Origin of the sequence: Pseudoalteromonas sp. 0802 (assembly GCF_013350085.1) — a bacterium.
Taxonomy (GTDB): Bacteria; Pseudomonadota; Gammaproteobacteria; order Enterobacterales; family Alteromonadaceae; genus Pseudoalteromonas.
Map to the genome: position 1 here is coordinate 1 of NZ_JABVXE010000011.1, position 115,343 is coordinate 115,343.

Genomic DNA, 115,343 nt, shown 5'->3' on the forward strand with positions numbered 1-115,343 from the left:
CACTAACCACTAACCACTAACCACTAACCACTAACCACTAACCACTAACCACTAACCACTAACCACTAACCACTAACTACTAACTACTAACTACTAACCACTCGCAACTTTTTACTAACTCCCCCATCTGTACTATCTTTTCTAAATCCAACTTGCAGGACAGTAAGATGTATTTAGTTAGACTGATTTACACAAGTGAAATTAGCGATGGGTTTGGGCCCAATGACATCGAAGATATTCTCGAGAAAGCTAAGCAGAATAATGCAGAAAGTAATGTAACTGGGCTACTTTGTTTTAATAGTACTCACTTTATGCAATGCCTTGAGGGGTCACGAAAAGCAGTTAATGATACTTATCATCGTATTCTTAATGACAAGAGACATCGCAATATCATCATGCTGAATTACTGTGAAATTTATGAAAGAGAGTTTGAAAATTGGTCTATGGGTTACATTCCTTACAGTAAACAAGTGACCCCTATTAACCTTAAGTATTCAGGTACCAGCGAATTTAACCCATTAGCCATGTCGGCAGGAAGCGCCCATAAACTTATGTTGGCTTTACGGGACTCATTGCTCAAACATACAATGTAGGGCTTGTAAGTGTCACTACAGGGACACTTGCTCACCTTCATTCAATATGTAAAGAGGAACTTGGCTGTTCATCTGTTTTTGCATATGCAGTAATCTTAATAATGCAGAGTGACTTGAATGGTCACCCATTTGCCAGCTTGAGTTGCCATAACCCCATGGGATCATCACTTTACAGCTTAGCTCCTCCGCGGCGTTTAAGCTGTCTTCTGGCGTTGTATGAACATAGCGATACCACTTACCGTTTTCTTCATGGTAATAAGAAGCGATAGGCATTAAACATACATCAATCTCGCCGTATTTTTGATTAATATCTTGAAAGTGTTTTGAGTAACCGGTATCACCAGCAAAAAACAAGGTTCTACCATTTTGCTCAAGTAACCAACCATTCCATAAATCTTTATTGTGGTCGTCGTAAATGAAAGGCACCATTATACGACTGCTAAAATGATGAGCTGGCAGCGCATGAATCGTTAAATCATTAATTTGTGTACTTGCGTACCACGCCATTTCGGAAATATTAAAGCCACCCGTCGGGAAGTTATCTGCAAACCCTAATGGCACTAAGTAGCGGGGGGTATTGCCAATCTCTTCTATATCCGCCTTGTTAAAATGGTCATAGTGAATGTGTGAGTACATTACAGCATCTAAGCCATTAAGTTCAGCTTGTGATGGCCAAAAACCAGGTTTGCGATAAATGCCCCCAGCAAGCTTAAAGGCAAAGTCTACGGGCGAATCAAACTGATCTTTAACAGGGTCAAACAACAGCTGCTCACCATTTGGTGATTGAATATAAAACCCAGCATGACCTAACCAGCGCACCGTAAAACCTGAGTTGATTGCAGGCACATTTTGTTCTGCGTGAAACTGGCATTGTGAGTTGCTGTCATCGCACACCAGTAGTTCTGACTCTTCATAGCAATTGTCGGTGCAGGTTGTTGGGTATTCTTTATCACCCGGATAAAGGTTGTGGTAGCGACCTTCGTACTCACCCTCGGTTTTTAACGGAGTGATAGTGCCTTCACCGGCAATAACATTAACAGTGTTTGAATTACTGCATGCACTTAAAAGTGCTGCTGCAATAAGTGTTGAGAGTGTTTTTAAATGCATACCATGCTTACTTTTTATTCTTTGCAGTGAGTTTAGCAAAATAAAATTTAAGATAAATCATTAAAAAGTAACAAGAGGTTACATAAAAAAGCCTACGTTTAAGTAGGCTTTTGTTATTAATAGCTTGAGCTGATTAGCCCGCTTTGTTCATTTGCTCAATGAACTTATTAGAGTCTTCGATAGATTTGTTCATGTCGTCCATTAACACTTTTATATCGCGTTTTAGGCTTGTGAACTCACCTTTGATAGCAGTTACAGCTTGTGCGTTTAGATTATGTTTTAAGTACAAAACATTATCATGAAGTGATGATAATACTGGCTCCATTTTGCTTTCTGCGCTGCGCATTGAGCGAAGTAGTTGAACAAATTGGCGCTTAGTTGCATTGAGCTTTTTGCTGCTTTCACGTTTAAGAGAGGCGCTTTTGTATTGCTCTAGCTCATCGGCCCATTCATCAAATAGCGCTTCAGCTACATCTTCTACTTTATTGATATTGCTTGTTACGTCGTTTGCTGCCGCTAAGCTCGACTCGTAATCATCATTCAGTTGATTGTAGGCATCTTGTAGTTCACCACCATCAAAATTGATAAGCGTAGTTAATCTGTCTAATGCTGATTGAAACTCTTCTTGTGACTCTTGCTGTGCTTCTTTTGTTTCTTCTACGCGGTCCACTAAAATGTCGCGCTTATGCACACCGACAGACTCCATGGCTGAGTAGTAAGCTGACTGACAGCCTGATAATGCCATTGTTACTGCAAATAGTGGTGCACTTAAAAGTGTCAGTTTTTTCATTGAGAATCCTTTTTAGGTACCTTTCATTTCAAATTATGTGGTGGATTGCTATGATTATCAAAACATTTTAGCAGAAATTAGATTCTATGGATGAGAAGCTCAGTCGATATAAGTTGCAATTAAGCACTTTTTTAAAGCAACAACCTACTTGGTGGATGCAGTATCTTACTCGTTGTATTGACGATCAAATCACTGTTAATGCTGGGTACTTGGCTTATGTGACCTTATTATCAATCGTGCCTTTAGTGGCGGTTGGTGTGGCTATTTTTTCTGCTTTCCCAGGATTCGAAAGCACGTTAGTGACCATAGAAAATTTCTTGTTTACTAATCTTGTGCCGACCTCTACAGATGTAATTAAAGAGCATATCAGCGCTTTTGCCGGTAATGCGAATAAAATGACTGCCGTTGGTGTGGGTTTTTTAGCTGCAGTATCTTTGTTACTTATTCGCAATGTCGATGCTACATTAAATCGAATTTGGCGTATTAAGAAAAAGCGTCCAATGATGATTTCGTTTGCCGTTTATTGGATGGTGCTTAGTTTAGGCCCTGTGTTATTAGGGGCTAGTATTGGTGTTACTTCATACATAGTGTCGTTAGTGTCGTTTGCCGATCAAGGTATCCCCGGCTTTAGCGGCTTTTTATTGAAATTATTACCTTACATAATTTCAATGATTGGCTTCATTATGCTCTATACTTTAGTTCCTAACACACGAGTTCCATTTAGAGCGGCAATTCCGGGCGCTTTGTTTGCAGCTATGTTGTTTGAGCTGACAAAAAAAGGCTTTGCTTTGTACATCAGCCACTTCCCATCATACGAAGTTATTTATGGGGCGTTGGCGACAATCCCTATTTTATTTGTATGGGTGTATTTGTCGTGGATTGTCGTATTACTCGGTGCAGAATTTACTGTATGTATCAGCCCTGAGAATATCGAGGACACGCCTGATATAGAGGTTTAAATTCACTGCACCTAAGGAGAGCGAGGTGCAGTTACATCCACAATATGTTGCCAACCGTGATTATCACTTGAGTGTTGGCGATGGTCATCAAATCCATGTGCAAGAATATGGTGCGTCTACAGGGATTGCTGTGGTGTTATGCCATGGCGGGCCTGGTGCGGGTCTATGCCCTGAAAACTGCCGCTTTTTCGACTTAGAACGTTTTCGGGTGATCATGTTCAGTCAGCGCGGTTGCGGTCACTCAACCCCCCATGATAGTTCAACCAATACAACCTCAGAATTAGTCGCCGATCTCGAGTATTTACGCCAGCAACTGGGTATTGAAAAGTGGCTGGTGTGTGGTGAGTCATGGGGTGCCACTTTGGCACTTGTCTATGCTATTCATCACCAAGAGCATGTTGCAGGGCTTATTTTACGGGCTAGCTTTTTAGCATGTAACAGTGACTTTGAGTGGCTTTACACAACAAAAGGAGCCGGCGCGCATTTTTACCCTGAGTGCTTTAATGAATTTGCACATGATTACACTGATTGGCGTGCCTTACTCGACTTTTATCAGCAGCAACTAAACAATGATGATCAAATTAAAGCCAGTAAATTTGCCAAGTTATGGTGTCATTGGGAGCAGGTGCTATGTCATGGTGAGCCTTTGACAAACTGGAGTTTACAGGAGCCCCATGTCGGGTTAAATCAAGCAAAGTTAATGGTGCATTATTTTCGTCATCACTGTTTCATTGAAGAAGGCTTTATCGCAGAAAATGCACATCTGCTGACTCATTTACCTATTTGGTTTATTCATGGCCGCGCCGATTTGATCTGTCGATATAGTGCCGTACAGCAGCTTGCTGAACGGTTAAATGCACAATTATTGATTTTAGATGGCATTGGGCACAGCAGTGATAATCAGGTATATTTGGCGGCAATGCGACGTGCCGCAGATTTAATGTATATCAAGTTATCGAGGGATCAATGCAAGGCTTAATTCAAAGAGTAAAACAAGCAAAAGTAGAAGTGGCAGGCGAAGTAGTTGGTGAAATTTCACAAGGTATTTTGCTGCTATTAGGTGTTGAAAAACAGGACACCGAGCAAAGCGCTCAAAAGCTTTTACACAAAGTCAGCAATTACCGCATTTTTACCGATGAACAAGGAAAGATGAACTTAAGTTTGAATGATATTAAGGGGGAGCTTTTAGTGGTTTCGCAGTTTACCTTAGCGGCCGACACTAAAAAGGGTATGCGTCCAAGCTTTTCAAGTGCTGGTACGCCAGAACAAGCCAATACGCTCTATGAGTATTTTATTGCTGAGGCTAAAAAAGCGGGCTTAACAGTGGCTACAGGGCAGTTTGGTGCTGATATGCAAGTAAGCCTATGTAACGATGGTCCCGTTACTTTTAATTTATCTGTTTAACAGACAACTATTTTTTGATCATCACGATGTGATTCACGTAGTCGGGGATTTTTACAATGCTTGGGCGCTTGCCAAACTCGGTGATTAGCAGGTGCTCAAGTTGTTTTAGTTGCGATGGGTGATTAGATAAAAAATTAATGAACAACAAGCCATCTTTTGCCATCGCTGCTCTTAGTTTGGTGTAAAACTGGTGCTTGTATAAAAATAATGGCGCATCTACCTCACTGAATAAATCTAGGATAATCCAATTGTATTCGTTGTTTTGCTCTAATACTTGCTGCGCATCAAAACAGTGCAGATTATTGGCATGATCGCCACCAAAGTAACGTTTATAGCAGTGAATTATGTCGGGGTTTTTATCAACCGATGTCAGTTGGCTGTCAGGGTAGGTGTGCTGTAAGTAATTACGAATAGCACCACCGCCCAGCCCTAGTTCTAAAATCTTTTTAGGTTCTTCTAAGTCTTGCCAAAGCTTTGCAAGGTATTGTAAATGCGGGAAAAGTAATCTGGCAGGTCGGCGTTTTTCAATGACCGATTGCAGAGTTTCGTTGATCAGTAACCAGCGTAATTGGTTAAGTTGCCTAACTTGAATACTGTAATTGCCTTGTTTATGCCAATAGATGAGTTGCCCTAATCGGTGGCAGTCCTCAATAAAACTATGTTTTACTGCGCCACTGGGTTCAAGAAAATGTTCCATATTTCGGGCCTTTAGCTATTTATTTATTAAAATAATACAATTATTTCAGCATAGACCAGCAGGCTTAAAGTGCAATTGTGCATTAGTTTTTACAGCTCAGAATAATAATTTAGGCTGGGTCACCAAAGTATTATTCCAACTTGTTAGAAGATCGCGTATCGTAATTCGCATTCCAAAGGCCACGACAGAAAAACAACAGACAGTGGCTGAATTATCACAGGAGTTTTTATGTTTAAAGTGACCACCCCACAAAGCAGCGAAGATTGGCAAGCGTACTATTCATTACGTTGGCAGGTTTTAAGAGCACCCTGGGGCGAGCCGCGTGGTTCTGAGCAAGATGACTTAGAACAAGACGCTGAGCACCGCTTTATCAAAAATAATGACGGCGAAGTATTAGGTGTAGCCCGCCTGCATTTTAACAATCATCAGCAAGCGCAAGTTCGTTATATGGCGGTCGCTGAAGGTAATCGTAACCAGCATATTGGTAGCCGTTTATTACATGAATTAGAAAAAATCGCATGGACTCAAGATGCTGACGAGCTGGTATTGTTTGCTCGTGAGCGAGCTCTTGATTTCTATAAACGTCATGGCTACGAATTAAAAGAAAAAGCGCACCTTGCCTATGACGATGTACAGCATTGGAAAATGGTAAAACAAAAGCCCTCTGAGCCGGGTTGGTTCCGTCATCCAAACTGGACACAAGTACTGCAAAACACGTGGCGTGAGTCGATCCCAATCAGTGATGCGATGGGCATTAAAGTTGAAAGCTATACCGATTGGCAGTTTACTACCCGCGCTGATTTAGATGCGAACTTAAACCTTCATAACACTATGTTTGCGGGTTCAATTTATAGTTTAGCAACCTTAACAGGGTGGGGCGCAACTTACCTAGCGCTGAAAGAAGCAGGTCTTGAAGGAAATATCGTGTTAGCTGATGCCAACATTAAATACCTTAAACCACTCAATAACGACCCTCGTGGTAGTGTTGAGCTGGCTGGTTGTAAAGGCAAATTAGCTGATTTAGAAGACAGTGGTAAAGCAAGCTACCATGTGCCAGTAAATGTATACGATGGCGATGTGTTAGTAGCAGAATTTGAAGGTCACTTCATCGTTAAAAAATAACGACTATTTAGAGCGAGCTATTTAAAGCTCGCTCTTCATCTATTGAAGTTAAAGCAAGTCAGTTAACAGAATACCCACACCAAAACGTTCAATATCGGCGTTGTAATCAATCAAGCTCTCACCATAACCATTAAAATATTGTGCGTAGCCACGTAATCGGCCCCAAAGAGGGAAAGACCAATCTAATTGGATTGCACCACGGTTATCTGAATTTAAGTTATTACGGGTCATAAAGCTAAATTCATGCTCGTTGTAACGGTATGCACCCGAAAACTCAAAGTAACCCATGTATTTGTAGATATCTGGATTATCATCGCCACGGGCTTCTAGCTCATCGTCTTTTTTATCTTCAGGAATGCGATACCAAGGCTTAAAGCTAAAAACAAAGCCATCTTTTTCCCATAGGAAATCGGCATAGATACGGTTCCATGAACGTGAGTTAGGCTGGCTTCGGCCATTCGATTGATGTGAGGCACCAATTGCAATTGCCATTTCATCGCCCCAAAGCACATGCTCAGGATCAAGGTAGTTCACCCAGAAGATCTCTGGTTCGTAATTTGTTTCACGAAATGGTGATGAAATATCTTTGTTATAAAACTGCCAAAACGATTGCATGGTAAACGCAAAGAATACGCCCTGATCTTTATCTGAAAAGCCTTCGAAGATAGGCACTTTAATTGAAAGTTGATATTTCACTTCAAGATTATCAAGTGGCTCGCCATCAGTTTGCTCTGCAAGATCTTTTAAACCATCAAAAGGACGTTCATTCGGGTTAGATACGTATGAAAGCGGTAATATGTAGTTACGCTTATGTGGGGTGATCACATTACGGTTTTTCTTGCTCACTTCTTCACGGGCTTTACGCTTATCTAAAGCGGTGAGCTTTTTACTCTCGTCTAAGTCTGAGCATTTTTTACGAAGTTCTTCGAGTGTTTGTTTACCGTCACCGCCAATCGCTTCGTTCAAAATACACTGCTTTACGAGTTCTAGCGCGTCATCTTGTTCGTTAGTTTGTGGTTGTTCAGTTTGAGCAAATACAGGTACAGAAAATAAGCCAGCTGCTGCCAGCCAAATGCGCCATCCCATTGCAGTTCCCTTTCAGTAGACTTGTAAGTAGGTATAATTATAACGATTTTTACATAAGTAACCGTGAACTTGTACTGAATTGTTGAAATTTTAGGTAAATAGAGAGCCCCAAGCTAAGCTTGGAGCCCTGCTGTAACGGCCTAAGGGCATAAGCCGTTGACTCTCACGCAATGAGAAGGGATGAGCTTATAGCTCAAATACGTTGGTAAAAAACTTATAAAGTTCGGTACCTTGATTCACGCTTGCTGAAGCAAAATGCAAAATAGCAATGGCGTCTTTATCAAAACTTAATGTTTGTAGCGGCTGCTCAGAAAGGTAGCGCTCCATTCTTAAAATGCGGGCGATAGGCTCACCAGCTTTAATATGGCCACCCAGTGGGGCAAGATACTCGACCATGCCACCCATAGGTGCGTAGTAAGCTACATAATCTTCAAGCATGCAGGCATAACGTGTCATCGCTTTTGGATGATACGCAGCATCAACTAATACCTCTTTTTGATTGAGGTAACTTAAAATGCTATTTGCATCTTCAAAAGCCGCACTTAAATCGATTTTTTCTTGGCTACCAAGTTCAACAGTGAATGCTTCTACTTGAACAGCAAATTCACGGCCTTGTTTGGCAAGCTCTTCAGATAGTGACCACCATGGGCAAAAACTCGCTTCATCCATCGCGCCATCAAAATCACTTGGGATCAGTAACACATGCTCGATGTTGAAGTAGCTTGCGCTGTCTTTGGCGTATTCAGGGCAATATAAGTGCTTACTCGAGATAGGCCCCGTGTGAAGGTCTAAAACGATATCAGCCTGGTGGGCAAGCTTTTGCAAGTTAAGAGCAATGCGCTTACCCGTTGTTAGGCTGTAATCAGGACCCGTTAATTGACTGTCGATGTCAGCAACGAGTGCCTGTTTAAATGCAGCTTTAAGGGTCGCATCATCACTGTCTTTATGCTGTTCAGCAATCTGTGACGGTAACGCTTTATTAAAGCGGTACATGCGGTTCCAGTTGGTGCCCGTGATTGGGTCGAAGCGACCTAAAGTAAACTCACCTGATTTTTGGTTGCAACCAATAGGGTTAGCATAAGGAACTAGGGTAATATCGCCACGCAGCTTGAGTGATTTTAGCTGCTCAAGCAATTGATAAATTACTGCATTACCTTGTACTTCAGCGCCGTGCATATTTGCTTGTATATACACGTTTGGTCCCGTGCCATCGCCTTTTAAGCGATACACAGGAATTGTCAGTGGTAGGCCGTTGGCAATCTCGCCAACCACAATATTCTCTTGGCTGATTAACTCTTTACTCATGGCGATTACCTTAAATAATAGCTGGCATCTTCAGCGCTACGGATACACTCAATATTGCCTTGTTCAAGGATGTATTCAGCCGCTAATTCGTGGCATAAAAAGTACGGCATACTTTCGGTAAAGCCGTACGCACCACATTGGCTGAATACCAACCAGTCTTGCTCATTTAAATCGCTCGCTAATTGGTGCTCACCTAAGCAATCAAGGGCGGTGCAAAGAGGGCCGTATAAAGTCATTGCCGCAGGCTCAGCCGTCGATTCGCGAAGTAAGGCTGCAGGAAAATCTTGGCTTGTTACAGCAGGGCGAAGTAAATGGTTAATGCCGCCTGATAAAATCACCTGTTGTTGATTGTAATTCTCTTTGCGCTCAACAACCGGCGTTGCGTAATGGCCGCATTCGCCCACCGCATAGCGGCCAAGTTCCATCCAAAGCTCTTTGACACCAGCATCCGCTTTAATAGCCGCCAGAGTCTCGATAAGTGCAGACCAATCAAGTCGGTTAGCATCTTGCGTATAAGGAATACCTAAGCCACCCCCTAAATCGAGAATATTAAGGTTAATATTTATTGAGCTTGCTAGCTGTTGTAATGGCGCAATCATCGCACGCCATAGCTCGGCGAGCTTGTCAGTACTTAGCATATTGCCCCATTGGAAAATATGCAGACCATCAAAGCTAAGAGCTGGGTAATCACTTACAGTGAGTGCTTGCCACTCATCACAGCCCAAACCAAAAGGAGTAAGGCTATCGCCACCAAGAGGGTTCTTTTCGCTGTCTGGCCAACGAAGTTGTACGCGCAATAGAACTTGCAGCTGACAATTTGCTTTTGTTGCTTGTTCGTTTAACCAGCGAACTTGGTTAACGCTCTCGGCCACAAAAGTACGTACGCCGCGAGCAATGAAATGTGAAATTTGTGCAGGGCTCTTTGCAGGCCCTGTGTTGAGCACGCGCTCGCTATCGATGCCTTGAGCAAGTACTTGCTCAAGTTCACCTTTACTTGCAACATCAAAGTTAAACCCTGCGCTGTCTAAACATTGAATAATGCGAGACAGTGGGTTGGCCTTTACGGCATACCAAAGCTTCACATCGGTTTGCGCAGTCAGTTGATTTAAATGTGCAGTTAATTTATCTAAATCATAGATAAAAAATGGCGTATCAAGATGTGTTGAAACTTGTTCAACCGCTTGCTTGATGGGCGTGCTCAAAAAGCTCATTAACGTAAAACCTCTTCTAACAGTAATGATGCATCGCTTTGTTCATCACGGTATTTCACGATCAATGCACAAGACATGCTTAGACCTTGCTCGCGAGCCCATGCATTTGAAGCAGGGCGAGAGCCTGGGATCACAATCGCGTTTTCTGGGATGGCTTCACCTTTGTCTAGCTGGCGCTCGTTAACGCAATCGTAGACAGGAATAGTTGCAGATAAGCGTACACCTGGCGCAAGTACAGCACCTTTTTTCACAACCACACCTTCAACAATAACGCAGCCTGCGCCGATGAATGCGTCATCTTCAATAACCACAGGGCTAGCGCCAATTGGCTCTAGTACACCACCTAATTGTACTGCAGCACTTAGGTGAACATTTTTACCCACTTGTGCGCATGAACCCACTAATGCGTGGCTATCGACCATAGTACCTTCGTCGATGAACGCACCAATATTCACATATGCTGGTGGCATGATAATCGTGCCTTTGGCAACGTGTGCGCCACGGCGAACACTGCTACCACCTGGTACCATACGCACGCCAGCATCTGCTGCAAAGCCTTGTGGTGCTAAGTTGTGCTTATCAACAAAACCACCTGGGAACTCAGTATTAGTGCCGTTTTTAAAGGCTTCTAAAATGCCTTGTTTAACTTCAACATTGGCGTGCCAGTTGCCGTTCTCGTCTTGTGTTGCTGCGCGAACTGCGCCTGATTCTAAATTGTTTAATAATTCTAACCAGCTCATGATAAAACCTGTTTTTAGTTCCAAGATAAAATAGTGTTGTTTGCGTGGGTGATGCTGTCTGTTTGCTCAAGCTCTAAATGCGTAAGCGGCGGACGTAAATGCGGGGTATTTATTTTACCTTGCAGGTGCATCAGTACTTTTACGGGGATTGGATTTGCCACAGCGAATAAACTTTGGATTGCTTGCGACCAATCGGTGAATAGATTTGGGTATTGACCACTTAAACTGCGTTTAACAAACTCATGGGTTTGACTCGGCCAAGCATTCGCGGCAACCGAAACTAAACCTTTTGCACCAGCTTGAGCAAAATATGGCATAAGTGCATCATCGCCACTGAAAATAGCCAGTGTTGGTGATGCCGTTCTAAAGCCTTCAAATTTGCTAATGTCGCCACTGGCTTCTTTTAAAGCCCAAAGATTTCTGTGCTCAGCAAGGTTTTTGATCACCTGTGGTGAAATCTCAACTGCGCTGCGCCCTGGTACGTTATACAACATACAAGGGTGGTTACTTGCGTCTAGTAGGCTTTCAAACCAATGTGTTTGCCCAACAACCCCAGGTTTTGCATACAGAGGTGAACCTAACAGGTAGCCATGAATAGGTAGTTGGTTGCAGTATTCAACCCAAGCAACTTGTTGCTTAAGGTTCATGCCGCCCACAGCAACCATGAGTGGGACACTCGGTGCTAATTGGCAAACATGCTCAACGATGGCTTGTTGCTCTTTGAGTGAAAGCGCCAGTCCTTCACCGGTACTGCCAAGCAATAAAATGCCGTTATTTGCATCTTGCTGCTCAGCGACCAGTTGTTCAAGGGCCGTGTAATCGACCTCGCCAGATTCAGAAAATGGCGTGACAAGCGCTGTCCACAATGGATAGTCGTTTAAATCAAAATTGTTGATCATCTCTCACGAACTTATAAGGTATTCGAAGAGTTTATGCGGGAACATTTGAATGGAGCCGCATGTCGTCGTTCGAACAAGGTATAATTCGAAGAGCGAATGGGCTTAAAATAATAAAGACGCGACGGCCTTATTATACTAAGACCAGAAGCTCTCCACCAAACTAATCAATAGCGCTATGCTATTGTTGGTGACAGTCGCTGGGATTCAGCCCAGTCGCCCGAAATAAGCACCTCACAAACGGTGTTATTTCTCGGCGTTAATTCCCCTCACGTATGATCAACAGAGTCTGTGCTCTTCCCATACGCTACCTGAATAACGCACCTCTTCCAGCCCTTTATGCTCGCTTTAAAGGTTAAAGCCAACATAGTTAAATAGGGTATTGGCGGCGATTAAAGCATTTTAGCCATCTAGGTGTCAAGGCGAAGGATTTGTTTTTTAGTGACCGATTTTGCAACATGGTTACGTATAAGCGTGTTTTTACGTACACTTAGCGTTAACCAAATAAATTGGAAAAATGATGGAAAAATTTAACGATATTTATCTGCGAGCCGTATCTCGAAAAGGCAGCGAAGAAATGCTGCATGCATTGTTATCAAACCCGCTCGATGATACTGATATTGCCAAAATGCATGACGATTTATGGTTAGAAGAGTTTACGCGTAAAGTCTTTCAAAGCGGTTTTTATTGGTCTGTTATCAATAATAAATGGGCTGGTTTTCGTGATGTGTTTTGGGATTTCAGCGTAGAAAAGTTGTTGATGATGCCGCCAGATATGCTTGAGCAAAAAGCCAGTGATGAGCGAATTGTTCGTAATTTTAAAAAAGTACAAACGATCCCAGAAAATGCGTACATGATCCACGAAGTTGCCGAGAAACATGGCAGTTTTAGCCAATTTATTGCAGATTGGCCAACTGACAATATTATTGGTTTGTGGGCCTATCTTAAAAAGCATGGTGCGCGTCTAGGGGGAAATACTGGCCCTTACGCTTTGCGAGCGCTTGGTAAAGATACCTTTTTGCTTTCTCGCGATGTAGAAGCCTACTTGCGTGCCCATGAGTTGATTGATGGCGGCTTACAAACTAAAAAATCGTTACAAGCGGCGCAAGACTTCTTCAATGAATTACAACAGCAAAGTGGCTACAGCCTGCAGGCACTTAGTCAGCTTGTGGCTTATGGTGTAGGTGATAACCGCGTAGGTGTCGCAACACGTTAAGGACGGTTATGAAACTGCAAACTCGATACACAGATATTAGTGAACTACTTGCGATTGAAGATATGCCTAGCGCCGTTGCTGAGCCGCAATTGCTGCTCTTCAATAACAAGCTCGCTGATAATTTTGCGATTAATCACGACAGCGAATTCTTAGCTAAATTACTATCTGGTTCAACAATAGATAAAGATGTTTCACCGGTTGCACTTGGTTACTCAGGTCATCAATTTGGTCATTTTTCACCGCGTCTTGGCGATGGCAGAGCACATTTGCTTGGCGCTATTGCAGATAAAGATGGCACATTGTGGGACTTGCAGCTAAAAGGCGCTGGAGCAACGGTATTCTCACGTGGTGGTGATGGTCGCTGTGCTATTGGTCCAGCTGTACGAGAGTACATTATGAGTGAGGCGCTTTATGCGCTAGGTATAGCGACTACGCGCTGTTTAGCTGTGGCTACAACTGGTGAAACGGTATATCGTCAGCCACCACGCCCAGGGGCAGTTGTTACTCGCCTAGCTAAAAGCCATATCCGTGTGGGTTCATTTCAATACTTAGCTACCCAAGGTGATATAGAAGGGCTAGAAAAGCTCGTTGATTACGCAATTAATTGTCATTTCCCTGACATTAGCAGCACGGGTGAGCAGCGTTATATTGAATTTTTAACTGCCGTACTCGATAAGCAAATTGAGCTGGTTATCAGCTGGATGCGAATTGGCTTTATACATGGCGTGATGAATACCGATAATACCTTGATTAGTGGTGAAACCATTGACTATGGTCCTTGTGCGATGATGAATCAGTTTGACCTAGACACGGTGTTCAGTTCGATTGACCATCAAGGACGTTATGCATTTGGTAATCAACCCAATATAGCCAATTGGAATATTGCACGTTTGGCTGAAAGCTTAATCCCTTTATTTGCTGCTCAAGAGAGTGCCGTTGAGCAACTCTCACCGGTTGTGAATGGTTTTGCTGCTAAATTTAATGATGCATTTAATACTATGTGGCAGCAGAAATTAGGATTAGCAGGTCAGCAAGAAGGCGATCACGCTTTAATTTCAGAGTTACTGGGGTTAATGAAGCAACACCAACTTGATTACACCAACACTTTCAATGCTCTTACTGAATCTTTAGTAAAAGACTTTGTTATAGATTCTAATTTAAAAGGGTGGGTTTCAAAATGGAGGCTCAGAACATCAGCTGAAAGTTACAACACAATGCGAGCCGTTAATCCTGCAGTCATTCCGCGTAATCATAATATTGAAATGATCTTGGCTGAGTATGAAAAGACTGGATCTAGTTCATCAATCAATGAGTTTTTAAAAGTTATTCAAAAACCATATGAGTATGAGGAAGAATTTGCGGCATGGTATCAACCTCCGAAAGAAGGTGATTGTAATTACCAAACTTTTTGTGGTACTTAAGGGTTAATCTTTATGGTTGATAACAATTGTAAATGCTCATTTTTTTAAATCTGAGTGTTCGTTGATTGAGCAAGTTAGCTGCCAGTGTTATGATTTATATCAATAAAATAGCACTAAAGTTTTGCTTTTTAACGAAAATTTACAAATAAAGTTGCTTTCAACTTGTTGATTTAAAAATAACCAATATAATAATGTAATTGGGAATGGACTTTTATCGGTTTTGAAGTCAGTAGATTAGGCTGAATCGACTTTCACCTAATCATAACAAAGCGATCTAAAGGCATTGTTACGCAAAGTTATTTAGATAACCTATTATTTGGGTAATTGACTGAAATTACTCGGCAAGATTTTTGTTCTGTACCGAGTTCGTTAAGTTTTGATTAACTATTAGTCGACTACTCTGTTTAAACTGATTGAGCTGGTTTGACTTAGCTACAATTTTAATTGTGAAAATGGGAAGGAAACAATGAAATTAAAATCACTTACTATTGCTTTAGCACTTGCTGCAACTAGTGCTTCAAGCTTCGCTGCCGAAAAGCAAGGTTTCTACATCGGCGCATTTGGCGACTACTATGACAATTCTTGGGAAAATGTTCGCGACTATACTCCTGGTGGCCTTGATGTTGATGACTCTACAGGTTGGGGTTTAGAGCTAGGTTACCGTTTTAGTGATTACTGGAGCGCTCGTTTAGAATATGCTGACATGGACTTCGATTGGAAAGCTGATCTAAATGACGGTACTTCTGTTAGCGGTACTGAAAGTGGCAAACGTTACGGTATTGACGCTTTATATCACTTAGGTGGTGGTCCATTCTACGGTATTTTCGGTCTTAAAAATCTTGATGCGGTTGACGAAGATCTAATGTTCGCAAACGTAGGTGCTGGTTACCAACACTACTTCACAGATAACTTTGCGTTTAACGCTGAAACATCTTTATACCAAGGTCTTGACCGTGGTTACACAGATGTTGGCGCTAAATTAGGCCTAAGCTACATCTTTGGTGCGCAAAGCTCAGCTTCTGAGCCAGTTGAACCTGCTCCAACAGTTGTTCCTGTTGCGGTTGAGCCAGTTGATAGCGATGGCGATAACATCCCTGATGCTGATGACCAATGTGCAAACACGCCAATGACTGACGCTGTTGATGGTACTGGCTGTACATTATATGAAGATCGTGAAGTAACTAAGAGCTTACTAATCACGTTCCCTAACAACACTTCTAAAGTATCTCAACAATACTTAGATGATATTGACCGCGCTGCTAAGTTCTTAAAAGAGCACCCAGGTACTGACGTAGTACTTGAAGGTCACACTTCATCAGTAGGTAAAGCTGACTACAACAAGTGGTTATCTAAGAAACGTGCTGATGCTGTTGCTAAGAAACTAATCGAAGACGGTATTGACCCAATGCGTCTTACTACTGTTGGTTTAGGTGAAGAGCGCCTTAAAAACCCAGCAAATACGCCAGAAGCTCACGCTGAAAACCGTCGTGTTGAAGCGAAAGTAACTGTAATTGAGCGTGTAAAAGTAGAGCGTTAATCTAACCCTTTACGCAAATTTGAAAACCCAGCCTAGTGCTGGGTTTTTTCATTTCTAAAGTAGATAGGAATGATTCTTAATAAATATTCATTTGAATAGCGTTTTTTTCTAGTACTATTCATGGTATTTATAGTGAATATTAAACTCCTTACTTACAGCATGGATTTTCATCTATACTTAAAAGCTTTATAATTAACCGTCAGAATACTATAAGTACTGGGTCTTAATTGGTATTTAGCTTAATACTACCGAGTACTTTCACGTCACCAAGAGGGCAATATTGTGCTACAAGAATATCGTAAACACGTAGAAGAACGTGCCGCGTTAGGTATCGTACCAGCGCCATTAGATGCTCAGCAAACGGCTGATCTTATTGAATTAATCAAAAACCCACCGGCAGGCGAAGAAGAGTTTATCGTTGATCTTCTAGTTAACCGCGTACCACCGGGTGTTGATGATGCTGCTTACATCAAAGCAGGTTTCTTAGCTGCAGTTGCAAAAGGTGAAGCGAGCTCTCCACTTGTATCAAAAGAAAAAGCAGCTGAGCTACTTGGTACTATGCTAGGTGGTTACAACATCGCACCTATGATTGATCTTCTAGATGACGAAGCGTTAGCGCCGATCGTTGTTAAAGGTTTATCAAACACATTATTAATGTTCGATGCTTTCTATGATGTAGAAGAAAAAGCGAAAGCAGGTAACGAATTTGCTAAGCAAGTAATCGAATCGTGGGCAAATGCAGAATGGTTTGTAAACAAGCCTGCAGTTGCTGAAAAAATCTCAGTTACCGTATTCAAAGTAACTGGCGAAACAAATACAGATGACCTTTCTCCTGCACCAGATGCATGGTCTCGCCCTGATATTCCACTACACGCTTTAGCAATGCTGAAGAACGAACGTGATGGTATCAATCCTGAAAAACCAGGTGAAGTTGGTCCAATCTCACAACTAGAAGAGCTTAAAACGAAAGGTTTACCTCTTGCATACGTTGGTGATGTAGTTGGTACGGGTTCTTCTCGTAAATCTGCAACTAACTCTGTACTTTGGTTCATGGGTGATGATATTCCTCACGTACCAAACAAACGCGTTGGTGGTGTATGTTTAGGCGGTAAAATCGCTCCTATCTTCTTCAATACAATGGAAGACTCTGGTGCATTGCCAATCGAACTACCTGTTGATGAGTTAAACATGGGTGACCAAATCGATATCTTCCCATACGAAGGTGTTGTTAAGCGTCACGGTACTGATGAAGTAATCTCTACTTTCTCTCTTAAATCAGACGTAATTCTTGATGAAGTGCGTGCTGGTGGTCGTATTCCACTAATCATCGGTCGTGGTTTAACTGATAAAGCGCGTGCATCACTAGGTATGGAAGCTGAAGATATCTTCCGCAAGCCTGCTCTTGTAACTGATTCTGGTAAAGGCTTCACATTAGCTCAGAAGATGGTTGGTAAAGCATGTAACATGCCTGGCGTACGTCCTGGCCAATACTGTGAGCCGAAAATGACAACTGTTGGTTCGCAAGATACAACAGGTCCTATGACGCGTGACGAACTTAAAGATCTAGCATGTTTAGGCTTCTCTGCAGATTTAACAATGCAGTCTTTCTGTCATACATCAGCTTATCCTAAGCCAATCGACGTAAACACTCACCACACACTTCCTGATTTCATCATGAACCGTGGCGGTGTATCACTCCGTCCAGGTGACGGTGTAATCCACTCATGGTTAAACCGTATGTTATTACCAGATACAGTAGGTACTGGTGGTGACTCGCATACTCGTTTCCCTCTAGGTATTTCATTCCCAGCGGGTTCAGGTGCGGTAGCATTCGCAGCTGCAACTGGTGTAATGCCTCTTGATATGCCTGAGTCAATCTTAGTACGTTTCAAAGGTGAAATGCAGCCAGGTATCACATTACGTGATCTAGTACATGCTATCCCTTACTACGGTATTAAAGAAGGTCTTCTTACTGTTGAGAAGAAAGGTAAGATCAACGAATTCTCTGGTCGTGTACTAGAAATCGAAGGTGTTGAGCACCTAACAGTTGAGCAAGCTTTCGAGCTTTCTGATGCGTCAGCTGAGCGTTCAGCTGCAGGTTGTACAGTTAAACTTTCTAAAGAGTCTATCGCTGAATACCTAGAGTCAAACATCGTAATGCTTAAATGGATGATCTCTGAAGGTTACGGTGATGTTCGTACTATTGAGCGTCGTATCAATGCAATGCAAGAGTGGTTAGCTAACCCTGAACTTATGGAAGCTGACGCTGATGCAGAGTACAAGCATGTAATCGAAATCGATCTTGCAGACATCAAAGAGCCAATCCTTTGTGCTCCAAATGACCCAGATGATGCACGTCTTCTTTCTGACGTAACAGGCGAGAAAATCGACGAAGTATTCATCGGTTCTTGTATGACTAACATCGGTCACTTCCGTGCTGCAGGTAAACTACTAGATGGTTTCAGTGGTCGTATCCCAACTCAACTTTGGGTTGCACCACCAACGAAGATGGATAAAGACCAGCTTACTGATGAAGGTTACTACGGTATCTTTGGTCGCGTAGGTGCGCGTATCGAAACTCCAGGGTGTTCACTATGTATGGGTAACCAAGCACGTGTTGCTGATAAAGCAACTGTTGTATCTACCTCTACGCGTAACTTCCCTAACCGTCTAGGTACTGGCGCTAACGTATTCTTAGCATCAGCAGAGCTTGCAGCAGTAGCGGCAATCTTAGGTAAATTACCTACACCTGCTGAGTACCAAGAGTATGCAGATAAGATCAATGCAACTGCAGCTGATACTTATCGTTACCTGAACTTCCACCGTATGCCTCAATACACTAAAAAGGCAGACCAAGTGATCGTTCAGCAAGCTGTATAATTAGTAATAATTAAATTTACTAGTATAAAAGCCCGCACCTAGCGGGCTTTTTTATTAAGTTTTTGTTCACTTTGGTTTGTAAAATTAATACATTTGTCTACACTGATTATTGTTAAAAGTTAACAGTTGTAACTTTGTGTTTAATGTTGTAACCAAGGAAAGCGGGCATCATTTCTTGGCTGCATAGATTTTGCAAATCAAGGAATTGAACAATGAAAGCACTTCTTCTTTTACTCCCCCTTAGTGGTTCGGCTCTTGCTGTTAACCCCTCTTTTAGTGAAGTCCGACTCGGTTTTGAAACGATTAGCTATAGTGAGACTCTCAATGATGTAGCAGGGTTTGGCAAGTTGAGCCAGTCAATTGATGTAACCAATCCCGCAATACGACAGATATCATACACAGGGATTGATGATGATTGGGGATTCTATATTGAAAGTGCTGCAACAATTTCTACCGAAATTGAAACTGAAACTTGGCATTTGGCAGAGTTTGGCGATATTCAAGAAAATGCATTTAAAACAAAAGCGAATGAGATCGGTTTTAAAGGTGCTTATAATTTTTCAAAAGCCGTACAGTTTACTTTAGGCACTAAGTTTTTTACTTCTAGTTTTACACGCTCAAATTTTGCTTTTGTGCAACCAGGTGCAGCGGCATTTGATGAGGCACTGATTGCTATCTCAGATGATCCAGATAACCCCGCTCGTTTTACCTTACCGGGTATGAATAACGCGAACAATGTGGGCGACCAACAAGATTATAACTCCCAGCTACGCCCCGTGGTCTCTGTGTCAGAAGATCAAATGGGTATCTTGCTTACTTTAGGTGCCCGTTACGATAGTCGTTTAAAAGACAGTTTTAATAAGTACAGCTGGTATGCAGAAGCTGAATTGAGTACACCCATGTACTCTGAAATTCAAAATACTCAATTTGAAACAACTACATTAACCGACAGTTTTAATGGCTGGGGTGTGTTAGGACGAGTCGGGCTACGTTATCAAATAATGTCACATATTGCGTTAATGGGCGGTATTGATGCGCAATACAAATCTCGCGATATAGTGACTAAGAATCTTGAAAATGGTCAACGTCTGCGCGTACCTGAAGTCGAATATAGTAATGTGTCTTTTGCAGTTGGTTTGCAGTGGAGCTATTAATGAACAAGTTCGCCATAATTAGCTCATTACTTTTATTCTCTTTATCAGGGTGTAAAACCATTGATTCTGTTCAGCAAGATTTAGGTTCTCTTGCGAGTAGTATTACAGGAGAAGAACAGGCGACCCCCGAACAAATACAGGCAGCCTATGAAAAAGCCCAAAGTGTTTTCCAAGAAGCACTTACAGCTTATAACCAAATAGATACGGAGAACTTAGCGCAATTTGATGAGGAGCGTGTAGCTAAGGCTCGTAAAGTTTGGGCGGTGCTTGAGCCTGAGTTTAATGAACTGCGTTTAGCTCCTGAACATGCTTTAAAAAGTGCGTCACTGTTCTCATCTGACACGGTTGCAGATGAAGTCATGTCTCAAAGTCAGGAGGTCATTTCCTTGGTTACTGAAGCGCAGCTTGCCAAGCAAAGGATCACATCGGTTTTACAGCCAATTAGAGATGAGTTTGCCATTTTAGATCAATTGGATGCTGAAACATCTTATGAAAAGCGTTATCGAGAGCTCGATAAGCAACATCAACAATTAAAGGAAATGCTCATTGACGGGCAAGAGCAGCAAGTTGCTGAGTATGTACCTAAGCTATTAGAGCAACTCATTGATTTAGAGAAAGACGCCGTTGTACAGTTTTATTTCTCTCAGTATATCGAAAAAATTTATGGGCTAGCTAACTCAAAAAAAGTCGATATATTTCCGACAGTTTATCAGGACGTTCGAAAACAATTAGAGCAGGGTGAAACATTTAGTAAAGCTAACTATCGTGAGTACGAGCAAATTAAACAACACGCTGCTTTATTGTCATTACAAATCGACCGTATTAATAGTCTCTATGCTGAGTACTTAGCCCAAAAATCGGCTATTGATAAAGACACTGTTGAAGCGCACATGCTGAGTCTAGAAAGTGAAATTTATGCATTGACCATGGCTGCTGGTTTGGGTGATCTGAGAGGCCTCTCTTTTCAGGAGCAGCTTCAACAAGTAAGAAAAGCAATTAATTGAGTAAACCAAGAGCCACAGTTCGCTGTGGCTTTTTATCAACGTTAAGGGATTTAGCGTTTATATGGCTAAGAATTTCCCTGCTATAAGTGAATATAATGGAGTATGTATGTTAATTCATAAGCGGCTGTTGGCTGCAGTTATTGGTACCTTATTTTTAGTTGGGTGTGGGGGAGGTGGAGGTAGTGACTCTGAAACTAAACCAGATCCTGTAGACCCCGTTAATCAAAGTCCAACAGTTACTATTAGTGCCGAATCAGAAGGTGCAGAGCAGGCTTCTTTTAAATTAAGTGCCGCTGCCACAGATAGTGACGGTAGCATTGCCTCTTACAGTTGGACATCTGATGCTAGTTTTGACTTTGTACAAAGTGATGGATTAACGAGTGCTGAAGCTACTTTTCAAACACCCGATATAGACGCTGATACAACGGTTAATTTCACTGTCACTGTAACCGATAACGATGGAGCAACAGCTTCAGCAAAGCATAGCGTTATATTTAAACGAAATGTTTCAACAGTGACAATTACCGGGATAGTAACGGATCAGCCAATTGCTAATGCAGAGTTAGAGATTAATGTTGGTAGTGACGTCTTTTCGGTCAATGCAGATCAAACCGGTCGCTATACGATTGAGCTTGTTGTGGACGAATCTGCAAGTGATAAGCTTGTGCTGGTTAAAGCAAAAGGTCTTGATAGCACCAACCCTGGGGTTGTTTTTGTTTCACAGCTAAGCTCAATTCAAGCGTTATTGGAACAGGCTGGTGAGGATAATACGCTTGATAGTGAAGACAACTTTGGCGTCAACATCACGAATGTAACGACCGCAGAATATGCGCTTTTAACACGTAATAATGAAGAACCTCAATCAGTCGAAGAGCTAAACGCAGCACTGCTAAATGTTGATGCTGACGAAAAGATCTTATTGGCAACTCTCATCAAAATCATCGTGGATAATGCAGATTATGTTCTCCCTGAAGGCGTAGAAAGCACACTCGATCTTGTCAGTGACGAAGATATCGCTAAGAATTTTGAAGATGAAGTAAATGAGAAAGATCCAGATCTCATTGAAGAGACGAAAGAAGAAATTAAAAAAGATGAAAACTTAGTTTCTGATAGCGATGAGCCTATTGTCGGTGATTTTATAGTTAACTCACCTCGTTATTATAACAATGATGCATATCACCTTGTTCTGGCAAGTGACGGTACGGGTGAACTTAATGCAAATACAAGCTCAACACTGACAATGAGTAAAGAATCAGGGGTGTATACCTTAACACTAGCAAATAGTGTAGTGACTTACACTGATGAATATAACGATGGCAATGAATCTTATATTGGGCAAACAAAATTAACAGATATTAGTTTTCAAGTTTTAGCAGAAAATGAGGTTTTCAGAACGATTGAAGTGACTCAAACCACACAAAGAACATTGGACTACCAAAATGGTAGTGAACCCGTTGTGGAACCTTCAATTACTCGAACCTATACAACTAACCTGATTGATAAAGCTAAAACAATAGCACTAAATACTACCGAGTTAACTGAAAACACATGGGTTTTAGACCTAAGAGACAATGATTATGATTCTGCGTCATCTGATGATGAACCTGAAACTTTGCGCTTTTATGCCGATGGTACAGGGGATGTAACGGGTGAGAGTACTGAGGTATTTAGTTGGGAGCTCAATGATACTAAGTTATCTATTAGTTATGATGAAAACGGTGAAACTGGGTTAATTGAGTTTTGGTTTACAAAAGCTCTCTCTGCGGGCTACCAAGTGGTTGCATTAGACACTAGTTTTGATGAGCCAAGTAATACATTAACAGGCTTAATGGTTAAAAAAGCGAATGTGACAACAACCGATGAGGATATTATTGGTCGTTGGCATGGTTTTGTTGGTACTTCTCAATCTTATGATTTGAATATTTACCCTGATGGTAGTGTCGCTATTGGTTTAGGGAACTCAAGTTTCCAAGGTCATATTGAAGATGGCAACTTCTCTAGAAAACGCTTTTATTCAGAAACATATGGTCTTGTTTCAAGTTGTGATGGCTTTGCTGATGACTGTTACCTTGAAAGTGAAATGCAACATGAATTCATTAATATCGTTGGTAGCACCTACTACATAATTAGAACGCTAACTTATTACACTATGGCTGGTGAGGCATATGATGAAGTTAAATCGGTATTCATTTATGAATATAGTAAAGACTTGTCATACTCAGCTTTTACTGAAGAGCTATTAGATGGTGCGATTTCTCTTTACAAAGATGATGGCTCAACAGATGCTATTTACATTCAATACAATGATTTAGGTGAAGTGGAGTATGTTGTCCGTTTTGATGGTGTTGAGCATATAGCAACGTTCAATGATGGCGTCTTAAGCTATCAAGTTGATGGCAATACGTGGTTTGTTGAACTGGTTTCTGCGGATGAAAATGCTGTTACTATTTGCCGATATCAGCAAGGAAGCAGTTGTTCAGCTGATATGCAAATTAGTTACTTACCTAAGCGCCCTAAAGTAACGTTAACAGTCAACCCATCTCAGAATGGTAGTCTCTCACCTAGCAGCCAAACTTCGTATTGGTACCAATACGCGTCTTTCGTAATTAGCCCAGATGAAGGGTATGTTGTTGACGAAATTACAGGATGCGAAGGATATATTGAAGGAGATTATTACCTTGTCTATACCACAGGTGCTGATTGCGAAATTACAGCAACATTTAAACCTGCATTATTAGCCGCTGGCGAATATATTTTAAATAATAGTGATTTATATAATGCACCAGCCTTGGGCTTATTACTAAATGCGGATAACACTGGCGCTGTAACTCTCAACGGTAGTTCAAATATCAACTGGTATGAAGTTGATGATCACATTGAGTTATCACCTATCGATAGTATTGTCGTGGAAGAATATACCTCTTTCCCTGATGGCATGACTGAGGTTCAGTATCGCACGGAGATTAGTTACGCTGAATTAATGCCAATGGCAGAAAAAGGGCTTAATTGGCATTGGCTAACAGTTGAATATAGCTATTATGAGAATGACGTTTTAGTGAATACCAGCACTGAAAGTTCCAATGTTTATGCATTTTCTGATGGCGATGAAATTGCCGTTGTTAGTGATGATGTCGTAGGGCAATGGGCTGTAAGCGCTGAACAAGGAGGAGTGCTATTAAATATGCAGATCAATGCTGATGGAACAGGCTCTTACATAGATATTTTGAGTGATGAGCAAGATACGTTTAGTTGGCAGATCATTGATAGCAATTTAGTACTTAATCACAGCAGTGATAATTCAACAGATACACTCTATTTTACTAAAAACATCAACGTTGGTTACCAATTTTTAGATAAGGGTAATGATAACGAGGGGGATTATGTTGATGCAGGCATGTTTGTTAAACGTAATGAAGTAGCCATTAATGCAAGTAATTTTTCTGGTCGTCATCAGTTCAGAGAGGGTCATGATATTGATTCGCATTGGGCTGAAATCCAAATTTATGACGATGGTGAAATCTTCTTTACCTTTGGAACAAGTTCGTATCAGGGAAGCTTTATTAATAACCGCTATATTAGAAGGCTTTATGTAGATACTAGCTCAGGAAGTTGGGAAGCAATTGATTTCTGTGATACTAGCTTGGATACATGTTTCCTTTATGGTGAGTTTGTTTACAAGCTAATTGCTATTGATGAAGCCCGTTATTTTGTCGAGCGTACTGTGGCGTTTGATGATAATGGTACTGGGATGCTAGAAAAATCATCTGCACATCTATATGTACATGATTATGCTACTTCAACAGCAGTTGATAAATTCTACGACTACGACTTATATAGCTTCACTTTATATGAAAGCGATGGCACAGCATGGTCATTAAGTGAGCAGGATTATAATGAAGATAGTCAGTCTTACGATTACTCACTGACGATTGGAGAGCAAAGTATCACAGGTGCTCAGTTGGTTGATGGTAAATTGTCATTTATTGAAAATGGCCAAGACACGCTGCTTGAGCTTATAAGCAACAATCGCACCGAACTCGTTTTCTGTAAGTATTTGGCAGGCAATAGTTGTCAGTCACAAGATCAAGTTTCCCTTTCTATGAGCAATTAAACTTGTCGTAAATTGTGCAACCTAAAACAGCCACATTTGTGGCTGTTTTTATTTTTTAGATTAAATATTCTAAAAAATGTCTATAACGATCTTAAAATTATCCAATATATCTTGCTGGTTTACATAAAAACGCAAATATTCCCTGCTAATTGAATTAAAATCCTCGCCAATATTCTCAACGTATTAAGGCGAGATCGAAATGACTACATTAAACAACCAGAACCTTCTACAGCTTCGTTTTGTAAGCCAAGCGCATATTGACGCAGTAAAGCCTTCTTTTGCTAACCTACCTGCAAACCCATACGCAGATGGTGAATTTCGTAAGCGTCGTTATTCAGTAATCAAAGTTGTTGATGGTGAATTAAAACTACAACCAACAAAAGCATTTGTGCAAGATGACTCAATCAATACCTTCCAAGGTAATGTTGAGCGTACCTACGAAAATCTAGAAGATAGCTTATTAGCGACTGATGGTATGAAGCAAATCGTTAATCAGTTCCGCGATATGACGGGTATTAGCGATGATCGCGTTATTGAAATTCACCAATTCAGAATGCTTGCGATCGACAGTGACACTCCAGCTGCACCTGAAGGTGTTCACCAAGATGGTTTTGATCACGTATGTGTATGTGGTGTATCACACGAAAACTTAGAAGGTGGTGAGCTACTTGTGTATGAACACCAACAAGCTGAGCCATGTTTCAAAATGGAAATCAAAGACGGCATGTTCGCACTGATTAATGACCGTGAAGTATGGCACAACGCTACACCAATGAATAAATTAGACGCAAGCAAAGAAGGTTACCTTGATTGCTTCGTACTAACTGCGTAAGGGTATCTCATGAACTTAACGCAATTACGTCGCCAATTTCCTGCACTTATGCAACAAGTTGCAGGTCAGTCACCGATTTTTCTTGATGGCCCAGGTGGCTCGCAAGTACCACAGTCAGTTTTAAGTGCTATGACTGCTTATTTGGGTTACTACAACTCAAACTTAGGCGGTGCATTTTTCTCAAGTGATAAAACGGTAGAGTTAATGGCAAATGCTCGCCAAGCTGCAGCCGATTTATTAAATGCACCATCTAAAGAGCAAATCGTGTTTGGTGCAAACATGACAAGTTTAACGTTTAGCTTTAGCCGTGCTATCTCACGTGATTGGACTGCTGATGATGAAATTATCGTCACCAATGCCGATCACTTCTCAAACGTATCATCTTGGCAGCAAGCTGCTGAAGATAAAGGCGCGACAGTAAAAACTACCCTTATCAACGAAGCTGATTGCAGCCTAGATATGGCACACTTTGAAAGCCTTTTATCTAGCAAAACAAAGCTTGTTGCAGTGACGTATGCATCAAACACCACAGGTTCAATTAATGACATTAAACGCATCGTTGAGCTTGCACATGCTGTTGGTGCGCTAGTTTATGTTGATGCCGTACATTACGCACCTCATGAACTTGTAGATGTACAAGCACTTGATTGTGACTTCTTAGCCTGCTCTGCATATAAGTTCTTTGGTCCTCACCTTGGTATTGTCTATGGCAAACGTGAGCACCTTGAAGGTTTCACACCATATAAAGTTGAACCTGCAAAAGATGTTGCGCCAGGTCGCTGGGAAACGGGTACACAAAGCTTTGAAGCGCTAGCTGGATTAATTGCTGCTGTTGATTACATTGCTGCAATTAGTGAGCTTGATGATAGTCATTCACGCCGAGAAAAACTCGCGGCTGTATTTGCTATGACTAAACAGCACGAAATGACATTAAGTAAGCACTTTTTATCTCGTTTAGCAGATTACCCACGCATCAAGTTATTTGGTATTGATGATCTAGAGCGTATAGCTTATCGCACACCGACTTTTGCTTTAACTTTTGAAGGCATCGAGCCACGTGTTGTGTCTGAATTTTTAGGTAAGCAACATATTTGTGTGTGGGATGGTAACTTCTACGCCCAAGGCTTATGTAAGCAGCTAGGTGTATTAGAAACAGGCGGCGTAGTACGCATTGGTTGTATGCATTACAACACAATTGAAGAGCTTGATAAGGTTTTTGATTTATTTGATCAATTACTAGCAGATTAAAGCTGAGCTTTAATTAAGCTATAAGCAGCCCGAGTGGGCTGCTTATTACCGCTAGGATTGTGGTTGGCCATAAATTTGTTCCGCGCGGTTGAATAAGACCCACGAGGTTAAAATATACTTATCATTTGAAATTGGTTTATTACCACGGTGCGTGTGGGTAAAATAGCCCGGTGCTACGACCATAGAACCCTGTTTAGGCGATATTTTTCGTTGTTGATAGTAAAACTCTGTTTCACCACCTTCTTCTACATCATTTAAATAGAACATAAATAACAGCACGCGGTGTAGTGCCTCGTTGTGCCCTGCTTGCGGATATACCTCGCTATGCCAATAAGGGTAACCACCTTTATTGATATCGTATTTCTGTGCTTGAATTGGACCCATGCGGAAAATTTGCTGCACGAGTAATGGCAATTGTGGTTTGCCGACTTCTTCAAAGTTATCCTGTGTTAAGTCAACAGGTTTGCCCGTTTGCGGATGGTAAACCTTTAAACCAAAGGCACCAATCATCATAAAAATATGCTCTTCAAGGTATTTGAATACGTAACCAGCAGTCGTTTGTTGAATATGCTTTAGTTGCTCAGCGTATTCGGGGTGGTTATTAAGGTATAAATCGCGGCTGTCTTTTTTCGCTAAATCTACTCCGCCTGAGGTAATGCCTTGTTTTAAATGCGGGCTTTGTTCAAATACCGTGATAAAGTTGTCGCAAAATTCTTTGCTGAGGGCGTTTTCGTATACGCGAATAAAGTCCGTCATGAGCTACCTTTAGTTTATATTTTTTATAGGGTTACTATGTTTACTGAAACTATCACACCACGCTTTAGCGAAACAGATGTGCTAGGGCACATCAACAATACCGTACTCCCTGTATGGTTTGAAGCCGCCCGAGCGCCTATTTTCAGGTTTTTTACGCCCGATTTAAACCCTTATGAGTGGAAACTGATCATTGCTAAGGTTGAAGTAAGCTTTGTGGGTGAGTTGTTTTATGGTCACGATGTCACAGTGAAAACCAGTGTTGAGCACATCGGCTCTAGTTCATTTGTACTGCGCCAAGAGGCTTGGCAGCAAGATAACTGCTGTGCCGTTGGTAAAACCGTACTAGTACGTTATGACTTTGCAAATAAATGTTCGCAAAAACTTAATGAGCAAGAAAGGGCTGACCTTACAGCGCATTTAATCGCTGAGTAATACCCCATTTTTTGCCGACATTTATGAATGCTTGGGGTAAAATGTGCCTTCATTATTTTGACTGAGTAATTTTGGGTTACACGCAATGCTGTTAATGATCGACAATTATGATTCGTTTACATACAACCTAGTGCAATATTTTCAGCGCTTAGACCAAGATGTATTAGTTAAACGAAACGATGAGATCAGCATTGCTGAGATTAAACAACTTAACCCAGAGCACATCGTACTATCGCCTGGGCCATGTTCACCAAACGAAGCGGGTATTTCTTTGCAAGTGGTTGAACAACTAAAAGGCCAGTTGCCAATTCTTGGTATTTGCTTAGGTCACCAAACTATTGCTCAGGCTCTAGGTGCTGATGTTATTCGTGCAAAGCAAGTGATGCATGGTAAAACCTCGTTAGTTAAGCATAGCAATCAAGGTGTGTTTAACGGTTTGGCAAATCCTCTGACGGTATGCCGCTACCATTCTTTAGTGGTGGATAAACAAAGCCTGCCTAGTGACTTCACTATTACTGCATGGACAGAACAAAATTCTGATTTTGATGAAATTATGGGGATCATGCATAATGATTTAGCACTTGAAGGAGTGCAATTTCACCCCGAAGCAATTTTGACCCAACAAGGGCTTGAATTACTTGCTAACTTTTTAACTCGCTTCTAACCTTAGGCTAGTGAATTAACAAATATGACCGACAATACGCCTGTGCAAATGACCGAAGAAAACCGACAACAAAGGACTGCGATGGTGCTTAATGAGCGCGCGCACGATCTTTTGCTTGGTCACAGTTTTGCACAGCGTCAAATTGGCTATATTCACACCCTCGAAATTGATTATGGCGAATCAATGGAACAGCGAACTCTATTAGAAGTAGAAGTTGCTGCCGAGAAAAAACGTCAAAAGAGCAGTACAGCTCACCATAAATACCGTGCACAGGCGAGCAAGCAATTACACCAAGTGATTGAGGCTGCCATGCATAAGCAGCTTGAAGACATTGATTCAGTAATTCATGAAACTATAGGGATTCAAGATAGCGTACCTGCTATTTTAGATATTTTAGCTGTGCGTTCGGCCTCAGTAGGTCGACTAGAGCCGTTAGTTAAAGATTTGAGTTGGTTAGGTCGTGAGCTCGTTGCGTTTGTGAATTTACCTTTCTATCGAAAACAACGTAATAAACACACTTCAGTTCAAGTCGATAACCCTCTGTTAGCGCTTCGCTACATTGGTTTAGATAACTTAAAGTTTGTCGTGCCAACCTTTGCGGTACGCCATTGGATGCCACACAGTACAGAGCCATTTCCACTACTAAAGCGCCGACTTCGTGATAACTCAATGGCGTGTGCCATTGCTGCTCAAGAACTTGCTAAATTAAATGGTGTAAATGAGGTGCATGCGTTTACTTTAGGTATGCTACTCGACGTGGGTAAGATAGCGCTAGTACGTATATACCTTCGTATTTTCGAGTTAGTTTGGCAGCGCCAAGTAACGAAAGCCCGTGATGAACAAAAGAAAGATCTACACACAGCTTTATTAGAGCTAAAACCGGATCCTTTATTTTTAAGCACCTTGCTAAATAAGCAGTCGATGAAGGTAACAGCCACCGTAATTGAGAAAATGGCTTTTAGGTATTTGCCATTTAATGCGGTAATGCAGCAGTTAACTACACCTTTAGCTAAAAACGATGAGTATTTGCCGCTTACCAAGGTGATTTTAAAAGCACGTTGTTACGCTCAGTATTTAAGTTTAAATGAGCATCAACTAGTCGAAAATGACGAAACCGAACGTTGGTTTGCACACTTCGATTTCACTAAAGAAGAGCTTGATCAGCTAGCAAAATGCAATTTTGATCGCTTTCATATTCAAATTAATTAAAAAAATTGTTAATTTTTTTGCGACTATTCATTCATTGTTTATCAATCCGCAGTGACAAATTTTTTCTCTTTAGCCTCTGCTTGGCTCACTAGCCGTACGCCTTTTTATAGTATTTAGAGCAAAAAATAGCCTTCAAATAGTTATTCACTATCCATGAAAAAATATCTCAAGCCCTTTATTTTCAAGGGCTACATGAAAGTTTTCTAAGAGACAGGACGAAAATTTTCTGGAATAATGGATGAATGAAAATTGAACCAAAGAGTAATTTTGGTGATTTTGCGCTAAGCTCAATCGGCTAAGTAAAATGGCTTAGTTTAGCTTTAGAGCGCCACCTTACTCTGAGTGTGCTTACAATTATGAGGATATAAAATGACAGTCAATCGCGAATTATTTGATCAAGTAATGGTTCCTAACTATGCACCATCAAGTGTTATTCCAGTTCGAGGCGAAGGCTCTCGCGTATGGGACCAAGAAGGTCGCGAATTTATCGATTTTGCTGGTGGTATTGCTGTTAACTGTCTTGGCCATTGTCACCCAGCTCTTGTAAGTGCATTAAAAGAGCAAGGCGAAAAAATTTGGCACTTATCAAATGTAATGACTAATGAGCCAGCGCTTCGCTTAGCTAAAAAGCTAACTGACGCAACGTTCGCTGAAAAAGTATATTTTGCTAACTCTGGTGCAGAAGCTAACGAAGCGGCACTTAAACTTGCACGCCGTTTTGCTCTTGATAACTTTGGTGAGCAAAAGTCACAAATTATCTCATTCAACAAAGGTTTCCACGGCCGTACCTTCTTCACAGTAACAGTAGGCGGTCAAGCTGCATACTCTGATGGTTTTGGTCCTAAACCTGGTGATATCGTTCACTGTGACTACAACGATTTAGCAGCATTTGAAGCGCTTATCTCAGACAGCACATGTGCAGTAATGATGGAGCCTCTGCAAGGTGAAGGCGGTATCATTTCTCCAACTGCTGAGTTTGTTGAAGGTGTTCGTGAGTTATGTACTAAGCATAATGCACTACTAATCTTTGATGAAGTACAAACAGGTGTTGGCCGTACGGGTGAGCTTTATGCTTATCAAGGTCTAAATATAACTCCTGATATCTTAACGACTGCAAAAGCGTTAGGTGGTGGTTTCCCTATCGGTGCGATGATCACCACAACTGATATTGCTAAGCACTTAAAAGTAGGTACTCATGGTTCTACTTACGGTGGTAACCCACTTGCGTGTGCAGTAGCAGAAGCGGCATTCGACACAGTAAATACACCAGAGGTACTTAACGGCGTTAAAGAAAAGTCAGCGTTATTCCGTGAGTTACTAACTGCGATTAACGAAAAGTACAATGTATTCACTGAAATCCGTGGCGAAGGTCTATTAATTGGTGCTGTAGTAACAGAGCAATTCAAAGGTCGTGCAAAAGAGTTTTTAGTAGCTGGTACTGCAGAAGGCGTTATGTCTTTAGTTGCTGGCGCTGATGTTGTTCGTTTCACTCCGTCACTTGTAATTCCAGAAGCTGATATCCGCGAAGGTATGGCTCGTTTCGAAAAAGCAGTTGCAAAAGTCGTTAACGGCTAAACGAAACTGTCATTTCAGGGCAAGTTAAGCTTGCCCACATTTCTTAATTTACCGTTATTTATAAGGGAGCAAGCGGACTTATGATGATCCTTCGCCCAATCCAGCAAAGCGATTACCAAGCGTTAGTAAAGATTGCTGTTGAGTCAGGCCATGGCTTTACGTCTTTGCCTAATAATGAAGAGTTATTACAAAAGAAAATTGATCATTCTGTCAGCTCATTTGCAAAAGCAGCACAGCAGCCAGGTGATGAAGGTTACTTGTTTGTTCTTGAAGATAGCGAAACGGGTGAAGTTGTAGGGACTTCGGGTATTGAAGCCGCTGTTGGTTTAGATGATGCTTTTTATCATTATCATTTAAGCAAAGTAATTCATTCTTCTCGTACGCTAGACGTGTATAAAGCCGTTGATATTTTAACCCTGTGTAATGATTACACCGGTGCAACTGAGCTATGTACATTATTCTTAAAAGATGGCTACCGTAAAAACAATAACGGTAAATTGCTTTCAAAAGCGCGTTTTATGTTTATTAATCAACATAGAGAACGTTTTGCTGACACCGTAATTGCTGAAATGCGAGGTGTGTCAGACGAAAGCGGCGAAAGCCCATTCTGGCAATGGCTAGAAGAGCACTTTTTCTCAATGGACTTTCCAACGGCAGATTACTTAACGGGTATTGGTCAGAAAGTATTTATTGCTGAGTTAATGCCTAAATACCCAATTTACGTCAACTTACTGAGCAAAGATGCACAAGCTGTGATTGGTCAAGTACATGACAACACACGCCCTGCGATTGAACTATTAAAGAGCGAAGGTTTTACCTTTAATGGTTATGTAGACATTTTTGATGCAGGCCCAACTGTTGAAGCAAAAGTAGATAACATTGCTACAGTCAGAAATGCCCACACAGTTAAAGTTGAAATTGGTGAAAGCCAAGGCGACACCACGGTATTGTTAGCAAATGATAAAATTGCTGATTTTAGAGCAACCGTGACTCAAGTTAGCCTATCATGTGATGCCGATAGCATCACAATCTCAAGTGAATTAGCAAAAGCACTTCACTTAGAAGCGGGTGATTCAGTATCACTTGCAGAACTATAGAATTCAGGAGACATATTAATGACTCATGCAGCGCAATTTATTAATGGTCAATGGCAAGCAGGCCTTGGTCATACTTTTCAATCTGTAAACCCAGCAAATAACGATGTAATTTGGCAAGCAAACACTGCTACAGCCGAACAAGTAGACGGCGCAGTCGCTGCTGCACGTGAAGCGTTTTACAGCTGGGCTGATAAAACATTTGCAGAGCGTTTAGCGATTGTAAAAACATTCGCAGAAACACTGAAAGAGCACAGCGAAGAATTAGCGATTGCTATCGCACAAGAAACAGGTAAACCACTTTGGGAAACACGCACTGAAGCAGGTGCGATGGTGGGTAAAATTGCTATCTCTGAAAAAGCATTTTTAGAGCGTACAGGCGATGTTGAAAACCCAATGCCACAAGGTCGCGCGATGATCCGCCACAAGCCTCATGGTGTTGTAGCTGTGTTTGGCCCTTATAACTTCCCTGGTCACTTACCAAATGGTCACATTGTACCTGCACTATTAGCAGGCAATACCGTGGTATTTAAACCTTCTGAGCTAACGCCAGCAGTTGCTGAGTTAACGTTAAAGTTATGGCAAAAGGCGGGTCTCCCTGCAGGTGTAATCAACCTTGTGCAAGGTGAAGTAGAAACGGGTAAAGCGCTTGCATCTCATAAAGGGATCGACGGTTTATTCTTTACTGGCTCTTCGCGCACTGGTCATATTTTACATGAACAGTTTGCTGGTCAACCGGGTAAAATCTTAGCTTTAGAAATGGGTGGTAATAACCCGCTTATCGTTACTGATGTTGCTGACACTAAAGCGGCTATCCACGATATTATTCAATCAGCGTTTATCTCTACAGGTCAACGTTGTACGTGTGCGCGTAAGTTATTCTTACCTGCGGGCGAGCAAGGTGATGCTATCTTAGCGGGTCTTATTAAAGCAACTAAAGCTATTAAAGTCGGTGACTACGACGCAGAAGAGCAACCTTTCATCGGGTCAATGATTTCTGCTGCTGCAGCAGCTGGTATGGTCACAGCACAACAGCAACTTGTTGAGCTTGGCGCTGAAGTGTTAGTTGAGCTAACGCACAAAGAAAATACCGGTTTTGTGACACCGGGTATTTTAGAGTGTACAAATGTAGCTAACTTCCCAGACGAAGAGCACTTTGGACCACTGCTTAAAGTATTCCGCTTCACTGATTTTGATGCCGCTATTGATAAAGCGAATGACACAAGCTTTGGTTTATCAGCTGGTTTATTAAGCGACAGCGCAGCAGATTACGACCATTTCCTTCGTCGTATTCGCGCGGGTATCGTAAACTGGAACCGTCCTATCACAGGTGCATCAAGTGCAGCACCATTTGGTGGTATTGGTGCATCAGGTAACCACAGAGCAAGCGCATATTATGCTGCTGACTATTGTGCATACCCTGTCGCTTCGGTAGAGCTTGAAAAAGTAGCAATGCCAGCGACATTAAGCCCAGGCTTAAAAATCGATTAATAATCGTAAATCATTATAAAAAGCAGCTTCGGCTGCTTTTTTTGTATGAGATGCTTGGCAAAGGTAGCAATTAAAAGCGCTTTCTGCTTAAATCTAAAGAGATAGTTTTTTATTAGGTGTGCAGTCGTATGGTTTTAGATAGGCAAGGGTACGATGATCTTGTCATGTATCTCACTCAAAATTTAGCGCTTTTTGAGAAGCCGGGTCAAATTAAACCAGGAGCTCCAACAGTGTTAGAGCTGATTGAAGACGTGATAGCAGAAAATGTCATGTTACTTTGCGAGCAACACACAGAGCTTAATACAGAACAACGCAGCCAAATTGTTCGCGAAGTCGACGGTATAGTATATGACTTACAAGAAGTGCTGAGCAGCGTTACAAATCACACAGTAACCGTTGAACAACACGCGTTTATTGATGAGTTTGCTGGATTAGTAAAAAACTTATTCGATAGTGCTGTTGTCGAAAGTGCCTAACTTATAAAGCACAACACAATTTCTAGTCTTTAAGCGAGCAGCTCAAAGTTAGCAACTCGCTTTCCTTTAAAGCTCACCTCTTATCCCTTGCATCTGTGTGTGACTTGCTTACAATCAAGCAAAATAACTTTAAGAGATAAAGCACATGCAAGCGAATGTAAAATGGGTAGAAGGCGATACGTTTATTGGCCTTTCAAATTCAGGTCACAATGTAGTTTTTGATGCAGGTAGCGATAGCGCTGCGCCAAGCCCAATGGAAATGGTTTTAATGTCAGCGGGTTGTTGTTCATCTGTTGATGTTGTTAGTATTTTAAAAAAAGCAAAACAGTCATTTTCTGATGTGCAAGTTAAGCTATCTGCAGAGCGTGCTGAGTCAGCACCTCGCGTGTTTACCAAGATTAATCTACACTTTGTGGTTACCGGTGATAATGTCTCTGAAAAGCACCTTGCAAGAGCGGTACAATTATCTGCTGAAAAGTATTGTTCTGTAGCCTTAATGCTTGATAAGACAGTAGAAATTACGCATAGTCATGAAGTTGTGCAAGAACAGGTAAAATAACGCTTTTTCCGAGCAGGAAATTCGTATAAAATCCGCGAACTTTTATTTCTGCTGGTGCAGGTTTCACTCGTTTTAAGGTTGGTTTAGCATGAATAAACCCTTCGATAAAATTAAGCTTCATGGCTTTAATAACTTAACTAAGAGCTTAAGTTTTAGTATTTACGATATTTGTTACGCAAAGACGGAACAACAGCGTAAAGAATATATTGAATATATCGACGAACAGTACAGTGCTGATCGCCTTACCGATATTTTAGGTGAAGTTGTGGATATTATTGGCGCAAACATTCTAAATGTTTCTCGCCAAGATTATGATCCGCAAGGCGCCAGTGTGACAATCTTGATCTCTGAAGAGCCAATTGAGCAACAAACAACGTATGACGTTGATGAAGCGCCGGGTCCTCTTCCTGAAACAGTGGTAGCGCACTTAGACAAGAGCCACATCTGTGTTCACACATACCCAGAAGCACACCCTGATGATGGTATTTGTACGTTCCGTGCTGATATCGAAGTATCAACGTGTGGCATTATTTCGCCATTAAAAGCGTTAAACTTCTTAATTCACAGTCTTGAGTCTGATGTTGTAACAATTGACTACCGCGTACGTGGTTTTACTCGTGACGTAGATGGTGTTAAACACTATATCGATCATGCAATTAACTCAATTCAGAACTACATGACTGAAGATACCAAAGAAGCGTACCAAATGATGGACGTGAACGTGTATCAAGAGAACTTATTCCACACTAAGATGATGTTAAAAGAAACTGACTTGAATACTTACCTATTCGGTGTTTCTACAGCAGATCTTTCGGAAGAAGAAGAAGAAGTTATCTACTCTAAGCTGACTCGCGAGATGCAAGAAATCTTCTACGGTCGCAACTTACCAGACACTGAGTAAGTCACTATAGCTTTAAAGAAACGGCGCGTAATGTAAGTTACGCGCCGTTTTTTTATGCCTCATTGACTGCACTCATCTGTACTTATATGCTGATTAAAAGGCCAATTTAAGGATAGATATGTCAGTTGTTCTCTCGCAGTCAGTATTTTTAGCAGAGCAAGTTCGTGACCATGAAGGATCCGCAGCTAAGCGCTCTGGCGTAACCTTGTATGAGCTTATGGAGCGAGCAGGGCTGGCGACTTATCAGCAAGCTATCAGCTACTTTCCTAAAGCAGGTACATTCGTTGTGTTAGCGGGCGTTGGTAACAATGCCGGCGATGGTTATGTTGTTGCTCGCTTAGCTAAACAAGCGGGCAAACAGGTTACGGTTATTGCAGCAATATCTGATAAACCGCTCAAAGGCGATGCGCTCAGTGCTCAGCAAGCTTGGCTCGACGCTGGAGGAGCAATAACCGCTGATGCCAGTGCTATTGAGCAAGCAGATATCATTATTGATGGTCTGCTTGGCACGGGAATTCAAAGCAAGGTACGCGAGCCTTTTTCAACCTTGATTAAAGCAGCTAACGAGAGCCAAGTGCCGATAGTTGCTATTGATCTACCTTCAGGCATTCATGCAGACACAGGTGTCGTACAAGGAGTCGCAATAAAAGCCGCGCTTACTGTGACTTTTGTGGGGATTAAACAAGGTTTAGTGACAGGGCAAGGTAGAGCGCATGCAGGGACATTAGAGTTTAATGATTTAGGTATTGAAGATGCCTTTTTAAAACAGACATCACCTACGGCTGAGCTTATCAATTATCTGAACCAAGCTAGGCTTCCTGAGCGCGATAACAACAGCCATAAAACCAGCCATGGTAAATTGCTGTGTGTTGGTGGTAATGCCGGCACTGCAGGCGCTATTCGTTTAACTGCAGAGGCAGCGCTTCGCACCGGTGCGGGTATGGTTAAAGTGTATACCCATAGTAGCTCTATTCTACCAGTGAGTATTGGCCGGCCAGAACTAATGGTGACAGATACAAACCTGATTAGCGCCCTAGAGTGGGCAACCTGTGTTGCTATTGGCCCTGGACTTGGTCAAGACACTTGGTCGGAAACAACCTTTGAAGCAGTAATGCAGTATTGCTTTACTAATAACAAGTCATTGGTTATTGATGCAGATGCACTTAATTTAATGGCTCAGCATGCTTCGTCATTCCCATTAGCTAATACCGTTATCACACCACACCCCGGTGAGGCTGCAAGGTTACTTAATTGTCGCGCTAGCGATATTGAAGAAAATCGCTTTTATGCGGTAAAGCAGCTCGCACGTAGCTATACCACTATTTGTGTACTCAAAGGCGCTGGCAGTTTAATTGCTGATAATAACCAAACATGGGTGTGTACCGACGGTAACCCTGCACTTGCGGTTGGCGGCAGTGGCGATGTATTAACAGGTATCATAGCGGCATTGATCGCACAGGGGCTTACTCCTCAGCAAGCAGCGTGTTTAGGTGTAATCTTACATGCAAAAGCCGGTGATATTGCCGCAGAGCGTGAAGGCGAAAGAGGCATGTTAGCGAGTGACTTGTTTGCGATAGTGAGGGAGTTGGTTAACTGAGCGGTCAGCCGTCAGCCGTCAGTTTCTGATAGCTGACAGCTTAAAACTGATAGCTAGAACTGCCACATACTTAAAGGTGAAAAGCGTTGTGGATATGCCTATTCAACATGCCAATCGTTGAAAAAGAAATATGGCGGGGCTTGTGAACTTAGCTATTAGTTTATTGTTCTGTTAAATGGTACAAATAATCTAGGTAAAGTAACTTGGACTCGCATGCTATCTTAAATTCTTACTTCTCGAATCCTGTCGATTATTAATGTGTTGATTTAATTGTTTTTATTTCTCTCCTGTTTTTTGGTTTTAAATTTAAATCTTCGCGGTAACACCAGTAAATTTTTTGTAAATTATTATTGGTTGTAAATTGACTTTTTTGGGATTGTCTACAAATATTAAGCCGCAGTTTCAGAAAAGCTCGTTTCGCCATGTCTCGGGAATGTTTTATACACCTTATAAAATTGCCTCATACTGCTTCACTAAACTTCTGGGTGATGTTTGGAATGCACATTCCAACCCTACCAAATTTAAGGATATAAATATGAATAAGCACTTACTTATTTCAGGAGTGGCCTCATGTTTTGTGTCTGCAGTGGCATTTGCAGATGTGACAGCTATGACTGGAACTATTCACTTACAACCCACAAATGGCAGTATTAACGGTTCGACAATCTCAATATCCTCAGAGCAAGTTGTATCTGGTGGAACGTTTGGAACTTACACTACGCAGCAAATGTATGATGATGGTTTTCGTACTGAAGATGGAAAATTTGCGATGCAAATGTTCAACTATGGCTCAGGCATAGGGGCATTTGATATTCGTCCAAGACCAACCAGTTATACAATCATTAATGATGGTAGTGCATTATATGATGTTCCTTGGGGAGGGTTAACTTGGTTAATTTACACAAATGATGCAACGTACGGCACTGTTTTGGCTGTATGGGATGATATGCCGGCATCATTAACTTATTCATGTGATGATTATTGCCTTGCTTCAACTATCAGTGACCCGATAGGTATCGTTGATGAAGATATGGATCAAGACGGTATACCTGATGCTGTCGATAATTGCCCTGAAGTTGCAAACCCTGATCAGCTAGACTTTGATCAGGATGGTCAAGGTGATGAATGTGATGCCGATGTTGACGGCGATGGAGTAAATAATGATTTTGATTACTGCCCAGACACTCCTGCTCTAGAGGCGGTAACCTATGAAGGGTGTTCAGTTGAACAACATATGGCTGCACAATGTGGTGAATCGTCAGAGTTTGCTAACCATGGTAAATACGTCAGTTGTGTTGCAAAAGCGGCTGAACAGCTTTTAGATCAAGCCTTAATTACCGAAGAGCAAAAAGACGCGATTGTCAGTGAAGCTGCTAAATCAGATAAAGGTAAACCTAAGCAAAGTAAATCAAAAAAGTAAGGAGCTTAGAATAGCTCTTATCAAATAATTTATAAATCAGACTAAGTTTCTATAATCGTAAAAAAGCCCCTAAAAACATGTGTTAATAGGGGCTTTCTTTTGAAGGGGAGGTACCTTCGGGTAATATCTTTAAATAAAGATTTTTACCGGGGGATGATTACATCATGCCGCCCATACCACCCATGCCGCCCATGCCGCCCATATCTGGAGCAGCTGGCTCATCTTTCGGGATTTCAGCAACCATTGCTTCAGTTGTGATCATAAGACCCGCGATTGAAGCTGCGTACTGTAGTGCAGAACGCGTTACTTTAGTTGGGTCTAAGATACCCATTTCGATCATGTCGTTGTACTCGCCTGATGCTGCATTGTAACCGTAGTTACCTTCACCGCCTTTTACTGAGTTAACAACAACAGATGCTTCGTCACCTGCGTTAGTTACGATTTGACGAAGTGGTGCTTCCATCGCACGTAGTGCAACTTTAATACCGTGGCTTTGATCTTCGTTGTCGCCAGCAAGTTCAACAAGTTTGCTTGCTACGCGAACTAGTGCAACACCGCCACCTGGTACAACACCTTCTTCAACCGCTGCGCGAGTTGCGTGTAGTGCATCTTCAACGCGGTCTTTTTTCTCTTTCATTTCGATTTCAGTTGCTGCGCCAACTTTGATTACTGCAACACCGCCAGCTAGTTTAGCCATACGCTCTTGTAGTTTCTCTTTATCGTAGTCAGACGTCGCTTCTTCGATTTGTGCTTTGATTTGTGCAACACGACCATTGATGCCGTCTTCTTCGCCTGCACCGTCGATGATTGTTGTATCATCTTTAGTGATCACAACGCGCTTAGCTGTACCTAAGTCTTCGATTGTCGCTTTCTCTAGCTCTAAACCGATTTCTTCAGAAATAACAGTACCACCTGTTAACACTGCGATGTCTTGTAGCATTGCTTTACGACGGTCGCCGAAACCAGGTGCTTTAACCGCAGATACTTTAACGATGCCGCGCATGTTGTTCACAACAAGAGTTGCAAGTGCTTCACCTTCAAGGTCTTCAGCAATGATAAGTAGTGGCTTGCTAGCTTTTGCAACAGCTTCTAATGTAGGTAGCAGCTCACGGATGTTAGATACTTTTTTGTCTACAAGTAGAATGAATGGGTTGTCTAGCTCTACAGCGCCTTTTTCAGCGTTGTTGATGAAGTATGGAGAAAGGTAACCGCGGTCAAACTGCATACCTTCAACTACGTCTAGTTCGTTTTCTAACGACTGACCTTCTTCAACAGTGATAACGCCTGAATCACGGCCTACTTTTTCCATTGCTTCTGCAATGATGTCACCGATTTCTTTATCAGAGTTAGCAGAAATAGTACCTACTTGTGCAATTGCTTTAGTGTCTGCACATGGAACAGAAAGTGCTTTAAGCTCTTCAACTGCTGCAGTAACTGCTTTGTCGATACCGCGCTTAAGGTCCATTGGGTTCATACCCGCTGCAACTGCTTTTAAGCCTTCGTTTACGATAGCTTGCGCTAATACTGTTGCAGTTGTTGTACCGTCACCAGCAGCGTCATTCGCTTTAGACGCTACTTCTTTAACCATTTGTGCGCCCATGTTTTCGAACTTGTCTTCAAGCTCGATTTCTTTTGCTACAGATACACCATCTTTAGTGATCACTGGAGCGCCGAATGATTTGTCTAATACAACGTTACGGCCTTTAGGACCTAAAGTTACTTTTACTGCGTTTGCTAAAATGTTTACGCCAGTTAGCATTTTGCCACGTGCGTCACCTGCAAAAAGTACTTCTTTTGCTGCCATGATTAAATTCCTCTTAAATTCTGTAAACGGGTTGCTAAACGAAAAGTAGGATTAGCCTACAATGCCTAGAATGTTATCTTCACGCATGATCAGGTACTCTTGACCTTCGATCTTTTCAGCTTTTTCAACATAAGAGCCGAACAGCACAGTGTCACCGGCTTTAACTTCTAATGCTCTTACTTCACCGTTGTCTAAAACACGGCCATTACCAACAGCGATAACTTCTCCGCGAGTTGATTTTTCAGCTGCAGAGCCAGTTAATACAATACCGCCAGCAGACTTAGTTTCTTCTTCTAGACGCTTAACGATGACGCGATCATGTAAAGGACGAATGTTCATTTATTTAGTTCTCCTAACAGTTTCTGAACAGTACAGAAAAAATCTTGTGTTATTGCAGGGGAGTGCTAAGCCACCCGTTGCGTTTCATTGCATTCATTAATGGGGGTGGCTTAAAAAAATCCAAGTACAAAAATTAAAAAATTTTAATCTTTTCGCTCAAATTCACCATCAATAGTTGTAGGTTGATGGTTTGGCTCTTCATGAGTGGTTGTTTTACTATGATATTGGAAGTGTGCAGAGCTTTGATTTGCCTGCGAACTCATGCGCACAGTTGCCTGACTAGCAAGGCCTGCAGCCAGTTTGTTGCGGATTGCTGGCGTGAGTAGTAAAAAGCCAAAAAAGTCAGTCATGATGCCTGGTGTCATTAATAAAACACCGGCGATAATGACACATAATCCAGTAAATAATTCTTTTGCAGGCATTTGCCCTTGTGCCATTTGTAATTGCACGTTTTGAATCGCGCCCATACCTTGCTGCTTCACTAATTTCGCACCGACAATCGCGGTCACAATTACAAGCGCTATGGTGGCAAAGCCGCCGATCACTTCACTCACTTGGATGAGTAACGCGATCTCCACAATCGGCACTAAAATAAATAACAAAAATAAAAATCTAAACATAACGCTCTCTAAAAAATGTCATTCTCTTTCGAGTCAGTGAAATATAAATTGGGGTGAGCAGGTCATTTTTCAAGACGGAACCTAGGATCACCTTGCTCGCTACACATTATAGTTACTATCGGCTACTATGGTGCGACTCACGTAATCAAATAAAGGTTCCTTATGACTACGCATTTTCGACTTATTTTTACTACTTGTGCAAATGAGGCTGAAGCCCGTCAGTTGGCACAACATCTAGTTAAAGAAAAGCTAGCTGCTTGTGTGAACATTTTGCCTACTATTGAATCTATTTACATGTGGGAAGGCGAGGTGACTCAAGCTATTGAGAGTAAGTTACTGATCAAAACTAAGTCAGAAAAAATGAATGAGGTGATCCAAACTATCAAGAAATTGCATAGTTATGAGGTGCCTGAAATTCAGGTCGTTGATGTGGCTACAGGCAATTTAGCCTATTTTAATTGGATGGATGAGGTACTTAATTAATGCGATCGTTCCTTTTATTACTTTGTGCATTGTTGCTAATGCCAGCAAGCGCAAGTAATAACAATTTACTTGGAAATCTACTACAACCTGCGGAGCAAACATTTCTCCCAGTTGATCAGGCTTTTGTTTTCGATTTTGACCAGCAAGGCAAAACCTTATTTATTGGCTGGGATATTGCGCCTGATTATTACCTTTATAAAAAGAAAGTCGAAATTATTGCCAAAGGCGCAGATATTGAAATTCCTGATCTTGGCAAGGGCGTGATTATTGAGGATGAATTTTTTGGTAAGACCGAGGTATTCTTTGATTCGTTAAGTGTGGTTTCTAAGCTTAGTAACGTCACAGAAGGTGCGGTTGTTAAAGTGCGTTTTCAAGGCTGTGCCGAGGCGGGGTTATGTTATCCGCCAGAAGTTAGAACCATTCCTTTATCTGTGATTGCAGGTGAGCAAGTATCACAGGCTGCAGATGCGGGGAATGCATTGGCTGCATTAACACAAGCAGCCGATACTAATGAAGCGTCATCAGCCCCTTCTCAAGAAGTTTCAAAACCAGCTGGTGAGCAGTCATATACCGATAAGCTGGCATCGCAAGGTTTACTAACTAACCTAGTAATCTTCTTTTTAGTTGGTGTTGGTCTTGCCTTTACGCCATGCGTATTCCCAATGTTTCCGATTTTGTCGAGCCTTATAGCGGGTCAGCAGAATTTATCGACTAAAAAAGCGTTCTCGCTGTCGTTTGTATATGTACAAGGTATGGCCGTTACTTACGCAGCACTGGGTTTAGTGGTTGCATCATTAGGTGGGCAAGTACAAGGGTATTTACAGCATCCTACTGTACTAATTAGCTTTAGTATCTTATTTGTATTGCTGGCAATGTCGATGTTTGGCTGGTACGAAATCAAATTACCTAGCGGTATGATGAATAAACTTACTCAGGTTAGTAACCAGCAAAAAGGCGGCAATTATGTTGGCGTATTTATGATGGGTGTACTGTCTGGTTTGATTGCCTCACCGTGTACAACAGCGCCATTATCTGCTGCTTTACTCTATGTAGCGCAAAGTGGTGACTACCTCGTCGGTGGTTTAACACTTTATGTACTCAGTTTAGGCATGGGCTTACCGCTGTTATTACTGGGGACTTCTGGCGGTAAATTACTACCAAAAGCCGGTGGTTGGATGGAGCAAGTGAAAACCCTCTTTGGTTTCATTATGCTGGTCGTGCCGCTTATTCTGCTTGAGCGTATTGTTGATATTGAAATCATTTGGTTAATGGCGGGTTTATTAGCTCTTGCTACAGCGCTTTATTTACACCATTGGCAAAGTGGTCAATCACAAGGCAAACTAAAAACAGCATTGTGGTTTGCTGCAACCTTATTGGTTGTGACTGGGGCGAGTTTAACGAAAAATTATTTCTGGCCCAGTAAAGCGGTGGTTGCTGAAGCTACTGTAAAAACACATGGTTTTAGACAAGTTGCTAATCTAAGTGAATTAAAAGAAGAAATTGCACAAGCAAGTAGCGAAGGGCGCTTAGTAATGGTCGACTTATATGCCGACTGGTGCGTTGCGTGTAAAGAGTTTGAGCACTACACGTTTCCTGACGCTAAAGTGCAAGAGCAATTTGCTCACTTTGAATTAATTCAAATCGATTTAACACAAAGCGATGCAAAAACCATAGAGCTGATGGAAGAATACACGGTATTTGGTTTACCGAGCATTTTGTTCTTTGATAGCCAAGGTAATGAGCTTTTAGAGCAACGTGTAACAGGCTTTTTAAATGCCAAAGACTTTGCAGAACATTTAGCAAAAGTTCGAAATAGCGCTAAATAAACGCAAACGTGCAAGAAAATAGCAAAACGCCACTCATCTGAGTGGCGTTTTTGTATCAGCATCATAAAAAATACTTATTTTAAGTGAAAAATAGCAAATTCACTGATTGAAGCTCAATTAATCAGCAGGAAAACGCTTAGAATGACCCTGTTGTGTGCCTTGCTATACTTGACTTTGCCACGAATAGGGAGTGATTAGACCAGTATTTTGCTGCTATTTACGTCGAAATATCTATAATAGGTGGTTAACGTGAGGAATAGTTGCTATTTTACATCAGCACGCTTAGGTTAAGCGTGGGTTTATGATGAATATGGTTAAACTGCTTACTTATAGGATATATCGCGTATTATGGCTGCAAAATTCAAACTTTTAGTTCTAAATGGGCCAAATTTAAACATGCTTGGCAAGCGTGAACCAGAAAAGTACGGTACTCAATCTCTTGATGAGATTATAGCTGAACTTAGTCAGGTTGCTGCCGGTCTCAATGTTGATTTAACGCATTTCCAAAGTAACAGTGAAGCTACATTAATAGAACGCATTCACGATGCGTGGCAAACGGTTGATGCAATTATTATCAACCCTGCTGCATTTACGCATACAAGCGTAGCCTTACGGGATGCATTACTTAGTGTAAACATTCCCTTTTACGAGGTGCATTTAACTAATGTGCATGCTCGAGAAGCATTCCGTCATCATTCGTATTTTTCGGATGTGGCACAAGGCGTCATTATTGGATTAGGAGCAATGGGTTATAAGGTGGCACTTGAAGCTGCTGTTAGCCGGTTGCAAAACACACATTAATTTTTAAATAACTAACAGGCGGGTCGTTCAATGGATATTCGCAAGATCAAAAAACTTATCGAATTAGTAGAAGAATCTGGTATTGCTGAATTAGAAATCACTGAAGGTGAAGAGTCAGTACGCATCAATCGTAACAATATGTCTGCAGCACCTGCAATGCAGTATGCACCACAACAGTTTGCAGCACCTGCGCCAGCAGCGGCACCAGCTCCAGCTCCAGTAGCAGAGGCACCAGCAGCAGAAGCGGCTGCTCCAGCTGCACCGACTGGCCATCAAGTTAAATCTCCTATGGTTGGTTCATTCTACTCAGCGGCTTCTCCAGAAGCAGCACCATACGTAGAAGTAGGTTCTAAAGTAAATGTTGGCGATACGTTATGTATCGTTGAAGCAATGAAGATGATGAACCAAATCGAATCTGATAAAGCAGGCACAGTAAAAGCTATCTTAGTTGAAAATGGCGAGCCAGTAGAATTCGATCAACCTTTATTCATCATTGAATAATAGCGCAACAAAAGGCCAACTCTATGTTAGATAAAGTAGTCATTGCAAACCGAGGTGAAATTGCACTTCGCGTACTGCGCGCCTGCAAAGAGCTTGGGATCAAAACTGTTGCTGTGCATTCAACGGCAGACCGTGATCTTAAGCACGTGTTACTGGCAGACGAAACAATTTGTATTGGTAAACCAGCAGCCACTGAAAGTTACTTAGATATTCCGCGCATTATTGCAGCGGCAGAAGTAACAGACGCAGTTGCTATCCACCCAGGTTATGGTTTCCTTTCTGAAAATGCAGACTTTGCTGATCAAGTTGAGCAAAGCGGCTTTGTATTTATCGGTCCTAAAGGCGACACAATTCGTTTAATGGGTGACAAAGTTTCTGCAATCGAAGCGATGCGTAAAGCCGGTGTACCTTGTGTACCAGGTTCTGATGGCCCATTAACGGCAGACAGTGAGCGCAACATTCAAATCGCTAAGCGTATTGGTTACCCTGTAATCATTAAAGCAGCAGGCGGCGGCGGTGGTCGTGGTATGCGTGTTGTTCGCAGCGAAAAAGAACTGATTGATTCAATCGCTCTTACTCAGCAAGAAGCAAAGCAGTTCTTCGGTAATGGTATGGTTTACATGGAAAAATTCCTTGAAAACCCACGTCACATCGAAGTTCAAGTACTTGCAGACGGTCAAGGCAATGCAGTTCACTTAGGTGAGCGTGATTGTTCAATGCAACGTCGTCACCAAAAAGTTGTTGAAGAAGCGCCAGCGCCAGGTATCACAGCTGAAATGCGTAAGTTCATTGGTGACCGTTGTACTCGTGCATGTATCGAAATCGGTTATCGCGGTGCAGGTACGTTCGAATTCTTATACGAAAACGGCGAGTTCTATTTCATCGAAATGAATACCCGTATTCAGGTTGAGCACCCAGTAACAGAAATGGTCACTGGCGTTGACTTAATCAAAGAGCAGCTAAAAATTGCAGCGGGTCAACCATTATCATTCACACAAGAAGATGTGGTTATTCGTGGTCATGCAATTGAGTGCCGTATTAATGCGGAAGACCCAGACACCTTTATTCCATCACCAGGTAAAATCACGCGATTCCACCCTGCTGGCGGTTTAGGTATTCGTTGGGACAGCCACATCTACGCAGATTACACAGTACCCCCTCATTACGATTCAATGATTGGTAAGTTGATCTGTTACGGTGAAAACCGTGATGTAGCTATTGCTCGTTCACGCAATGCGTTAAACGAATTAGTGATCGATGGCATCAAGACCAACACACCACTGCACAAGAAAATCTTGGCAGATGAAAACTTCCAAAACGGTGGTACAAACATCCACTACCTTGAGAAGAAACTAGGTCTGTAAACAAAATTCTGTTTAAGCTAAAAAGCCGGCAACTTTGCCGGCTTTTTTTTGTCAAACTAGGCATAAGAGCGGCTCTCGCCTTACAAAATTATTCTGGTATGATTAACAAAGTAATGTGTTTTTAGTTTTTCATGAGGTAATAATGACCGACAGTGTTGGTTTTCCACTCGCTGATGAAGCAGCAACGGTTAATATGGGTAAGCAACTTGCAACCTTAATGGAGCAAGGAGCAGTCATCTATTTACATGGTGATTTAGGTGCCGGTAAAACGACATTAACCCGTGGTATCGTGCAAGGTTTCGGTCATCAAGGTAAGGTTAAGAGTCCAACTTATACACTGGTTGAGCCTTACCAATTAGCTAAAGCTGATGTCTATCACTTTGATTTATATCGCTTAGGTGACCCTGAAGAACTTGAATATATGGGAATTCGTGACTATTTTTCACCACAGGCTATTTGTGTTGTGGAATGGCCTGAAAAAGGCGGCGAATTTATTCCAACACCGGATCTTGATATCACCCTACGCTATGAAGGCGAGGCACGTGCTATTGCAATTAACAGCTTAACCGAGCGTGGTCAGGCAATTGTTCAGCAACTTAAGAGTGCGCAAGAATAAACATATAAAAATAAAGGTGTATTAGTAAAAATGGGTCGTTGTACGTTTAAACTATTAACTACTTTGATGTTATTGGTTGTGAGCCAAATTGCGCTTGCACAAAATACTATTAATAGCGTACGTGTGTGGCCTTCACCTGACAGCACTCGTGTGGTCTTTGATTTAAACGATAAACCTGATTTCAGCTATTTCATGCTGAAAAATCCAGCTCGTTTAGTCATTGATTTAAAAAATACCGACAAACTAGATAGCTTGCCTGCTATTCCTAAAAAGCATCAGATTGTTTCTAAACTACGTTACTCGAAACCTAAAGATAGCAAAAGTGTGCGCTTTGTTTTTGAGCTAGCCCGTGCTAGTAAACCCGTTGTGTTTGCTTTACTACCTACCGACCCATACAAGCATCGTTTAGTGGTTGACCTTGTTGATAAAACACCGAAGGCAGAGCCTGTTGCTTCGACCAATACCAGTGTGAAAAAACGCGAGCTTCATCAAGAGCGCGATATAGTTATTGCCATAGACGCAGGTCATGGTGGTGAAGACCCTGGTTCAATTGGTCCATCGGGCACTTATGAAAAAGACATTACGCTACAAATAGCGAAGCGCTTAGAGCGAATGATAGATGCTGAAAAAGGCATGATTTCGCGGATGGTGCGCCGTAGTGACTACTTTGTAAATCTAAACACTCGTACTAGCATTGCCCGTAAGAAAAAAGCTGACTTCTTTGTGTCGATTCATGCGGATGCATTTACCAGCCCGCAGCCAAACGGTGCTTCTGTGTGGGTGTTATCACTGCGCCGTGCAAATTCAGAAATTGGTAAATGGATTGAGGATAAAGAAAAACACTCGGAGCTTTTAGGTGGTGCAGCTGGGGTATTAAAAGATACCGCAAGCGAAAAATATTTAGCGCAAGCACTGCTAGATATGTCGATGGATCACTCGATGAAAACAGGCTTTAGTGTCGCAGAAGAAGTGGTTAGCGAATTACGAAAAGTGGCTAAAATGCATAAGAAACGCCCACAAGCGGCGAGCCTTGCAGTATTAAAGTCACCTGATATTCCCTCTATTTTGGTTGAAACAGGGTTTATCTCGAATCCACGCGAAGAGCGAATGCTAAAAACGGCGCAGCATCAGGAGCGCTTAGCTAAAGCAATTTTCACCTCGATTAAAAATTACTATATGCAAAACCCGCCAGATGACTCGCTTTTCGCTAAGTTAAAGTCGCAGTTTCCGACTAAACACAAAGTTCGCCCTGGTGAGTCGTTAAGTATTTTAGCAAGCAGATATAACACCTCTGTGAGTAAGCTAAAAACGGCCAACAACTTAAAATCAAATACCTTATTTATTGGTCAAGAGCTTGATATTCCTCAAAGCTAGTCAATTTTCGTGTTAGGAACACTATGAGTATAGAAATACTACCCGCGCGATTGGCTAACCAAATTGCTGCGGGTGAAGTGGTTGAACGCCCAGCATCCGTTGTTAAAGAGCTGGTAGAAAACAGTTTAGATGCTGGCGCAACGCGCATTCAAATAGATATTGAGCGTGGCGGTCATAAGCTTATTCGCATTCGCGATAATGGCTCTGGCATTAATAAAGATGAGCTAACATTAGCCTTGTCGCGCCATGCCACGAGTAAGCTTAAGTCACTCGATGACCTAGAGAACATCTGTTCACTTGGCTTTCGTGGTGAAGCGTTAGCATCAATTAGTTCTGTTTCTCGCTTAACCTTAAGCTCAAAGCCAAAGCAGCAAGAGGCTGCATGGCAAGCGTTTGCTGAAGGTCGTGATATGGCGGTGCAGATTAAGCCAACCGCACACCCTGATGGCACCACCATTGAGGTGAAAGACTTATTTTTTAATACCCCTGCGCGACGTAAATTTCTTCGCACCGAGAAAACCGAGTTTTCACATATTGATGAGCTTATTAAGCGTATTGCGCTGAGTCGTTTTGATGTTTCTATTACCCTGACTCATAACGGCAAGGTTGTCCGTCAATACCGTGCTAAACCAAACCCTGAGCAAGCAATAGCGCGTGTTGCTCAAGTTGCTGGCAAAGCATTTAGTGAGCAGGGGCTGCATATTCAATCAGGTGAAGCTGGTTTGATGCTGCGCGGTTGGGTATTACCCGTGGGCTCAACGAATAGCACGCAATATACCTATGTGAATAATCGCATGATGCGCGATAAACTCATTTTGCATGCAATCCGCCAAGCCTTTGAAGAAGTCGCAGGCTCAGAAGAGCTACCCGGTTTTGTCATTTATATTGATATTGACCCACGTCAGGTCGATGTAAACGTGCACCCAGCAAAACATGAAGTGCGTTTTCATCAAGGCCGTTTAGTGCATGACTTTATCCTGCAGGCAATAAAACAAGTGGTGGTGCCGCTTCAGCACGAAGCTGGTTTTACAGAGCATAATGACACTGCTTTTCAGCATGCTCCGTTTGATGAGACGCACTCAAGCAGCACACAGCCAAGTTTTACTCAATCAGCGTCAACAGAGCAGTATGATTACCCTAAATCTGAATTACAGCCGACACGTTTAGCGAGTTATTCTGGGGCAACAGGAGCAGGGCGCTCTAGCGGTGGTTTTAGTAGTGACAGCCAAGGTCGCAGTGAAACATCGCACCAAGATGTCAATGCATTTTATCAAGGGATCAGCGAGCAACATGCTGCGCATTTTGACCAAGTACGCCCAGAACCAAGTGTTACAACACCGGTTGTAGAGCAAGCAAAGCTTGCCAAGCTTATTCATGTACGAGAAGGCGAGTGCGTATTTAGTGAAGACAACCAACTCTTTGCTGCGCACTTTAAGCATGCATTAGCACTCGACTGGCAAGCGCACGTAGAGCAAGCAGGTAGCCTTGATGGCAAAGCCTTGTTGTTACCTGTGCGAGTAAATGCAAGTGCTGATGATATTAGCGCGTTAAATGCTCAGCAGTCGTGGTTTACCTTACTTGGTTTTGATTTAGTCATTGAAAAACAGTTTGTGATGGTGAAAAAGCTTCCGCCTTGTGTCTATTTACTTGATGTAAGTGATGCTATTGAGCGACTTATTGCAGGCTGTAAAGCCTCACCAAGTTCACTCGATGAATGGTTAGCTTGGTTAGCTCAGCAAATCCCAGCACGCTATTACGCAAGCCAAGCCTTTTTGGAGCAAGTGGCTCGGTTAGAAAATAATCCACAAACTATGCAACGTTTACGTCAAAAAGCAGTTAAAATAGAACTATCTCAGTTTTTAAACTAAGCAAGGTATTTAGGCTTGAATAACTTACCCGTCATTTTTTTAATGGGACCAACCGCTGCAGGGAAAACAGATTTAGCAATTTCGCTGTGTGAGCATTTAAACACAGAAATAATCAGTGTTGATTCAGCATTAGTCTATAAAGATATGGACATCGGCACAGCAAAGCCAAATGCCGAAGAGCTTGCTCGTGCGCCGCATCACTTGATCGATATTATCGACCCAGCAGATAGTTATTCAGTGGCAGATTTTCGCCGTGATGCAATTGAAAAGATTGATCTATTTCATCAGCAAGGTAAAGTACCTGTATTGGTTGGCGGTACAATGATGTATTTTAAGTCACTTATTGATGGCTTATCACCGCTACCAGAGGCATCACCTGAAGTACGTGCTGAACTTGAAAAGGAAGCAAAGCAGTTTGGCTGGCCACATTTGCATAAAGAGCTTGTGAAAATCGATCCTGATGCAGCGAACAAAATGAGCGAAAATGATTCGCAAAGAATTAATCGTGCATTAGAAGTGTATCGTATTACAGGCAAAACAATGACTGAGCTGCAAAAACAAAAGCAGCCTGAGCTTCCTTATACTTTCCATCAATTTGCCATTGCACCTGATGATCGCAGTGAATTACATCAGCGAATTGAGAAAAGGTTTAAAATAATGCTCGACCAGGGGTTTGAAAATGAAGTTTCATCCCTATATAAACGTAAGGATTTACACCCAGACCTGCCTTCGATTCGTTGTGTGGGTTATAGACAAATGTGGGATTACATTGCTGGCGAAATTGACTATGATGAAATGGTCTTTCGTGGTATTGCAGCCACACGGCAGTTAGCCAAGCGACAACTCACTTGGTTAAGAGGTTGGCCTGAAGTAACTTGGTTGACCACGGGTGATGAAGAAAACTTGCAACGTGTAGTAAGTTCGCTAAGCTAGTAGTAGCTGGAAGTTTTTTAGCTTTGTTAAATTAGTTCAGCTACTTAATTATAATAACACCTAGAACGAAGGAAAATAACATGGCAAAAGGCCAGTCGTTACAAGACCCATTTTTAAATGCGTTACGTCGTGAGCGCATTCCAGTATCAATCTTTTTGGTTAATGGCATTAAATTGCAGGGTAAAATCCAGTCATTTGACCAATTTGTTATTTTACTTGAAAACACCGTAAATCAAATGGTGTATAAACACGCTATTTCAACTGTTGTTCCAGCGCGTTCTGTTAACTTCCAAGGCGTTCAAGGAAGTGATGATTCAGAAGAGCAAGAATCTGGAAATTTTTAAACTTAGGAGCGTAATGCTTGTTTGACCGTTATGAAGCCGGCGAACAGGCAGTTTTAGTTCATATCGACTTACCTAAAGAGGGGGATCGCGAAGATCTTCACGAATTAGAGTTGTTGGTATCTTCTGCTGGTGTTAGTAGTTTGGCGATTGTGCAAGGCAGTCGTCAAGCACCACATCCGAAACTTTTCGTCGGGACCGGAAAAGCAGAAGAAATCGCTGAAACTGTCAAAATCCACAATGCAGATGTCATTATTTTCAACCATCAACTTAGTCCGTCACAGGAACGCAATTTAGAAAGCGTTTGCCAGTGCCGCGTTCTTGATCGTACGAGTTTGATCTTAGATATTTTTGCGCAGCGAGCGCGTACTCACGAAGGTAAACTTCAGGTTGAGTTAGCTCAGTTACGCCACATTTCTACTCGCTTGATCCGTGGTTGGACCCACCTTGAAAGACAAAAAGGCGGGATAGGTTTACGTGGCCCAGGTGAAACCCAGCTCGAAACCGATAGACGATTACTGCGCGCAAGAATTAAAAACATTCGTGCCCGTTTAGATAAAGTTGCTGTTCAACGTGAGCAGGGACGACGTGCGCGTACGCGAAATGAAATCCCAACTGTGTCACTGGTAGGTTACACCAATGCGGGTAAATCAACGTTATTTAACCGTATTACAGACTCAGATGTGTATGCTGCTGACCAGCTATTCGCAACCCTAGATCCAACCTTACGTAAGTTGGATATCGGCGATATAGGTCCAATTATTTTAGCTGATACGGTAGGTTTTATTCGTCACTTACCACACGACCTTGTTGCAGCATTTAAAGCAACCTTAACAGAAACCCGTGAAGCTGATTTACAGCTACATGTTATCGATGTGGCAGACCCTCGTCGAAAAGAAAATATTGAGCAAGTACAGTCTGTTTTAAAAGAAATAGAAGCAGATGAAGTGCCGCAATTATTGGTTTATAACAAAATTGATGCGCTAGATGACGTTGCGCCACGTATAGATAGAAACGACGAAGGTCAACCGGTACGAGTCTGGTTGTCGGCGCGCACTGGCGTTGGTTGTGAACTGTTAAGTGAGGCAATTAATGAGTTACTTGCCAAAAAGATGTTTGCTGATGAGCTAAAATTACCACCACAACATGGTCGTATTCGCGCAGCATTATTCAACTTAAATGCAGTTCATCAAGAGTGTTTTGATGAGCAAGGAAACTGGTTATTATCGGTACGCTTGCCAATGGCAGAATGGAATCGCTTGAAAAAAGAGATGGGACAAGACCTTGACTCTTTCGTAGTGACTGATTAAAAATCACCAGCATTTGTCTTTTTTAGTATGAGAAATGCTGCAGATTTGATAGATTTAACCTAATTCATTTAGATAACAATGGAGTATAGCTATGGCCTGGAATGAACCGGGTAATAATGGCAATGATAAAGATCCGTGGAATAATAAAGGCGGAAAAGATCAAGGCCCACCTGATTTAGACGAGGTAATGCGTAAGTTCGGCAACAAGTTTGGCGGTTTATTTGGTGGTAATAAGCCAGGTAAAAACGGCGGTGGACTTGGTGGCGCAGGCATTTCTTTCATCCTTATTATTGCCATCATTGTATGGGCATTAAGTGGTATTTACACGGTAAAAGAAGCTGAGCGCGGTATTGTTTTACAATTTGGGCAATACGATCGCATTGCAGAACCTGGCTTACGTTGGAAAATGACCTTCATTGAACGCGTGATCCCTGTTGATATCGAAGCGGTACGCTCGTTATCTGCTAAAGGTTTTATGCTTACCGAAGACGAAAACGTGGTAAATGTAGAGTTTGAAGTACAGTACCGTGTTATCGACCCACATCTTTACAAGTTCAGCGTTACTGATGCTGACCACAGCTTACAACAAGCACTTGATAGTGCATTACGTTATGTGATTGGCCACGTAAAAATGGACCAAGTACTAACAACAGGTCGTGAGTTAGTGCGTCAACAAACGTGGGATGAGCTTAACAAAATCATCGAGCCATACAATCTAGGTATTATTGTAAGCGATGTGAACTTTAAAGATTCACGTCCGCCGGGTGAAGTAAAAGACGCGTTTGATGACGCTATTGCTGCACAAGAAGATGAAGAGCGTTTCATCCGTGAAGCAGAAGCCTATGCTCGTGAAATTGAACCTCGTGCCCGTGGTCAAGTTACTCGTATGACGCAAGAAGCAGAAGCGTACCGTGAACGTATTACATTAGAAGCACAAGGTGAGGTAGCGCGTTTTGAAAAGCTATTACCTGAGTACCAAGCTGCTAAAGAGGTAACTCGTAAGCGTCTTTACATCGATGCGATGGAAGAAGTGTTAGGTAACAGCTCTAAAGTGTTAGTTGATGTTGAAGGTGGTAATAACATGATGTATTTACCGCTTGATAAAATCATGGAAAAGCAAGGTACAGCAACACGTGTTGCATTACCAAGCTCAAGTGATATCAAAGACCTTCGCAATAAAATAAACACGTCGCGTAACAGCACGGTAAATTCAAGCAATGACCGTTTCGCAACTGACCGTTTTAATGAGGGGAGATAAGCAAGATGAAAAATTTTAGTTTAGTAATACTTGCCATTGCTATTGTGCTGTCTTTCTCTTCAATTTTTGTTGTGCAAGAAGGCGAGAAAGCAATTGTACTGTTATTCAGCAAAGTTGAAAAAGACAGTGATGATAAAGCGGTAGTGTACGGCCCAGGTTTACACCTAAAAGTGCCTTTCTTTAGCCAAGTACGTCGTTTAGATGCACGTATTCAAACGCTAGATGGTGCACCAGACCGTTTCGTAACAAGTGAGAAAAAAGACTTAATCGTTGATTCTTACGTTAAGTGGCGCATTAATGACTTTAGTGCATTCTACCTGCGTGCTCGTGGTGATAAGCAATACGCTGAAACACTACTTAAGCAAAAGGTAAATAATGGTCTTCGTACTAACTTCGGTTCTCGTACTATCAGAGAGATCGTTTCTGGTGAGCGTAGTGAGCTGATGGAAGAAGCATTAGTTCAAGCGTCTGAAAGTGCACAAGAGCTAGGTATTGAAGTACTTGATGTACGCGTTAAGCAAATTAACTTACCACAAGAAGTGAGTAGTTCAATCTTCCAACGTATGCGTGCTGAGCGTACTGCGGTTGCAAAAGAGCACCGTTCTGAAGGTCAAGAGAAAGCTGAAACAATTCGTGCAGAAGTCGACCGCCGTGTAACAGTAATGCTTGCAGACGCTGAGCGTAATGCGCGTACTGTTCGTGGTCAAGGTGATGCCGATGCAGCCGCTATCTATGCTAACGCTTATAACAAAGATGCAGAATTCTTTGGTTTTATGCGCAGCCTAGAAGCGTACAAAAATACCTTTAAAAATAAGCAAGACGTGATGGTGATTTCACCTGATAGCGACTTCTTTAATTATATGAAAGGTACAAAAGCACAGTAATTAATATTTGTGTGATAAAAAGCCCTGCAGTTTGTAGGGCTTTTTTTGTTTCTGCACGTGATTAATTTTTATCCTTAACTATTTTATAAACCCCTGTTCTGCATGTAGTTGTTTAAGTAATTAAGATGATAAAAATTCAGGCGCAGAAAAAATAAGCTAAACGGGGTGATCTTTCACCTCGTTTTCTGATAAAATCTCGTCCTAATTTTTTCTAAGTGAATTTGCAATGGGTAAAAACGTTGTTGTACTAGGCACCCAATGGGGTGACGAAGGTAAGGGTAAGGTAGTTGACCTCCTTACAGACAAAGCATCTTTAGTAGTTCGTTATCAAGGTGGTCATAACGCAGGCCATACTCTGGTAATCAACGGTGAAAAGACGGTTTTACACCTTATTCCATCGGGTGTATTACGTGACAATGTTAAGTGTGTGATCGGTAACGGTGTTGTTTTATCACCAGAAGCATTAATGAAAGAAATCGGCATGCTAGAAGAGCGTGGCGTACCAGTACGTGAGCGCTTATTAATCAGCGAAGCATGTCCATTAATTTTACCTTTCCACATTGCATTAGATTTAGCCCGTGAAAAAGCACGTGGCGATAAGCCAATTGGTACTACAGGTCGTGGTATCGGTCCAGCTTATGAAGATAAAGTAGCACGTCGTGGTTTACGTGTAGGTGACTTATTCAACCCTGAACAGTTTGCTAGCAAGCTTAAAGAAGTATTGGAATACCATAACTTCACATTAGAGCATTACTACAAAGCTGAACCAGTTGACTTCCAAAAGACATTTGATGATGCAATGGCTATCGCAGATATCTTAAAAGCAATGGTTGTTGATGTTACTGAGCTTCTTGATCAAACGCGTTTAGCGGGCGACAACATTTTATTTGAAGGTGCGCAAGGTACATTACTTGATATCGACCACGGTACTTACCCGTACGTAACATCATCAAACACAACGGCTGGTGGTGTAGCAACAGGTGCTGGTTTTGGTCCATTACACCTTGATTACGTGCTAGGTATTATTAAAGCTTACACTACACGTGTAGGTTCTGGTCCATTCCCTACAGAGCTTTACGACGGTCTTGATAAACAAGATCCAGTTGGTAAGCACTTAGGTGATAAAGGTCATGAGTTCGGTGCAACGACAGGTCGTTTACGCCGTACAGGTTGGTTAGATGCAGTGGCAATGCGCCGCGCAGTGCAAATCAACAGTATCTCAGGTTTCTGTTTAACTAAACTAGACGTTTTAGACGGTTTAGAAACATTAAAAATCTGTACTGGTTACCAGTTAGAAGATGGCACAGTAACGAACGTTACACCATTAGCAGCTGAAGGTTACGAGAAAGTAACACCAGTATACGAAGAGATGCCAGGCTGGTCAGAAAACACAGTAGGTGCTACGTCAGTTGATCAATTACCGCAAGCGGCACTTGATTACATCAAACGTATTGAAGAAATCACTGGTGTTCCAGTTGATATCATCTCTACTGGCCCAGATCGTGTAGAAACTATGGTATTACGCAGCCCGTTTGCATAATCGTCATAGTGACTGAAAAAGCTGCCTCGGCAGCTTTTTTTGTGCCCGAAATTCACTCTGGAATGATAATTGTATATTATTTGCTAAGACTGACTTTATTTAAGTGATTTTGATGCGTGTTTTATTGCCTTTAACATTACTCTTCTCAAGCCTAAGCATGGCTGAAGAGCCTATAACAGCTGTGCCTCTGTACACAGAGAGCGAGTTAATTGGCTTGATCAATAAAAATGCACACCTAGCACGTGTAAAGGCAGATGATTGCCAGTTAGTGCAAGATATCGAGGCACGAGCCAATAAAATGGCACTACCATCATATCAGTTCCTGTATGGCGATATGCTAGCTTATGCAGTGTGTGTAGACCGCAATGTAGAGTTAGGGGTTTATTACATGCGTCAGGCTGCTCAACAAGGGCTAGGCGCGGCATTAGAGCAACTTGGTCGCTACTACGATGTAGGCCAGTTAGTGCAGCAAGATAAAGCGATGGCGGTAACCTATTTACGAGAAGCATCAGCCCAAGGCAACTTAAAGGCACAAATGCGACTGGTTAACCTATTTAATCAAGGTTATGGCAGCCCGCGCGATTATGAAGATGCCTACCGTTGGTTATTTCATTCAATGGTTGCCGATAAAGCAACTCACAAGAAAGTCGAAAGTTTACTCGCTAAGCTTGCCGAAAAAATGCCAGACAGCGTCGTTGCACGCGCCCGTTTACCTATGTAGGCAAATAAAAATACATGCAAATAAAAAGGCCAGCTAATGCTGGCCTTTTTTTATTTCTCTTCTTTAGTTTCTTTTGGTTTGCCGCTGTTCGGGTCTTTTAGTACCGATAATTTAGGTGGCTGTAGTGCCACAATACGTTCACCTACTTGAGGTGTTTTTTCCATATTTGTAGTGAACGGGCGAATTTTAATAGGTGAATCGTCATCATCACTTTTCTCACCATTTAAAATAAACAGCGGGATAGCTTCGCTATTAACGTCTTTGTATTGCTCCCAACTAAACTCTTCTGAAATACGTGTTGCACTGACTTTGCCGCCTTTGGCAATTAAGCTACTTAAGCGCGCATAAGCGCCATTGTCGCCAAACAGAATTTGTCGCGATAAGAAGGTCGCACTGTCTTTATTTGCTTTAGCGTGGTTGGTTGAAGAACGCAGTGAAAATACATCTTTTTCGTCAAGTAAATGCGAGAAATACTGCACGCCTAATGCGTTGTGGTGACGGTTAGGCGAAAGCGCGAGTACGCTACGAATCGTCGTTAACGGTAAATAACGCTCAGCATGCTCTGACTGCGGATTACCATAGTAACAAGGTAAGCCATCCATGCGTGCCATTTTGCAGTTCTCCCATGCAGGATCAGACAAGTGCACCGGAATGTTTTGATCTTTTAAACCGCGTGCGATGGCTCTTGCTACATGGTTAGCACCAATAATCAAAATTGTATTTGGTGCAGGTTGGCGCACTTTTAACAGCTTTGCCAATGGTGTTGCCGTTAAGCTTTGTAGTACTACAGTGACAATGATCACCGTGAATATGAGTGGTACCATTTTTTCAGCATCGGCAATGCCAGCTTCCACCATACTTAACGCGAATACAGAGCCTACCGCAGCTGCAACAATACCTCGCGGAGCAATCCAAGCCAGCACTAAACGAGACTTGATAGGTAAGTCGGTTTTAAAAGTCGATATTGCAATACACGCTGGGCGAGCCACAAAAAGCACGATGGCTAAGAAAATAAACACATCGCTATGTAACATCATTAAATCTGATAGCTGTAGGCGGGCTGCAAGTAAGATGAATAACGATGAAATCAAGATCATCGAAAGGTCTTCTTTAAACTCAAGTACAGAGTCAATTTCAAGTTCGTCTTGGTTGGCAAGCCAAATACCAAACACGGTAACGGCGAGTAGGCCAGATTCATGGCTTAGGTGGTTTGAAACCGTAAAACTGATGAGTACTAAGGCAAGAATACCAAACTTGTGTAACTCAAACGGCAGCCACTCTCTACGAATAAGCAGCGTTGTAAGCCAGCCTGCAACCACACCAATGGTTAAACCTACACCGAGAGTTTTAAATAACGCGATAATGGTATGACTTAGTACCTCGCCTTGGCCTACCAGCATGACAGCTTCAAAAACCAATACAGCAAATAAGGCACCAATAGGGTCTATTACTATGCCTTCCCAGCGTAAAATGCGGTCTATGTCTTGGTTTGGTCTCATAGAGTTTAATAACGGTGCAATAACCGTAGGGCCTGTTACAACAAGTACCGCACCAAGTACAGCGGCTACACGCCAATTAAGTTCTAGAATCCAATAGGCACTTAAACTTATCACCAAACATGTTGTGATCATTCCGATTGAACAAAGGTTACGAACTACCTTGCCAATCCCTTTAAGTTCTCGAAAGTGCAGAGTGAGTGAACCTTCGAATAAAATCACTGCCACACTTAAAGAAACCACTGGGAATAATAAATCTCCCAACAATGCATCTGGTTCTAGTACGCCACTAAAAGGCCCGAGAATTAAACCTGTTAGTAGTAAAAATAAAATAGCCGGTACACGAAACGCCCAAGCTACCCATTGTGCTAATACTGAGCACAAGGCGATCCCTGCTATAAAAATTGCTGACATAGAATGAATTATCCTTTAGTTACTACAATTTAAAATGCCAACGCCTTAGATAATCGCGTCATTAGTTGCTGACATTATTAAAATAATGCTTGCCTATTAAAGCCTACTCACCGTCATGGATACAAGCAAACTCGTTGCTTCAAATACGATTTTAGTCGTTATTAATACTTTTTGGGTGTGTTTATGAAATTAAACCCTGCTAGGGTCGTTAAAAATTATTACACAATAAAATTGCGCGCCTAAGGTACTGTTAATAAATGTATATTTTCTATGTTTATGGTAAGTATAAAAGTTATGACTACTTTTTGCACTTGATCTTTGACCCTGATTTCCCGTATTATAGTTCGTGTTCAAACAATTTGATATCTAAATAGTTATTAGCTTTAGAGACACTCTTTATAGCTTAGCTTTCTGAAAAGATACTTGTTTGCGACATTATTAGTGTTTTATACACTTTGTTTTCTAATTAAATAGAAATGAGCTCTAAGTTGTTCAGTGCATATTTATTACGTGTTGAATAGAATATAAGTTCATTATCTGGTCAATGTTTAGCTCCCATCGTGGCAGCTAAATCTCGGTCATACAATCTACACCCTATCTGTTGGTGTACCAGATTGTATAGGCTCTATGTATGTTGTTATTAATAAAAGCCGCACACAGCTTTTTACAGCGATACATAAACAACACTTATCTTTTTTTATCAACTTATGGTTTATAACCGTTTGGTCTACTGACTGAATAAAAGTTGTGCTATATCTAATCGCAGTACTTGCGTGGCGTAGTCGTGTGCATAGATAAGTGGTTTGGCAAAGTGATAATAGTCAGTGCGTTTAGTAAAGCTAAGCGCGAGTCTTTTAATCAGTGGCAAATTGGCACTGAACAGATAGTAAAATGGAAAGTTGAACAGTTATGCAAAAGTTAAATTGGCGACGTATAGTACTAAAAGTAGGTAGCGCATTAATCGCACCCGAACAAGACGGGTGTCGCTCTCGTTATTTACTGACCATTGCACAGTTCATCGTTCGCTGTCGAGCGCAAGGTATCGAAGTTATTTTAGTATCATCGGGTTCGGTAGCTGCTGGTTCTCATTTATTCCCTGAACAAGAAAAACGTTCAGTGACGATGAAAAAAGCAATGGCTGCTGCCGGTCAGACAGAAATGATGGCGATGTGGGATCGCTTCTTTGATTTCCCATCAGCACAGATTTTATTAACTCATGGTGACTTACGTGATCGTGAGCGTTACACAAGTATCCGTGAAACCGTTTTCACCTTACTTGAGCATGGTGTATTACCTATCATTAATGAGAATGACACGGTAACTACCGACGATTTAAAAGTTGGCGACAATGATAACTTGTCGGCAATGGTAGCCGCAGCGGCGGACGCAGATGCATTGATGATTTTTTCGGATGTTGATGGTCTTTATGACAAAAACCCGAATTTGCATGAAGATGCAGTGTTATTACCTGAAATTGACAGCATCGATGAATCAATTTACGCCATGGCCGGTTGTGCAACTAGTGCCGTTGGTACAGGTGGTATGAAAACGAAAATCGAAGCGGCTGAAAAAGCCACTTCACATGGTATTACAACCTTTATTTTAAATGGTTTTAAAGAAGAGACATTTAACCGACTGCTTGCGGGTGACAACCCAGGTACTATCTTCACACCATACGAAAAACCAATGCAAGAAGCAGTGCATTGGATGACTCACACCGCTAATGAGCAAGGTGAGGTTGTCGTTGAAGGTTCATTCGATGAATCATTAACAGATGAAGACGGTTGTATTCGTAGCGATGAAATCGTTGCAGTACACGGAGAATTTGGCGTAGGCGATACCATATTAGTTCGTAGTGATGATGGTACGCGTCTAGCAAAAGCAACAGCGAACTACAGTAGCTGTTTATTGAATTTTATTGCTGACAACGAGCAAAGTGAATTTAGCGAAAAAATGCAAGATTCAATCGGCCCAGTTGTTTCAGAGAAAGATATCGCATTATTGGAGAAGTCATGAGTTTAATTACGGATATTTCGAGTCAAGCTGCAAAAGCTGCAACCCAGTTAGCTTTACTTGATACTGCTACTAAGAATCAAGTGTTAACTGAGATGGCAGAGGCGCTACGCGAAAGCAAAGCCTTTATCATCAAAGAGAACGAAAGCGATTTAGCGGCAGCACGTGATAACAACCTTGCAGCATCGATGATTGACCGTTTAACGCTTAACGATGAGCGTATTGAAGCAATGGCCGAAGGTATCGAAGTAATTGTTAGCCTTGATGATCCTGTAGGTCAATTACGTGAAATTTCAGAGCGTCCAAATGGTATTAAGATCAGCAAGATGCGCGTACCATTGGGTGTTGTATGTATGATTTATGAAGCACGTCCAAATGTGACGGCTGATGCAGGCGCCCTTTGCTTTAAATCGGGTAATGGTGTTATTTTACGTGGTGGTAAAGAAGCACTTCGTAGTTCGCAAGCAATCGCAAGTGTAATGCACAAAGTACTTGAAAAGCATGGTTTACCAGCTGCGTTGATTTCAGTGATCCCAGATCCAGACCGTGGTCTACTCATGGAGCTGATGCAACAGCGTGAAACAATTGATTTAATCATTCCGCGTGGTGGTGAAGGTTTAATTAATTTTGTAACAGAAAACAGCACTATTCCAGTGATTCAGCACTTTAAAGGTGTATGTCACCTTTATGTCGATAAAGACGCTGATTTGAATGTAGCAATCAACTTACTATTAAATGGTAAAACTCAGCGTACTGGTGTGTGTAATGCGCTAGAAGGCTTAGTGGTTCACCAAGATATCGCTGATGAGTTTTTAAACCTGTGTGCAGTTGTTCTTCGTCAAGAAGGCGTAAAAGTAAATGCAGATGCGAAAGCTGCCGAGTACTTTGATAATGCAACAGTACTTGCTGACGACGAGTTTGGTGAAGAATATTTAGATTTAGAAATCGCAATCAAGGTTGTACCTGACTTTGCTGGTGCCATTGATCATATTGCTAAGTTTGGTTCAAACCACACCGAAGTGATTTGTACTAAAGACCAAGCTGCAGCGCAGTTATTCCAACGCAGCGTGGATGCATCAGTGGTGATGGTCAATGCGTCATCGCGTTTTTCTGATGGCTCACAGTTAGGTTTAGGTGCTGAGATTGGTATTGCGACAACTAAGCTACATGCTTATGGTCCTATGGGTCTAGAGTCACTTACAACTGAAAAATACTTAGTGAATGGCGAAGGCCAAATTCGTGAATAATCACTAAAAAGTAATTGCTTAAAAAGCCGGGCTTTGCTCGGTTTTTTTGTGTTTAAAATAAAACGAAGACGGCAGAAAGACTAATAAAGTCGCTTTAATTTAGATTGTATTGGTTTTTATTAAGTATTTGGCAGATTGCCTAAAGAGAGGTAGGAAAGTGGTGGAGCTAAGCAGGATCGAACTGCTGACCTCCTGCGTGCAAGGCAGGCGCTCTCCCAGCTGAGCTATAGCCCCACATTCCTAAATACAGGATGCTTAAGTCTTGCGTCTCAAGCGGGGTGAACTTTAAATATTTTTGCATTTGTGGTCAAGTATTTTTTTTAAAATGTTCGATTTTTTACTCTGTTGTTTTATTTTTGGTAGACTAAAGCGCATTCACTGTTCAAGGCTTATCCAATAATGAAAAAAATAGCATGGCTTTTGGTTGTTTTACTTGCCGGTTGCGCAAGCCAAGAAGAAGCGCCTCCTTTTGAAATCAATAATAAGCAGTTTTACGAAAAAAATGATGAGCAAGGCAATAAAATCTTTGCCTATGTGGTGTCAGTTAAAGCACAGGGCAGGCGCCCGATTAATCTTGATAAGCCAATGACACGCAGGCAGTTTAAAGATTTTGCCGAGCAAGAAGTATTTGAAGAGTCGAGCAACTTAAAACTTATGCTCGAAGACCAAGCGGTTGAATTATTAAATGAAGAGCTTAAAGAACGACAATACTGCGACGATAAACACGTTATTGACGAAGTATTATGGCGTGATTTAAGTGTGCAATTACGAGGACGTTGTTTGTAAATGTATGCAGATAAAAGCAAGTTAGCTGCTACGCTAGCTCAATTGGATATTAATTATGATGTGATTGAGCATCCACCATTACACGGCAGCTTAGATGCCGATAAGTTTATGCTCGATAGACCGGGCACACGTTTAAAAAACCTGTTTTTACGAGATAACGAAGGTAAGCGCCACTTTTTAGTGATCACCGCTCACGACAAACAACTCGACTTAAAAGCCATTGCTCAGCAGCAGGGGTTATCGCGTTTAGGGTTTGCATCTGATGAGCGATTAGCGCGTTATCTTAAAGTGCCACCGGGCTGTGTTTCTATGTTGGCACTGTTAAACGATAAGCAAAATAATGTCACTCTTTGGCTAGACCAAGAAATTTGGTTTAACGAGCTTTTTCATTGTCACCCTTTTGAAAATACCGCCACTTGGCTGATGAAAAAAGGTGACTTAGAGCTGTTTTTTGAAAGTACCGGGCATCAACCGCGTATCGTATTTCTACCTGCCAAATAAACTAAGCTTAAACCTACTAAGCAGACTAAAAGTAGCACGGTCATAAAGGCAACTTGGCCGTGTTGCTGATATACCAGCCCAGGCAATAACGAACCTAATGCGCCACCGCTATAATAAAACGATACATAACCGCCATTGGTGACACTTGCAGGTGCACTGCTGATTTTATTTACCAGTGGAGCGGCACTTGAGTGGATAACAAACATTGCACCGCAAAAGCCAGTAAAAGCAATAACAAAAAGTAATAACTGTTGGCTCATCAATAGCACCATCGTCAAGCTATAAAATACAAAAACCCAGGTTAGTAAACGCCAAGGTGTTGATGACTTTCGTAACAGCCAAGGTGTGGCTATAGAAGCTAGTGCACCAAGCAAATAACCGCTGTAAACCAGTCCGATGTCTCGGGTGTTAGTGATAGCAAAACTGTCTTGCAGAATGAAAGGTAAATAATTTAACAGTGCCGCAAAACAAAAGAACATACAAAACACCGCTCCGTAGAGCTTTAATACCAGCGGATCTTTTAACTGTTTTAGATACAACAGCGGCGACTTTGCAGCATGAATACTCGCGCCTTTACTTGATTTAGGAATGGCGAGTGCAAACAGTACTAAGCCAAGCGCAATCACGTAATAAAAACTTTGCCAGCTTAAAAAGTCAGTAAACAAAGCAGCGAGCATACGTCCGAAGTAGCCACCAACAATGGTACTGCCAATGTAAAGCGTCATATTACGTTGCAATTGGTCAGCCTGAAAAGTCACACCAATATAACTGGTCATAGCGGTGAGCGCTGCGGGTAGGGTGATCCCTTGTATAAAACGAACCAGTAATAGCAACTCAAAGCTTGGTGCTAAAGTAAAAGCGATACAGCTGATTGCTAACACAAGCATAGCAATCTTTAGAATTGTTAGTGGGTTTCGCTTAGCTAAAAACAAGCCATACACTAAAGGAGCAATGGCTAGTGGCAACATAGTTGCGGTCATTAAGCTACCAGCAGTGGCTGGCGATACAGAAAAATGACTAGCAAATAATCCAAGTAAGGGTTGTGGGGCGTATAAAACAAAGAAAATAAACACAGAGCAAAGTAACAAATGTCGCAGCTGCATTTTTAGCTCCCAAGAGGAAAAGCCCTAGCTTATCGGGTACAGGTTTTTTTACAAGTTCAAAGGCGACTAAAATGATAAATCTTGCGTTAAATCAATATGTCATGATTTCATCGCGTGTTAATCTCACACCAATATACTCGATTGCTGTGAATCAAGTGGGCTCAGTACTGTTATTTGTTGGCAGAGCTGATTAAAATAACCCTAATACGCATTAATAAATTGGAATTTCGTCATGGGTTCATTACAAGATCAATTACTTAAAGCTGGTCTTACTACGGCACATAAAGCTAAAGTAGCCAAAACAGAAAAGCGCAAACAGCAAAAGAAGAAAAAGAAAGGCGCCACGAGTAATCCTAGCGATCTGCAAAAACATATTGAACAAACTAAGCTTGAGCAGCAGAAAAAAGCCGATGAGCTTAATAAAGCGCGTTTAGAAGAGCAAAAGCAACGTGAGCAAGTAGCGCGCGTTAAACAGATTTTAGAGCATCACAACCAAGATGAAATCCGTGGTGATCGTACATTTAACTTCACTTATCAAAATAAAGTGAAGGAACTCGAAGTAAACGAAAAAACACAAAAGGCCCTAGCTGGTGGCCGTTTAGCAATTTGTGTTTTAGAAGGCCAATTTTTTGTACTGGAAGACGAACCAGCACGAAAAGTCGCTGAAGTCAGCGAAGATTACATAGTGTTCCATGTTGAGCCTGAAGATAAGCAAAAGGATGAAGATGATCCGTATGCTGATTTTGAAGTACCTGATGATTTAATTTGGTAGTGACTGTTTCTATTGCCGTTACAATTTTCGGGTGCAATATTGTTAAATCATGGTCTACACTAAAGAAAATGTTTAATAACCCGTCAAAAAAGAGAAGATACAAATGAGCAAGATCACGAAAATTTTATGTGGGGCTGGCATTGCAATGGCTGCAAGCCTATCTTTCAACACTATGGCTGCGGATGGTGCAACACTATACACAGCTAAGCTTTGCCAAACTTGCCACGGTGCAGAAGGTAAAGCGCCTATCATGCCTCAGTACCCTAAATTAAATGGTCAAAATAAAGAGTACTTACTAGCACAAATGAAAGACATTAAGTCAGGTGCGCGTAGCAACGGTATGGCTGCTGCGATGAAAGCAATGGTTGCAAACGTATCTGAAGAAGAAATGGCTGCAATTGCTGATTACTTATCACAAGTAAAATAAACACCATTTTAGCGTGAAAAGGCCACATCAATTGATGTGGCCTTTTTGTATCACCTATTGATCATCTATTAATAGTAATTTAGACTTCTATACATCTATTTGTGCAGTGTCACATATACAAGGTTTTCCATGTTTGACTTACCAAAACTCGATTTAAAAAATAAAGTATCTGAACAAGAATGGCAGCTTCGTGTTGATTTAGCAGCATGTTACCGTTTAGTTGAGCACTTTAGATGGGGGGATTTAATTTATACCCACCTATCGGCACGTTTACCGGGCACAGATCACTATTTAGTTAATGCATTTGGTCTTAGTTTTGATGAAGTGACGGCATCTAACCTTGTGAAGGTGGATTTAGCTGGCAATATTCTTGATGACACGCCATTTAAAATTAATCCGGCTGGTTTCACTATTCACAGCGCTATTCATGAAGTTCGTGATGACGCTCACTGTGTTATTCATTTACACACAAAAGAAACCATCGCCGTTGCAACGCAAGAAAAAGGCCTGTTACCACTTAGCCAATACTCAATGTTCTCATTGCCATCATTGTCTTATCATGGCTACGAAGGGTTAGCGGTAAACAGTGATGAGAAAAAGCGCTTGCAAGATGATTTAGGCACTACTAATCACATGCTATTGGTTAACCACGGTGGCTTAACTGTTGGCCCAACAGTGGGAGATGCCTTTATGAGATTTTATGATTTGCAGCGTGCCTGTGAAATTCAATTGGCTATTCAAGCCAGTGGTCAAACGGCAATTCCAGTACCACAACCTATTATCGATAATATTTATAATCAAGCGAATGTCGTGCATAGCGGCAGCACCGGTGGCCAGTTAGCTTGGCCAGCCATGTTGCGTAAAGCTTATCGTCTTGATCCTAGTTTTGCTCAGTAAGGAGTAACCATGAAAGTTAATCGCGTCGAAGTGTTCGATATTCATTGTCCAGACAGACCTGCTTGGACACCTGTTTTTGTGCGTATTCACACCGATGAAGGTATTAGCGGTGTGGGTGAAGCGGGTCTGGCTTATGATTTAGGTCATAGCGCAGCTGCGGCAATGATCAAAGAAATGGCTGATGCCTTTTTAATTGGTCATGACCCATTTCAAACAGAAAAACTGTGGTCACGAATGCTACGCGAAAGCTTTTGGGGTTTAGGTGGCGGTCCTGTTGTGTATGCAGCAATGAGCGCCATTGATACTGCACTTTGGGATATTAAAGGTAAAGCATTAGGCTTGCCTGTTTACCAGCTATTAGGTGGTAAAGTTAACGACAAGCTGCGTACTTATGCATCACAATTACAGTTTGACTGGGACAGCGAATTTAAAGCGCTTGTTCACCCAGAAGAATACGCTGAAGCAGCGCTTAAGGCGATGGCTGAAGGGTATGATGCGGTAAAAGTTGACCCAATCCAGTACGATAAAAACGGCAATACTTATTACGATCGCACTAACATTATTTCTCGTGCAGAAATGAAATTATATCGTGCGCGTATGCAGGCTATTCGTGAAGCCGTCGGTGACGAGGTTGATATTATTTTTGAATGTCACAGCTTACCAGGCGCGACATCAGCAATTCAAATTGGTGAAATTGCTGAAGAGTTCGATTGTATGTATTACGAAGAGCCAGTGAATTACTTAAATCATTCATTACATGCAAAAGTTGCTGACAAAGTAGCGGTGCCAATTGCAGGTGGTGAGCGTTTGTATAATCGCTGGGGTGTGCGTCCTTACTTAGAAGATCAAAGTATTGATGTATTACAGCCAGACTTAGGCCTGTGTGGTGGTTTCACTGAAACTAAAAAAGTGTGTGATTATGCTGATATCTTTGATGTGCGTATTCAAGCTCACGTGTGTGGCGGCCCAGTAGCAACTGCAGCTTCGTTACACTTAGAGACCGCAATTCCTAACTTCTTAATTCACGAACATCATACCTATGCTATTAAGAAATGGAACCGTGAATTGTGTATTCAAGATCCACAACCTAAAAATGGTTTCTTCCAAGTATCTGAAGAGCCAGGTATCGGTATTGAATTAAATGATGAAGTCGTTATGCGCTCACAACGTGTTGAGATTAAGTAATACTCACTAATATATTTTAAAAAAAGCCCGTAAGGGCTTTTTTTATATCTGTTTTTTAGTTTAGGTTAGTTTATCGGTTTACATTTTACCAAAGGCAGTGGCTCAGTCGCTTTACTATCTAAATGGCGCACAAAACACATTTTATTTTTGATTAATAATTCAAAACGCTCAGGCATAGCTAGCTGTTTACCCATTATCGGGTTACCTTGCGCATCCAGTACATTCATACTATCAGTCACTAATATACTACTATTTATAAACGCATCATCGGCTACAGCGATAGGCTTGCTATGCATTAGTCTTGCTATCCCTTTTGCTATTAGCTCACTTTGTGGCTCAGTTAACCGCGCATGTTGTAATTTCGGTGTTGGCTCTTGGCTTTGAGCACTACAGCCTAGCAGCGTTGATATCAGTAATAGACTAGTTAGTTGGGCTCTCATTAAGGTTCCTACTGCTCTAAAATTTTACTTTGCTGAAGCAAGGTAGAAGTACGGGTATCAAGCACTTTCGGTGTGTCTGTAAAAATAGCCGGTGCAAACCCTTGTTCACTAATCGTTGAAGTGGCGGCAGGGCAGCGGCCAGTCTCACGATAGCTAAGCGCTGTACTTAGCATAGCTTCACTTTCATCGCCTAATTGATGAGTGAAGTCGTCAGCAACAGCGCAGCCTGGGATCATTACAGGTTGAAACTCGCTATCGTTGCTGTTTTGTGGTGCAAAGCCATCTGCATATTCACCAAATTCCTTATTATTGACGCCCGTAAACTGAATGCTGAAATACGTAGTATCACAGTTATCAGTTGGGTAGTAACCATAAGGTTTGCCACAGGTTGTTTCGCCTATTTGAATTACCTCGATGTCGGCACCGCGTAGGCCATTAATCACTGCCTCACTTGCTGAGCAGGTGCTGCCTGTTGTCAGCACAAAAACACGTTCTAGGTTCAACGAAGGCAATGGGGTTCCTGGGCTGACAGCTGGGTTTTCGGCAAAGCCTAAAAACTCATCAGTAAAATAAACAGGCTCTAAGCGATCGCCAGTGATTGGGTTAAACGTTGGATGCTGATCATTAAAAATAGTGCGCTCGAAGATTTTACCTGTGGTGTTGCTTTCGCCAGCTACCATGTAAGCAACTTGGCTGGCCATTTGCAGGAACCCACCTGGGTTATAGCGCATATCAATAATTAAATCTTTAACGTTACTTGCAGCTAAATCATTAAAGGCATCGTATAAGGGTTTTTCTGCTACAGCATTATGGCGATTAAACTGAAAGTAGCCTACTTCACCATTGGCGAAGGTCTTTATGTTGCTAACTGCTTGGCCTGTAATAGTTTGTGCAGTCATAGTGACTTCGCGAATTTCGCTGGTATTAATGTCTTTGAATACAAAAGAGGTCACCTTGCCAGACTCTGATGGAAAGAGGCCTGCATTTAATACATCAACCTCAGCTTGGGTGCTGGCATTAACAAAGTCAACGCCATCCACTTCAATGACTTCTAAGCCTCGGCTCAGATTGAGGTTTGCAGCCGGTGAGTTAGGTTCTGTGTAGCTGATAATCCCTTGGCGAGGGGCGCTGGCACTGATTAACTTAAGTTTAAACCCATAACCAAAAGACTGCCCCGTTTGGCTCTGAGCTTGCCACTCGTCAGTTGGCAAGCTGGCATGAAAGTTATCTTTATTTGCACCTGAATCAGTGGTGTTTTGGGTTTTTAATAAGGCAAAGTAATTTAAAACACCGTCAGTCAATGCAGGGTCGCGATCAACAATTTCGTCATACCAAAGGTAGGTTTCGTGACTCCAAGCGCGTAGCCAGTGCTTTTCATTAAGTGCTTGGCATTGTTGGTCAAACTTACTTGATGGCTCAAATACACCTTCAGTCCATGTGATATCAGCAGCATCGATAGTCCCTGACTCTGAGCTACCAGAACCACCACAGCCTGCAATGATAAGCGAACACGTAACTGCTACAGCAGCTAAAGGCTTTTTAAAATGAACAAACATAACACCAACCTAAACAGCTTTACTGACCTGAATATAGCTAGTTTTTAAGCAATTAGATAGATTTCGCGGGCGTTTTTATAGCTTAGTTTATGCCATAAGCTCGACTGCGAGTGGTAGTGTTCAAAGAAAATGTGTTATTGAACCCTATAAATTATACAGGGTTCGGCTTTAACCTAGTTGTTAGAGGTTTAAATTATCAATAGTTTCAAGCATATCAAATGGTTTTTCTAGTCGATTTATTTTATTTACTTTTTCAATCGTTGAGTTGGGTAACTTGTTAAATTCAATTCTTGCCTCATCTAAAGAGAGCGGAATATTCATGATTAAATAATTTATCTTTAATATTTCATCATTGCTATTTTTTGCTAATACCTTTGTTGTTTGAATTGAGTAGTTTACCAACTCTTCTTTAACGCAATTATAAAGAGACTTAAAATAAAAATAATTAATAACTATGCTTAGATCATCTTTATTGGTAAGCATATCTTTGGGGAAATGTTTTCTATCTAAGCCTTCGCTCCCTTCTTCACAAAGCTTAGATTTATTTTGAAAGTCATTAATAGCATTTGTGTAATCAGTTTTTAGTTTAACAGCTAATAAATTTTCTGCTGAGATAGCTTTACTATGCAGTAAGCTAAATAAGAATAGTAAACTTAATAATCTCATATAAATCATTCTTACAACCTTTTAAAAATGCTCTCCAAAACAAACGTTCTTTATTATTGCTTGACTTCATCATTGCTTTAAAGCTTCACGTTGAATAACAGAGTTTCCTATTTGTGGTATTTGCTTTACACCATTTAAAAACGAGTCAAAGTCAGTTTGAGTAAGGTTGTAGTGAGACTTTATTGGGCCATTTCCTGCGAAAATGTTTGCAAAAGTACCAAATACAGCTACCGTTGCTAAGTAATCAGAAAGTGCTTTGACTCTTCTAATTTCTTTAATGGCTAGCTTACTTGTTTCGGAGAATTCTAAGTTATTTATAGAGGGGCACTTCATAATAGTTATATCCATATATTGTTTCCATTTTGGTTGATTATAACTTGAGGAAGCATATTTTCAAGCTTTCAGCAAAGCCTAATTTTTTTCTTAGCCATTGACCTATAAAATTATTTATATTTATAAAACTGTTTGGCGTTTTTATAGCTTAGTTTATGCCATAAACTCGACTGCGAGCACAGTGAGTGGTAGTACTGCCAGCAGTTTGTATAGCTGGTATTTATCTGGCAAACAGGGAAATTACTGGCAAACATAACGCGATCTTCACCAAAGTACTTAACTAAATTATTAACCAGCCAAAGGTGTTTGTTTGCGGCAATTTGTGTGAATTCTAAGCCTGAGAACTTTATCGCGATATTATCGCAGCGGCTGAGTTTAATGATTGCTTCGAGCCATCTTTGCTCATTACTAATAAAGCCTAAATGATTAATTACCACACGTAATGAGGGCAGTGCGGTGCAATATTTAATAAGCTGCTCGGTTACCTGCATGTTTTCAATTTCAAACTGTGCTTCAAAGTGTAAGTTTTCGCTTGCGAGCATGGCTAGGTTATCTTGGCAGTGAGGAGTTAATAAGCGCTTTGTTTCATCACCTTCGGTTATATCGCGAATACCAACCAAAGATGAGTGCTTTAACTCATTGAGTGACGCTTCAAAGTGTTTGCTAGATGCGTCAATCGCGCTGTAGCTGATTGCGCGATAGGGAATGTCATTTAAATGCGTTGCAAGCCAATTAAGCTCATTCACTGGCGCTTGGTTATCAAAGCCAGCTTCAATATGCACCAGTGCTTCTAGTTGAAATGGGCAAGCGGCTTTAAGCTCTGAAGCAGTAATTTGCTTTTTTATTTTATCTAGATTTGGCCAAGCGGGGGGATTGTTACCTTGTAGCCAAGTGTATTGACCCTCAGTGAGGTTAAAAAAGTGCACATGGGGGTCAATAATTTTGTCGCTCATTGCGTGGTGTATCCACCATCAATACTTTGTAAGCTACCAGTAATAAAGCTTGCTTCTGGGCTTATTAAAAAGTTCACCAAAGCAGCAATTTCTTCTGGTTGCCCTAAACGGCCTAGCGGTTGCAGTGCGGCTTCTTCAGCAACAATTTCTGCTTTATCGGCACCACTGCGCTGACAATATGCATCAATCGCATTATGAAACAGTGGTGTTTCTATCGTACCAGGACACACTGCGTTAGCACGAATGTTAAACGCCGCATAATCGAGTGCTGTCGTTTTTGCCATGGAAGCTAGCGCGTGCTTGGTTAGGTTATAAGCAAACGAGTTTGGTTTGCCAATGATTGCCTGATCAGAGGCAACCAATACGATACTGCCGCCTTGCAGGCTTTTCATGCTAGGTAATACTGCTTGAATTGCTGCATAGGCACCTTTCACATTGAGCGCAAACAGGGCATCAAACGTTGCTTCATCGGTATTTTCGATGCTGGCACTTAAATGACGACCCGCATTAGAAATTAAGGCATCAACGCGGCCCGTCTCGGCAATAATTTCGGCGATAACTGATTTCACCTGCTGAACATCACTAACATCACAGTGGCGATAGTTGCCCTCAGACGGGGTGATATCTAAGTTATATACTGTGTAGTCTTCACGTTCTAAACGCTCAACAATAGCTTTGCCAATACCTTTACTGCCACCAGTGACAATTGCAACGTTTGTCATCATTTACCCTTAGTGGCTGTGGCCACAACCGCCTTCACCGTGCACGTGGCCGTGTGATAATTCTTCGGCAGTTGCTTGGCGAACATTAATCACTTCAACATCAAACGTTAATGTTTTACCAGCAAATGGGTGGTTTAAATCGCAATCTGCATTGAAACGGCCCACTTTAACGATAGTCACTTGGTGACGACCTTGGTTTGAATGAACGATTGCAGTCATACCTGGCTTCCACACTTTTGTGTTACCTTGTAAGTGCTTAAGTGGAATACGTTGAATAAGGTTATCAACGCGCTCGCCGTAAGACTCGCTAGGCTCAAGTGTTACGCTAAAGTTATCGCCAGCCGATTTACCTTCAAGGGCTTTTTCAAGACCAGGAAGCATGCCTTCAGTGCCATGGATATATGAAAGTGGCTCGCCATCTTTACTTGATTCGATTTGCTCGCCTGCTTCACTAAGTGTGTAGTGAAACTCAACCGCTGCGTCTTTACTGATCTGCATGTTATTTCTCTTTAGAATTTAAATATAGGCGCTGATTTTACGCTAACCACAAAGAGTGAGCAATCAAGGCTTTTTCAACGAGCTTTCAATGCCTGACAACATGGCTTCGCTGGCTGGTACTTGCGGCTCAGCGGGTTTTGCTTGCGGTAGGTGCAATGTCAAAATGGTGCCTGGTTTTAAAATGCTGGTGGCACTGAGTTTATTCCATGTTGCAACGTCTTTATGAGGCACGTCGTATAGCTGGCTGATACTCCAAATTGAATCACCTGGTTTGACTAGGTAATCAACCGCAATGGTTGCGATAACTTCCTCGTGCTGTTCAAGGTAAGGGCTAATATTGTAATCAACCATAAGTGATTCCGGCATGGTTTGGGGCTGTGATAAGCGCAATTGTTCACCGACTTTTATCAGGTTACTTGTTTTACTATTAAGCGCTTTAAGCTCCTTTACAGACATATTAAAGCGTCTGGCAATGCCATAAAGGGTATCGTCTTTTTGCACTATATACTCACCGGCAAAGTTGTTGCGAAACAGCTTACTTTGCAACAAGGTGCGGCGCTCCATAGGTAAAAGCAGAGTGTGTGGACCATTTGGCGAGCTTTGGTTTTTTAAATATCCTGGGTTTAATTTGTGGAGCTGGTTATGCCCCACACCAGATAAGTTAGCGATCACCGAAAAATCAAATTGCTGGCCAACATCAAATTCTGTGGTGAGTGCTTTATTCGCTAATTTAGGACGTTTTAAGCCTTGCTCAGGATGCTTTAGTAAATAGCTAAGCGCCAAAAGTTTAGGAATATATTCAGCGGTTTCTTTTGGTAATGATAATGACCAATAGTCAGTTTTCTTGCCAAGCTTTTTATTTTTTTCGATGGCTTTTTTAACGCGTCCTTCACCACTGTTATAGGCAGCAAGGGCATGTAGCCAGTCACCATCAAAGCGTTTATGTAAATAACTTAAATAAGCTAAAGCGGCATCGGTTGAAGCGAGTATGTCTTGGCGGCCGTCATACCATTGGTCGCTTTGCACACCAAAATGATAAGCCGTTGCGCCGACCAACTGCCAAACACCAACGGCTTGCTCTGATGAGCGTATTGTTGGTCTAAAATCACTTTCAACAAAGGGTAATAGGGCCAGCTCCATCGGTAGCTTCTGTTGCTCGATACGTGTGACGATATGATACAAATAAGGTGCCGCACGTTTATTTACTTTAATCAGGTAATTGGGTTGTTTTAAATACCATTTTACTCGTTCAGATGTATGTTTATTGGTTTGAAATACTAGCGTTAAATTGTTGGCAATATGCTGCCATAGATCTTTCGAACGAGGCTTTGCTAGCGGGGTATTATTGACTGCTATGGGCGCAGCAACAGGACGTGGTTCAACAGCTGTTGAATCGACAAACTCACTAGATGCTTGTTGGGTTGTTAAATCGGGCTCATAATGGCTAAAAATCTCCGGCCTTGCCCGTTGTTGTTCTGTTTCTTGCTGAGTTACTTGGCATCCTTGTAAGCCAATAAATAAGCTCAGCAAAAGTAAATATTTCAAACTTACTTGAGCCATATAATAAAATCCTTTTACTATTTTAGCCCTATTTTGACAATTTGCTTTGTTTAAGTCCAGCTTCTAGAAACATAGAAAACGCTCTTTCGCCCACTTCATCAAGCTGGTATTGCTGTTTAACCTCTGCAGGAAAAAGCGGAATTAATTCACTCACTGGTTTATCTGGCGAGGAATTTGTCATCTCTTGAATGGTTTTTAAAAACCTTAAAGGGAGTGCAAGTTCAGCAGGTGTCAGTGGCTTGCCGTGACCCGGTAAAATTGTTGTCAGTGTGGTATTTTTTTGGATACCTTGCAGCGTGGTTATCCAGCGAGTGAATGTACCATGCCCAGGATAGGGTAAGCTGTCGACTATATCGCCACCTAACAGCAAGCGACCTTGATCTGCACTTAAAGTGAGATCGCCTTTCGTGTGCGCCTGATACGGTGTAATAACGATAGGGTAATTACCAAGGTTTAGCTTTGTTGATTCAGTAATGCTAATCGCCGGTGGCTTTAAGGTGAGCTCTCGCCAGCGAAATAAGCGTTTTTTAGCAAGCTCTAGTTTGTCGCGCCAAATAGCTTGTTGATCTTCAGGTTGATTGGCAAGGCGTTGATAGCTCAATTCAATACTTTTTTCATAACCATCTAATTTATCTGTCAATGCTTGCTGCATTGCTACAAACTCAGTTGCTACTTGCTGATGCACAATAAGCTTAGCTTCAGGGAACTCAGCCTGTAAAACGGCCAAGCCTAGCAGATGATCATCATGATAATGGCTCGCTACTAAATAACATAATGGTGTTTTTAAGCGTTTTTTTAACTGCACTGCGAGCTTTTCTACTTCGGCAAAGTTACCACTGGCATCAAACATTAATGCGCATTCTTTACCTTCAATCAGCACTTGATTCGAATCGTAAAAACGCAGTTTATTTTGTTGTTGTAGAAATTGGATTTCGGGAGTGATGCTATGCCAGCTAACGCTTGCTTGGGCGCTATAGCTTACGAAAAGACAGATCAAAAAAGCACAAAATCGCATAGTGTTTCGCTCTGATAGTGGTTAGTAGAATTGATTGTAAACAAAAAAAGCGCAGGATGCGCTTTTTTCTAAATACTAAGGTGCTGGCTGAGCTTATCTATTAAGCTGTCATGTTGTTGCTCTTGTTCTGCTTGTTGCGATTTTACTTCAAGCAATTCATGACTTAAATGTAATGCTGCCATCAGCAACGCTTTTTGGTCGTTGCGAACCGATGAGCGTTGTTTCATTTGCTCCACTAAGTCATTCAAATTTTGTGCAGCAGCAACTAGGGCGTGTTCTTGCCCAGGTGGGCAAGAGAACTCATGTTCTTTACCTAGTAGCTCTACGGTGACCCGCTGACTTTGTGGGCCGCTCATTAGCTAGCCTGTTGAACGCTTTGTAATTTCTCAAGCAGGCCAGTTAGTGTGCTGCTTGTATCTTTTTGTTTCTCTTCGTTTTCTAGTACTTCTAGTTGCAGAGTTTCGTTCTCATCTAAAAGCTTAGAGTTTTGCTCTTGTAAGCTTTTAACTTCGCTTTCAAGTTCACTGTTGCGAAGAATTAACTTGTCGATCAGTTGTTCGAGTTGGGAAAGAGTTTCGTTATTCATAAATGCGCTCATAAAACTGTGATTATTGTCATGCAAATGTAAAGGAAAGTGTCTTGATATGCCAGCATTTACGGCCGTTTTAGAGGATTTTTATTTATTATTAAGGTGTAATTCAGCGTAGCGGCTTTTTTATTCATTTATGATTCACCAAAGCGGCAGATGCTAGGATCATTTTCTGTTTATCATGTACAATATGGCTATTCATTTTTAATGCAGATTTGCATTTGGCGATTTATAAATATGCTTAGTTATCGACACTCTTTTCATGCAGGCAACCCTGCTGATGTGCTAAAACACCTTGTTCTAGCTGAAGTTCTTAAATACCAAACAATTAAAGACAAACCGCTTGATTATGTGGACACCCACTCAGGTGCTGGCTTTTTTGAACTTGCAGGCAGTGATGCACAAAAAACACAAGAGTATTTAGATGGGATTGCTAAGCTTTGGCAGCATAACAGTGAACACAATGCACTTAATGAGTACATTGAGCTGATTAAATCATTTAACTCAAATGGTAATTTAGACTTTTACCCCGGTTCGCCAAAAATTGCAGAGCACTTTTTACGTCGCCAAGATAACGGTTGGTTCTTTGAGTTGCATCCACGTGACTTAGAGTTACTGCAAGACAACATGAAAGGTAAGCGTTCTATTCGCGTACGTGGTGAAAACGGCTTTCAAGGCTTAATTGGTTTATTACCACCAGCATCACGTCGAGCTTGTGTGCTTATTGACCCTCCATACGAAATTAAAAACGATTACGATACGGTTGTTAATACTCTTGTTAAGGCGCATAAACGCTTTGCAACTGGAACGTACATGATTTGGTATCCGGTTGTAGATCGTGAGCGAATTGACAGAATGGAAGCGGGTTTAATCGCATCGGGTATGCGTAACATTCAGCTTTTCGAGCTTGCAACAGAGGCAGACACCGACGTTCACGGTATGACAGCATCGGGTATGATAGTGATCAATCCGCCATGGAAACTAAAGCAAACAATGGATGCGGTATTACCAGAGCTTGTTTCATTACTAAGCGATAGCAGTGGTTTTTATCGCAGTGAACAGTTAGTTGAAGAATAATTTCTGCAATACAAAAACGCCCAGCAATTGCTGGGCGTTTTTTATTTAACTGGTGTTAATTCATATAAGTCGCTGCGAAGGTCGCAAGTGGCTCGTCACTATCATCTAACAAGGTTAACTGTTCACCATTGATAGAGTACTTAGCTGTTGCCGCAAGCGCTGCAGACATGGCCGCTTCAATATCCATTTGTGATACACACATTTTTTTGGTGCTTGCTAATGGGTTGAATGTAAGCGTCTGCTCGTTAACCTCGTAACTACCTGAGAAGTTATTACATCCTAAGTGACCATTGGTTGAACCATCGTCTTTAAACTGTACGAAAGGTTCTTTATTTTCAACGGTGATAGCCTCACCGCTGATTGTAACTGCTTTCCAATACGTATTGGTCAATGTCACGTCTGGCTTTTTCGCTGATACTTTTGTCACTGTCACCTTGTACACATCACCAGAGGCATCTTCGGCAAATGGATTATTATGAGTGGTGCTGATGTAAAGTAATTTACCTTGATTCTCAATGCGTGCACTCACGCTGTAGCGGTGACGGTCAGCAATTTTGCTTTCGTCATACTCAAGTGCCACGTTGTATGGTGGTGCACCATTTAATTCAATTTCTTGTTCGCTGATAACCTCTGCTTTGGCATCCATTTTTGATACATCAGCAAGTTGTACTTTTAATACTGAACCCGGTGGCAGCATGCTGCGGTCTAAATAAATAACCTGAGTATTGAGGGTTTTCATTGTTGATTGCTCAGCTTGTGGTGCGGCAGAGTCTTCACCACAACCTGTTAATACTAAGCTGCTCCCTAAGATCATTAAACTGCATAGAGAAGCGCGTTTGAAAGATGAGATGGTATCCGAAGCCATGATTGTTTCCTTGCGTTTTAGGGTTATGCGTCTTTGTAATTGAATAAGCATAAAGTTCGCTGACTTAATCATAGCTTAATTAACAAAAAATGGGCACTAGGCCCATTTTCTTAATTACGGATTCGCTTTAAAAAGCAAATTTAGTGCTCGTTATTTTTTCACGTATTTGGTTAGAATAACAATGCGTTGACCATCAACACGGCCTTCAATATGTTCTGGGTTGCTCGTTAAGCCAATGTTTCTTACTGCTGTGCCACGCTTGGCAACAAGGCTGCTGCCTTTCACATCAAGATCTTTAATAAGTGTCACAGTGTCACCCGCTTGAAGTACAACACCATTACTGTCGATGTGCTTAATATCGTCATCTTCAGCTAGGGCTGTTTGCGCCCATTTTAACGTGTCTTCTTCAAGATAAATCATATCTAGTGCATCTTGTGCCCAGCCGTTATCAGCAGCTAAGCGCTTTAACATGCGATAAGCCACAACTTGTACAGCAGGAGTTTGACTCCACATGCTGTCATTCAAGCAGTGCCAGTGGTTTGCAGTCAAATCAGCATTGTTTTCGATTTGATCTTTACAAGTTTGGCAAACGTAAATGCATTTATCAGAATGAGCCTCTGTAACAGGCGGCACTTCGTATACAGACAGGTTATCTGTAGCGGCACAAAGTTCACATTGGTTATTACTGCGTTCGATTAGGGCTTGTTCAATGCTCATAGGAGGCTCTTTTTAGTTAACAAGGTAAGAAAAACAGAGCGCATTATAGCAAAAGCAGGTCCAAAGCGGAATATCCCTAGTCATTGTAGGGGTATGAATATAATGATTTAGCAAGGCAAACATCTTTCACTATACTTACAACAATAGTAATGTGGAGTTAGCCACATCTAAGTGAGAAGTAGAATGTCAGAATTAAGTATGGAAGGTAACAAAAGTCAGAGCATGACTCAGTATATAGCCCGGCAGCCAATATTTAATGCTGATAGAAGTTTATATGCTTACGAATTATTGTATAGAGAATCGAGCGATAATGTCTTTCCAGTAGGCACGAGTGATGGCCAAGCAACGGGGCGACTGTTTTTTAATGCGTTAATGTTGATGGGACTCGAGAAGCTAACGGGCTTTCAACCTGCGTTTATCAACCTATCGACCGACGCTATTTTGGATGACTTTCCTAAGTTGCTGCAACCACGCAGTGCGGTTATCGAAATAGTGGAGCGGGCTACTAGTATTCCAAAAGTAGTAAACCGCGTTAAGCAATTAAAACAAGAAGGCTATTTGTTCGCGCTTGATGATTACGATGGCACAGATAAATGGCAAGATGTTTTGCCTTTGATGGATTTTATTAAGCTTGAAGTCACGCAGCCGATTATCAAAACCAACATGATGATCAAAAAGCTTAAACGCAGCTTCCCAGAAACCACTATCATAGTGGAGCGCATTGAAACTTATGAAGATTTTAAGCAACTAAAAGCGGCTGGTTGCGATCTGTTTCAAGGCTACTTTTTTGCCAAGCCAGAGCTTTTAAGTTTTGGTAATGTTGAACCATCAAAAGTTGCCGTGCTTGAATTACTTAACTGTACTGCGCAAACAGATTTAAATTTTGACGCAATTCAACAACGGGTTGCTAAAGATATAGGCCTTACAGCACGCATTTTAAAATTAGTTAATGCGCGGATCAGCAATAGTCAGCAAACAATTCGTTCGATTTCACAAGCGGTTATTTACCTTGGTGAAGACGCGATTAGACAATTTGTACGGGTATTAGCGCTGAGCGAGTTAGGCAATGATAAACCGCAAGAGCTAACTAAACTGGGCTTAACAAGAGCTAAATTTATTGCGCTGATGCTTGAACCTGGTGGTAAAGACCTAGCTGAGCAAGGTTATTTAGTTGGCTTACTCTCTGTTTTAGATGCAATTTTAGATATGGAGCTTGATATCATTGCCAAAGAGTTTTCACTGGGTAGTGAGCTTTCGAGCGCATTGTTAAACTTTAATGGCATGCAAGGTGCGAGCTTACAACTTGTTAAGGCGATGGAAGAAGAGCAATGGCATACTGCTCATGAGCTGCTAATGATGATCCGCCCTGCGTCAAAGATGGATGTGGTTTTTCAAGCTATGTACGGTGCCCGTGCTTATGCCGATGAAGTGTTCGCAAGCTTATCATCGGTTACAGACTAAAAGCGCAGAGTTCGTTATGATGCGGGCTCTGAGTATTAAAAAGGTTTGTAACTAATGCGTGTTGTTTTTCCAGTACTGGCTATTTTAATTGCCTTGGCGTTACTAATTCCTGGTGTAACCCAGCCTGTGCTCACCCTAGAAGGAAAAATCGATAAATCTAAGCTTGCCAAAACAGGTATTGAAATGATTGCCGATGAAGGCGATCGCAATACCCGTAGCGTGTTAATGATGGCTTCAAGCATGTTGGGGCTTGATAAGCTTGAAGGTGAAATAGATGCCTACAAAAAAACACGCAGCATTTGGGGCACCGTGAATGAGCTAGCCAATAACAAAAACTACCTTGTTGCTGCGCTTGTTGCAGTGTTCTCGATTGTTATTCCCACTTTAAAACTCCTGATGCAATTGCTTTATTGTTTTTTACCTGCGAATAGATTTAAGCATTTGCTCGGTCAACTCATACAGGGCCTAAGTAAATGGAGCATGGTCGATGTGTTTGTGATTGCATTGATCGTGGCCTATTTAGCAGGTAATGCCGATGGGCAAATGGGCGAGCTAATCAAAATGCATGCCGAATTAGGTGATGGTTTTTGGTATTTTACTGGTTATTGCCTGTTTGCTATTGCTGCCAGCAGTAGCATAAAAATAGATAAACCCTTGTCGAGCGCGTAAATTTCGGGCTACAATTTGGGCAATTAATTTTTAAGGTATGATGATGACGCGACTTTCAAGCTACTTATTGATAGCTATGATGCTGCTCACTTTTGTGGGTCAGTCAGTTGCGTCTGTTGCTATGGTATGTGATATGCCACATGCCAGCATGCAAATGGAACATCATGCTAATATGAATGCTGGCAGCGACATGAGTGATATGGATTGTTGCCATGAAGATGTAATGGATAACAGCGATTGTGCGTGTCCGTTCAATGCCTGTACAGCTCACTCACTCCTGCCGCTAAATGATTTAGTTGTTAAATCAATTAAGCAATCAGAAAAAGTCACCGTGTTAGGCGCCAGCCAGCTTAGTTTCCACGCAAGTTCTTTATATCGTCCACCTATTACTGCTTATGCAGGATAGGTCTGTCTAAAATTCAGTAAAACGCTGAAATACTCCTTATTCTGCACCCAAAATCTATTGTTTTTTAACCATTTTTAAGATTTTTGGAGCATGTGATGATTCACAGCAAATTGATTAAGGCGCTTTCTCTAGGCGCAGTATTGATAACCTCAAGTTTAGTGAAAGCAGAGCCATTAGCGCTCAATCAGGTGATTGATTATGCATTGACTCACGAGCCTTGGTTACAGGCAAATAAATACCAGCAACAGGCGATAGAAGCGCAAAGCATTGCGGCAGGTACCTTGCCAGATCCAGTGTTAACCGTTGGACTCATGAACTTACCAACCGATGGCTTTGCCTTTGACCAAGAGGGTATGACGCAATTCAAAGTGGGCTTGTCACAACAATTTAGCCGAGGTGATAGTCTTGCCTTACAGCAACAAGCTTTAAAACAATCGGCTGAACAATACCCTTGGCTTAGAGCAGACCGCCAAGCACAGGTTAAAGCCATTGTTAGCGAAGCATGGCTAAATGCCTATCGCGCACAAAAAAGCATTCAACTGATCAGCCAAGATAAAGCCTTATTTAATCAGCTTATTGATATTACAGAGGCAAGCTATGCTAATACACTTGGTGCGACTCGCCAGCAGGATATTATTCGCGCCCAGCTAGAGCTGACTCGTCTTGAAGATAAACTGGTGATGTTAGAGCAACAGTTTGATAGTGCCAAAAAGCGACTAGCTCAATGGCTACCTATTGAAATGCTAAACGGTGCAGTGAGCGGTGAAAATACCAAGGTGGCTGCACTAATGCCTTATCAAGAGCTTGCGCCATCGGGGGTGACTGAAGTGCTGATGAATCACCCGGCAATTATCGCTATTGATCATGCTATGCGTGCCAAAAACACCCAAGTGCAAGTGGCTAAAGAGGCGTATAAGCCGCAATTTGGTATGAACCTAGGCTATGGCTATCGTGATGATACCCCGATGGGTGACTCTCGCGCTGACTTATTCTCTATAGGAGTAAGTGTTGATTTACCGCTGTTTACTGATAATCGTCAAGATCAACAAGTCAATGCGGCAATAGCTAATGCCGAGGCGGTAAAAACCAACAAACTTATTACCCTACAAAAACTGCAAGGTCAGTATTTTAAAGAGCTTAGCCAACTAAGCCGACTTGCTCAGCGCAAAGCGCTATATCAACAGCAGCTTTTACCGCAAATGGCGGAGCAAGCCGAAGCAACTTTAAATGCTTACACCAACGATGATGGTGACTTTTCAGAAGTGATGCGTGCACGCATCAGCGAACTTAACGCAAAAATTGATGCATTGAATATCGAAATAGACAAACAAATAACCCTCGCTCGCCTTAACTATTACGCAGCAGCAAAAGATAACCAAATAAATGCAGCACAAAGCCAAGGAGCTAGCAATGAATAACACAGTGAAATTAGTTATCGCCTTGGCGGTAGGTGCGGCATTGGCAACGGCTGTAAATAAACTAGCTGAGCCAGATCATGAAGCTATGCCAAACGCTGAGAAAAAGCCCTTATATTGGGTGGCGCCTATGGACAGTAATTACCGCCGTGATGAACCGGGTTTATCACCAATGGGTATGGAATTAGTCCCCGTTTATGAGGAGCAAAGTAGCGCTGAAGACAGCCCTGGTACTGTGAGAATCTCACCAGCAGTCGTTAATAACTTAGGGGTAAGAACAGCGCCCGTACGCTTTAAATCATTACAAACGACCGTTGATACGGTTGGTTATGTGCAATACGACCAAGACCAACTCGTGCACATTCACCCTCGTGTCGAAGGTTGGATAGAAACCTTATATGTAAAAGCCGCTGGTGACCAAGTTAAGCAAGGCGAGCCACTTTATACCTTGTATTCTCCACAGCTAGTGAATGCACAAGAAGAGCTATTGCTTGCCCTTAAACGTAATAATGCGGTGCTAATACGTGCAGCAAAAGCACGCTTAGCCTCACTGAATGTTTCTGACGATTTTATTGCCCGATTAGAGCAAAGCCAAAAGGTCAGACAAAACATTACCTTTTATGCCAAGCAAAGTGGCGTATTGGATGAGTTAAATATCCGCGAAGGTTTCTTTGTGAAACCGGGCACAACCATGATGAGTATTGCTCACCTAGAAGAAGTGTGGGTTGAGGCTGAAGTTTTTGAGCGTCAAGCAGGGCTTATTCATAAAGGCTTGCCTGTTACCATGAACTTAGATTACTTACCGGGCAAACGCTGGCAAGGCAAGGTCGATTATATTTACCCAACCCTTGATGAGAAAAACCGTACCCTGCGCGTGCGCTTACGTTTTGCCAACCAAGATGGATTATTAAAACCGAATATGTTTGCTGAAGTGAGTATTACTACTAAGCCAACTGAGCCACAATTAGTGATAGCTAAAGAAGCGGTGATCCGCACCGGTAGCCAAGACCGTGTTGTCATTGATTTAGGTGAAGGACGCTTTAAATCAGTGGCTGTGACACTAGGCCGCAGTGATAATCATGATGTCGAAATTTTATCAGGCTTACTGAAAGACGATAACGTTGTGGTTTCAGCGCAGTTCTTAATAGATTCCGAATCAAGTAAGAGTTCTGACTTTATGCGTATGCAAGAACCTGATAGTGAGAGCGCAATGGTGAATGGCGTGATCAACAGCATTGACCGCGAAGCCAGAACGGCCGTGATCAGTCGTGAGGCTATCCCTAAGTGGGGACGCGAGGCTGCAACCATGGAGTTTCATTTTTCGCCGCGTATCGATATGTCTAGTTTACAAAGCGATGATGAAGTGCATTTTACCTTTAAGTTGGTAGACGGTGAGTTTGTGATTTTTGACATCATGACCATGAGCCACCCTATGCAAGGAGAAATGCAATGATAGCTGCCGTGATCCGTTGGTCAGTCGGTAATCGCTTCTTTGTATTACTGCTGTCTTTAATGTTGGCGGGCTTTGGGGTTTATTCTTTAAAGAATACCCCAGTTGATGCCTTGCCTGACTTATCTGATGTACAGGTTATTGTAAAAACGTCTTACCCAGGACAAGCGCCTCAAGTGGTGCAAGACCAAGTAACGTTTCCTATCACTACAGCCATGTTGTCGGTGCCGGGAGCTGAAACGGTAAGGGGCTTTTCGTTTTTTGGTGACTCTTATGTATACGTTATTTTTAATGAAGACACCGACCTTTATTGGGCTCGTAGTCGGGTGCAAGAGTATTTGAGTCAAGTAAGTGCTCGCTTACCTGACTCAGCAAGGCCTGAACTTGGCCCTGATGCAACAGGGGTGGGTTGGATTTACTTGTATGCGCTGGTGGATAAAACCGGTAAGCACGATATTAGCCAGCTACGCAGCTTGCAAGATTGGTTTTTAAAGTTTGAGCTGCAAACGGTGCCGGGCGTATCAGAGGTAGCGTCTGTAGGCGGTATGGTTAAGCAGTATCAGGTGAATGTCGACCCAGATAAATTGCGTGCTTATGGTATTCCGCTAAGTTTAATTCAAACAGCAATTAAGCAAGGTAACCAAGAGCGTGGTGCCTCAGTGGTAGAAATGGCTGAAGCCGAATACATGGTATCGAGCACAGGTTATATTAAAAGTGTCGCAGATTTAGAAGCCATTCCGCTGGGTACTAATGCCAATGGCACGCCACTGCAATTACGTGATGTGGCTGATATAAAACTTGGGCCGCAAATGCGCCGTGGTATTGCCGAACTAAACGGCGAGGGTGAAGTAACCGGTGGGGTGGTAGTGATGCGCTTTGGAGAAAATGCCGAAGCAACCATCAAACTAGTAAAAGAAAAACTAGAGTCGCTCAAAAAAGGCCTACCTGAGGGAGTTGAAATCATCCCTGTGTACGACCGCTCAAACCTTATTACCCAAGCGCTTGATAACTTAAGCTCAAAGTTAATTGAAGAGTTAATCGTCGTGGCCTTAGTGTGTGTGGTGTTTTTATTCCATATACGTTCATCGATCGTAGCCATTATTACGTTGCCAATGGGTATTTTAACGGCTTTTGTGGTTATGTATTGGCAAGGTATAAACGCTAATATCATGTCGCTTGGTGGGATAGCGATTGCTATTGGTGCAATGACAGATGGTGCTATCGTGATGATAGAAAATATGCATAAGCATATGGAGAAAACCCCACTGACCGATGAAAACCGTTGGCAAGTAGTGATGGACTCAGCCGCAGAGGTCGGGCCCGCGTTATTCTTTAGTTTATTGATCATCACTGTCAGCTTTATGCCGGTGTTTATTCTTGAAGCACAAGAAGGACGCATGTTCTCGCCACTGGCTTATACAAAAACCTATGCGATGGCAGCTTCGGCTGGTTTAGCGATTACACTGGTGCCGGTATTAATGGGCTACTTTATTCGCGGTAAAGTTATTTCGGAGCAGAAAAACCCTGTAAACCGCTTATTGGTGGCAGCCTATAAACCCTTGTTAAATGCGGTATTAAAAGCGCCGAAAACAACACTGGTACTGGCATTAGTGTTGGCTGCTATTGGCTTTTACCCGGTTAATAAAATTGGTAGTGAGTTTATTCCTCCCCTTGATGAGGGCGACTTAATGTATATGCCTACTACTTACCCAGGTATTTCAATTGGTAAGGCCCGTGAAATCTTACAGCAGACCGATAAGCTAATTGCCAGTGTGCCAGAGGTCGAATCGGTATTTGGTAAGGTAGGTCGTGCAGACACTGCCACAGATCCTGCGCCGCTGACCATGATCGAAACCTTTATTCAGTTAAAGCCAAAGTCACAGTGGCGAGAGGGTATGACAACCGAGAAACTGAAAAAAGAGCTCGATAATCTGGTTAAGTTCCCAGGGCTTACCAATGCGTGGGTTATGCCAATCAAAACCCGAATCGACATGCTTGCCACTGGGATTAAAACGCCTGTGGGGATCAAAGTAGCAGGGCCAAAGCTGAGCGAAATTCAAAAAATCGGTGAGCAAATTGAAGTCATCTTAAAAGATTTACCGGGCACGGCTTCGGTTTATTCAGAGCGCGTTGCTGGTGGTCGCTACATCAAAGTCGATATTAACCGTGAGAAGGCTGCGCGTTACGGTTTAAACATTGCTGATGTACAACAGGTTGTGGCTACTGCTATCGGTGGTATGAATGTGACCGAAACGGTTGAAGGGCAAGAGCGTTACCCGGTTAACTTGCGTTACCCACAAGATTATCGCGACTCGCCAGAAGAGCTTAAGTTGTTACCGATAGTGACACCAAACGGACAGCGTATCGCATTGGCCGATGTAGCTCATGTCTTTATCGAAGATGGCCCGCCGGGTATTAAAAGTGAAAATGCCCGCATTAATGGCTGGAGCTTAATCGACATTGAAGGCAGTGATATCGGCAGTTATGTTGAGCGTGCGCAACAAGCGCTGCATGAGCAACTTGAGCTACCTGCTGGTTACTCAATTACGTGGGCGGGGCAATATGAATATATGGAGCGCGCAAAAGCCAAACTCAGTTATGTATTGCCACTCACCTTGGCAATCATTGTGGTGCTGTTATACCTCAATTTTAGAAGCTTTATTGAGGTGGCAATGATCATGCTGACCTTACCGCTTGCTATGATAGGCGGTATTTGGCTGATGTACCTTGAAGGCTTTAACTTCTCGGTTGCTGTTGGGGTTGGTTTTATTGCCCTAGCTGGGGTTGCTGTGGAAATTGGCGTGATCATGCTGGTTTATCTCAACCAAGCTTATCAAGATGCCAAAGCGCAATCGTCTCAGTTCACGGTTACAGAGCTGCGCCAAGCAATCATCAATGGTGCGGGCCTTCGGGTTAGGCCCGTGATGATGACAGTTGCTACCATTATCATTGGTCTACTGCCAGTGCTCTATGGCACTGGAACGGGTAGTGAAGTGATGAGCCGAATAGCCGCGCCTATGGTCGGCGGGATGCTCAGTGCCATAGTTTTAACGCTACTTTTGTTACCTGCGCTTTATTTTATATGGCGTAAACGTTACCTATAAATTTTACAGTCACTGTGTAACTTGTACGCTTTTACTTGCTGCAAGTTACACACTTTATTTTTAAAATACTGAAAATTAAAGGTTTTATTGCTGGTGTGATTTATGCAAAGTCATATTAAATTGATTTTAATAAGGAATGCACATGCAAGTTAAAACAATACAACAAGTTTATGATTGGACCGTGTTATTTCATACTCAAATGGCAGCTAACTTCCACAGTGTTAAAGACTTACTGGACGAGCATAATCAAATGCTGGTGGACTATTATCTGCAATATGAGAAGAAACTAGCAGAAGATCTCGTTGGCTTTAAAGCCATTACTGAAATAAACACGCTTGATACCTATTGCTATGAGTATTTTGCTGAAAACCCAGAGCTAATTACTTTTAACGATATCAGCACAGATCAGCAAATTGATGAAAAGGCGATTCAGGTTTACTTAACCACGCAACACCAAAAAGTAATCGACTTATACGAGTACTTGGTATCGCGAGCTGATACAGAGCAAAGTAAAGAAAAGCTCGAACGTTTACTTGAGCTTGAACATCAAGGCCTTAAGCAAATGATGCAAAGCTCAAACCGCCATATGGATATGTAATCGATTAATCTATTAATCTATTAATCTATTAATCAGCTTAATGAAAATCGAGTAAGAAGCCGACCTTTTTAAGGTATTTTTGCTCTTGCTGTAAGTCAGCTAAAAGCAAGGTATGTTCTTTAAGCCACTTATTGTGAAACTTTAAGAACATACTATTTTGCTTGGCTGTTACCTCAAGTTTAAAACCTTGATCGGTAATACGCTTTTGATTTAGCAGTACTGCTAAGCGCAAAATCACAATAAGTTGCAATATTTCATAATGCTGCATGGTATGCAGTGCCGGAAACTCTTCTAAACGAATTTTTTTACGATAAAAACGGATCATGCAACTAAGCAAGGTTTGTTGTTGCTGCGTAAAGCCAGGTAATTGGCTATTCGCAACGATATACGCACTGTGCTTATGTATCCCTGATGAATTAACCCCTAAGCCAATTTCATGCAGCTGCGCGGCCCAATCCAGCAAGTTGATGTAGTCAGGATCGGTAAGTTGCCATGCCTCTTTTACTTGTTCAAACAGCCACTTTGCAGTTGTCGAGACGCGGTTAGCATGCTCTTTATCTATGGCGTTACGCTCAGATAGGTTCGCGATGGTATTAGTGCGAATATCTTTGTGGGCGAGTTTTTGCTGCATTTCATGTAGCAGGCCTTCACGAAGTGAAAAGTCGCTGTATTGCAACGCTTCGATTTTAAACAGCCTAAATATCGCAATTAAAATAGCTAAACCACCACAAATACTCACTTGCCGCTCAGGTGTAAGACCTTCAATTTGTAGCGCTTTTATTTGTTTAGCTGCAATAAACTGAGTTTTTAGTTCTAATAATCGCTCTAATGTAATCAGCTCTTGCTCGGCATCGTTAGCATTGATCATGGCAAGGATAGATTTAATAGTGCCTGATGTTCCCACCACAGATTGCCAGCCAGCCGATAAGTAGTTGGCGAAAATCACTTCGAGTTCTTGCTCTGCGCGAACTTCAGCTTTGGCAAAGCGCTTAGCAGTGATTTGTCCATCTGCAAAAAACTGCTTGGTGTAACTAACACAGCCCATATTACGGCTAGTAAGTAATTTATGTTTAAAGTGTTTGCCAATGATGAGTTCGGTACTGCCGCCGCCGATATCAATGACTAAGCGGTTTTCATCGTGATGAATGTAATGGGCAACACCTTGATAAATTAAACGCGCTTCCTCCTGCCCCGATATTACTTCAATTGGGTAAGGAAACACTTTACTTGCTTGGGTTAAGAACGAATGAATATTTTTAGCGCGGCGTAATGTGTAAGTTGCCGCCACTTTAACGTTCTCTAAGGGGAAGTCCTGCAAGGTAGTCGCAAACTGCTTAAGAATTGCCAGCGCGCGTTCGATTGCTTCTTGGCTTAAATGATTTTTATCATCTAAACCGTCAGCTAAGTAAACGCGCTGCTTTTCTTTGTGTAAGATTTGCAAAGAGCCATCGACCTCTCTTGCCACCACTAAATGAAAACTATTTGAGCCTAAATCAACGGCAGCAATTGAGGGATAATCATTCATTATTATAGTTACTTTCCCATTTCTTAAGGTGGTCATAAATGGCAATTTGCGAGCGAATTTTCTTACGATTGCCGCGGCGCACATAGCTGTTTTTTTGTTCGCTATCGATTATGCGTGCTTTTGTTCTATCTTTAAACTGTAGCTCAAGAATATCAATAATAAGCTGTTTTAATTTTTCATCATAAATCGGTGCGGCTACTTCAACGCGATGATCAAGATTTCGGGTCATCCAGTCTGCCGATGAAATATAAACCTTTTCGTCGCCATTATTATGAAACACCATCACCCGAGGGTGCTCTAAAAAGCGGTCAACGATACTAATAATGCGAATATTTTCGTTAACGGCAGAAGGCACTAACGAGCACATGCCACGCACAATAATGCGAATTTTCACACCGCGTCTTGCGGCAAAGTAGAGATGATCAACCAGCTCTTTATCAACAAGGTTGTTTATTTTTAGCGTAATTCTACCAGCCTTACCATGTTCTACATTGGTTATTTCAGCATCAATTAGCGACATAATAGTTTGTCGTGCGTTGACTGGCGAAATCATCAAATGATCAAATTGAAATGGTTTATAGCTGCTTTCGATAAACTTAAACACACTATCGCACTCTTCACTAATGCCCTCAAACTTGGTGAATAAGCTAAAGTCAGTGTAGATTTTGGCGGTTTTTTCGTGGAAGTTACCCGTGCCTATATGGGCATATTTCACTATGTTGTTCTTTTCTTTACGGTGAATAACGCATAACTTACTGTGAACTTTCAACGCAGGAATACCAAAGATCACTTTAACACCGGCATTGCTTAGGGTTTTTGCCCATTCAATATTGTTTTGTTCATCAAAGCGCGCTTTCAGCTCAACCATAACGGTTACGTGTTTGCCATTTTTGGCGGCATTAATAAGCGTAGAGACAAGTCGAGACTGACTCGCAACGCGATAAATATTGACCTTAATTTGGGTTACATCTGGGTCAAATGCTGCTTGGCGTACAAATTCAAGTAAGTGGTTAAAGGTGTGGTAGGGGTAATACAGTAAAATATCTTGCTCTGAAATGGCATCAAACACACTTGAGTGATTGTTAAAAGCCGTACTTTGTAATGCAGGCAGTGGTTTGTTTTCTAAATACTGACGGCCAACATTCGGAAAGGCAATGAAATCGCGGAAATTACGGTAACGGCCGCCGGGGATCAGCGCATCATGTTGGCTTATATTAAGGCGCTTTTTCATCACTTTAAGCATCTCAGCTGGCATGCTCTCGTCATAAACAAGGCGCACAGGCTCTGCAGAAATACGTTGTTTTAGACCTTTTGACATTTTATCGAGCAAGCCTTCTTCAAGCTCGTCATCTAAGTTGTATTCGGCATCACGGGTGAGTTTGATGGCATAACATTGAATATCATCAAAGCTAAAAAAGCTGCTAAATACATCGCGAATAAAGTAGGCGATAATGTCATCAAGCATCACAATGGTTTTGTGACGGCGAGTTTTCTCTGGTGGCAAAATAACAAAACGAGATACGCGGTCGGTTGGTACTTCCATCATGGCATAATGACTTTTTTGGTTGGTCATCTCGACAAACAAATAGGTCATGGTGTCGTTGATTTGATCTGAGTAGTCTTTCTTTTCAGAGAGTAAAATCGGCAATATGTGTTGCAGCACATTGTCGTGGAAGAATTTTTTCAGCCAACTCAAGTGAAATTCAGATAGCTCCTCAGGTAACTCAACGTGAATATTGTGCTCGTTTAAGTCATTTAAAATGTCTTTATGAATTTGGTTAAACTTTTTACCAAGCTGCAGCACCTTACTTTGGATCTGATGAAGTAGTATTTCGTCTTCTTCAAAGTTCGCATCAGGAATTTTATTAAGTAATATTCGGCGTTTTACATCAGCAACACGGACACGGAAAAACTCATCCATGTTGTTTGAGTAAATACCTAAAAAGCGCATGCGCTCAATAATCGGGTTAGATTTATCTTTAGCTTCTTGCAGCACGCGTTCATTAAAAGACAGCCAACTTAGCTCTTTGGCAAAGTAGTTAACGGCTTGAGAAGAAGAATGTGATGCGTTCATCTGGTTTTCCAACGTTTATAGCTAGTTAGAATATAGAGGATGCAGATGACGTTTATATGACGTATTTATCACTTTTATGACATACATGTCAGTTATGTGACATGTATGTCGTTAATTTTAAAGCTTAGTTTAAGTTTAAATATCCCTATAAACTTGCTTGTTATGCGTCCTCAATATCAACAATTAAGTCTGTGGTAATAGACTCGAGTGCCGTGATTACTTCGTCCTTGTTCATGCCTATTGGCAAAGCGACGGTGGCAACAGCACTAAAAATTGGCACACCCCAGTTAGGTGCACTTTGTTGTTTCGAATTTAGGTGAGTGATATTCGCCCCTTTGTGACGAATAACGCTGGCAAGCTCTTGCACAATGCCAGGTCTGTCGTTGCCAGTAATGACAAAATTGATTTGTTCAGATTTTTCTTCTGAAAGTGTTTCGGCGCCGCGTTCAATTCTGATTTCTAAATACGGCAAACTATGCAATGCGTCTTGCAGCTCTTGCAGGTGCTCTTCAGGCACTGCTGCCTCAATGATCCCTGCAAAGTGACCTGCAAGGTGACTCAAATTACTGCTTAACCAGTTACCATGATGGTTTAAAATTGTGGCCGAAAGATCTTCAACTAGGCCGGGTTTATCTGGCCCCAAAATAGTAATTACTAACTGCTTCATACTTATATCTCTATAAAAATGCCTCTGAAAAATGCAATAAAAGGAAGGAGGCGTTGGTTAAAAATGATTCTTATTGTCGAAAAAAATAAGTCATCTTGAGTATTGATGCAGTTTTATTGTTTGTCCAATTTTTTCCATATAGTTATAAAAAATTAGTTATAACAGTTTGTTAGCTTGTCAATTTGGTCGTTATAAATACGCAGAGCAATGTCGCAATTTGGTCATTTTTTAACTTTAAAATACGTCCCTGAAATACTCGCTTTATTACACTGAATTATGACGTTTGTAACATTACTGTCATCTTGGTGAAATATAATGCGCGCAACGTTAAGATTTAAGGGTGTTTTGATGACTTCCAATCCGAATAAACCTACCTTTCATACGGATAGAAGCCGTCTATTTAAAGACAGGTTTGCCAAGTGGGGTATTTCCGCAGGTGGCGTAATGGTGCTAGTAGCACTGCTACTTATATTCTTTTACCTTCTTTATGTTGTTCAACCTATTTTTGAGTCAGCAAAAGTAGATACACGTAACAGTGTAAAACTACAAAATGCGTCAGAAGTTGTGGGTCTTGGCATTGAAGAACAAACAGAAATTGCCTTTTTACTTGGTGAAAAAGGTAATGTGGACTTTTATAATGTTGAAAAAGAGCAATTTGGTAAAAAGATCACCACTCTTAATACAGAATTACCAAGCGATGTAAGCAGCTTTGCAAGCTCTGCACCGTTTCAGGGCCAATACGCATACGGCCTAGAAAATGGCTCTGTGGTTGTGGTTGCGCCAAAATTCCTAGTGACATTCCCGAACAATCAACGCCAATTAACACCACGTTTAGATTACCCGCTGGGTGATATGGCGCTTGAAGTTGATGAGCAAGGTGCGGCAATCACTAAATTTGCATTTAGCCACTACGAAGATAAAACAGCTGTTGTTGCTTTAACGGCTGACAAGCGCGTTATATTCAGCAGCTTTGTGGGTGAAGAAAACATGTTCACCGGCGAAGTAGAGTGGGTTGTTGAGCGTACTGAGCTTGATATCGAAGGTCGTGTTGATGAGCTATTAATCTCACCAGATACAACACGTACATTTGTACGTTCAGCAAATCAAATTTACGTATATGATACCCGTTACCCTTCTGAAGTTGAGCAAATCCAACTGCTTGCAGCTAACGAAGAAAACGCGAACCTAGTTTCAACTCAGCTATTGGCTGGTGCCAACTCACTGATGCTTGCTAACGATAATGGCGAAGTTTCACAGTGGTTTGAAGTAAACACTGAAAATGGCCGTGAGTTCCAAAAGATTCGTGCATTTGAAACCAGCAAGCAATCGAAACTAAACATTTTTACAGAGTTCTACCGTCGTACCTTCTTCACAGCAGGCGCTAACGGTGAGCTAGGTATTTATTACACAACTAGCGATGCCAAACTGTGGCAAGGTAAAGTAAGCGAAGGTCCAATTCAAAACTTTGCAATAGCGCCACGTTCAAATGCGGCACTTATTCTTGCTGATGACGCGCTAAAAGTAATTGAAATTCATAACGAGCACCCAGAAGTAACTTGGTCTGCGTTATGGCAAGAAGTATGGTACGAAGGCTACCCAGAGCCGGGTTATATCTGGCAGTCAACGTCTGCAAGTGATGACTTTGAATCTAAGTTCTCATTAGTGCCAATTTCGTTCGGTACGATTAAAGCGGCAATGTACGCAATGTTATTTGCGGTACCAATTGCGCTTTCAGCGGCAATTTACACGGCGTACTTTATGTCGAGTGAATTACGTAAAGTGGTTAAGCCGACTGTAGAAATCATGGAAGCATTACCAACAGTAATCTTAGGTTTCTTAGCGGGTCTTTGGTTAGCACCATTAATTGAAGAACATTTACCAGCGATTGTCGGATTATTAGTATTGCTACCAATTGGTATCTTATTAACCGCATTTGGTTGGAATAAGCTACCGGCGTCAATTCGTCACCGTATTCCTGAAGGTTCGCACTCAATTTTACTTATTCCAGTGGTTATTTTCATCGGCTGGTTATCGTTTGCGATGAGTAACTCAATTGAGCTTTGGATGTTTGACGGTAATGTGCGTCAGTACCTAACCAATGAATTAGGTATGACATTCGACCAACGTAACTCACTAGTTGTTGGTATTGCGATGGGCTTTGCTGTTATCCCGACTATCTTCTCAATTGCTGAAGATGCGGTATTCAGTGTTCCTAAGCACTTATCAAACGGTTCATTAGCACTCGGTGCAACACAATGGCAAACATTGGTTCGCGTAGTATTACTAACAGCAAGCCCAGGTATCTTCTCAGCAGTAATGATGGGTCTAGGCCGTGCTGTAGGTGAAACAATGATTGTACTAATGGCAACAGGTAATACACCTATTATGGACTGGAGTATCTTCCAGGGTATGAGAACACTTGCAGCGAATATCGCGGTAGAAATGCCTGAGTCTGAGGTAGGTAGCTCGCATTATCGCATTCTATTCTTAGCAGCATTTGTATTATTCATATTCACATTCATTTTCAACACAGTGGCTGAGTTTGTACGACAGCAACTGCGTGATAAATACAGTTCAATGTAGGTGGAGAGACACGACATGGTAAAGCAGTGGTTTAAGTCTGGTTCTCCTTGGATTTGGATGACCGGCGGTGCGGTAAGCATCAGTTTAATCTCGGTTCTTGGCTTACTAGCCATGATTGCTTGGAAAGGTTTAAGCTTTTTCTGGCCATCAGAAGTAGTGCAATTTGAGCTGCAAGGCTCAGTTGAAAAACAAACAGTTATCGGTGAAATTTATGACCGTGAACTAGTTGCAAAATCACGTATTGAGGCGACGGGTGTTGATTTATCTCACTACGATAAAGAGCAACTAGAGCGTTTATTGATTAAAACAGGTAACCGTGAGTACGTAGCTCTAGATTTCCGTTGGGTACTAGAGACAGACATCACATCGCGTACTGCGCCAGCTGAGCTTGCTGTATTCGAGCGTAGTAAAAACGGTAACTTCTACGGTTATGTAGAGCAGGTTATTAAAGACGGTGAAGTTATCACAGATAACAAAATCGACGTGCTTTATGATCTTGTCGACCGTGCTGTTGACCTGAATGACCAAGCGTTAGACTTACAAAATGGTGATATTGGTCATATTAACTATGAGCTTGAACGTTTACGCTTAAGAGAAAAAGCATACCAGCTTGATAACGAACTAACCGATGAGCGTGTTGCTGAGCTTGCACAAGCGCGTGCTGAGCTACGTGCTGAGTACACAGTGTTAGAAAAGCAGTTATTTGCGCTTCGTAAACAAGCAAAGCGTGACCAAGTAACTGTGAGAGACATGCGTGGTGAAGTGGTTACTTTACCTCTGTATCAAGTTCTTGATGTGTGGTTCCCTAATGACATGGGCTTCTTTGCTAAGCTTGGTCACTACTTTGTACAGCTTGGTAAGTTTGTAGCAGATGACCCGCGTGAAGCTAACACTGAAGGTGGTGTATTCCCGGCAATTTTCGGTACCGTGTTCATGGTATTACTAATGGCAGTGATTGTGACGCCGTTTGGTGTTGTTGCAGCGATTTACTTACACGAATACGCAGCAAAAAATGCCGTGACTAAGATGATCCGTATCGCGGTAATCAACCTTGCGGGTGTACCTTCGATTGTATACGGTGTATTTGGTCTAGGTTTCTTTGTATACATGCTAGGTGGCAGTATTGACCAATTGTTCTACCCTGAGTCATCGCCAAGCCCAGTATTTGGTACGCCAGGTGTGATTTGGTCTGCTTTAACGCTAGCAATTTTAACGCTTCCAGTTGTTATTGTTTCGACTGAAGAAGGTTTATCACGTATTCCAAGTACGGTTCGTCATGGTTCATTAGCACTTGGCGCAACAAAAGCAGAAACGCTATGGCGTATCATCATTCCGATGGCAAGCCCAGCGATTATGACAGGTTTAATCTTAGCGGTTGCACGTGCAGCCGGTGAAGTAGCACCACTAATGCTTGTTGGTGTTGTTAAGATGGCGCCAACACTGCCACTTGACGGTAACTTCCCATACATACATTTAGATAGAAAATTTATGCACTTAGGTTTCCACATTTACGATGTTGGTTTCCAAAGCCCTAACGTAGAAGCGGCACGTCCGCTGGTATATGCCACGGCATTCTTACTGGTATCAGTAATTATCGCCCTGAATATCACCGCGATTGGTATTCGTAACCACTTACGCGAAAAGTTTAGAGCTCTTGAGCATTAATACAGAATTTTTATAGGTAGACAGAGATGATTACAGTTGCACCACAAGTAAACCAAGCGAAAAGCGCGGCAAAGCTAGATTTAGATAACCTAACTGCAGAACAAACAGCGTTAGAGATTAAAAACTTAGATCTATACTACGGTGATAAACAAGCGCTTAGCGGCGTAAATATGAACATCCCAAAAGGTCAGGTAACAGCATTTATCGGTCCATCGGGTTGTGGTAAATCAACACTTTTACGTTGTATCAACCGTATGAACGACCTTGTTGATAGCTGTCGTATCGATGGTGAGATCTTACTACATGGTCACAATATCTATGATAAGAATGTAGATGTTGCTGCACTACGAAGAAATGTCGGGATGGTATTCCAACGTCCTAATCCATTTCCAAAATCAATCTACGAAAATGTCGTTTATGGCCTACGCTTACAAGGTATTAAAGAAAAGCGTAAACTAGACGAAGTGGTTGAACAATCTTTACGTGGCGCGGCATTATGGGATGAAGTTAAAGACCGTTTACACGATAGTGCATTTGGCCTATCGGGTGGTCAGCAACAGCGTCTTGTTATTGCTCGCTCAATTGCTATCGAGCCTGAAGTACTACTTCTGGATGAGCCTACATCGGCACTAGATCCAATTTCTACTTTAGTTATCGAAGAGCTAATTAACGACTTAAAGAATAAGTTTACCGTGGTAATCGTTACTCACAACATGCAACAGGCTGCTCGTGTATCAGACCAAACTGCGTTTATGTACATGGGTGAGTTGATTGAGTATTCAGATACCAATACGTTATTTACAACACCAAGCAAGAAGAAAACAGAAGACTACATTACAGGCCGTTACGGTTAGTCAATAAAGTCACTTGGTACCGTAAACGAAATTTATAGAGGTAGACAATGGAACATAATATCAATAAACACATTTCGGGCCGCTTTAATGAAGAGCTTGAAAATGTGCGTAACCATGTATTAAACATGGGTGGTTTAGTTGAGCAACAACTAAACAGTGCACTGGATGCTGTTAGTAATGGTGATGCCGATCTTGCACAAAAAGTTCGTGAAAACGACTATAAAGTAAATGCAATGGAAGTGAACATCGACGAAGAATGTACACGCATTATCGCTCGTCGTCAGCCGGCAGCGAGTGACTTACGTCTTGTAATTGCTATTGCAAAAACAATTGCCGATTTAGAGCGTATTGGTGATGAAGCTGAGCGTATTGCTAAAGTTGCGCTGGACTCATTCACTAAAGATCAGCAAGACCTACTGGTGAACATTGAAAACATGGGTCGCCAAGTATCAAAAATGCTTCATGATGTACTTGATGCATTTGCACGTATGGATGTGCAATGTGCGTTTGAAGTACATAAAGAAGACGCCAAAGTTGACCGCGAATACGAAGCAATTACCCGTCAAATTATGACATATATGATGGAAGATCCACGCTCAATCCCGAAAATTATGGATTTAGTGTGGTCAGTTCGTTCATTAGAGCGTATTGGCGACCGTTGCCAGAATATTGCTGAATACATCATCTATTTTGTTAACGGCAAAGATATTCGTCATACATCTCAAGAAGATATCGAAAAGTCGCTGTAAATTTAACCGCAACTTTTCATTATTAAACCGAGCGGCCTTTGGCCGCTTTGTCTATTATTGGTGATGTAAGGCAGAAAAAGCGTTCACAATCGAACACAATGCTGTAAAATTCGCAGCTGCCAAAGCATACTAATTTATAAAGGGTCAGTTATGCCTACAAATGCATTTTTAGGGGTTTTTGCTAAATCACCTATTAAGCCTATGGAAGATCACATTAAGAAAGTACATCAAGCAAGTAAAGCATTGATCCCTTTCTTTAATCACGTGTTTAAAGAAGAATGGCAAGAAGCGGAAGAAATCCGTCTAAACATTCGTAATTTAGAGCGTGAAGCTGATGAAATGAAACGTAACATCCGCCTTCAACTACCTCGTGGCTTATTTATGCCAGTTGAGCGTACCGATTTGCTAGAGCTTGTTACTCAACAAGACAAAATTGCTAACAAAGCAAAAGATATCGCAGGTCGTGTAGTTGGTCGTGAGATGATCATACCTACCGAAATCCAAACAGATTTCCTTGCTTATGTAACTCGTTGTGTTGATGCGACTAAACAAGCGTCAAAAGCAATCAATGAGCTAGATGAGCTGCTTGAAACGGGCTTCAAAGGTCGCGAAGTGACTTTAGTTGAAAAAATGCTCGTTGAATTGGACGCTATTGAACAAGACACGGATGACATGCAGATCAAAATTCGCCGTCAATTGCGCGCCATCGAAAATGAACTTAACCCTGTTGACGTGATGTTCTTATACAAGATCATTGAGTGGGTAGGCGAGCTTGCAGATATTGCAGAGCGCGTAGGTTCTCGTCTTGAGCTGATGTTAGCTCGTTAATTAAAAATCAGTTCAAACACGAAAAAAATTAAAGGTTCACACAATGGATATCATTGCAAATTACGGCACGTTATTGGTTTTAACTGCCGCCGCAGTCGGTTTCTTCATGGCTTATGGTATTGGTGCAAATGACGTTGCCAATGCGATGGGTACATCAGTAGGCTCAAAAGCACTTACAATTAAACAAGCAATCATCATCGCGATGGTGTTTGAATTCGCTGGCGCATACCTTGCCGGTGGTGAGGTTACATCTACAATCCGTAAAGGGATTATCGATGCCACGCCGTTTATGGACATACCTGAGTTAATGATACTCGGTATGATTGCCGCGTTATTCGCTGCAGGTAGCTGGTTATTAATTGCCTCTTTCTTAGGCTGGCCAGTATCTACGACTCACTCAATCATAGGTGCCATCATTGGTTTCGCATTAGTTGCAGTAGGTAGCGAAGCAATCCAATGGAACAAGGTAATGGGTATCGTAGGTAGCTGGATTGTTACCCCTGCTATCTCTGGTTTTATTGCTTACTTGATTTTCATGAGTGCGCAAAAGCTAATTTTTGACACTGATGCACCTCTTAAAAATGCTAAGCGTTACGTGCCTATCTATATGGGCCTAGCGGGCTTCATCATGTCTCTTGTAACAATCAAGAAAGGCTTAAAGCACATTGGTATCAACTTAGGTGCTGTTGAAGGCTATGCGCTTTCTATCGCGATTGCTGTTGTAGTTGCTATCATCGGTAAGATTGCGATTGCTCGCCTTAAAATTGACCCTAAAGCTGACAAAGCAATGCAGTTCAACAACGTTGAGAAAGTGTTCGCAGTACTTATGGTACTAACGGCATGTTGTATGGCTTTCGCGCACGGTTCAAACGACGTTGCTAACGCAATTGGTCCACTAGCTGCTGTTGTAAACATTGTTGAGCACAACGGTGAAATCGCTAAGAAAGCGGCTATCGCATGGTGGATCTTACCACTAGGTGGTTTAGGTATCGTTGCTGGTCTTGCTATTTTAGGTAAGAAAGTAATTAAAACAATTGGTGAAGGTATCACCCACTTAACGCCTAGCCGTGGTTTTGCTGCTGAGCTTGCTGCTGCTTCTACAGTTGTTATCGCATCAGGTACTGGTTTACCTATTTCTACTACGCAAACACTTGTTGGTGCGGTATTAGGTGTTGGTATGGCACGCGGTATTGCGGCACTTAACATGGGTGTTGTAAGAAACATTGTAGTTTCTTGGGTAATTACATTGCCAGTTGGCGCAGCCCTTGCTATTGTTATTTTCTATGTACTGAGAACTGCCTTCGGGGTATAAAAAGTACTAAAAGACTTTTAGCTTGAAAAGATCTCAATGCCTTAGGTATTGGGGTCTTTTTATTTGCAGGTAGAGAATGAATAACTTACCAAGTATTAAACAACTACAGTATTTATTAGCAGTCCACCAACATCAACACTTTGGCCGCGCAGCAAGCGCCTGTTTTATCGGTCAATCAACCTTAAGTAGTGCAATTCAAAACTTAGAAGAAACTTTAGGTTGCCAGCTTATAGAGCGTGAAAACCGCAGCTTAATGTTTACCGCAATTGGTGAAGAGGTTGTCGAAAAAGCACGTAAGATTATTGACGACACCCTTAGCCTTAAAGAGCTGACAAAAAGCTTTTTAACGCCTTTAAGTGGCACACTCACGCTTGGTGTGATCCCGACGATTGCCAGCTTTATTGCTGCGCCTTTATATCATTTCTGCAAACAGACCTTTACCGAGTTAGAGTTAGTTTTGGTTGAAGACACCAGCGACAAACTACTCGATAAACTTGAGCATGGCCAAATTGATATGGCATTACTTGCTTTACCGTATGACACTGAAAAGTTTCATACCCAAGTACTTGCAAAAGATCAGTTCAGCCTAGTGCACCATAAGGATTACACACCAGCAGATGGCGTGGAAGACTTTAACCTATTACCAGATGCGAGTGTGTTCTTACTAGAGCGTGAGCACTGTATGACAGGCCACGCGTTAAGTGCCTGCCATTTGAATCGCTCAAGCTGTATTAATCCATTTGAAGCGGCAAGCTTACATACCTTATTAAGTATGGTTGAACACCAGCTTGGTGTTACTTTCTTACCGCAAATGGCTATTAATGCCGGTATTTTAGATAAAAAAGATATGGTTGCTACGCCATCACAAGGCGATGCATACCGAGATATTGGTATCGTGTGGCGTAAAACAACAGGCCGGATCAGAGATTTTAGGCTGTTTAGCCAGCAGCTAGAGCTGTTTCTGAATAAGCAGTGTAGCTTAGACGGTCAATGCGACTAATAATAAAAAACCCCAAATAAAAAATATTTGGGGTTTTTTATTATTTAAGCAAACTATTTTTTTCCTTCCCTCGACTAACATAATAACAAAACCATTAAAGGCAGATCAGATGACGAGGCTAGCGTGTTTTTTCAATCACTTGAGACACTAATTGCTAAAGCGCAACAGGGCAATAAACGGGCGTGGTTGAAATTAGTCAAGCAGCACGAAACACAGGTATATAACTATTGCCTAAGGATGTTAAGTCACCCTGATGATGCAATGGATTTAATGCAAGAAGTGTTTATTTCTGTTTATAAAAGCTTGCCGAGCTTTCGTGGTGAATCGAGTTTTAATACTTGGCTCTATCAAATTGTGCACCGGCGTAGTGTTGAATATTACCGCCGCCGTAAGCTGCATCAAGGTTTAGACGATATACCAGAAGAAAGCTGTGAGCATAGTGAGTTAGAAACCAACCAACTGCAATCTGAGCAGCATCATGAACTCAAAGCAATGATGAACAATTTACCTTGGGAGCAACGCTTGGTGGTGGAGTTAAAGTTTTTTCAGCACTGTACATTTGAAGAAATCGCTGAACAATTAGGTATTTCGACCAATACAGCTAAATCAAGACTATACAGTGCGCTTGGTAAGTTAAAAGTGCATTTGGAGGCCGTAGATGGCTAATTTAGATTCATTATTTACCGCATGGTTAGAAGGCGAAAGCCTCACTGAAGAGCAAATTGCGTTGCTACAAGCCAATGCTGAGTATGCATCAATGATGAACAATGCAATGCAGTGGCAACAACAAAGTCAACATTATGAAACGGTACCCGTACCAAATTGGGATCGAGAGTCTACGATGCCTAAAGTGCAAAAAACGAGTCTGTTTTTTGGTGCTGGAGTGTGGGCAGTGGCTGCTTCAATAGTATTTTGCACATGGGTTTTTGTTAGTAATCCACAGCAAGGAAATCAGCAGTTACTTGAGCAAGTGGCCAAGCAAACCAATTTACTAGAGTCACAACAAAAGCAAATTGATCAGTTGCAAAACATCATTACTGCGCAAAACGAAGTGCAGCAACAACAGATGTACCAACTGGCCAAGGAAGCGATTAAAACCGGGCGAGTCGAGCGCCAAGAAGATATTGCCAGCGTACTTGCATATATCAAAACGCAGCGGGCCCAAGACCAAGCGTACTTACGTATGCAGTTAAATGATTTAGCAGAGCAAGTGGACGGCGGATCATTGCCAACCGTTGCCAACAATTTGGAGTATTAAGATGTCAAAATACAAATCAATTACGGTAGCCTTATTGCTTTGCACAGCAGTAAGCTTACAAGCACAAGCAAGTGATGAATTAGATAAAATTCAGCGTGAAGTCGGGATCATGGAAAAAATCCTCTCAGCGGCGTTAAAACAAGATACCGATAACAAGGTAAGAAATGTGTCTTCGAGTTATTTGCAGCATCAAGGTGTGGTGTTTAGCTTTGATGTACGAGGCAGTTCGCGCTGGTCTACAGTGTTTGCTTCTGTACCCGATGCGCCGCTGCCACCTATGCCTGATATCGACTTTGAAGAACTAACTGAAATCGAAGTGTTAGGCGAACATGTGCAAGTGATCAGCGATGCAGTAGTCGTGAAAACGCAAGAAGCCTATCAGCAAGCTATGGAAGTGATGCGCGAAAGCGCAGAACGAGTACGTGAAGTGGCTGAGCAAGAACGCGATGTGAGCCGTGAAATTCGCGACCTTGAACGTGAAAAGCGCGACCTTGAATTTGACCGTCGCCACGATAAAGATGCCAAAGAGCAAGAGCTCGAAAAACGTAAACAAGCATTACAAGCATCGATTAAAGAACTTGAAAAGCAGCAGCAAAAGCTATCACAAAAGCAACAACAAATGCGCAAAGAGTTAGCCGAGAAAAAACAAGCTCGTGTTAAAGAGCAAAAGCAACAGCTGGCTTCTTTAGCTAAGCAAGTAGATAAGAGCTTATCACTGACTTTATGTGATTATGGTAGCGGTTTAAGAAACCTGCCTAACGATGAACATGTCAGCTTTATCATCCGTGGTGTTAGCGAAGGTAAAACTGAGCAAGTAAAAGTATTTAAAAAGTCAGACATTAAAAAGTGTGTGGTTGGCGATATAAAAGCCGCGCAATTACTCGAAAAAGCATCAACTTATAGTTTTTAAATTCTCCCAACTAAAAAAGCAGCCTAAAGTGGCTGCTTTTCATTCATTGAAAATGGTTTTAAATCTGGTAAAAACAACAAATAAACCCACACGACTAAATTAAAGTAAGGTACTAAACCTAGCCCTGTAAATGTTTTTACCGGATACCCCTTAAAGGTCGCATTACGGTAACATTGATACGCTATCCCTAGATTCACAATCAGCAACAAAACGATTAGTTGTGTCATCACTTTTCTCCTTTATACCGCTAATAGATGGACTTAACGATGTTAAGTCATACTCAGTATGTTTAATGTAATAAGTAATGTCATGTTTATTATAGATAATCACTATAAAAACACGACATTTTATCTTGCTGTGGATTTAAGTATAGATGAGTATTGTCAGTATGGAAGTTTAAAAACTAAGAAAAAATGTTTAAAAATGTATTAAATTTAGGCTTTTTAAGGCTAGATATTTGTTAGTTAAAAAGATTATTTTCAGATATTTTTTTCAGCTCGTCGCTAATTTTTTCAACCGGTACTGGGCGGGCAATAAAGTAGCCTTGACCATAGTCGATCCCAATTTCTTTTAGTGCTAAGAATATTTCTTTGTTTTCAACATATTCAGCAACAGAGCGCTTATCAAGCGAACGGCTAATATCATTAATCGCTTTTACAAGCGCTAAATCGATTGGGTCGTTCAACATGTCGCGAACAAATGAACCATCAATTTTTACGTGTTGAGCCGGTAACTGTTTAAGGTAATTAAAGGTACTAAAGCCAGTACCAAAGTCATCAATAGAGAAGTGACAGCCTAAGCCATTCAAACGCTCGATCATGGCACGGGTTGCAACTAGGTTATTAATACTCGCAGACTCGGTGATCTCAAAAATAATGCGTGTTGGTTCAACATTGTATTCTTTTAAGCTCGATTCAATATGCGGCAGTAAGCGTTCATCTAAAAACGACTGTGCTGATAAGTTAATTGCGACTTGGTTAAGCTCTGGGTACTCGGCAACGCTCTTAATGGCATTACGAATAACACATTGGTCCATCAAGAAAGTATCGTTTAGAAGCTCTAAAGCAGGAATAAACTGATTAGGGTAGATAAGCTCATCATCAAGCTTTAAGCGTAATAGCGCTTCAAAGTAGGCGACGTGGCCGCGTTTAAAGTCCCAAATCGGTTGATAGTGCAGTTCGATAGCATCATGTTGTAATGCTTGGCGAATACTATGACCCCATTCAAGACCGGCTTGTAAACTATTGTGATGACTATCTTCTTTTGAATAACAGTGTACTAAGTTACGGCCTAAGCTTTTTGCTACATAAAGGGCGATATCAGCTTGTTTTAAACACTCACTTGGGTCGTTATTTTGTTCGGTGATTTGTGTTAAACCAATTGAACAGCTAATTGAGTACTCTTGACCTTCTGAATGAAAGCGGTGCTTTTCAATCGCCATACAAATACTTTCTGCCACCAAGTGTGCATCGAGTAAGTTAGTATTTTTTAAGATCACGGCAAATTCATCACCACCGATGCGGCACACTAAGTGCTCATCACTAATATTCGCAGTGAATAACTGGGCAACTTCTTTTAAAACGATGTCACCTTGTTGGTGACCTTTACTGTCGTTGATGATTTTAAAGTGATCTAAATCGATATAAATCAGCGCGTGCTCTGTATCGTTACTGGTGTATTGTGCTTTACAAATACGTTGTAATTGTTGGTCAAAGTAATAACGGTTATGCAGCTCTGTGAGCGTATCGTGCAAGGCTAAATGACGAAGTTGTAGCTCTGCCTGCTTACGCTCATGAATGTTATCTATGGTGGCGGTAATAGTTGCTGAGTTTTGGCTGTTTTTAATCAGCTGTAAGCGACACTCAACCCAAATGGCATTGCCATTTTTATGTTTTAGTTGGATCTCTACCTGTTGTTGTTGCTCACCACCATGCAAAATACGCTGAATAGTATCTTGTAGCTTTGTTTTACACTCAGGTAAACAAAAGTCAGTTAATGACTTTGCTAAACTAGACTTAATGCCATAGCCCGTTAAATGCTCCCAAGCAGGGTTAATAAAGCGAATATTACCCTCTTGGTTAAACTCAAGTACCACAGTATTTAGGTGTAATAAAATACGTTGGTGGGCAGAAAACAGCTCTTTATAGCGGCTTTGACTTTGGCTTAGTTGTTCTACTTTTTGCGCAAACTCTGCATAGCTCACCATGAAATCTTCACGACGGGCGGCGTGGTCACACACTTTACTCAATAACGAGTGATCGTACGGGGCGCGAATAAAATCAGTTACGCCAGATAGCAACAACTGCTCTGCATAATCTGCATCATTGTTATCAATGATGGTTACAATCGCTTGCTTTGGGTTGTGCTGCAGTATTTCGCTAATGAGCCCAGCAGCGGTATCAGAATGAGATTCGGTGGCGTCAATCAATACAATGGCAAATTTTTGCTGCAGATAGGTCGCAAGAGTCGCTTTTGTTGACGTGGTATGGGTTATCGCGAAGCTAAGTTTTAGCTGTTCGCTTATATCTTTTGCTTTACGGTTATCGGTTTCAAGTAGTAATAAATTAAGGCGACTACTTTTTTCAAGGTGAGTTGATAACACGTTGGCTAGCACTTGCGGCAGCATATCTTGGCGCTCAAATGGCAATACGGCATCAATGCCATAGCTGCGAGCCGTGGTTTCGGCTATACGTTCACAATAGATTGGCGGGGTAAGTAAAATTGGTGTGTTTTTTGGTGTTTTTAATAACCCTGAACGGATCATGCGCGAAAAGCGCCAACCATCAATCTTACCGACCTCAAGGCCTGTAATGATAATATCCACCGGGTGGCTTTTAAGAATTTTAAGCGCATCTTGAGAGTCACTGGCTTCGATAAACGTGAAGACATTAAGCTTATTTAATGTGGTCTTAATTGTTTCACGCTCAGCAACGCTCGCGTTCAAAATTAGCAGCTTTAACTGCTTTGCCATGGCGCTACTACCTCTTACTTAACCCATGTTTAGTGAATAAGCTAGAATAATGACATTTTGCCTAATCTACAAGCAAACTTTACCCAAAAGCGGTTAATAAGTACTTAAGTTTGTAATCCTATAAGCTAGTACCAAGTTGACGCAGGGCTTTGCTTGAGGTGGTAGGCGTATCAGAGTAAACTTGGCGCGTTTTTATTAATGAGAGATATGCTCTATGCGCGTAGCTGATTTTAGCTTTGACCTTCCTGATGAATTAATTGCTCGTTTTCCTAAAGCAGATCGAACTAGCAGTCGTTTACTGACGCTTGATGGCCCATCAGGCCAAGTTGAGCATAAAGTATTTAGTGATATTTTATCGCTCGTTAATGAAAATGACCTATTAATTTTCAATAACACCAAAGTGATCCCTGCTCGCATGTTCGGGCAAAAAGAGTCAGGCGGTAAGCTTGAGGTGCTAGTTGAGCGCGTACTCGACGAACACCGTGTGCTTGCGCATGTGCGAGCTAGTAAATCGCCAAAACCAGGCTCAAAAATCATTCTTGAAGGTAAAGCCGAAGCAACCATGGTTGCGCGTCATGGCGAACTTTTTGAGCTTGAGTTTGCCAAAGACGAAAATGTACTCGATATCCTAAACGACATCGGTCACATGCCATTACCACCTTATATTGACCGTCCTGATAACGAGTCAGATCGTGAGCGCTATCAAACAGTTTATGGTGAAAAGCCAGGTGCCGTAGCCGCGCCAACAGCTGGCCTGCATTTTGATGATAAATTAATGGCAGCCTTAAAAGACAAGGGTATTAATATGGCCTTTGTGACCTTGCACGTGGGCGCAGGTACATTCCAGCCTGTGCGCGTTGACTCAGTTGATGAGCATGTTATGCACTCAGAGTACATCGAAGTACCAGATGAAGTGGTTAAAGCGGTAGCCGAAACTAAAGCAAAAGGTGGGCGTGTCATTGCTGTAGGTACTACCTCAGTTCGCTCACTGGAGTCAGCTGCTAAAGTGCACGGCGGCAAACTAGATACTTACTTTGGTGATACCGATATCTTTATTTACCCGGGTTATCAGTTCAATGTGGTTGATGCCATGGTGACAAATTTCCACTTACCTGAATCAACGTTAATCATGTTAGTCAGTGCCTTTGCAGGCCAAGAGAACATAATGGGAGCTTATCACACGGCTATTGAGCAGCAGTATCGCTTCTTTAGTTATGGTGATGCGATGTTCTTAACGCGCAAATAACGAAAAATAGTTTATACCCAATAAAAAGCCCAGTTTTTTAACTGGGCTTTTTATTTTCGAATTTAGCCCAATTTATAGTAATAAACCCGCAAACAGGGTAGAATCGAGCGGTTAAATTATAGCTTGTTGGACTGTTTTTCCGACACTGAGGATAATATGAAATTTGAATTAGACCGCACTGACGGTAAAGCGCGCCGCGGCCGCTTGATTTTTGAACGTGGTGTTGTAGAAACACCAGCATTTATGCCGGTAGGTACTTACGGTACTGTTAAAGGTATGACGCCTGACGAAGTGAAAGATACTGGTGCACAAATCTGCCTAGGTAACACTTTCCACTTAATGCTGCGTCCTGGCACAGAAATCATTAAGCAGCACGGTGACTTACACGACTTTATGAATTGGGATCGTCCAATTCTAACTGATTCAGGCGGTTTCCAAGTATTCAGCTTAGGCGCAATGCGTAAAATCACTGAAGAAGGCGTGATGTTCAGTTCACCAGTTAACGGTGAAAAAATCATGCTTTCGCCAGAAAAAGCGATGCAAGTTCAGCGTGATTTAGGTTCTGACATCGTGATGATTTTTGACGAATGTACGCCATACCCTGCGACAGAAAAAGAAGCTAAAGATTCTATGGAGTTGTCACTTCGTTGGGCTAAACGCTCAAAAGAAGGTCATGGTGATAACCCAGCTGCGCTGTTTGGTATTATCCAAGGTGGTATGTACCCTGAGCTTCGTGCACAATCGCAAAAAGGCCTAGAAGAAATCGGCTTTGATGGTTATGCATTAGGTGGCTTATCGGTTGGTGAGCCGAAAAACGAGATGATCAATATTCTTGACCACTGTGCTTACAAAATGCCTGAAGACAAGCCTCGTTACTTAATGGGCGTTGGTAAACCAGAAGACTTAGTAGAAGCGGTTCGCCGTGGTATCGATATGTTTGACTGTGTAATGCCTACGCGTAATGCCCGTAACGGTCATTTATTTGTAACTGGCGGCATTGTTAAAATCCGTAATGCAGTACATAAAACAGACACCGGTCCACTGGATCCTGAGTGTGATTGTCATACGTGTAAAAACTATTCACGTGCATACTTGCATCATCTTGATAAATGTAATGAAATCTTAGGCGCACGTCTAAACACGATTCACAACTTACGTTATTATCAACGCGTGATGGAAGGCTTACGTAATGCCATCAGTAATGGCAAACTAGACGAATTTGTTGCAGATTTTTATGCACGCCGCGGCCAAGAAGTGCCAGAGCTTGCAGATACATCAGATTAAATTTTTAGAAAAATTAAAGAGGAAGTGAAATGAGTTTATTCATCTCAAACGCCCACGCAAGTGCGGCAGGTGCAGCACCAGCAGGTGGTGGCATGGAAATGCTAATCATGTTGGGTATTTTTGGTCTGGTATTTTATTTCTTAATCTACCGTCCACAAGCTAAGCGTGTAAAAGAGCATAAAGCACTAATGGGCGCAATGGCGAAAGGCGACGAAGTACTAACGCAAGGTGGTTTAGTAGGTAAGATTGCTAAAATCGCTGATGACAAAGACTTCATCGTGATTTCATTAAACGACCAAGCAGAAGTAACAGTACAAAAATCAGCTGTTTCTGCAGTATTGCCAAAAGGCACTATGAAGTCGCTATAACAATAAAAATAAGGACTCACACGTGTTAAACAAGTTTCCATTATGGAAGTATTTACTTGTTCTTGTAGTGTTAGTCGTTGGTATTTTATATGCCTCTCCAAATTTGTATGGCCGAGATCCGGCCATACAAGTATCGGGCACTAAAGGTACTGATGCTGACCTCAGCGTACTCGATAAAGTAAATGCGACTCTCAAAGAACATAACGTTACTGTTAAATCAAGCAAACTTGAAGACGGACAAATCCTCGTTCGTTTTAAGAATGTTGAAGACCAACTAAAAGCGCAAGATCTACTGCGTGATTCCCTTAGTGAAGATTATATCTCTGCAATCAATATGGCGCCTGCTCAACCAGAGTGGTTAAAGTCACTGGGTGGTAACCCAATGAAACTAGGCCTAGATTTAAGCGGTGGTGTTCACTTTACTATGGAAATCGACATGGCGACGGCGGTTGATACTCAGCTTGAGCAAATGGAACAAGATTTCAAAAGTGACTTACGTGAAGAAAAATTGCGTTATCGAACTATTCGCCGTGTAGCGAACAGCGAGCGATTACGTGTTGAAATGCGTAACGAAGAAGATAAAGATGCAGCGGAGCGTTTCTTATCAACACGTTACCCATTAAACGTTTACGTTGATGATAGCAGCAGCGACAATGCTTTTTATGCCAGCATGAGCGAGCAAAAGCTTAAAGAAATTCGTGACTACGCTATCAAACAAAACGAAACAATTATCCGTAACCGTATTAACCAAATCGGTGTTGCAGAGCCTAACGTACAGCGTCAAGGTGCTGAGCGTATCATCGTGCAACTTCCGGGCGTACAAGATACAGCGCGTGCTAAAGAGATTCTGGGTGCAACAGCAACCCTAGAGTTCCGCGAAGTTGATGAAAACGCAGATGCAAGTGCAGCCCTGCAAGGCCGTTTACCGCCAGGTACAGAAATGATCATGGCGCGTGAAGGTTACCCTGTGGTACTTAAGCAGCGCATCATTCTTGAAGGTAGCCACATCACTGGCGCGCAATCAGGTATGGATGAGTATCAACGTCCACAAGTTAGCATTACGCTAGACAGCAAAGGTGGCGCAAAAATGAATGCGTTCACTAAGCGTGCTATCGGTAAACGTATGGCAACGGTATTTATCGAATACAAGCCATCAGGTAAAACAGATGAAAACGGAAAAGCACTTCCACCAATTAAAGTTGAAGAAGTGATTAACGTAGCGACGATTCAAGCGCGTCTTGATCGTTCATTCCGTATTACTGGTATCGATAACCCAGCTGAAGCACATAACCTAAGCCTATTACTTCGTGCCGGTGCACTTGTTGCGCCAATTCAAATCGTTGAAGAGCGCACAGTAGGTCCAAGCTTAGGTCAAGAAAACATTGAAGCAGGTATGACAGCGGTTGTGCTTGGTTTTGTGTTTGTACTTTTATTTATGCTTGTTTACTACAAAGGTTTCGGCATGGTGGCGAATATCGCACTGGGCGCAAACCTAGTATTAATTGTGGGTGTGATGTCGCTTATTCCTGGTGCAGCGTTAACGCTACCGGGTATTGCTGGTATCGTATTAACCGTCGGTATGGCCGTTGATGCCAACGTACTTATCTTCGAGCGTATTCGTGAAGAACTTGCTGATGGCCGTAGTCCACAACAAGCTGTTCACTTTGGTTACGACAGCGCGTTTAGCACAATTTTAGATGCTAACATCACAACGCTTATCGCAGCAGTGATCCTATTTGCAGTGGGTACTGGTCCTATTGCTGGTTTCGCAGTAACGCTAGCGATTGGTATTATCACCTCTATGTTTACAGCCATTGTTGGTACCCGTGCGGTAATCAACTTATTCATTGGCGGTAAACGTATTGATAAGTTGTCGATTTAGGAGTCAGCATGCAAATTTTAAAACTCGGTGGTAAAACACTCCCGTTTATGAAGTTAAGAAAGTTTGCCATGACATTATCAACTTTGTTGATTTTGGCTTCTTTCGTGTCGTTTTTTACTAAAGGCTTGAATTTTGGTCTCGACTTCACTGGCGGTACCGCTGTTGAGGTAGGCTTTACACAAGCACCTGATCTTAAAGAAGTACGTGATGCAATCACTGAAAGTGGCTTTGAAGATTTCTCGGTGCAACTGTTTGGCTCAAGTAAAGAAATTTTAGTGCGTCTTGCTCCGCAAGGTCCTGGCGTAAAAGCAGAAGTAATTGGTAACCAAATCATTACGGCATTACAAAAAGTAGAGTCGACAGTAGAAATGCGTCGTATCGAATTTGTTGGCCCAAGTGTTGGTGAAGATCTAAAAGAGCAGGGTGGCCTTGCCATGTTAACTGCACTTATCTGTATCTTAATTTACGTTGCGTTTCGTTTTGAATGGCGTTTTGCGGTAGGTGCTGTATCGGCACTATTACACGATGTTATCATCACATTAGGCTTATTCTCAGTACTTGGCCTAGAGTTTGACTTAACGATTCTTGCGGCTATTTTGGCGGTAATAGGTTACTCACTGAACGATACTATCGTTGTATCTGACCGTATCCGTGAAAACTTCCGTAAAGTGCGTATTGATGACACGATTGAAATTATCGATATCTCATTAACGCAAACGTTAAACCGTACCCTAGTAACATCAATCACCACTATTCTAGTATTGATTGCGTTATTTGGCTGGGGTGGTCAAACGATCCACGGTTTCGCAACGGCATTACTGTTTGGTGTGTTCATCGGTACTTATTCATCTGTTTATGTTGCTTCAGCTGTAGCAATTGCAATGGGTGTAAGTAAAGAAGACTTAATTCCAGAAGTAATTGAAAAAGAAGGTGCGGATCTCGATCCTATGCCTTAATAAGTGATACAAAAAGAAACCGCCCTAATTAGGGCGGTTTTTTTATGGGAGACATTATGAAACACCTGATGTTTAGCGTGTTTGTACTTTTAATGCTTAGTGCTTGTGACGATAAGCCTGAGCCAGAGCAGACTGATGTGCAGCAAATACCTGAGGTAACACTTCAGCAGCAGTTTGGCAGCTATAAAGGGTTGGCTTGGCAAGTTGTAGAAGCACTACAAAACCAATCAACTGCTCAGCAATTACAAGACTTGACGCTTAAGCTAATTACTTCATCAACAGGTTTGTTTTTGAATCTAAAAGCACAGCTGCCAGAGTGTGAGGCAAGCTTGCAAGCGATGGCAGACGCTACAGAGTTTCAGCAACAACAAAGTGATGATACAGAGGCGTTGAAGAATGAAATAACAATTAGTGTAGAGCCTGAACTACCTGAGTTTGCTGCGCCAAGCTGTTATCACGCACAAAAGTTATTACTTAATCCGCTCGCAGTTTATAAATTTGCGCAACAAGCTGATTTAGCACAGAGTGATTACCAAAAGGCTAAATTAAAAATGACTGATAATTTTGCCCGCATTAAGCAGCTTGAGCTGATCACCGCTATTGAGTAATCTGCACTCGTCATAGCCTTGCCATAAAATTGTCATACAAGGTTGATAATTTACCCACCTATTTGTATTACTAACGCTAGGTGTAAGGTGAACGCACAACTACAGCAGATCTTAGATAACAGTGCAATTGAGACCTTGTTTCAACCTATCTTTGATATTTCTAATCAACATATTTTGGGTTATGAGGCATTAAGCCGCGGCCCGAAAGGGTCTGAGTTAGAAATGCCGAGTGCATTATTCAGTGCAGCTATTGCTTGTCATAAGATATCTGAATTAGAGCTACTTTGCCGCAGTAGAGCAATTGAGAACTTTGTTAAGCTCAATCTAGAAGGCAAGCTATTTTTAAATGTAAGTCCTAAAACCTTACTTGACCCTTGCCATCCTAAAGGTGAAACATTACACCTAGTTGAACACTTTGGCCTTGCAACTAACCGGGTAGTAATTGAAGTTACAGAACAAGAAAAAGTCGATGATGGCTTTTTATTGTTAAAGACCATTGCCCATTATCGTGAGTTAGGTTTTTCGATTGCCATTGATGACTTAGGGGCTGGCTATTCGGGCTTAAAGCAGTGGTCTGAGCTATGCCCTGAGTTTGTAAAAATAGACCGCTACTTTATCGACCACTGCGATCAGAGTGTGGTTAAAAAAGAGTTTTTAAAGTCAATTATTGAGCTTGCAAAAGCCACTAATACGCAAGTTATCGCAGAGGGCATAGAACGGGCAGAGGAGCTTCGTTTACTCGAAAGTTTAGGCGTACAACATGCGCAAGGCTTTTTACTCGAAAGGCCGAGTTTACAGCCAAGTTACGAAATAAATATCCACTGCTTAAAGCACTTAGAGTCATCAGATAATAGCAATGCATTTGAGCAATCTATGGCAATTGGCTGGTTGGCAGTCGAGCACGCCAGCATAGAAGCAACAACCCGCTGTAAAGATGCCCACAGTATCTTTGAGCAAGATAAAACGCTAACTAGTCTTGCAGTATTAGAGCACAATATTCCTGTTGGTTTATTACACCGAGATCAACTCACTGAAGTGTTTGCCGCTCCCTATGGCCATGCACTTTATGATAAGCAGCCAGTTACTTCTTTAATGGATAAACAGCCGTTAATCGTTGACGAAAACGAGTTACTCGATACGGTGAGTCAGCAAATTACTGAGTTTGAGTTTGATATTCGACGCCATATTGTTATCACCCGAAGTGGTGAATACTTAGGGTTGGCACCCCTGCGTAATATCTTAAAACACATTACCGAAGAAAAAATCCGCCATGCACAACATGCCAACCCGCTTACTATGCTGCCGGGTAATGTCGCGATTAACGAAGCAATTGAGCTGAGGCTTCGTAATAATTATCCGTTCTCACTCGCGTACGTTGATTTAAACCACTTTAAACAGTTCAATGACCTGTACGGTTATGCCAGTGGTGACAGCGTTATAAAATTACTTGCAGAAGTCATCGTCGAGGCCTGTAGTACTAGCAAAGGGTTTGTCGGGCACATTGGCGGTGATGATTTTATGGTTGTGTTTGATAAAAATGATGCAGAGCAAGTTTGCCACGACATCATTAGTAAGTTTGAGCTGCAGTCTCGCGCCTT

The 115,343-nt window shown here is 41.8% G+C and carries 105 protein-coding genes, 1 tRNA gene and 1 riboswitch (1 of these 107 running past the window's edge); of the genes, 73 read left to right on the top strand and 33 right to left on the bottom strand.

The window, feature by feature from the left end:
* Nucleotides 1–167 precede the first annotated feature (167 nt).
* A complete protein-coding gene (locus HUS61_RS15060; RefSeq protein ID WP_175083066.1) occupies nt 168–593 on the top strand; it encodes a BLUF domain-containing protein in 426 nt (141 codons plus the stop codon).
* A gap of 15 nt (nt 594–608) precedes the next feature.
* Here the strand turns inward: HUS61_RS15060 and HUS61_RS15065 are convergent, their stop codons facing one another.
* Together HUS61_RS15065 and HUS61_RS15070 are read right to left on the bottom strand one after the other, a co-directional pair.
* On the bottom strand, nt 609–1,700 hold the full coding sequence (locus HUS61_RS15065) for an MBL fold metallo-hydrolase (protein ID WP_175083065.1): 1,092 nt from the start codon (nt 1,698–1,700) through the stop codon (nt 609–611).
* Nucleotides 1,701–1,833: 133 nt separating this feature from the next.
* On the bottom strand, nt 1,834–2,490 hold the full coding sequence (locus HUS61_RS15070; RefSeq protein WP_175083064.1) for a DUF2959 domain-containing protein: 657 nt from the start codon (nt 2,488–2,490) through the stop codon (nt 1,834–1,836).
* An 86-nt stretch (nt 2,491–2,576) separates the two neighbouring features.
* On the opposite strand from HUS61_RS15070, the gene HUS61_RS15075 reads away from it, so the two are divergent.
* Genes HUS61_RS15075 through dtd form a run of 3 tightly spaced genes read left to right on the top strand, consistent with a single transcriptional unit; the run spans nt 2,577 to nt 4,853 of the window.
* On the top strand, nt 2,577–3,449 hold the full coding sequence (locus HUS61_RS15075; RefSeq protein WP_175083063.1) for a virulence factor BrkB family protein: 873 nt from the start codon (nt 2,577–2,579) through the stop codon (nt 3,447–3,449).
* 25 nt (nt 3,450–3,474) lie between these two features.
* Nucleotides 3,475–4,428 (top strand): alpha/beta fold hydrolase, encoded by a 954-nt coding sequence (locus tag HUS61_RS15080; protein ID WP_175083062.1) that lies wholly within the window; start codon nt 3,475–3,477, stop codon nt 4,426–4,428.
* Complete coding sequence (dtd, locus tag HUS61_RS15085; protein ID WP_130167197.1) at nt 4,416–4,853, top strand: D-aminoacyl-tRNA deacylase; 438 nt, start codon at nt 4,416–4,418, stop codon at nt 4,851–4,853. Before HUS61_RS15080 ends, dtd begins: the two co-directional genes overlap by 13 nt.
* 7 nt (nt 4,854–4,860) lie before the next feature.
* Here dtd and HUS61_RS15090 read toward each other — a convergent pair whose 3' ends face one another.
* Nucleotides 4,861–5,550, bottom strand: coding sequence for a spermidine synthase (locus HUS61_RS15090; RefSeq protein ID WP_054563460.1), 690 nt, complete (start codon nt 5,548–5,550; stop codon nt 4,861–4,863).
* Nucleotides 5,551–5,778: 228 nt separating this feature from the next.
* On the opposite strand from HUS61_RS15090, the gene HUS61_RS15095 reads away from it, so the two are divergent.
* Nucleotides 5,779–6,672, top strand: a complete 894-nt coding sequence (locus HUS61_RS15095) for a bifunctional GNAT family N-acetyltransferase/hotdog fold thioesterase (protein ID WP_054563461.1) — start codon at nt 5,779–5,781, stop codon at nt 6,670–6,672.
* A 48-nt stretch (nt 6,673–6,720) separates the two neighbouring features.
* Here the strand turns inward: HUS61_RS15095 and HUS61_RS15100 are convergent, their stop codons facing one another.
* The 5 genes from HUS61_RS15100 to dapA all read right to left on the bottom strand — a co-directional run bounded on the left by HUS61_RS15100 (nt 6,721) and on the right by dapA (nt 11,913).
* Complete coding sequence (locus HUS61_RS15100) at nt 6,721–7,758, bottom strand: phospholipase A (RefSeq protein WP_054563462.1); 1,038 nt, start codon at nt 7,756–7,758, stop codon at nt 6,721–6,723.
* Nucleotides 7,759–7,944: 186 nt separating this feature from the next.
* Nucleotides 7,945–9,063, bottom strand: coding sequence for a succinylglutamate desuccinylase/aspartoacylase family protein (locus tag HUS61_RS15105; RefSeq protein WP_054563463.1), 1,119 nt, complete (start codon nt 9,061–9,063; stop codon nt 7,945–7,947).
* A gap of 5 nt (nt 9,064–9,068) precedes the next feature.
* The gene (locus HUS61_RS15110) at nt 9,069–10,274 is read right to left on the bottom strand and encodes a PLP-dependent decarboxylase (protein ID WP_175083061.1); all 1,206 of its coding nucleotides are present in this window, start codon (nt 10,272–10,274) and stop codon (nt 9,069–9,071) included.
* Nucleotides 10,274–11,014 (bottom strand): 2,3,4,5-tetrahydropyridine-2,6-dicarboxylate N-succinyltransferase, encoded by a 741-nt coding sequence (locus HUS61_RS15115; RefSeq protein ID WP_054552405.1) that lies wholly within the window; start codon nt 11,012–11,014, stop codon nt 10,274–10,276. The genes HUS61_RS15110 and HUS61_RS15115 overlap by 1 nt, the downstream gene beginning before the upstream one ends.
* A gap of 14 nt (nt 11,015–11,028) precedes the next feature.
* A complete protein-coding gene (dapA, locus tag HUS61_RS15120) occupies nt 11,029–11,913 on the bottom strand; it encodes a 4-hydroxy-tetrahydrodipicolinate synthase (protein ID WP_175083060.1) in 885 nt (294 codons plus the stop codon).
* Between the two features lie 137 nt (nt 11,914–12,050).
* Nucleotides 12,051–12,247, bottom strand: a riboswitch (Lysine riboswitch).
* A 183-nt stretch (nt 12,248–12,430) separates the two neighbouring features.
* Between dapA and HUS61_RS15125 the strand changes: the two genes are divergently transcribed.
* The 9 genes from HUS61_RS15125 (at nt 12,431) to HUS61_RS15165 (ending at nt 27,313) form a co-directional block, all read left to right on the top strand.
* Nucleotides 12,431–13,126 carry a DNA-3-methyladenine glycosylase I gene (locus HUS61_RS15125; protein WP_175083059.1) on the top strand — a complete coding sequence of 232 codons (696 nt, stop codon included), beginning with the start codon at nt 12,431–12,433 and terminating at the stop codon, nt 13,124–13,126.
* Between the two features lie 8 nt (nt 13,127–13,134).
* Nucleotides 13,135–14,547, top strand: a complete 1,413-nt coding sequence (locus tag HUS61_RS15130) for a YdiU family protein (RefSeq protein WP_175083058.1) — start codon at nt 13,135–13,137, stop codon at nt 14,545–14,547.
* A 466-nt stretch (nt 14,548–15,013) separates the two neighbouring features.
* Nucleotides 15,014–16,084: an OmpA family protein gene (locus HUS61_RS15135; protein WP_054563468.1), complete on the top strand. Its 1,071-nt coding sequence runs from the start codon at nt 15,014–15,016 to the stop codon at nt 16,082–16,084.
* A 282-nt stretch (nt 16,085–16,366) separates the two neighbouring features.
* Nucleotides 16,367–18,964, top strand: coding sequence for a bifunctional aconitate hydratase 2/2-methylisocitrate dehydratase (gene acnB / locus HUS61_RS15140; protein WP_054563469.1), 2,598 nt, complete (start codon nt 16,367–16,369; stop codon nt 18,962–18,964).
* Between the two features lie 212 nt (nt 18,965–19,176).
* Nucleotides 19,177–20,118 (top strand): autotransporter outer membrane beta-barrel domain-containing protein, encoded by a 942-nt coding sequence (locus HUS61_RS15145; RefSeq protein WP_175083057.1) that lies wholly within the window; start codon nt 19,177–19,179, stop codon nt 20,116–20,118.
* On the top strand, nt 20,118–21,122 hold the full coding sequence (locus tag HUS61_RS15150; protein ID WP_063529148.1) for a hypothetical protein: 1,005 nt from the start codon (nt 20,118–20,120) through the stop codon (nt 21,120–21,122). Before HUS61_RS15145 ends, HUS61_RS15150 begins: the two co-directional genes overlap by 1 nt.
* A 106-nt stretch (nt 21,123–21,228) precedes the next feature.
* Nucleotides 21,229–25,233: a PKD domain-containing protein gene (locus tag HUS61_RS15155; protein ID WP_175083056.1), complete on the top strand. Its 4,005-nt coding sequence runs from the start codon at nt 21,229–21,231 to the stop codon at nt 25,231–25,233.
* A 199-nt stretch (nt 25,234–25,432) separates the two neighbouring features.
* Entirely contained in the window at nt 25,433–26,065 is a 633-nt protein-coding gene (locus tag HUS61_RS15160) for a 2OG-Fe dioxygenase family protein (protein WP_054552412.1), read from the top strand.
* A 9-nt stretch (nt 26,066–26,074) separates the two neighbouring features.
* The gene (locus HUS61_RS15165; RefSeq protein WP_175083055.1) at nt 26,075–27,313 is read left to right on the top strand and encodes a cysteine desulfurase-like protein; all 1,239 of its coding nucleotides are present in this window, start codon (nt 26,075–26,077) and stop codon (nt 27,311–27,313) included.
* 51 nt (nt 27,314–27,364) lie between these two features.
* Here HUS61_RS15165 and HUS61_RS15170 read toward each other — a convergent pair whose 3' ends face one another.
* On the bottom strand, nt 27,365–28,069 hold the full coding sequence (locus HUS61_RS15170; RefSeq protein WP_054563475.1) for a 2OG-Fe(II) oxygenase: 705 nt from the start codon (nt 28,067–28,069) through the stop codon (nt 27,365–27,367).
* Between the two features lie 36 nt (nt 28,070–28,105).
* On the opposite strand from HUS61_RS15170, the gene HUS61_RS15175 reads away from it, so the two are divergent.
* The 11 genes from HUS61_RS15175 (at nt 28,106) to HUS61_RS15225 (ending at nt 39,487) form a co-directional block, all read left to right on the top strand.
* Nucleotides 28,106–28,501, top strand: coding sequence for a thioesterase family protein (locus tag HUS61_RS15175; protein WP_054563476.1), 396 nt, complete (start codon nt 28,106–28,108; stop codon nt 28,499–28,501).
* A gap of 85 nt (nt 28,502–28,586) precedes the next feature.
* On the top strand, nt 28,587–29,165 hold the full coding sequence (locus HUS61_RS15180) for an aminodeoxychorismate/anthranilate synthase component II (protein ID WP_135923252.1): 579 nt from the start codon (nt 28,587–28,589) through the stop codon (nt 29,163–29,165).
* Between the two features lie 48 nt (nt 29,166–29,213).
* Nucleotides 29,214–30,374: an HDOD domain-containing protein gene (locus HUS61_RS15185; protein ID WP_058584015.1), complete on the top strand. Its 1,161-nt coding sequence runs from the start codon at nt 29,214–29,216 to the stop codon at nt 30,372–30,374.
* A 369-nt stretch (nt 30,375–30,743) separates the two neighbouring features.
* Nucleotides 30,744–31,949, top strand: a complete 1,206-nt coding sequence (locus HUS61_RS15190) for an aspartate aminotransferase family protein (RefSeq protein ID WP_175083054.1) — start codon at nt 30,744–30,746, stop codon at nt 31,947–31,949.
* 80 nt (nt 31,950–32,029) lie between these two features.
* Entirely contained in the window at nt 32,030–33,046 is a 1,017-nt protein-coding gene (gene astA, locus HUS61_RS15195; RefSeq protein WP_055198948.1) for an arginine N-succinyltransferase, read from the top strand.
* 18 nt (nt 33,047–33,064) lie between these two features.
* Nucleotides 33,065–34,534, top strand: a complete 1,470-nt coding sequence (gene astD / locus HUS61_RS15200; protein WP_175083053.1) for a succinylglutamate-semialdehyde dehydrogenase — start codon at nt 33,065–33,067, stop codon at nt 34,532–34,534.
* A gap of 128 nt (nt 34,535–34,662) precedes the next feature.
* On the top strand, nt 34,663–35,010 hold the full coding sequence (locus HUS61_RS15205) for a DUF3802 family protein (RefSeq protein WP_054563480.1): 348 nt from the start codon (nt 34,663–34,665) through the stop codon (nt 35,008–35,010).
* A 145-nt stretch (nt 35,011–35,155) separates the two neighbouring features.
* Entirely contained in the window at nt 35,156–35,569 is a 414-nt protein-coding gene (locus tag HUS61_RS15210) for an OsmC family protein (protein ID WP_055020887.1), read from the top strand.
* Nucleotides 35,570–35,657: 88 nt separating this feature from the next.
* Entirely contained in the window at nt 35,658–36,470 is an 813-nt protein-coding gene (gene speD / locus HUS61_RS15215; protein WP_054552422.1) for an adenosylmethionine decarboxylase, read from the top strand.
* 118 nt (nt 36,471–36,588) lie between these two features.
* Nucleotides 36,589–38,067: an NAD(P)H-hydrate dehydratase gene (locus HUS61_RS15220; protein ID WP_175083052.1), complete on the top strand. Its 1,479-nt coding sequence runs from the start codon at nt 36,589–36,591 to the stop codon at nt 38,065–38,067.
* Nucleotides 38,068–38,602: 535 nt separating this feature from the next.
* Complete coding sequence (locus tag HUS61_RS15225; protein ID WP_220094664.1) at nt 38,603–39,487, top strand: thrombospondin type 3 repeat-containing protein; 885 nt, start codon at nt 38,603–38,605, stop codon at nt 39,485–39,487.
* Nucleotides 39,488–39,644: 157 nt separating this feature from the next.
* Here the strand turns inward: HUS61_RS15225 and groL are convergent, their stop codons facing one another.
* The 3 genes from groL to HUS61_RS15240 all read right to left on the bottom strand — a co-directional run bounded on the left by groL (nt 39,645) and on the right by HUS61_RS15240 (nt 42,250).
* Complete coding sequence (gene groL, locus HUS61_RS15230; protein ID WP_054552424.1) at nt 39,645–41,291, bottom strand: chaperonin GroEL; 1,647 nt, start codon at nt 41,289–41,291, stop codon at nt 39,645–39,647.
* A 51-nt stretch (nt 41,292–41,342) separates the two neighbouring features.
* A complete protein-coding gene (locus tag HUS61_RS15235) occupies nt 41,343–41,630 on the bottom strand; it encodes a co-chaperone GroES (RefSeq protein WP_036973362.1) in 288 nt (95 codons plus the stop codon).
* Nucleotides 41,631–41,773: 143 nt separating this feature from the next.
* Nucleotides 41,774–42,250: an FxsA family protein gene (locus HUS61_RS15240; protein WP_175083050.1), complete on the bottom strand. Its 477-nt coding sequence runs from the start codon at nt 42,248–42,250 to the stop codon at nt 41,774–41,776.
* Between the two features lie 162 nt (nt 42,251–42,412).
* Here HUS61_RS15240 and cutA point away from each other — a divergent pair, with 162 nt between their 5' ends.
* From cutA to HUS61_RS15315, 15 genes are all read left to right on the top strand, one after another.
* Complete coding sequence (gene cutA / locus HUS61_RS15245; RefSeq protein ID WP_054552426.1) at nt 42,413–42,733, top strand: divalent-cation tolerance protein CutA; 321 nt, start codon at nt 42,413–42,415, stop codon at nt 42,731–42,733.
* Complete coding sequence (locus tag HUS61_RS15250; protein WP_175083049.1) at nt 42,733–44,559, top strand: protein-disulfide reductase DsbD; 1,827 nt, start codon at nt 42,733–42,735, stop codon at nt 44,557–44,559. The genes cutA and HUS61_RS15250 overlap by 1 nt, the downstream gene beginning before the upstream one ends.
* Before the next feature lie 348 nt (nt 44,560–44,907).
* Complete coding sequence (aroQ, locus tag HUS61_RS15255; RefSeq protein ID WP_175083048.1) at nt 44,908–45,360, top strand: type II 3-dehydroquinate dehydratase; 453 nt, start codon at nt 44,908–44,910, stop codon at nt 45,358–45,360.
* Nucleotides 45,361–45,390: 30 nt separating this feature from the next.
* Nucleotides 45,391–45,861 (top strand): acetyl-CoA carboxylase biotin carboxyl carrier protein, encoded by a 471-nt coding sequence (gene accB, locus HUS61_RS15260; RefSeq protein WP_175083047.1) that lies wholly within the window; start codon nt 45,391–45,393, stop codon nt 45,859–45,861.
* Nucleotides 45,862–45,884: 23 nt separating this feature from the next.
* Entirely contained in the window at nt 45,885–47,225 is a 1,341-nt protein-coding gene (accC, locus tag HUS61_RS15265; protein WP_054552430.1) for an acetyl-CoA carboxylase biotin carboxylase subunit, read from the top strand.
* A gap of 142 nt (nt 47,226–47,367) precedes the next feature.
* Nucleotides 47,368–47,841 carry a tRNA (adenosine(37)-N6)-threonylcarbamoyltransferase complex ATPase subunit type 1 TsaE gene (tsaE, locus tag HUS61_RS15270; protein ID WP_055020890.1) on the top strand — a complete coding sequence of 158 codons (474 nt, stop codon included), beginning with the start codon at nt 47,368–47,370 and terminating at the stop codon, nt 47,839–47,841.
* Between the two features lie 66 nt (nt 47,842–47,907).
* A complete protein-coding gene (locus tag HUS61_RS15275) occupies nt 47,908–49,215 on the top strand; it encodes an N-acetylmuramoyl-L-alanine amidase (RefSeq protein WP_251603658.1) in 1,308 nt (435 codons plus the stop codon).
* 23 nt (nt 49,216–49,238) lie between these two features.
* The gene (mutL, locus tag HUS61_RS15280; protein ID WP_175083045.1) at nt 49,239–51,083 is read left to right on the top strand and encodes a DNA mismatch repair endonuclease MutL; all 1,845 of its coding nucleotides are present in this window, start codon (nt 49,239–49,241) and stop codon (nt 51,081–51,083) included.
* A 15-nt stretch (nt 51,084–51,098) separates the two neighbouring features.
* Complete coding sequence (gene miaA, locus HUS61_RS15285; RefSeq protein ID WP_175079159.1) at nt 51,099–52,016, top strand: tRNA (adenosine(37)-N6)-dimethylallyltransferase MiaA; 918 nt, start codon at nt 51,099–51,101, stop codon at nt 52,014–52,016.
* An 80-nt stretch (nt 52,017–52,096) separates the two neighbouring features.
* Nucleotides 52,097–52,360, top strand: coding sequence for an RNA chaperone Hfq (hfq, locus tag HUS61_RS15290; RefSeq protein ID WP_054552435.1), 264 nt, complete (start codon nt 52,097–52,099; stop codon nt 52,358–52,360).
* Nucleotides 52,361–52,377: 17 nt separating this feature from the next.
* A complete protein-coding gene (hflX, locus tag HUS61_RS15295; RefSeq protein WP_054563491.1) occupies nt 52,378–53,667 on the top strand; it encodes a ribosome rescue GTPase HflX in 1,290 nt (429 codons plus the stop codon).
* A 91-nt stretch (nt 53,668–53,758) separates the two neighbouring features.
* Nucleotides 53,759–54,925: an FtsH protease activity modulator HflK gene (hflK, locus tag HUS61_RS15300; RefSeq protein ID WP_054563492.1), complete on the top strand. Its 1,167-nt coding sequence runs from the start codon at nt 53,759–53,761 to the stop codon at nt 54,923–54,925.
* Nucleotides 54,926–54,930: 5 nt separating this feature from the next.
* Entirely contained in the window at nt 54,931–55,809 is an 879-nt protein-coding gene (gene hflC / locus HUS61_RS15305) for a protease modulator HflC (RefSeq protein ID WP_175083044.1), read from the top strand.
* A 226-nt stretch (nt 55,810–56,035) separates the two neighbouring features.
* Nucleotides 56,036–57,349, top strand: a complete 1,314-nt coding sequence (locus HUS61_RS15310; protein ID WP_054552439.1) for an adenylosuccinate synthase — start codon at nt 56,036–56,038, stop codon at nt 57,347–57,349.
* A gap of 112 nt (nt 57,350–57,461) precedes the next feature.
* The gene (locus HUS61_RS15315; protein ID WP_175079158.1) at nt 57,462–58,070 is read left to right on the top strand and encodes a tetratricopeptide repeat protein; all 609 of its coding nucleotides are present in this window, start codon (nt 57,462–57,464) and stop codon (nt 58,068–58,070) included.
* Nucleotides 58,071–58,120: 50 nt separating this feature from the next.
* Here HUS61_RS15315 and HUS61_RS15320 read toward each other — a convergent pair whose 3' ends face one another.
* The gene (locus HUS61_RS15320; RefSeq protein WP_175079157.1) at nt 58,121–59,980 is read right to left on the bottom strand and encodes a sodium:proton antiporter; all 1,860 of its coding nucleotides are present in this window, start codon (nt 59,978–59,980) and stop codon (nt 58,121–58,123) included.
* 909 nt (nt 59,981–60,889) lie between these two features.
* Between HUS61_RS15320 and proB the strand changes: the two genes are divergently transcribed.
* Nucleotides 60,890–61,996: a glutamate 5-kinase gene (proB, locus tag HUS61_RS15325; RefSeq protein ID WP_175079156.1), complete on the top strand. Its 1,107-nt coding sequence runs from the start codon at nt 60,890–60,892 to the stop codon at nt 61,994–61,996.
* Entirely contained in the window at nt 61,993–63,240 is a 1,248-nt protein-coding gene (locus tag HUS61_RS15330) for a glutamate-5-semialdehyde dehydrogenase (protein WP_062566637.1), read from the top strand. Before proB ends, HUS61_RS15330 begins: the two co-directional genes overlap by 4 nt.
* 158 nt (nt 63,241–63,398) lie before the next feature.
* Here HUS61_RS15330 and HUS61_RS15335 read toward each other — a convergent pair.
* Nucleotides 63,399–63,474 (bottom strand) — tRNA-Ala (locus HUS61_RS15335).
* 165 nt (nt 63,475–63,639) lie between these two features.
* On the opposite strand from HUS61_RS15335, the gene HUS61_RS15340 reads away from it, so the two are divergent.
* Both HUS61_RS15340 and HUS61_RS15345 read left to right on the top strand, forming a co-directional pair.
* Nucleotides 63,640–64,026: a hypothetical protein gene (locus HUS61_RS15340; protein ID WP_054552444.1), complete on the top strand. Its 387-nt coding sequence runs from the start codon at nt 63,640–63,642 to the stop codon at nt 64,024–64,026.
* Complete coding sequence (locus HUS61_RS15345) at nt 64,027–64,527, top strand: prolyl-tRNA synthetase associated domain-containing protein (protein WP_062566636.1); 501 nt, start codon at nt 64,027–64,029, stop codon at nt 64,525–64,527.
* On the opposite strand, the gene HUS61_RS15350 is transcribed toward HUS61_RS15345, so the two are convergent.
* Complete coding sequence (locus tag HUS61_RS15350) at nt 64,494–65,630, bottom strand: MFS transporter (protein ID WP_175083043.1); 1,137 nt, start codon at nt 65,628–65,630, stop codon at nt 64,494–64,496. The genes HUS61_RS15345 and HUS61_RS15350 overlap by 34 nt on opposite strands.
* Before the next feature lie 232 nt (nt 65,631–65,862).
* Between HUS61_RS15350 and HUS61_RS15355 the strand changes: the two genes are divergently transcribed.
* The 4 genes from HUS61_RS15355 (at nt 65,863) to HUS61_RS15370 (ending at nt 68,911) form a co-directional block, all read left to right on the top strand.
* Nucleotides 65,863–66,402: a DUF2058 domain-containing protein gene (locus HUS61_RS15355; protein WP_063701878.1), complete on the top strand. Its 540-nt coding sequence runs from the start codon at nt 65,863–65,865 to the stop codon at nt 66,400–66,402.
* A 103-nt stretch (nt 66,403–66,505) separates the two neighbouring features.
* Nucleotides 66,506–66,829: a c-type cytochrome gene (locus HUS61_RS15360; RefSeq protein ID WP_054552448.1), complete on the top strand. Its 324-nt coding sequence runs from the start codon at nt 66,506–66,508 to the stop codon at nt 66,827–66,829.
* Between the two features lie 129 nt (nt 66,830–66,958).
* Nucleotides 66,959–67,726, top strand: a complete 768-nt coding sequence (locus HUS61_RS15365; protein ID WP_054552449.1) for a class II aldolase/adducin family protein — start codon at nt 66,959–66,961, stop codon at nt 67,724–67,726.
* Between the two features lie 9 nt (nt 67,727–67,735).
* Nucleotides 67,736–68,911 (top strand): mandelate racemase/muconate lactonizing enzyme family protein, encoded by a 1,176-nt coding sequence (locus HUS61_RS15370; protein WP_054552450.1) that lies wholly within the window; start codon nt 67,736–67,738, stop codon nt 68,909–68,911.
* A gap of 65 nt (nt 68,912–68,976) precedes the next feature.
* On the opposite strand, the gene HUS61_RS15375 is transcribed toward HUS61_RS15370, so the two are convergent.
* The 11 genes from HUS61_RS15375 to HUS61_RS15425 form a co-directional block, all read right to left on the bottom strand.
* The gene (locus tag HUS61_RS15375) at nt 68,977–69,351 is read right to left on the bottom strand and encodes a hypothetical protein (RefSeq protein WP_175083042.1); all 375 of its coding nucleotides are present in this window, start codon (nt 69,349–69,351) and stop codon (nt 68,977–68,979) included.
* An 8-nt stretch (nt 69,352–69,359) separates the two neighbouring features.
* A complete protein-coding gene (locus HUS61_RS15380) occupies nt 69,360–70,907 on the bottom strand; it encodes a S41 family peptidase (RefSeq protein ID WP_175083041.1) in 1,548 nt (515 codons plus the stop codon).
* 180 nt (nt 70,908–71,087) lie between these two features.
* Nucleotides 71,088–71,573: a hypothetical protein gene (locus HUS61_RS15385; RefSeq protein WP_175083040.1), complete on the bottom strand. Its 486-nt coding sequence runs from the start codon at nt 71,571–71,573 to the stop codon at nt 71,088–71,090.
* Nucleotides 71,574–71,642: 69 nt separating this feature from the next.
* A complete protein-coding gene (locus tag HUS61_RS15390) occupies nt 71,643–71,921 on the bottom strand; it encodes a hypothetical protein (protein ID WP_175083039.1) in 279 nt (92 codons plus the stop codon).
* A gap of 95 nt (nt 71,922–72,016) precedes the next feature.
* Nucleotides 72,017–72,859 (bottom strand): amidohydrolase, encoded by an 843-nt coding sequence (locus tag HUS61_RS15395; RefSeq protein WP_175083038.1) that lies wholly within the window; start codon nt 72,857–72,859, stop codon nt 72,017–72,019.
* Nucleotides 72,856–73,581 (bottom strand): SDR family NAD(P)-dependent oxidoreductase, encoded by a 726-nt coding sequence (locus tag HUS61_RS15400; protein ID WP_062566629.1) that lies wholly within the window; start codon nt 73,579–73,581, stop codon nt 72,856–72,858. The genes HUS61_RS15395 and HUS61_RS15400 overlap by 4 nt, the downstream gene beginning before the upstream one ends.
* A gap of 9 nt (nt 73,582–73,590) precedes the next feature.
* Entirely contained in the window at nt 73,591–74,079 is a 489-nt protein-coding gene (locus tag HUS61_RS15405; protein WP_054563509.1) for a peptidylprolyl isomerase, read from the bottom strand.
* Between the two features lie 63 nt (nt 74,080–74,142).
* On the bottom strand, nt 74,143–75,639 hold the full coding sequence (locus tag HUS61_RS15410) for a LysM peptidoglycan-binding domain-containing protein (RefSeq protein WP_175083037.1): 1,497 nt from the start codon (nt 75,637–75,639) through the stop codon (nt 74,143–74,145).
* Between the two features lie 28 nt (nt 75,640–75,667).
* Complete coding sequence (locus tag HUS61_RS15415; RefSeq protein WP_175083036.1) at nt 75,668–76,654, bottom strand: MBL fold metallo-hydrolase; 987 nt, start codon at nt 76,652–76,654, stop codon at nt 75,668–75,670.
* A 68-nt stretch (nt 76,655–76,722) separates the two neighbouring features.
* Nucleotides 76,723–77,010, bottom strand: a complete 288-nt coding sequence (locus HUS61_RS15420) for a cell division protein ZapA (RefSeq protein WP_054563511.1) — start codon at nt 77,008–77,010, stop codon at nt 76,723–76,725.
* Nucleotides 77,010–77,240 (bottom strand): cell division protein ZapB, encoded by a 231-nt coding sequence (locus tag HUS61_RS15425; protein ID WP_054563591.1) that lies wholly within the window; start codon nt 77,238–77,240, stop codon nt 77,010–77,012. Before HUS61_RS15425 ends, HUS61_RS15420 begins: the two co-directional genes overlap by 1 nt.
* Before the next feature lie 240 nt (nt 77,241–77,480).
* Between HUS61_RS15425 and HUS61_RS15430 the strand changes: the two genes are divergently transcribed.
* Nucleotides 77,481–78,320 carry a 23S rRNA (adenine(2030)-N(6))-methyltransferase RlmJ gene (locus HUS61_RS15430; RefSeq protein WP_055020897.1) on the top strand — a complete coding sequence of 280 codons (840 nt, stop codon included), beginning with the start codon at nt 77,481–77,483 and terminating at the stop codon, nt 78,318–78,320.
* Between the two features lie 55 nt (nt 78,321–78,375).
* Here the strand turns inward: HUS61_RS15430 and HUS61_RS15435 are convergent, their stop codons facing one another.
* Complete coding sequence (locus HUS61_RS15435) at nt 78,376–79,185, bottom strand: META domain-containing protein (RefSeq protein ID WP_058583951.1); 810 nt, start codon at nt 79,183–79,185, stop codon at nt 78,376–78,378.
* Between the two features lie 150 nt (nt 79,186–79,335).
* On the bottom strand, nt 79,336–79,902 hold the full coding sequence (locus HUS61_RS15440) for an alkylphosphonate utilization protein (RefSeq protein WP_058583950.1): 567 nt from the start codon (nt 79,900–79,902) through the stop codon (nt 79,336–79,338).
* A 183-nt stretch (nt 79,903–80,085) separates the two neighbouring features.
* Between HUS61_RS15440 and HUS61_RS15445 the strand changes: the two genes are divergently transcribed.
* The 7 genes from HUS61_RS15445 to HUS61_RS15475 all read left to right on the top strand — a co-directional run bounded on the left by HUS61_RS15445 (nt 80,086) and on the right by HUS61_RS15475 (nt 89,005).
* Nucleotides 80,086–81,363, top strand: coding sequence for an EAL and HDOD domain-containing protein (locus tag HUS61_RS15445; protein WP_258536028.1), 1,278 nt, complete (start codon nt 80,086–80,088; stop codon nt 81,361–81,363).
* 54 nt (nt 81,364–81,417) lie between these two features.
* Nucleotides 81,418–82,032, top strand: a complete 615-nt coding sequence (locus tag HUS61_RS15450; RefSeq protein WP_175079148.1) for a paraquat-inducible protein A — start codon at nt 81,418–81,420, stop codon at nt 82,030–82,032.
* A gap of 43 nt (nt 82,033–82,075) precedes the next feature.
* Nucleotides 82,076–82,438, top strand: a complete 363-nt coding sequence (locus tag HUS61_RS15455) for a hypothetical protein (protein ID WP_175083035.1) — start codon at nt 82,076–82,078, stop codon at nt 82,436–82,438.
* 95 nt (nt 82,439–82,533) lie between these two features.
* The gene (locus HUS61_RS15460) at nt 82,534–83,856 is read left to right on the top strand and encodes a TolC family protein (protein ID WP_175083034.1); all 1,323 of its coding nucleotides are present in this window, start codon (nt 82,534–82,536) and stop codon (nt 83,854–83,856) included.
* The gene (locus HUS61_RS15465) at nt 83,849–85,306 is read left to right on the top strand and encodes an efflux RND transporter periplasmic adaptor subunit (RefSeq protein ID WP_175083033.1); all 1,458 of its coding nucleotides are present in this window, start codon (nt 83,849–83,851) and stop codon (nt 85,304–85,306) included. The genes HUS61_RS15460 and HUS61_RS15465 overlap by 8 nt, the downstream gene beginning before the upstream one ends.
* Nucleotides 85,303–88,407, top strand: a complete 3,105-nt coding sequence (locus tag HUS61_RS15470; RefSeq protein ID WP_175083032.1) for an efflux RND transporter permease subunit — start codon at nt 85,303–85,305, stop codon at nt 88,405–88,407. Before HUS61_RS15465 ends, HUS61_RS15470 begins: the two co-directional genes overlap by 4 nt.
* A gap of 142 nt (nt 88,408–88,549) precedes the next feature.
* Nucleotides 88,550–89,005 carry a hypothetical protein gene (locus HUS61_RS15475; protein ID WP_054563522.1) on the top strand — a complete coding sequence of 152 codons (456 nt, stop codon included), beginning with the start codon at nt 88,550–88,552 and terminating at the stop codon, nt 89,003–89,005.
* Nucleotides 89,006–89,042: 37 nt separating this feature from the next.
* On the opposite strand, the gene ppx is transcribed toward HUS61_RS15475, so the two are convergent.
* From ppx to HUS61_RS15490, 3 genes are all read right to left on the bottom strand, one after another.
* Entirely contained in the window at nt 89,043–90,530 is a 1,488-nt protein-coding gene (gene ppx / locus HUS61_RS15480; RefSeq protein ID WP_054563523.1) for an exopolyphosphatase, read from the bottom strand.
* Nucleotides 90,523–92,604 carry a polyphosphate kinase 1 gene (gene ppk1 / locus HUS61_RS15485; RefSeq protein ID WP_054563524.1) on the bottom strand — a complete coding sequence of 694 codons (2,082 nt, stop codon included), beginning with the start codon at nt 92,602–92,604 and terminating at the stop codon, nt 90,523–90,525. The genes ppx and ppk1 overlap by 8 nt, the downstream gene beginning before the upstream one ends.
* Before the next feature lie 160 nt (nt 92,605–92,764).
* Nucleotides 92,765–93,271, bottom strand: coding sequence for a glycine cleavage system protein R (locus HUS61_RS15490; RefSeq protein ID WP_054563525.1), 507 nt, complete (start codon nt 93,269–93,271; stop codon nt 92,765–92,767).
* A 348-nt stretch (nt 93,272–93,619) separates the two neighbouring features.
* Here HUS61_RS15490 and HUS61_RS15495 point away from each other — a divergent pair, with 348 nt between their 5' ends.
* From HUS61_RS15495 to HUS61_RS15540, 10 genes are all read left to right on the top strand, one after another.
* Nucleotides 93,620–95,854: an ABC transporter permease subunit gene (locus HUS61_RS15495; RefSeq protein WP_062566617.1), complete on the top strand. Its 2,235-nt coding sequence runs from the start codon at nt 93,620–93,622 to the stop codon at nt 95,852–95,854.
* 15 nt (nt 95,855–95,869) lie between these two features.
* Nucleotides 95,870–97,519, top strand: a complete 1,650-nt coding sequence (gene pstA, locus HUS61_RS15500; RefSeq protein ID WP_130167225.1) for a phosphate ABC transporter permease PstA — start codon at nt 95,870–95,872, stop codon at nt 97,517–97,519.
* A 26-nt stretch (nt 97,520–97,545) separates the two neighbouring features.
* Nucleotides 97,546–98,373: a phosphate ABC transporter ATP-binding protein PstB gene (gene pstB, locus HUS61_RS15505; protein WP_054552475.1), complete on the top strand. Its 828-nt coding sequence runs from the start codon at nt 97,546–97,548 to the stop codon at nt 98,371–98,373.
* Nucleotides 98,374–98,420: 47 nt separating this feature from the next.
* Nucleotides 98,421–99,122, top strand: coding sequence for a phosphate signaling complex protein PhoU (gene phoU, locus HUS61_RS15510; protein ID WP_054563528.1), 702 nt, complete (start codon nt 98,421–98,423; stop codon nt 99,120–99,122).
* Nucleotides 99,123–99,272: 150 nt separating this feature from the next.
* Nucleotides 99,273–99,950: a TIGR00153 family protein gene (locus tag HUS61_RS15515; RefSeq protein WP_054552477.1), complete on the top strand. Its 678-nt coding sequence runs from the start codon at nt 99,273–99,275 to the stop codon at nt 99,948–99,950.
* A 43-nt stretch (nt 99,951–99,993) separates the two neighbouring features.
* Complete coding sequence (locus tag HUS61_RS15520) at nt 99,994–101,262, top strand: inorganic phosphate transporter (RefSeq protein WP_175079140.1); 1,269 nt, start codon at nt 99,994–99,996, stop codon at nt 101,260–101,262.
* A 76-nt stretch (nt 101,263–101,338) separates the two neighbouring features.
* Nucleotides 101,339–102,262 (top strand): hydrogen peroxide-inducible genes activator, encoded by a 924-nt coding sequence (locus tag HUS61_RS15525; RefSeq protein ID WP_175083031.1) that lies wholly within the window; start codon nt 101,339–101,341, stop codon nt 102,260–102,262.
* 123 nt (nt 102,263–102,385) lie between these two features.
* Nucleotides 102,386–102,928, top strand: coding sequence for an RNA polymerase sigma factor (locus HUS61_RS15530; protein WP_054552480.1), 543 nt, complete (start codon nt 102,386–102,388; stop codon nt 102,926–102,928).
* Nucleotides 102,921–103,520 carry a hypothetical protein gene (locus HUS61_RS15535; RefSeq protein WP_175083030.1) on the top strand — a complete coding sequence of 200 codons (600 nt, stop codon included), beginning with the start codon at nt 102,921–102,923 and terminating at the stop codon, nt 103,518–103,520. The genes HUS61_RS15530 and HUS61_RS15535 overlap by 8 nt, the downstream gene beginning before the upstream one ends.
* A gap of 1 nt (nt 103,521) precedes the next feature.
* Nucleotides 103,522–104,430: a hypothetical protein gene (locus tag HUS61_RS15540; protein ID WP_175083029.1), complete on the top strand. Its 909-nt coding sequence runs from the start codon at nt 103,522–103,524 to the stop codon at nt 104,428–104,430.
* Between the two features lie 23 nt (nt 104,431–104,453).
* On the opposite strand, the gene HUS61_RS15545 is transcribed toward HUS61_RS15540, so the two are convergent.
* On the bottom strand, nt 104,454–104,657 hold the full coding sequence (locus HUS61_RS15545) for a hypothetical protein (protein ID WP_054563535.1): 204 nt from the start codon (nt 104,655–104,657) through the stop codon (nt 104,454–104,456).
* Nucleotides 104,658–104,890: 233 nt separating this feature from the next.
* A complete protein-coding gene (locus HUS61_RS15550; RefSeq protein WP_175083028.1) occupies nt 104,891–107,401 on the bottom strand; it encodes an EAL domain-containing protein in 2,511 nt (836 codons plus the stop codon).
* 214 nt (nt 107,402–107,615) lie between these two features.
* Between HUS61_RS15550 and queA the strand changes: the two genes are divergently transcribed.
* From queA to HUS61_RS15585, 7 genes are all read left to right on the top strand, one after another.
* Nucleotides 107,616–108,647, top strand: coding sequence for a tRNA preQ1(34) S-adenosylmethionine ribosyltransferase-isomerase QueA (gene queA, locus HUS61_RS15555; protein WP_063528499.1), 1,032 nt, complete (start codon nt 107,616–107,618; stop codon nt 108,645–108,647).
* A 156-nt stretch (nt 108,648–108,803) separates the two neighbouring features.
* Nucleotides 108,804–109,931: a tRNA guanosine(34) transglycosylase Tgt gene (tgt, locus tag HUS61_RS15560; RefSeq protein ID WP_058583935.1), complete on the top strand. Its 1,128-nt coding sequence runs from the start codon at nt 108,804–108,806 to the stop codon at nt 109,929–109,931.
* Between the two features lie 29 nt (nt 109,932–109,960).
* Nucleotides 109,961–110,299, top strand: a complete 339-nt coding sequence (gene yajC, locus HUS61_RS15565; protein ID WP_054563539.1) for a preprotein translocase subunit YajC — start codon at nt 109,961–109,963, stop codon at nt 110,297–110,299.
* 22 nt (nt 110,300–110,321) lie between these two features.
* Entirely contained in the window at nt 110,322–112,181 is a 1,860-nt protein-coding gene (gene secD / locus HUS61_RS15570; RefSeq protein ID WP_054563540.1) for a protein translocase subunit SecD, read from the top strand.
* An 8-nt stretch (nt 112,182–112,189) separates the two neighbouring features.
* The gene (secF, locus tag HUS61_RS15575) at nt 112,190–113,137 is read left to right on the top strand and encodes a protein translocase subunit SecF (protein ID WP_063528501.1); all 948 of its coding nucleotides are present in this window, start codon (nt 112,190–112,192) and stop codon (nt 113,135–113,137) included.
* Between the two features lie 56 nt (nt 113,138–113,193).
* A complete protein-coding gene (locus HUS61_RS15580) occupies nt 113,194–113,745 on the top strand; it encodes a hypothetical protein (RefSeq protein ID WP_175083027.1) in 552 nt (183 codons plus the stop codon).
* Between the two features lie 87 nt (nt 113,746–113,832).
* Nucleotides 113,833–115,343, top strand: the 5' portion of a protein-coding gene (locus HUS61_RS15585) for a GGDEF domain-containing protein (protein ID WP_175083026.1). The gene runs 280 nt beyond the window's last position; 1,511 of the gene's 1,791 nt are visible here — the first part of the coding sequence; its start codon is at nt 113,833–113,835; its stop codon lies beyond the right edge, outside the window.

What these genes read in the sequence shown, in the direction of transcription:
- dapA (WP_175083060.1), bottom strand. Translation starts at nt 11,913, where the DNA reads ATGATCAACAATTTTGATTTAAACGACTATCCATTGTGGACAGCGCTT.
- HUS61_RS15460 (WP_175083034.1), top strand. Translation starts at nt 82,534, where the DNA reads ATGATTCACAGCAAATTGATTAAGGCGCTTTCTCTAGGCGCAGTATTG.
- hfq (WP_054552435.1), top strand. Translation starts at nt 52,097, where the DNA reads ATGGCAAAAGGCCAGTCGTTACAAGACCCATTTTTAAATGCGTTACGT.
- HUS61_RS15550 (WP_175083028.1), bottom strand. Translation starts at nt 107,401, where the DNA reads ATGGCAAAGCAGTTAAAGCTGCTAATTTTGAACGCGAGCGTTGCTGAG.
- yajC (WP_054563539.1), top strand. Translation starts at nt 109,961, where the DNA reads ATGAGTTTATTCATCTCAAACGCCCACGCAAGTGCGGCAGGTGCAGCA.
- HUS61_RS15180 (WP_135923252.1), top strand. Translation starts at nt 28,587, where the DNA reads ATGCTGTTAATGATCGACAATTATGATTCGTTTACATACAACCTAGTG.
- HUS61_RS15110 (WP_175083061.1), bottom strand. Translation starts at nt 10,274, where the DNA reads ATGAGCTTTTTGAGCACGCCCATCAAGCAAGCGGTTGAACAAGTTTCA.
- HUS61_RS15250 (WP_175083049.1), top strand. Translation starts at nt 42,733, where the DNA reads ATGCGATCGTTCCTTTTATTACTTTGTGCATTGTTGCTAATGCCAGCA.
- groL (WP_054552424.1), bottom strand. Translation starts at nt 41,291, where the DNA reads ATGGCAGCAAAAGAAGTACTTTTTGCAGGTGACGCACGTGGCAAAATG.
- accC (WP_054552430.1), top strand. Translation starts at nt 45,885, where the DNA reads ATGTTAGATAAAGTAGTCATTGCAAACCGAGGTGAAATTGCACTTCGC.
- accB (WP_175083047.1), top strand. Translation starts at nt 45,391, where the DNA reads ATGGATATTCGCAAGATCAAAAAACTTATCGAATTAGTAGAAGAATCT.
- phoU (WP_054563528.1), top strand. Translation starts at nt 98,421, where the DNA reads ATGGAACATAATATCAATAAACACATTTCGGGCCGCTTTAATGAAGAG.
- HUS61_RS15365 (WP_054552449.1), top strand. Translation starts at nt 66,959, where the DNA reads ATGTTTGACTTACCAAAACTCGATTTAAAAAATAAAGTATCTGAACAA.
- HUS61_RS15520 (WP_175079140.1), top strand. Translation starts at nt 99,994, where the DNA reads ATGGATATCATTGCAAATTACGGCACGTTATTGGTTTTAACTGCCGCC.
- HUS61_RS15070 (WP_175083064.1), bottom strand. Translation starts at nt 2,490, where the DNA reads ATGAAAAAACTGACACTTTTAAGTGCACCACTATTTGCAGTAACAATG.
- HUS61_RS15405 (WP_054563509.1), bottom strand. Translation starts at nt 74,079, where the DNA reads ATGCAGATCAGTAAAGACGCAGCGGTTGAGTTTCACTACACACTTAGT.
- HUS61_RS15580 (WP_175083027.1), top strand. Translation starts at nt 113,194, where the DNA reads ATGAAACACCTGATGTTTAGCGTGTTTGTACTTTTAATGCTTAGTGCT.
- HUS61_RS15240 (WP_175083050.1), bottom strand. Translation starts at nt 42,250, where the DNA reads ATGTTTAGATTTTTATTTTTGTTATTTATTTTAGTGCCGATTGTGGAG.
- HUS61_RS15060 (WP_175083066.1), top strand. Translation starts at nt 168, where the DNA reads ATGTATTTAGTTAGACTGATTTACACAAGTGAAATTAGCGATGGGTTT.
- HUS61_RS15320 (WP_175079157.1), bottom strand. Translation starts at nt 59,980, where the DNA reads ATGTCAGCAATTTTTATAGCAGGGATCGCCTTGTGCTCAGTATTAGCA.
- HUS61_RS15380 (WP_175083041.1), bottom strand. Translation starts at nt 70,907, where the DNA reads ATGTTTGTTCATTTTAAAAAGCCTTTAGCTGCTGTAGCAGTTACGTGT.
- hflK (WP_054563492.1), top strand. Translation starts at nt 53,759, where the DNA reads ATGGCCTGGAATGAACCGGGTAATAATGGCAATGATAAAGATCCGTGG.
- HUS61_RS15330 (WP_062566637.1), top strand. Translation starts at nt 61,993, where the DNA reads ATGAGTTTAATTACGGATATTTCGAGTCAAGCTGCAAAAGCTGCAACC.
- HUS61_RS15495 (WP_062566617.1), top strand. Translation starts at nt 93,620, where the DNA reads ATGACTTCCAATCCGAATAAACCTACCTTTCATACGGATAGAAGCCGT.
- HUS61_RS15225 (WP_220094664.1), top strand. Translation starts at nt 38,603, where the DNA reads ATGAATAAGCACTTACTTATTTCAGGAGTGGCCTCATGTTTTGTGTCT.
- tgt (WP_058583935.1), top strand. Translation starts at nt 108,804, where the DNA reads ATGAAATTTGAATTAGACCGCACTGACGGTAAAGCGCGCCGCGGCCGC.
- ppx (WP_054563523.1), bottom strand. Translation starts at nt 90,530, where the DNA reads ATGAATGATTATCCCTCAATTGCTGCCGTTGATTTAGGCTCAAATAGT.
- HUS61_RS15205 (WP_054563480.1), top strand. Translation starts at nt 34,663, where the DNA reads ATGGTTTTAGATAGGCAAGGGTACGATGATCTTGTCATGTATCTCACT.
- HUS61_RS15175 (WP_054563476.1), top strand. Translation starts at nt 28,106, where the DNA reads ATGTTTACTGAAACTATCACACCACGCTTTAGCGAAACAGATGTGCTA.
- hflC (WP_175083044.1), top strand. Translation starts at nt 54,931, where the DNA reads ATGAAAAATTTTAGTTTAGTAATACTTGCCATTGCTATTGTGCTGTCT.
- HUS61_RS15235 (WP_036973362.1), bottom strand. Translation starts at nt 41,630, where the DNA reads ATGAACATTCGTCCTTTACATGATCGCGTCATCGTTAAGCGTCTAGAA.
- astA (WP_055198948.1), top strand. Translation starts at nt 32,030, where the DNA reads ATGATGATCCTTCGCCCAATCCAGCAAAGCGATTACCAAGCGTTAGTA.
- pstA (WP_130167225.1), top strand. Translation starts at nt 95,870, where the DNA reads ATGGTAAAGCAGTGGTTTAAGTCTGGTTCTCCTTGGATTTGGATGACC.
- mutL (WP_175083045.1), top strand. Translation starts at nt 49,239, where the DNA reads ATGAGTATAGAAATACTACCCGCGCGATTGGCTAACCAAATTGCTGCG.
- HUS61_RS15165 (WP_175083055.1), top strand. Translation starts at nt 26,075, where the DNA reads ATGAACTTAACGCAATTACGTCGCCAATTTCCTGCACTTATGCAACAA.
- HUS61_RS15150 (WP_063529148.1), top strand. Translation starts at nt 20,118, where the DNA reads ATGAACAAGTTCGCCATAATTAGCTCATTACTTTTATTCTCTTTATCA.
- HUS61_RS15455 (WP_175083035.1), top strand. Translation starts at nt 82,076, where the DNA reads ATGACGCGACTTTCAAGCTACTTATTGATAGCTATGATGCTGCTCACT.
- HUS61_RS15465 (WP_175083033.1), top strand. Translation starts at nt 83,849, where the DNA reads ATGAATAACACAGTGAAATTAGTTATCGCCTTGGCGGTAGGTGCGGCA.
- HUS61_RS15190 (WP_175083054.1), top strand. Translation starts at nt 30,744, where the DNA reads ATGACAGTCAATCGCGAATTATTTGATCAAGTAATGGTTCCTAACTAT.
- HUS61_RS15170 (WP_054563475.1), bottom strand. Translation starts at nt 28,069, where the DNA reads ATGACGGACTTTATTCGCGTATACGAAAACGCCCTCAGCAAAGAATTT.
- HUS61_RS15420 (WP_054563511.1), bottom strand. Translation starts at nt 77,010, where the DNA reads ATGAGCGGCCCACAAAGTCAGCGGGTCACCGTAGAGCTACTAGGTAAA.
- HUS61_RS15360 (WP_054552448.1), top strand. Translation starts at nt 66,506, where the DNA reads ATGAGCAAGATCACGAAAATTTTATGTGGGGCTGGCATTGCAATGGCT.
- dtd (WP_130167197.1), top strand. Translation starts at nt 4,416, where the DNA reads ATGCAAGGCTTAATTCAAAGAGTAAAACAAGCAAAAGTAGAAGTGGCA.
- HUS61_RS15410 (WP_175083037.1), bottom strand. Translation starts at nt 75,639, where the DNA reads ATGGCTCAAGTAAGTTTGAAATATTTACTTTTGCTGAGCTTATTTATT.
- HUS61_RS15160 (WP_054552412.1), top strand. Translation starts at nt 25,433, where the DNA reads ATGACTACATTAAACAACCAGAACCTTCTACAGCTTCGTTTTGTAAGC.
- HUS61_RS15210 (WP_055020887.1), top strand. Translation starts at nt 35,156, where the DNA reads ATGCAAGCGAATGTAAAATGGGTAGAAGGCGATACGTTTATTGGCCTT.
- HUS61_RS15090 (WP_054563460.1), bottom strand. Translation starts at nt 5,550, where the DNA reads ATGGAACATTTTCTTGAACCCAGTGGCGCAGTAAAACATAGTTTTATT.
- HUS61_RS15155 (WP_175083056.1), top strand. Translation starts at nt 21,229, where the DNA reads ATGTTAATTCATAAGCGGCTGTTGGCTGCAGTTATTGGTACCTTATTT.
- HUS61_RS15065 (WP_175083065.1), bottom strand. Translation starts at nt 1,700, where the DNA reads ATGCATTTAAAAACACTCTCAACACTTATTGCAGCAGCACTTTTAAGT.
- HUS61_RS15145 (WP_175083057.1), top strand. Translation starts at nt 19,177, where the DNA reads ATGAAAGCACTTCTTCTTTTACTCCCCCTTAGTGGTTCGGCTCTTGCT.
- HUS61_RS15105 (WP_054563463.1), bottom strand. Translation starts at nt 9,063, where the DNA reads ATGAGTAAAGAGTTAATCAGCCAAGAGAATATTGTGGTTGGCGAGATT.
- HUS61_RS15355 (WP_063701878.1), top strand. Translation starts at nt 65,863, where the DNA reads ATGGGTTCATTACAAGATCAATTACTTAAAGCTGGTCTTACTACGGCA.
- HUS61_RS15100 (WP_054563462.1), bottom strand. Translation starts at nt 7,758, where the DNA reads ATGGGATGGCGCATTTGGCTGGCAGCAGCTGGCTTATTTTCTGTACCT.
- HUS61_RS15075 (WP_175083063.1), top strand. Translation starts at nt 2,577, where the DNA reads ATGGATGAGAAGCTCAGTCGATATAAGTTGCAATTAAGCACTTTTTTA.
- HUS61_RS15430 (WP_055020897.1), top strand. Translation starts at nt 77,481, where the DNA reads ATGCTTAGTTATCGACACTCTTTTCATGCAGGCAACCCTGCTGATGTG.
- HUS61_RS15450 (WP_175079148.1), top strand. Translation starts at nt 81,418, where the DNA reads ATGCGTGTTGTTTTTCCAGTACTGGCTATTTTAATTGCCTTGGCGTTA.
- HUS61_RS15425 (WP_054563591.1), bottom strand. Translation starts at nt 77,240, where the DNA reads ATGAATAACGAAACTCTTTCCCAACTCGAACAACTGATCGACAAGTTA.
- HUS61_RS15535 (WP_175083030.1), top strand. Translation starts at nt 102,921, where the DNA reads ATGGCTAATTTAGATTCATTATTTACCGCATGGTTAGAAGGCGAAAGC.
- HUS61_RS15130 (WP_175083058.1), top strand. Translation starts at nt 13,135, where the DNA reads ATGAAACTGCAAACTCGATACACAGATATTAGTGAACTACTTGCGATT.
- HUS61_RS15395 (WP_175083038.1), bottom strand. Translation starts at nt 72,859, where the DNA reads ATGAGCGACAAAATTATTGACCCCCATGTGCACTTTTTTAACCTCACT.
- HUS61_RS15415 (WP_175083036.1), bottom strand. Translation starts at nt 76,654, where the DNA reads ATGCGATTTTGTGCTTTTTTGATCTGTCTTTTCGTAAGCTATAGCGCC.
- HUS61_RS15385 (WP_175083040.1), bottom strand. Translation starts at nt 71,573, where the DNA reads ATGAGATTATTAAGTTTACTATTCTTATTTAGCTTACTGCATAGTAAA.
- HUS61_RS15220 (WP_175083052.1), top strand. Translation starts at nt 36,589, where the DNA reads ATGTCAGTTGTTCTCTCGCAGTCAGTATTTTTAGCAGAGCAAGTTCGT.
- proB (WP_175079156.1), top strand. Translation starts at nt 60,890, where the DNA reads ATGCAAAAGTTAAATTGGCGACGTATAGTACTAAAAGTAGGTAGCGCA.
- HUS61_RS15490 (WP_054563525.1), bottom strand. Translation starts at nt 93,271, where the DNA reads ATGAAGCAGTTAGTAATTACTATTTTGGGGCCAGATAAACCCGGCCTA.
- HUS61_RS15515 (WP_054552477.1), top strand. Translation starts at nt 99,273, where the DNA reads ATGCCTACAAATGCATTTTTAGGGGTTTTTGCTAAATCACCTATTAAG.
- astD (WP_175083053.1), top strand. Translation starts at nt 33,065, where the DNA reads ATGACTCATGCAGCGCAATTTATTAATGGTCAATGGCAAGCAGGCCTT.
- speD (WP_054552422.1), top strand. Translation starts at nt 35,658, where the DNA reads ATGAATAAACCCTTCGATAAAATTAAGCTTCATGGCTTTAATAACTTA.
- HUS61_RS15435 (WP_058583951.1), bottom strand. Translation starts at nt 79,185, where the DNA reads ATGGCTTCGGATACCATCTCATCTTTCAAACGCGCTTCTCTATGCAGT.
- HUS61_RS15340 (WP_054552444.1), top strand. Translation starts at nt 63,640, where the DNA reads ATGAAAAAAATAGCATGGCTTTTGGTTGTTTTACTTGCCGGTTGCGCA.
- HUS61_RS15095 (WP_054563461.1), top strand. Translation starts at nt 5,779, where the DNA reads ATGTTTAAAGTGACCACCCCACAAAGCAGCGAAGATTGGCAAGCGTAC.
- HUS61_RS15370 (WP_054552450.1), top strand. Translation starts at nt 67,736, where the DNA reads ATGAAAGTTAATCGCGTCGAAGTGTTCGATATTCATTGTCCAGACAGA.
- HUS61_RS15375 (WP_175083042.1), bottom strand. Translation starts at nt 69,351, where the DNA reads ATGAGAGCCCAACTAACTAGTCTATTACTGATATCAACGCTGCTAGGC.
- HUS61_RS15350 (WP_175083043.1), bottom strand. Translation starts at nt 65,630, where the DNA reads ATGCAGCTGCGACATTTGTTACTTTGCTCTGTGTTTATTTTCTTTGTT.
- HUS61_RS15540 (WP_175083029.1), top strand. Translation starts at nt 103,522, where the DNA reads ATGTCAAAATACAAATCAATTACGGTAGCCTTATTGCTTTGCACAGCA.
- HUS61_RS15135 (WP_054563468.1), top strand. Translation starts at nt 15,014, where the DNA reads ATGAAATTAAAATCACTTACTATTGCTTTAGCACTTGCTGCAACTAGT.
- HUS61_RS15275 (WP_251603658.1), top strand. Translation starts at nt 47,908, where the DNA reads ATGTTATTGGTTGTGAGCCAAATTGCGCTTGCACAAAATACTATTAAT.
- HUS61_RS15400 (WP_062566629.1), bottom strand. Translation starts at nt 73,581, where the DNA reads ATGACAAACGTTGCAATTGTCACTGGTGGCAGTAAAGGTATTGGCAAA.
- queA (WP_063528499.1), top strand. Translation starts at nt 107,616, where the DNA reads ATGCGCGTAGCTGATTTTAGCTTTGACCTTCCTGATGAATTAATTGCT.
- HUS61_RS15115 (WP_054552405.1), bottom strand. Translation starts at nt 11,014, where the DNA reads ATGAGCTGGTTAGAATTATTAAACAATTTAGAATCAGGCGCAGTTCGC.
- HUS61_RS15440 (WP_058583950.1), bottom strand. Translation starts at nt 79,902, where the DNA reads ATGAGCATTGAACAAGCCCTAATCGAACGCAGTAATAACCAATGTGAA.
- HUS61_RS15445 (WP_258536028.1), top strand. Translation starts at nt 80,086, where the DNA reads ATGTCAGAATTAAGTATGGAAGGTAACAAAAGTCAGAGCATGACTCAG.
- HUS61_RS15390 (WP_175083039.1), bottom strand. Translation starts at nt 71,921, where the DNA reads ATGGATATAACTATTATGAAGTGCCCCTCTATAAATAACTTAGAATTC.
- aroQ (WP_175083048.1), top strand. Translation starts at nt 44,908, where the DNA reads ATGGCTGCAAAATTCAAACTTTTAGTTCTAAATGGGCCAAATTTAAAC.
- ppk1 (WP_054563524.1), bottom strand. Translation starts at nt 92,604, where the DNA reads ATGAACGCATCACATTCTTCTTCTCAAGCCGTTAACTACTTTGCCAAA.
- HUS61_RS15185 (WP_058584015.1), top strand. Translation starts at nt 29,214, where the DNA reads ATGACCGAAGAAAACCGACAACAAAGGACTGCGATGGTGCTTAATGAG.
- pstB (WP_054552475.1), top strand. Translation starts at nt 97,546, where the DNA reads ATGATTACAGTTGCACCACAAGTAAACCAAGCGAAAAGCGCGGCAAAG.
- HUS61_RS15315 (WP_175079158.1), top strand. Translation starts at nt 57,462, where the DNA reads ATGCGTGTTTTATTGCCTTTAACATTACTCTTCTCAAGCCTAAGCATG.
- HUS61_RS15470 (WP_175083032.1), top strand. Translation starts at nt 85,303, where the DNA reads ATGATAGCTGCCGTGATCCGTTGGTCAGTCGGTAATCGCTTCTTTGTA.
- HUS61_RS15310 (WP_054552439.1), top strand. Translation starts at nt 56,036, where the DNA reads ATGGGTAAAAACGTTGTTGTACTAGGCACCCAATGGGGTGACGAAGGT.
- HUS61_RS15525 (WP_175083031.1), top strand. Translation starts at nt 101,339, where the DNA reads ATGAATAACTTACCAAGTATTAAACAACTACAGTATTTATTAGCAGTC.
- secF (WP_063528501.1), top strand. Translation starts at nt 112,190, where the DNA reads ATGCAAATTTTAAAACTCGGTGGTAAAACACTCCCGTTTATGAAGTTA.
- HUS61_RS15545 (WP_054563535.1), bottom strand. Translation starts at nt 104,657, where the DNA reads ATGACACAACTAATCGTTTTGTTGCTGATTGTGAATCTAGGGATAGCG.
- cutA (WP_054552426.1), top strand. Translation starts at nt 42,413, where the DNA reads ATGACTACGCATTTTCGACTTATTTTTACTACTTGTGCAAATGAGGCT.
- HUS61_RS15475 (WP_054563522.1), top strand. Translation starts at nt 88,550, where the DNA reads ATGCAAGTTAAAACAATACAACAAGTTTATGATTGGACCGTGTTATTT.
- tsaE (WP_055020890.1), top strand. Translation starts at nt 47,368, where the DNA reads ATGACCGACAGTGTTGGTTTTCCACTCGCTGATGAAGCAGCAACGGTT.
- HUS61_RS15345 (WP_062566636.1), top strand. Translation starts at nt 64,027, where the DNA reads ATGTATGCAGATAAAAGCAAGTTAGCTGCTACGCTAGCTCAATTGGAT.
- HUS61_RS15125 (WP_175083059.1), top strand. Translation starts at nt 12,431, where the DNA reads ATGGAAAAATTTAACGATATTTATCTGCGAGCCGTATCTCGAAAAGGC.